Origin of the sequence: Massilia eburnea (genome assembly GCF_050709955.1) — a bacterium.
Lineage (GTDB): Bacteria > Pseudomonadota > Gammaproteobacteria > Burkholderiales > Burkholderiaceae_D > Rugamonas > Rugamonas eburnea_A.
Map to the genome: position 1 here is coordinate 57672 of NZ_JBNZFX010000030.1, position 113702 is coordinate 171373.

Genomic DNA, 113702 nt, shown 5'->3' on the forward strand with positions numbered 1-113702 from the left:
TGCACCGCTACCAGTCCGCCACCTACCAGCTGCACGTGCTGGCCAAGGCGTTTGAGCCGGAGGGCGGGCGTAGCGTCAGCGCGGAAGTGCAGGCGCTGGTGTCCGACGCGCCCTACCTGGTCGGCTACAGGGCCGACGGCGACCTCAATTACATCAGCCGCGGCGCGGCGCGCGGCGTGCACCTGATCGCGATCGATCCGAAAGCGCGCAAGACCGCCGTCTCCGGCCTGACGCTGGAGCGCTATGAGAACCGCGTGCTGTCGGTGCTGGTCAAGCAGGCCAACGGCCTGTTCAAGTACGAGTCGCGTGGCAAGGACGTGCTGCTGAAGAGCGAGCCGTTTGCGATTGCCGCCGGCGGCGCGCAGCTGGCGCCGGCCACCGATACGCCGGGCAATTTCACCTATGTGCTGAAAAATGCCCAGGGTGCGGCGCTGGCCCAGTTCCGCTACAGCGTGGCCGGCAGCGGCAACGTCACGCGCAGCCTGGACCGCAACGCCGAGCTGCAGCTGACGCTGAACAAGAAGGATTACCAGCCTGGCGAGGAAATCGAGATCAGCGTGCGCGCGCCGTATACCGGTTCCGGCCTGATCACCATCGAGCGCGACAAGGTGTATGCCTACAAGTGGTTCAAGGCCGACAAGAACGCCTCGGTGCAGAAGATCACGCTGCCCAAGGACTACGACGGCAACGGCTACGTGATGGTGCAGTTCACGCGCGACCCCTCGTCCGAAGAAATTTACATGAGCCCCCTGAGCTACGGCGTGGCGCCGTTTGCCACCAGCCTGGAGCGGCGCACCACCCGGTTCGCGCTGAAGGCGCCGGAGCTGGTCAAGCCGGGGCAGACGGTGCAATTCCATCTCGACTCGCCCAAGCCGGTGCGGGCCGTGGTGTTCGCGGTGGATGAAGGCATCCTGCAGGTGGCGCGTTACCAGACGCCCAATCCCTTGCAGTACTTCTTCCAGAAGCGTGCGCTGGAGGTGACGACGGCGCAGACGCTGGACCAGATCCTGCCGGAGTTCCGCAAGCTGATGCAGGGTGCTGCGCCGGGCGGCGATGGCGACGGCGAGGCGGGCAAGCACCTGAATCCGTTCAAGCGCAAGCGCGACAAGCCGGTGGCCTACTGGTCGGGCATCGTCGACGTGCAGGGCGGCCGCGACTTCAGCTACACGGTGCCGGAATACTTCAATGGCAGCCTGCGCGTGATGGCGGTGGCGGTGGACGACACTTCGGCCGCTGCGGCCAGCGCCAAGACCACGGTGCGCGGCGACATGGTGCTGCTGCCGAACGTGCCGGTGGCGCTGACGCCGGGCGACGAGGCGGAAGTGGGCATCGGCGTGGCCAACAACATCAAGGGCTCGGGCAAGGGCGCTCCCGTGGCGCTCACGCTGCAGGTGGCGCCGGCGCTCGAAGTGGTCGGCAAGAACCAGGTGACGCTGGCCATCAATGAAGGCGGTGAGGCCACTGCGCGCTTCCGCGTGCGCGCCCGCAGCGGCGCCCAGGCGCAACTGGGTTCTGCCAGCGTGGTGTTCAGCGCGCAGTACCAGGAGCGCAAGGCCAGGCTGTCGACCGACCTGTCGGTGCGGCCGGCGTCGGCGCTGGTCACGCTGGTGCAGAGCGGCCGCTTCAAGGGCGGCGGTGAAATCGCAACGCAGGGCCAGTTCTATCCGCAGCTGCAGCGCAGCGAGCTGTCGGTATCGGCCACGCCGTGGTCGCTGGCCTCGGGCATGCTGCGCTATCTGCAGGAATACCCGTACGGCTGCACCGAGCAGATTGTCAGCCAGATGATGCCGACGGTACTGCTGGCCAACCGGCCCGACCTCGCCAAGGAATTGCAGGCGGCCAAGGCCGGCGGCGCGGCGATCGATCCGAAAAAAGGCTTCGAGCGCACGCTGAGCGTGCTGCGCTCGCGCCAGACCGGCGACGGCGGCTTCGGCCTGTACGCGCCGGGCGAATCGGCGCATCCGTTTGCCACCGTGTATGCGGTGCAAATGCTGCTGGAGGCGCGCGAACACAAGCTGCAGGTGCCGGAAGACATGCTGGCGCGTTCCCTGGCCTGGCTGCAGAACTACGCCGCGCGCGGCAGCGACGACCGTTACAGCTGGCGCACGCGCGCCCAGGCGGCCTACCTGCTGACGCGCAGCGGCGCGGTGACGACGGCGGCGCTGGTGAACCTGCGCGGCGCTACGCCGAAGGATACGCGCGGCGGGCAGGCGGCCGAGGCCGACCTTGGCAATGCCTACCTGGCGGCCAGCTACCAGATCCTGAAGCAGGACCAGGTGGCGGGCCAGTTGCTCGACCCGCTGTGGAAAGACATGCTGGCGCGGCTGGCGAAGAAGGACCAGTTCAAGAGCTGGGGCTGGTATTACGACTCGCTGGTGCATGACGCCACGCTGGTGACGCTGGTGGCGCGCCACTTCCCGAGCCGGCTCAAGGAGCTGCCGCCGGAAGTGTTCGACCGGCTGGCAGCCTGGATGAGCGACGGCTTGTACAGCAGCCTGTCGTCGGCCGCCGTGGTGACTGCGGTCGATGCCTACAGCAGCGCCGCCGCCAGCGGCGCCGCCGGCGCCATCACGGCCAGGGCGATCGACCGCCAGGGCAAGGAAAAGGCGCTGGAGCTGGGTGCGCTGAAACTGATCGCCAAGGCGGCGGTGCCGGGCGATGCGGCGCGCCTCAAGCTTGGCAGCAGCGGCGGCCTGCCGCTCTACTACGCGCTGGCGGAAACCGGCTTTGAGCGCAATATTCCGGCCACGGCTGCTTCCAACGGCATCGAAATCATCCGCGAATTCGTCGATGGCGCCGGCAAGCCTTTGTCCGAAGTCACGCTGGGCGACGAAGTGACGGTGCGGGTGCGGGTGCGGGCCGTCGGCCGCAGCGAGGTGCAGCAGGTGGCGCTGGTGGACGTGCTGCCGGGCGGCCTGGAACCTGTGCTGAGCAGCCCGTCGGACGAAGACTCCGATGCGCCGCTGTGGCAGCGCCGGGTCGGCACCAAAGGCTGGAGCTGGAACGTCGATTATGTCGACATGCGCGAAGACCGCGTCATCATCTTCGGCAATGTGGGCAGCAGCCAGACCGAGATCACCTACAAGGTGCGCGCCACCAACGTCGGCGAGTTCGTGGTGCCAGGCGCGTTCGGCGAAGCGATGTACGAGCGCAAGGTGTTCGGCCGCTCGGCCGGTTCGAAACTCGTGATCCGGGACCGCAAGTAATGTGGCAAGGCCTGCGCAACCTGGCCGTGCGCTGGCGGCGCCGCGCAGCCTTGTGTGCCCTGGCCGCGCTGGGGATGGTTGCGCTGCGCGTCTGGCCGCATGAACCCTTGCTGGCCGGCCAGGCCTGGTCGCATGCGGTGCATGCCAGCGGCGGCGAGCTGCTGCGCCTGACGCTGGCGGCGGACCAGCAGTACCGCCTGCCGTTGCGGCTGGCGGACATGCCGGCCGCATTGCCGGAAGCGGTGTTGCTGTACGAAGACCGCTGGTTCTACTGGCATCCCGGCGTCAACCCGCTGGCGCTGGTGCGCAGCGCCTGGGCCAGTGCCACCGGCACGCGCCGCCAGGGCGGCTCCACCATCACCATGCAGCTGGCGCGCCGCCTGTACGGCATCGACAGCCGCAGCGTGGGCGGCAAGCTGCAGCAAGCCGCGGCCGCGCTGTGGATCGAGGCGCGCTACAGCAAGCGCGAGATCCTGGAAGGCTACCTCAACCTCGCGCCTTTCGGCGGCAACGTGGAAGGGGTGGGGGCCGCCAGCGTGGTCTATTTCCGCAAGAGCGCGGCCGCGCTGGTGCTGCCCGAGATGCTGGCGCTGGCGGTCATCCCGCAGAACCCGCGCCAGCGGCTGGTTGGGGATGCGGCCCCGCTGGCGCTGCGCGCCGCGCGCGCCCGCCTGTGGCAGCTGTGGCAGGAGCGCCACCCGGACCACCGCCGCTGGCAGGCCGACATGCAGCTGCCGCTGCACACGCAAGGCAGGGCGAGCCTGCCGTTCCTGGCGCCGCACCTGGTCGACCTGCTGCTGCGCGAACAGCAGCAGGCACAGGATGTCCAGGGCGAAATCGATGCCAGCCTCGACCTGAGCGCGCAGCGCGTGCTGGAGCGCGTCATCGGCGACTACCTGCGCGCGCGCGCCGACAGCGGCGTGGCCAACGCCAGCGCCATGCTGGTCGACACCTCGACCATGCAGGTGCGGGCGCTGGTGGGTTCGGCCGATTACGGCAACGCCGCGATTGCCGGGCAGGTCAATGGCACCCTGGGACGCCGCTCGCCCGGCTCCACCCTCAAGCCCTTCATCTACGGCCTGGCGCTGGACCAGGGCCTGCTGCACCCGAAAACCGTGCTGCGCGATACGCCATCGGCCTTTGGCGCCTTCACGCCGGAAAATTTCGATGGCCGCTTCGTCGGGCCGCTGCCGGCGGAAGACGCCTTGATCCGCAGCCGCAACGTGCCAGCCGTCGCGGTGGCGGCCAAGCTGTCGCGCCCCGACCTGTACGACTTCCTGCAGCAGGCCGGCGTGGCGCACATGGACACGCGCGAACATTACGGCCTGGCCCTGGTGCTGGGCGGCGGCGAAGTATCGATGGAAGAACTGGTGCAGATGTACGCCATGCTGGCCAACGGCGGCCAGTGGCGCGCCGTCACCTACCGCGGCGCGGCGGCGCCGGAACAGCAGCGCCGCCTGCTCAGCGAAGAAGCCGCCTACATCACGCTCGACATGCTGCGCCGCAATCCGCGCCCCGACACCGCAGCCCCCGGCCAGCCGGCGATCGCCTGGAAGACCGGCACCTCATGGGGCTTCCGCGATGCCTGGACGGCCGGCGTGTTCGGCCGCTATGCGCTGGTTGTCTGGCTGGGCAATTTCGACGGCGCCGGCAACCCGGCGCTGGTCGGCGTCGACATGGCCGCGCCGCTGTTCCTGCGCATCGTCGATGCCTTGCGCGCCGAACGGCTCGACCCCGGTCCCGTGCCACGCGCGCTGCCGGCGGACCTGCGCCTGGTCGATGTATGCGCCGCCAGCGGCGACCTGCCGGACCAGGCCTGCCCGCGTGTCGTGCCATCCTGGTTCATCGCCGGCAAGTCGCCGATCAAGCGCAGCACGCTGCACCGCCAGGTCTGGATCGACAAGGACAAGGGCACGCTGGCGTGCCGGCAGGGACCCAACACGGTGGCCAGGACGGTGGAAGCCTGGTCTTCCGACGTGCAGCAGCTGATGCGCCAGGCCGGGCTGCCGCTGCGCGACAGCAGTGCCTGCGGCCCGTCCGATACCGACAGCGCGCCGCGCATCCTGCAACCACTGCGCGGGGTGCGCCACCTGCTGCGCACCGCGCACCCGGAACCGCTCCTGCTGGTAGCGCAGGCAGCGGGCGAGGCGCGCGAGCTGTTCTGGTTTGTCGACGGCGCCCTGGTAGGCCGCGCCGCGCCCGGCGAAACGGTGGCCTGGAAGCCATCCGGCCCCGGCCACTACACGGTGCGCGTAGCCGACAGCAACGGCCAGGCCGACACGCGCGAGATCGAGATCGACCTGGTACCCTGAACTTAAATGATGAAAGTCGGGGTCAGCTCCGGCAATCGGACATTCGCGCTGCGCGAATGTCCGATTGCCGGAGCTGACCCCGACTTTTCTTTAGAGAGTCGCGAAGACTTTTTTGGCGGCGGCGATGGTGGCGTCGATCACGGCGTCGTCGTGCTGGGCGCTGACGAAGCCGGCTTCGAAGGCGGCCGGGGCGAAGTACACGCCTTGGTCCAGCATCTTGTGGAAGAACACATTGAATTTTTCACGGTCGCCGGCCATCATTTCGGCGTAGTTGTTGGGCGGGCTGGCGCTGAAGTACAGGCCGAACATGCCGCCTTCGGCGTCGGCGCAGAAGGTCACGCCGGCTTCCTTGGCGGCGGCGCTCAGGCCGTCGGCCAGGCGGCGTGCGCTGCGGGCCAGGCCGTCATAGAAACCTGGCTGCTGGATCAGCTTCAAGGTGGTCATGCCCGCTGCCACGGCGACCGGGTTGCCGGACAGGGTGCCGGCCTGGTACACCGCACCGACCGGCGACATCTTCGACATCAGTTCCTTGGAGCCGCCGAAGGCCGCCACCGGCAGGCCGCCGCCGATCACCTTGCCCAGCGCGGTCAGGTCGGGCTTGATGCCGTACAGTTCTTGCGCGCCGCCGAGGCCGACGCGGAAGCCGCACATCACTTCGTCGAAGATCAGGATGGCGCCGTGCTCGGTGCACAGCTCGCGCAGCGCGCCCAGGAATTCCGGGCTGCCCTTGATCAGGTTCATATTGCCGGCCACCGGTTCCACGATGACGCAGGCGATCTGGTCGCCGTATTCGGCGAACGCGGCGCGGATCGCTGCCACGTTGTTGTAGTCCAGCACCAGGGTGTGCTTGACGAAATCTTCCGGCACGCCGGCTGAAGTCGGGTTGCCGAAGGTGAGCAGGCCGCTGCCGGCTTTCACCAGCAGCGAGTCGGCGTGGCCGTGGTAGCAGCCTTCGAACTTGATGATCTTGTCGCGGCCGGTGGCGCCGCGCGCCAGGCGCAGCGCGCTCATGGTCGCTTCGGTGCCGGAGGACACCAGGCGTACCTGCTCGATCGAGGGCAGCAGGCGGCAGATTTCTTCCGCCATCTCGATTTCCGCTTCGGTCGGGGCGCCGAAGGACAGGCCGCGGGTGGCCGCATCCTGCACCGCCTTCACCACTTCCGGGTGGGCGTGGCCGACGATGGCCGGGCCCCAGGAGCCGATGTAGTCGATGTAGCGCTTGCCGTCCGCGTCCCAGAAGTAAGGGCCTTCGGCGCGGGTGATGAAGCGCGGCGTGCCGCCCACGGAGCGGAAGGCGCGCACCGGCGAATTGACGCCGCCCGGAGTGGTTTTCTGGGCGCGTTCGAACAGGATGTCGTTTTTCGAAATAGTCATGGCTTGAAGAATCGATTGGGGACAAAGCGCCCCATGCCATAGCGTTGGGCATGGAGCAGGGTCTGGTAGGTGTATTGCTCGGCGCGCTCCACCGCTTCCGGCACGGCCAGGCCGTGCGCCAGGTAGGCGGCGATGGCGGCCGACAGGGTGCCGCCGGCGCCGACGAAGGGGCCTGGCAGGTGCTGCCATTTATCGTGGCGCAGCACGCCTTCGGTGCTGTACAGGGTGTTGGCGCGCTGGCCGCTGCCGGCATTGGTGCCGGTCACCAGCACGTATTCGCAGCCAAGGTCGATCAGGTGTTCGGCATCGTCGGCCATGGTCTCGCCGTTACCCAGGTCGCGCCAGGTTTCGGCCATGCGCGCCAGTTCGACTTCGGACAGCATCAGCAAGGTGGCCTGCGGCACCAGCAGCTGGCGCATCACGGTCAGGAGTTCTTCCGGGTCGTCTTCGTCGCTCGGCGCCGGCAACTGGCTGCCGAAAGGATCGAGCACCAGCGGCGCGTCGGGGTAGTCGGAGACGATTTCGGCCAGGGTGGAGACATGTTCCAGGTGGTCCAGTGCGCCGATCTTGAAGGCTTGCACCGGCACATCCTCCAGCACCATGCGGGCCTGGTCGGCCACCCAGTCGGGGTCGACATGCTGCTGGTCTTCAATACGGGCGCTGTCGCCGACCAGCAGGGCGGTGGTGGCGGCCAGGCCGCGGCAACCCAGGGCATTGAAGACAGCCAGGTCAGCGTGCACGCCAACTGCGCCAACCGGATCGGCCACGCCAAAAGTCAGGATCAGGGGAGATGTTTGGTTTTGCACGGCGGGTAGATTAAGATACCTAATTCAGCATTTTACTTTATTAGAAGGTGAATCAACGTGAGCAGCAATGAACCAAGCCAGGAATTCCAGAGTTGGATGTGCCTGATCTGCGGCTGGATTTATGACGAAGCCGCAGGCTTGCCGGAAGAAGGCATTGCGCCGGGTACCCGCTGGGCCGATGTGCCAATGAACTGGACTTGCCCGGAATGCGGCGCGCGCAAGGACGATTTCGAGATGGTAGCGATCTAAATGTTATAAGTTTGAAAACGAAGTTTCTTGACAATTAATGAATGTTTCCAAGTTTTCAAATAAATAAGTGTTTCTTTTCAGCAGCATACCCTGCCACAGGCCTGTACCCTGTGCTATCGTAGCGAGACTATTGAGCGAATACTTTAGAAATGACGAATAAACCGCAAGGAACCGGACTGAAAATCATGGTGATCGACGATAGCAGCACCATTCGTCGGTCTGCTGAAATTTTCCTGACCCAGGCGGGATACCAGGTAATCCTGGCCGAGGATGGTTTCGACGCGCTGGCCAAGATCAATGACCAGCAGCCGGCGCTGATCTTCTGCGACATCCTGATGCCGCGGCTGGATGGCTACCAAACCTGCGCCCTGATCAAAAAGAGCGCCAAGTTTCATTCCACGCCAGTGCTGATGCTCTCGTCCAAGGATGGCCTGTTCGACCGTGCGCGCGGTGCCATGGTCGGTTCGGCAGCCTACCTGACTAAACCCTTCACCAAAGACAGCCTGTTGGCTGCGGTGCGAGAGCACACCGCTGCTGCCAGTGCATAAAACACCGAATTACAGAGAGTAAAAGCATGGCCATTCAACGAATCCTGATCGTAGACGACTCGCCTACCGAGCGTTATTACCTGACCGACATCCTGGTGCGCAGCGGTTTCACCGTTTCCACTGCCGAAAACGGCGAAGAAGCCATGCTCAAGATCAAGGCGGACAAACCGCAACTGATCCTGATGGACGTGGTGATGCCTGGCCAGAACGGCTTCCAGGTCACCCGCGCCATCGCCAAGGATCCTGAGCTGCAGGACGTGCCGATCATCATCTGCTCGTCCAAGAACCAGGAAACCGACCGTATCTGGGGCATCCGCCAAGGCGCCAAGGATTACCTGGTCAAGCCGGTCGATGCGGCCGAGCTGCTGGCCAAGATTGCCGCACTCGGTTAAGCGATGACGACCGAACAGCAGGCGCCGACCGGCGCTGAACGCCGCAGCCGCCTGCGGCAGTACCAAGTGACGCTGCTGGAGCGCATGCAGGCCGCCAAGGCCGGCACGGGCAATGCTGGCCGCGAGCTGGGCGTGCTGCTGGGCGGCCGCCGCTGCCTGCTGGACCTGACCCAGGTTGGCGAAATCGTGCCGTTCCAGGCCATGACGGCGGTACCGCTGTCGCAGGACTGGTATCGCGGCCTGTCCAATATTCGCGGCAACCTGGTCGGCGTGATCGACCTGGCGCGCTATATGGGCGAGGCGGGCACGCAGCCGGGGCCGGACAGCCGCCTGGTGACCCTTGCCACCCACCTTGGTTTCAACGTTGCCATCCTGGCCGGGCGCGTGCTTGGCCTGCGCAACCTGGGCGAAATGGTGGAAGAAGCAGTGGCGGACAACGGGCAGGCCGCCTGGGGTGGCCAGCAATTCAAAGACCGCGATGGGCAACAGTGGACCAGGCTGGACCTGGGTGGACTGGTGCACGATGCGCGGTTCCTGCAAATCGGCCTGTAATCTCGCGCTGCCATCGGGCAGGCGCAACACTATCGAAAGCAATCGGGGGACGTAGTAATGGCATTTAAATTCTTGTCGCGCTCCGCACCGGAGGCCAGCGCCGAGCTGGGTTCCAATTCGGAGTTTGCCAGCTTTAACAATTCTCAGTACGAGGGCACGCCGCCAGAAGCGGCTGTTGCCACTGCTGAACAACCGGCCATGGCCGACGGCGTCACCCCGGAAGCGGCGGAAGGCACCCGTGGCCTGCTGCAGCGCCTGCGTACCAGCTCGGTGGGTGAAGCCGCGGCCAACGTCAAGTTGCCGCTGATCGGCCACCTGCCAAGCGCACGCCAGTTGAGCCTGCTGTCGACCACGCTGGGTGTGTCCCTGCTGCTGTCGGTGGTGTTCGTGGCGTGGAATGCGTACAACAGCGGCGTGACGTCGACCCGTACCCAGATCGCGTCCGACGTGCTGATGCACTCGCAGCGTATCGGCAAGGCGGCGCCTAACGCGATTAAAGGTAACCAGCAAGCGATCAAGCAGCTGGAGGACAGCCGCAGCGAGCTGAATCGCGCACTGCTGGCGCTGGCCGACGGTGGCCGCTATGCCGGCCACTCGGTGCTGTCGGCCCCGGGCGCGGTGCTGCCGCCCCTGAACGAGGCCCGTAAGAAGTGGACGGCTTCCGACAAGGCAGCTGCCACCATCGCCAAATACAAGTGGGACTTGGCGGGTCTGGACGAGACCCTGCAGAAACTGAACGCCATGTCGCCTGACCTGCTGTCGCTGACCGAGGAAGTCGCGTCGGCACGCCTGAAGCAGGGCGGCAGCGCCAAGGAACTGGCGGCGCTGGGCAAGCTGGGCATGCTGACCCAGCGCATGAGCCGTAGCGCTTCGGCCTTCCTGACCGAAGGCGGCATTTCCTCGTCCGAGACCGCCTTCCAGCTGGGCCGCGACGCCACCGTGTTCCGCCAGACCGTGGACGGCTTCCTGGCCGGCAGCGACCAGCTTGGCCTGCCAGCCGTGAAGGATGGCGAAACCCGCGAAAACCTGCAGGCGCTGAAAAAAGGTTTCGAAGACTACGACAAGCTGGTCAAGTTCATTCTGGACCGTCTGGAGAAATTCTCCGCTGCGAAGAGCGCGGAACGACTGCTGTTCAACGAGAACGAAGACGTGCGTGCCAGCTTTGCGACCCTGCAGACCAAGCTGCGCGAGCAGCAGGACTCGCTGGGCCTGTCGTTCTGGCTGATGGTGGTTGGCCTGGTGGTGACCCTGGTCTCCGCTGCGGCGATCGGCCGCGTGCTGCTGCTTGACTCCCAGAACCGTGGCCGCGCTTCCGAGCGTCGCCGCCAGGAAGCGGAAGCCATGCGCCAGAAAGCGCAGCAGCAGGAAGAAGAAACCAAGGCTATTAACGAGCAGAACCAGGCCGCAATTTTGCGCCTGATGAACGAACTGCAGGAAGTGGCGGACGGTGACTTGACCGTGCAGGCAACCGTGTCTGAAGACATTACCGGCGCGATCGCCGACTCGGTTAACTACACCGTGGAAGAGCTGCGCGGCCTGGTAGGCCGTGTGACGATTACCGCAGAACAGGTTACCTCCGCATCGAGCCACGCACAGGGGATTTCGAATGACCTGCTGGCGGCATCGGCAGCGCAGTCGAAAGAGATTCAGGACGCATCCAACACCGTTGTGAAGATGGCCAACGAGATTACCGACGTGTCGCGCAGTGCGTCGGAATCGGCGGACGTTGCGCGCCAGTCGGTTGACGCGGCGCGCCAGGGTGCGGACGCGGTGCAGAACGCGATCAAGGGTATGGACGAGATCCGCGAGCAGATTCAGGAGACCTCGAAGCGCATCAAGCGACTGGGTGAATCGTCGCAGGAGATTGGCGAGATTACCGAGCTGATTTCCGACATTACCGAACAGACCAACGTGCTGGCGCTGAACGCGGCAATCCAGGCGGCATCGGCAGGTGAAGCAGGCCGAGGCTTCTCGGTGGTTGCGGAAGAGGTGCAGCGACTGGCGGAACGTTCCGCTGAAGCGGCCAAGCAGATCGGTGCGCTGGTGAAGACCATTCAGACCGACACCCACGACGCGGTAGCCGCTATGGAAAAATCCACGCAGGGTGTGGTCGAGGGTGCCAAACTGTCCGACGCGGCGGGTACTGCACTGCAGGACATCTCGCAGGTTTCGAACCGCCTGGCAGAACTGATTCAGGGCATTTCCTACGCTACCGGCATGCAGGCGACGTCCGCCAATGGCGTGGCGCACAATATGCAGCACATCCTGCAGGTAACGCAGCAAACCCAGGACGGTACCCAGCAAACCGCAAGTTCGGTCCGCAAACTGACCTCGCTGGCGCAGGAGTTGAAGAACTCCGTGTCGCGATTCCGTGTTGGTGCCTGATTAGTACCCAAGTTGCCGCTTAATTTTTAGAATCTATGAGCAAACCTGATCTTTCGTTCACCGCTTTGCCGCAATACGACACCGGCCCGCTGTCCTGGGTGATGGGTGAAATCCGCGAAGCGCTGGCCCGTTCCCGCACGGCGCTGTTCGAAGCCGGCGGGCGTGACGCGGAAGACCAGACCACGGCGCTGATGCACGCCAAGTCGCACCTGCACCAGGCGCACGGCGCCCTGCAGATGGTGGACGTGGACGGCGTGGCGCTGCTGACGCAATTGGCGGAAGTGGTGCTGGACCGCATGCGTGACGGCACCCTGAAATGCACGTCGGACCACGCCCAGTTGCTGGCCAATATGTACCAGGCACTGGTGGAATTCCTGGAGGAGCTGCTGTCCGGCGCCCCGTTCCAGCCGGTGCGCCTGTTCCCGTTCTTCCGCGATATCCAGGATTTGCTGGGCATCGACCGGGTCCACCCGGCCGACCTGTTCTTCCCTGACGTATCGTACGTGCCGGAACTGCCGGCGGCCTTGCCTGTCACCGGCGCGCCCACCGGCGCACCGGACTACAAGGCGCTGCGCCAGCGTTTCGAACGCGCGCTGCTGCCTTACCTGAAGGCGGCCGATGCCGGCAGCCAGGCCATCCACGCGGCGGCGCTGCAGGCAGCCATCACCGACGTCGCCGAGCAGCAGGGCGAGCATAAGGCGCGGGTGTTCTGGCGCGCCATGCAAGCCTTCGCCGAGCTGGTGGTGGGCGGCCAGCAGGAAAGCAACCGTTACGTCAAGCAGCTGTTCGGCTTGATCAACCTGCAACTGCGCCGCCTGTCGGCCGGTTCGCCTGAATTGCCGGACAATGTGCTGAAGGAGGCGTTGTTCTTCGTCGCCGCGGCCGATCCGGAGCACTTGCCGCCGCTGGCGCGCCAGCTGCGCGCCGGTTATGCGCTCGATGGCATGGTGCCGCACGATTTCGAAACGCGCCGTTACGGCCGGATCGACGATGCATCGCTGGCCGCTGCGCGCGAAGGCATTGCCCATGCGCGTTCGGTATGGCAGCGCATCGAACAGAACGAGAACAACGCGGAGCTCGATAACGATTTTGGCCAATCCCTGGCCAAGGCAGCCGTGGCCAGCGAAATGCTGGGCCTGGGTGCGCTGGCGGCGCTGCTGCGCCAGCTGGCGGAATCGGCCCGCAGCACCGTGGGCACCCGCCGCAGCGAGGCGCTGGGGCTGGAAATGGCGACGGCGCTGCTGTTCGCCGAGCATGGCATCGCCCAGATCCGCCACCTGCCGGACGATTTCAACGCCCACGCCGACACCATCGCGGCACGCCTGCAGGCCCTGGCCGCTGGCGGCGCGGCGCCGGAACCAGCGCAGTGGCAAGGCGGCCTGGCCCGCCAGTTGCACGAAGAAGACACCGTTGTCGCCCTGGCATTGGAAATGAAGACCGGCTTGCGCCAGGTCGAGAAGATGCTGGACGAGTATTACACCGACCCGGCGCGCCGCGCCGACCTGTCGGACCTGGACAAGGTGCTGCACCAGCTGCACGGCGCCTGCGCCATCCTGGACCAGGATGAAGCCATGAACGCCGCTGCGCATGTGCGCATCGAGATCGGCCGCCTGGCATCGGGCCAGTTCGACCAGGCGCATGAAGCCAGGGCGCTCGACGATATCGCCCAGAACGTGGGTGCGCTGGGCTTCTTTGTCGATATGCTGGCGCAGAATCCATCCGGCGCGCGCGAACGTTTCGTGTTCGACCCTGAGCACGGAACCTTCCGTGCCGTTCCGTTCAAGAAGATTTCCGGACCGGAGTCGATCCCGGTGCTGGAAGAAGCACTGCCAGAGCCGGAAGCGGCGCCTGAACCGGTATTGACCGCACCGGTGCCTGAAGCCGGCGCCGCCGGCGACGAGGCCGTCGAAGCCGAACTGCTGGAGATTTTCATCGGCGAAGCACAGGAAGTGCTGGCTTTCGTGCGCGAGACGCTGGCGCGCCCGCATAGCGAGATCGCCAACCTCGACACCCTGACCATGCTGCGCCGCTCGTTCCACACGCTGAAGGGCAGCAGCCGCATGGTGGGCCTGAACCGCTTCGGCGACGGCGGCCACGCGATCGAGAAAGTCATGAACCTGTGGCTGGCGGAAGAGCGCCGCGCCTCGGAAGACTTGTTCGCGCTGCTCAATTACGCGAGCGAAGAGATGTCGGCCTGGGTGGAAGAACTTGCCGCCAGCGGAAACTCGGCACGCCAGGAAAAACCGATCGTCGACGCTGCCACGCACCTGCAGGATACCGGCGTGTTCGCACGGCCGGCAGTTGGCACCCAGGCGGCAGCTGCGCCGAGCGCGCCGGCTGTCGCTGAACCGGTCGCCGCCACCAGCGAAGCCGTTGCCGAAGTTCCGGTGCTGGACGACACGCTTGACGAGGCGAGCCAGGCAGTTGAAGCCAGCGTCCCGGCAACCGGGGCCGATGCCTTCGAGGTTGCCGAGGCCGCTCCTGTAGCCGACGCGCTGGACGGGCTGCCGGATGACCTGTCCTTCGAGCTGGACGCGATTGAAGTCGTCGAAGCCGACGCCGGCCTGACGCTGGAAGACGAGGCCGTAGCGGCCCGCCCGACCAATGTCATCGATTTCCCGACTGCCACCGCGCCAGCGCCGCTGGAGCCGCCGCCGGAAGACAATATGAAGTTCGTGGGACGCCTGGCGATCCCGCTGCCGCTGTACAACATCTACATGGCGGAAACCGACGAACTGGTACGCCTGCTGTCGCAAGATTTCGGCGAATGGCGCCACGAGCGGCGTCCGGTCCATCCGGACGCGCTGCAGGCCGTGCACACCCTGACTGGTACTTCCGGCACGGTGGGTTTCAAACCGCTGCGCGAGCTGTCCTATGCGCTGGAAATCACGCTGCAGGAGCTGCAGCCGCCGGCGCCGCACCTGGACGGTGCCCAGCACGATCTGTTCGATTTCACGATCGAGCGCGTGCGCCAGATGCTGCAGATTTTTGCCACCGGCGAATTGCCGCCGGAACAGCCGGAACTGATTGAAGCGCTGCACAAGCTGCGCGATGCATTGGCGCACCCGCCGGAAGTGGGCGAGGCGCTTGATGAGCGCCTTGACAGCATCGTGGGCGAGCCAGGCGGCGAGCAGCTGGAAGAGCGTCTCGACAACCTGTTCAGCGACACTTACCACAGCCTGGTCACCGAACCGCCTGCCGCAGCCGAAAGCACGCAGCAGCCGACGCCGGCAGTGGCTGCGCAAGAAGGCAATATCGACAACTTGTTCGATGCCGCCTTCGACGACGCCTTCGATGCGCCGGAGCTGACGCAAGCCGCGCCTGAGGCAGTCGAGCAGGTTGCCGCCGACAGCTCCGCCCCGGTGATGGAAGAAATCACCGCTCCGGTGGTCGAGGAAATCACCGCTCCGGTGGTCGAGGAAATCACCGCTCCGGTGGCGGAAGAAATCATCGCCCCAGAGGTTGAAGAAATCATCACCCCAGAGGTCGAGGAAATCGCCGCCCCTGTGGTGGAAGAAATCATCGCCCCGGTGGTGGAAGAAATCGCCGCCCTGGCGGTCGAGGAAACCCCTGCGCCGGTGGTGGAAGAAATCCCTGCGCCGGTGGTTGCCGAAGCCGAAGCCGAACCAGAGCCGGCTGCCGAAGAGATTGAAGCAGCAGTGCTGCTGGCTGAAGCTGAAGCCGCCAGCGCCGAAGCCGCAATCGAAGTCGACGCCATCGATGCCACCGCACTGGCCGCCGGCGAAGCCATCGAAGAAGACGCGGTCGACCTGGACCACGCAGCTCCAAGCGAAGTGCAGGTCGTCGAGCTGCCGGAAACCCCGCACCTGCTCGGTGCCAGCCCGTCCGACATTCACGACGAGCTGGATCCGGACCTGCTGCCGGTGTTCCTGGAAGAAGGCACCGACCTGCTGCCGCAGATCGGCGAATCGCTGCGCGCATGGCACGCCAAGCCGACCGATTTCAGCCACGCCCACAGCCTGCAGCGCGTGCTGCACACCGTGAAGGGCAGCGCCCGCATGGCCGGTGCAATGCGCCTTGGCCAGCACGCGCACGAAATCGAGACGCACATTGAAAACATGGTGCACGCAGGCAGCGCGTCCCAGCACTCGTTCGACGAGCTGATGGCGCACTACGACCACGCGCTGCTGCTGTTCGAACAACTGCAAAATCCGGAAGCCTATGCTGCTGCCATGGCTGCTGCGCAAGCGGCAGCGGCAGCACCGGCCGCCGAAGCCGGTACGCCGGCGGCCCAAGGCGCAGCCCAGCCTTCGCTCAGCGCGCTGGCCGCGCGCCTGGCCGCAGCGCCTGCAACGCCGGGACGCGGCGACGAAGCGGAAGCCGCCAAGGCCTCGCCGCTGGTGCGTGTGCGTGCAGACATCCTCGACCGCCTGGTGAACCAGGCCGGTGAAGTGTCGATCACCCGTTCGCGCCTGGAAAACGAAGTGACCTCGCTGCGTACTTCGGTATCGGACTTCCAGGAAAACTTGAATCGCCTGCGCCGCCAGTTGCGCGAAGTCGAGATGCAAGCGGAATCGCAGATTTCCTCGCGTATGTCGATTGCCGGCGAACGCGAATTCGACCCGCTCGAGTTCGACCGCTTTACCCGCCTGCAGGAATTGACCCGCATGATGGCCGAATCGGTGAACGACGTGGCCTCCTTCCACGAAGGCCTGATCCGTTCCATCGACGGCGCCACCGGCGACTTGACGCAGCAAGCGCGTATGACGCGCGACCTGCAGCGTGACCTGATGCGCGTGCGCATGGTGCCGTTCAACAGCGTCTCCGAGCGTCTGTTCCGCGTGGCCCGCCAGGGTGCCAAAGAAACCGACAAGCGCGTCAACCTGGACATTCGTGGCGGCGGCGTGGAAATGGACCGTAGCGTTCTGGAACGCATGGCGGCGCCATTCGAGCACTTGCTGCGTAACGCCATCGTGCACGGCATCGAGTCGCGCGAGCGGCGCGTCGAACACGGCAAGGGCGAGACCGGCGAACTGCTGGTGCAGGTCAGCCAGCAGGGTAACGAAGTGGTGCTGGAGTTCAGCGACGACGGCGCCGGCCTGGACCTGGAACGCATCCGCGCCAAGGCGCGCAGCGTCGGCCTGCTGGCCGAAGACCAGGTGGTGAGCGACGCCGAAGCGTCCAACCTGATCTTCCAGCCGGGCTTCACCACTGCCGATACGCTGACCGAACTGGCCGGCCGCGGCGTGGGTATGGACATCGTGCTGTCCGAGGCGCAAGCCCTGGGCGGCCGCGTGGAAACCTTCACCGAAGCAGGCAAGGGTTCGCGCTTCACGATTCGCCTGCCGCTGACGCTGGCGGTGACCCAGGTGGTGCTGATCTCCGCCGGCGGCCGCACCCATGCGGTGCCAGCGCTGATGGTGGAACAGGTGCTGCAACTGAAGGAAGGCGCACTGGCCGACGCTACCGCCAAGGGCGCGGTGGTGCACCACGGCCAGCACGTGCCGCTGCGCTACCTGGCCACGCTGCTGGGCGACGGCGATGCGCGTCCGCTTCTGCAGCGTTCTTCGCCGGTCATGATGCTGCGTAACGGTACCGACCGCGTCGCGCTGCACGTCGACGAAATCGTCGGCAACCGCGAGGTGGTGATCAAGAACATCGGCCCGCAGCTGTCGCGCATGCCCGGCATCGCCGGTGCAACCGTGCTTGGTTCGGGCGAGATCGTGCTGATCCTGAATCCGGTGGCGTTGCAGCTGCACGTGGCGCAGCATCCGGAACTGGCTCCGCGCACTTCCGCGACTCCGGCGCCGGCACCGGCCGGCGGCGTTGCCGAACCGGTGGCGCAGACCCGCGCCCACGGCACGGTCATGGTGGTGGACGATTCGCTCACCGTGCGCAAGGTAACCCAGCGCCTGCTGGAGCGCGAAGGCTACCACGTCATGCTGGCCAAGGACGGCGTGGATGCGCTGGAACAGTTGCAGGACCGCTTGCCGGAACTGATGCTGGTCGACATCGAGATGCCACGCATGGACGGCTTCGACTTGACCCGCAACGTGCGCGGCGACGAACGCACCAAGGAGATCCCGATCATCATGATCACCTCGCGTTCGGCGGACAAGCACCGCAACTACGCGCTGCAACTGGGCGTGAATGCCTACTTCGGCAAGCCGTTCCAGGAAGATATCCTGCTCGGCGCCATCGCCGGCCTGCTGCCTCAACGCGCTTGAGGCATGCAGTAGCGAACCAGGGGGCAGGCCGCAGCGCCTGCCCTTTTTTTATCCGATCGCATGCGACTGCTTAAGCTATTTGCCGCGCTGCTTGCCGGCGTTTTCCTGCTGGGCTGCGGCCTGCTCGTGGCGGCGGGCTGCAGCGACCAGCCAGGCGCGGCCGATATGATCGTCGTGCCCGGCAATACGGTGGACCCGGACGGCAGGCCCAGCCCGCGGCTGCAGGCCAGGCTCGACGTCGCGCTGGCCTTGTATCGCGCGCAGCGCGCACCGTGGATTTTTGTCAGCGGAGGGCTGGGCAAGGAAGGTCATGACGAGGCCGTAGTGATGGCTGACTACCTGGCAAAGCATGGCGTGCCAACGGCGGCAATCGTCATCGATAGCCGGGGCCTGGATACCCGGGCCACTGCCATGAACGCGGCTGCCTGCATGCGCGCCAAGGGCCTGCAGACAGCCATCGTTGCGACGCAATACTTCCACGTGCCGCGCACCCGGCTTGCCCTGGAGCGCGCCGGCGTGCGCGTCGCCGGCCATAGCCATGCGCGCCATGTCGAATGGCGCGACCTTTACTCGATTCCGAGGGAGGTGCTAGGCTACGTCGCCTATTTCTTGACGACCTCGTAGCGTTCCAGCGTGCGCTTGCGTGCCTGGTCGTGCTCGACGATCGGGTTGCGCGGCAGGTGGATTTCCTTGGCCGACAGCGCTGCCAGTTGCGGCAGGTAGCGCTTGATGAACTTCCCTTCCGGATCGAACTTCTGCGACTGCGTGACCGGATTGAAAATCCGGAAGTAGGGCTGCGCGTCGCAACCTGACGACGAGGCCCACTGCCAGCCGCCATTGTTGGACGACAGTTCGAAATCGTTCAGGTGCAGCGCGAAGTAAGCTTCGCCGCGGCGCCAGTCGATGCCCAGGTCCTTGCACAGGAACGAGGCCGTCACCATGCGCAGCCGGTTGTGCATGTAGCCGGTGCGGTTCAGCTGCAGCATGGCGGCATCGACCAGTGCGTAGCCGGTGCGGCCTTCGCACCAGGCGGCAAACAGCTGGTCGGCCTCGGGACCGGTTTCCCATTCGATCTTGTCGTAGGCCGGCTTGAAGGCGCTGTCCACCACGTGCGGATGGTGGAACAGGATCTGCATGTAGAACTCGCGCCAGATCAGCTCCGACAGCCAGACCGCGCCGCCTTCGCCGACGGCGCCGCGCGCCGACATGGTCATCACGGTGCGCACCAGGTGGCGGATCGACACGGTGCCAAAGCGCAGGTGCATCGAGAGATAGGACGGCCCTTTGATGGCCGGATAGTCGCGCGCCACGCCGTAATCGGCGATCCGCTCAAGGAAAGCGTCGAACAGCTGCGGCCCGTTGCCGAGGCCCAGTTGATGCAGGTTGCTGCACTCGAAACCCAGGCTTTCCAGCGACGGCAGCGTGCTGCGGCCGGGCGCAAAGCGGCCCGCTTCCACCGTCCACGGCGCCAGCACCGACGGATCGGCTTCCAGCTTGCGCAGCCAGGCGTTCTTGTAGGGCGTAAACACGGAAAACGGCTGGCCGGCCTGCGTCAGCACCTCATCGCGCTCAAACACCACCTGGTCCTTGAAAGTGCGCAATGCGCGGCCGGCAGCGCGCAGGCTGCGGCCCACCGCGGCGTCGCGCGCAATCGCCGCCGGCTCATAGTCGTGATTGGCAAAAACAACATCGACGCCGAGTTCGGCGGCCAGCTCGGGAATTGCTTTTTCGGCAAAATCGTGCCGGACCAGCAAGTGCCCGCCAGCCGCTTCGAGCTCCGCCGCAAGCGCCGTCAGCGTATCGAAAATGAACTCGACCCTCCGGTCCGCCGGCGGCAGCGCGTCGAGGATGGCGCGGTCGAAAATAAAGGCAAAGTACACTGTCCCTGCAGAGGCCAGCGCGTGATGCATGGCGGCATGATCGAACAGGCGCAGGTCGCGGCGCAACCAGACAAGGGCGTTTTTCATGGCTGGATCAGCAATTCATAGTAAACTGTGGGTATATCCGGCAGTTGCAGCGCGGATATTACAGTAAAGAACTCTTAACAGTCCTGCATAGAGAGCAATCATGAAAAAAGTCAAATTGACCAGAAGCATGCCTGTGCCGGGATTGTTACCGGAAACTATTGAACTGAAGGAGCTAAAGGCACATATGACTGCCCCTGCGCTCAACCTGGCAAATCATTTCCTGATTGCCATGCCCTCCATGCATGACCCGATCTTTGGCGGCACCGTCGTGTATGTCTGCGAACACAATGAAAACGGCGTGCTGGGCGTGGTGATCAACAAACCTACCGACATGACCATGGAAGTGCTGTTCGACCGGATCGACCTCGAAGTGTCGTCCGCCGCCGAGCGCCACCTTGAGTCCGAGCCGATCATGTTCGGCGGCCCGGTGCAGGATGACCGAGGTTTCGTGCTGCACACGCCGGGCGCGCACTATTCGTCTTCGCTGACAGTGACCAATGACGTCGCCTTCACCACCTCGATCGACGTGCTGGAAGCCGTGGCCCGCGGCCAGGGTCCGGAGCGTATGATGGTGTCGATCGGCTATGCGGGCTGGAGCCCCGGCCAGCTGGAAGACGAACTGGCACGCAATGGCTGGCTGACCGTGGCCGCCGACCCGCGCATCGTGTTCGAAGTGCCGATCGAGGAGCGCTACCAGGCCGCCATCAAGCTGCTGGGCTTCGATCCCCTGATGCTTAACTCTGAAGCGGGTCATGCATAGTCCGGAAACTGTTTTAGGCTTCGACTTCGGCATCAAACGCGTTGGTGTCGCAATGGGAAACACGATGATCGGCCAGGCCAGCCCCCTGGCCGTCATTCAATCCACGGTCAACGATGCACGCTTCGCCGAAATCAAGGCCCTGATCGACAAATGGGGGCCAACCAGGCTGATTGTGGGCTTGCCTTTCCACCCGGATGGGGCGGAGCACGACATGACGGCGCGCTGCCGCAAGTTTGCCAATCAGCTCAACGGCCGTTTCAATCTCCCTGTGGTGCTGGTCGACGAACGCTATTCGTCGGCGATGATTGCCGCCAAGCGCGGCGAAATCATCGACGACCGTGCCGCTGCCATCATCCTCCAACAATACTTTGACGAATATGTCCCACACTGATCCCCAACAGCTTGACGCCGAAGCGCTGTACGCCAGCCTGCGCGAGCAGGTCAAGGCCGGCATTGCCGGCGCCAATGATCCGGCCATCGTCGGCATCCATTCCGGCGGCGCCTGGATCGCCGAGCGCCTGGCCAAAGACCTGAATCTGACTTCCCGCCTGGGCGTGCTGGACGTGTCGTTCTACCGCGACGATTACGCGAAGAAGGGCCTGCCGCACGACGTGAAGCCGACCCATATCGGCTTTGACGTCAACGGCGCCACCATCGTGCTGGTGGACGACGTGCTCTACACCGGCCGCACCACGCGCGCCGCCATCAACGAATTGTTCGACTACGGCCGTCCGGCGCGCATCATGCTCGCCTCGCTGGTGGACCGCGGCGAACGCCAATTGCCGGTGGCCGCCGATTTCGTGGCGGCCCAAACCTGCTGCGCGCCAGGCCAGGCGCTGCGCCTGCAGCAAGCCGGCGACGGAAAGTTTTCCCTGACTATTGAACAGAACCATGCTTAATCCGCAACTCAACAAACACGGCGAGCTTCAGCACCTGCTGTCGACCGAGGGCCTGCCGAAAGCCATCATCAACCAGATCCTCGATACCGCCTCCTCCTTCGTGTCGGTATCGGACCGCGAAGTGAAGAAGGTCCCGCTGATGCGCGGCAAAAGCGTTTTCAACCTGTTCTTCGAAAATTCCACCCGTACCCGCACCACCTTCGAGATCGCCGCCAAGCGCCTGTCGGCGGACGTGATCAACCTGAACATCGCCGCATCCTCCGCCAGCAAGGGCGAGTCGCTGCTGGACACCATCGACAACCTGTCGGCCATGCACGCCGACATGTTCGTGGTGCGCCACTCGCAGTCGGGCGCGCCGTACCTGATCGCCAAGCACCTGCACGATACCAGGCAGAACCACGTGCACGTGGTGAACGCGGGCGACGGCCGCCACGCGCACCCGACGCAGGGCCTGCTGGACATGTATACCATCCGTCACTACAAGAAGGACTTCAGCAACCTGCGCGTGGCAATCGTGGGCGACATCCTGCACAGCCGCGTGGCGCGCTCCGACATCCACGCCTTGACCACCCTGGGCGTGCCTGAAATCCGCGCTATCGGCCCGCATACCCTGCTGCCGGGCGGCCTGGAACAACTGGGCGTGCGCACCTTCACCAACATGGACCAAGGCCTGAAGGACGTGGACGTGATCATCATGCTGCGCCTGCAGAACGAGCGCATGAGCGGCGCGCTGCTGCCGTCCGCCGGCGAGTACTTCCGCGCCTACGGCCTGACGCCGGAACGCCTGGCGCTGGCCAAGCCGGACGCCATCGTGATGCACCCTGGCCCGATGAACCGCGGCGTGGAGATCGACTCCGCCGTGGCCGACGGCCCGCAAGCGGTGATCCTGTCGCAGGTCACTTTCGGTATCGCAGTCCGCATGGCGGTGATGAGCATCCTGGCAGGCACGCAAGCATAAAAATGAACGTACATATCCAGAACGGCCGACTGATCGATCCGGCCAACAAGATCGATTCCAAACAAGACCTGTACATCGTGGACGGCAAGGTTGCCGCCATCGGCAGCGCGCCGGCCGGCTTCAAGGCCGACCGCACCATCGACGCCGCCGGCAAGGTGGTGGCGCCGGGCCTGGTGGACCTGTCCGCGCGCCTGCGCGAGCCGGGCTTCGAATACAAGGCCACGCTGAAGTCGGAAATGCAGGCGGCAGTGCAGGGCGGCGTGACCTCGCTGGTATGCCCGCCGGACACCGATCCTGTGCTCGACGAGCCGGGCCTGGTGGAAATGCTGAAGCACCGCGCGCGCGGCCTGAACCAGGCCCATGTGCATCCGCTGGGCGCGCTGACGCACGGCCTGAAAGGCGAAGCGCTGACCGAGCTGGTGGAACTGACCGGCGCCGGCTGCATCGGCTTCTCGCAAGCCGAGACCCCGATCAGGGACACCACGGTGCTGCAGCGCTGCATGCAATATGCGGCCACCTTCGGTTTCACCATCTGGCTGCGCCCGCAGGACGCCTACATCGGCCGCGGCGGCGTGGCCCACAGCGGCCCGCTGGCTTCGCGCCTTGGGCTGTCCGGCGTGCCGGTGATGGCCGAGACCATCGCCCTGCACACCATCTTCGAACTGATGCGCGCCACCGGCGCCAAGGTCCACCTGTGCCGCATGTCGTCGGCTGCCGGCCTGGAACTGGTGCGCGCCGCGAAAGCGGAGGGCTTGCCGATCAGCTGCGACGTGGGCGTGCACCACGTGCACCTGACCGATACCGACATCAACTTCTTCGACTCCAACGCGCGCGTCGATCCGCCTTTCCGTACCCAGCGCGACCGCGAGGCGATCCGGGCCGGCCTGCTGGACGGCACCATCGATGCGATGTGCTCCGACCACACCCCGTGCGACGACGATGAAAAGCTGCTGCCGTTCGGCGAAGCGTCGCCGGGCGCCACCGGCCTGGAACTGCTGCTGTCGCTGGCCATCAAGTGGGCCGACGACTATGCCGCCGCCCAGGGCAAGGACGATGCGCTGTCGCGCGCGGTGGCATGCGTCACCAGCGAAGCCGCGCGCGTGGCCGGACTGGCGCAAGCGGGCCAGCTGGGCGTGGGCTGCGTGGCCGACGTGGTCGTGTTCGACCCGGCCGCACGCTGGACCGTCGCCGGCAGCGCACTGGCCAGCCAGGGCAAGCATACGCCGTTCATCGGCTACGAGCTGGCAGGACAGGTGCAGGCGACCATCGTTGCGGGCCAGGTAGCATATGAACGCAAGCCCGGCTAAACGCAACCTCGACTGGCGCCTGATGCTGCGCATCGGGCGCATGGCGCTGCATGTGCTGGCCGGCATGGCGACTTGCGCATTCATCTTCCCTTGCATCGGGACGGACAAGCGCAACGGCCATATCCGCCGCTGGTCGCGCCAGCTGCTGGCGATCTGCAACGTCAGCGTGCAGTTGACGCCGGGCAGCGCCGTACCGCTGGAGCAGGGCATGGTCGTCTGCAACCACGTCTCGTGGCTGGACATCTTCGTCATCAATGCGCTTCACCCTTGCCGCTTCGTGGCCAAGGCCGAAATCCGCGACTGGCCGCTGGCCGGCCGGCTGGCGGCGCAGGCGGGCACTGTGTTCATCGCACGCGGCAACAAGCGCGAACTGCGCAATATTTTCAAAGGCCTGGTGCATGCCCTGCAGGATGGCCAGCGCGTCGCCTTCTTCCCCGAGGGCACTACGGCGGCGCAAGGCACGCTGCTGCCTTTCCACGCCAACCTGTTCGAGGCGGCAGTGGACGGCAAGGTGCCGGTGCAGCCGTTTGCCTTGTCCTATGTCGACGCGGCAGGCGAGACGCACCCCTCGGTCGACTTCATTGGCGACATGACTTTCGCGCAAAGCGTGATCAATATCCTCGATGGCAAGCCGGTGCGGGCCCGCCTGGCCGTGCTGCAAGCGATGCCGGGCGAGGGCGCCCATCGGCGCGAACTGGCGGCGGCAAGCCACGCAGCGATTGGCGCCGCGCTGGGCATCGTGCCGGAGGCGGAATCTTTACAGGAGCAATCAGCATGACCAGGATCAGTGTGCTGGCAGCCTGCCTGCTGTTGGCGGCCTGCAGCGGCGACACCTTCAGCAATGCCAAGACCCTGCGTACGCAGGCGACCGAAAGCCTGACGCAAAAGAACTATGGCATCGCGGCCGACAAGGCATATGCCGCCACGCTGAAGGCGCCGAAGGAAGCGGAATCCTATTTCCTGCTGGCGCAGGCACAGGCGCAGCTGGGCCGCAAGAATGCCGCCATGGCGTCGCTGGAGACGGCGATCGTCAACGGTTTCACGGATGAAGAGGCGATCAAGGGCAGCGCCAACCTGGAGCCGCTGCGCAAGTCGGAAGCCTACAAGGAACTGATGGCGGCGGCGTTTGCGCCGGCCGCCGCAGCGCCGGCCGAAGGCGAGGCGCCCGCCGCGGCAGAGGGCGGCGGCGAAGCGGGCAAGGCGGATGGCCAGGCACCGTCCCAGGCGCAGGCCTCAGCCCCGGCCGAAGGCGCGTCCAAGCATTAAACCGTCCGGTATTCCGGGCAATCCACCTGCAGCAGGCTGTGGTCGTCGAGGCAGACCGCCGACAGCTTGCCGCCCCACACGCAGCCGCTGTCGAGCGCAATCAGGCGCGGCATGATGCGCAGGCCCAGCGCCGACCAGTGGCCGAACACCACGGTGGTATCGCTGGTGCGGCGGCCCGGCACCTCGAACCACGGCATCAGGCCGCTCGACGGGTCGGCGTGCGCCGATTCCTTCATCTTGAAGTCCATCACCCCTTCGGCGCTGCAGAAGCGCATGCGGGTCAGGGCGTTGACGATGCAGCGCAGGCGCGCGGCGCCGCTCAATTCATCGCTCCAGCGGTCGGGCTGGTTGCCGTACATCTCGCGCAGGAAGCCGACCCACTGGTCGCCGCGCAAGGCCGCCTCCACTTCGCCGGCCAGTTCCAGGGCCTGCTGCGCGGTCCATTGCGGCAGAACGCCGCCGTGCACCAGCAAGTGGCCAGGGCGCATGATGGCCATCGGGCGCAGCCGCAGCCAGTGCAGCAAGGCGTCGCGGTCGGCCGCAGCCAGGATATGTTCGATGGTGTCGGAGCTCGATTCGGGGCGGATGCCGTTGGCCACCGCCAGCAGGTGCAGGTCATGGTTGCCCAGCACCGCGTCGATGCGGCCGTCGCTGCCCTGGCTCAGCGCCTGGACATAGCGCAGCGTGGACAGCGAATCGGGGCCGCGGTTGATCAAGTCGCCGCAGAACAGGATGGCGGGCGGCTCATTGCCGGCGGCATGTTCGGTGTCCAGGATGTTTTCGACCAGGCTGACGGTCTCGCCATGGCAACCCTGCAGGTCGCCCACTACGTAGGTTTTCATCCCGCTAGGATAACGCATGATCGCGGCAGCCGGCGGCGCGCTGCTGCGGCAATCGCCGGGTAAAAGTATCAATCGGTAAGTAAATGCCCTGGACGCAACGCCAGCGGCTAGAATTTCCCGTCCCGCCCCGTGCATACGGTACAATCGCCGCTTAGCGCGCGAGCAATCTTTCTTGCTGCGCTGCGACAATGGCGGCTGGCTCACTATACTGATAAGAACTAATGTTTTCCTTCCTCGTGAGCTTTTTCACGTCCGCACTCCTGACCCTGTGGGTGATCAAGGAAGTGCGCTTACATGGTCCCGCGCTGGACACTGATTTCGGTGGCGTACAAAAAGTGCATGTCCATCATGTGGCCCGTATCGGCGGCCTGTCGATCTTCCTGGCAGTGGCGCTGAGCGCCTGCGTTTCGGTGTGGCGCGTGCCGGTCATGACCAGCTGGATGCTGTCGCTGATCATGTGCGCCATGTTTGCCTTCCTGGGCGGCATTGTCGAAGACTATACCGGCAAAGTCAGTGCGCGCCGGCGCCTGCTGCTGACCATGTTTGCCGCCTTGCTCGCCTATTTCCTGATGGACGCGCGCATCGACCGCATCGACTGGATGTTCTCCACCACGCCGCTGCCCTATCTGTGGTTTACGCTGCCGCTTACGGTGCTGGCGGTGGCCGGCATTGCCAACGCCGTCAATATCATCGATGGTTTCAATGGGCTGGCCAGCGTGGTGACGATCTGCATGTTGCTGTCGCTTGGTTATGTCGCGCTGCAGGTCAACGATATGTTCGTGCTGGTGGCGGCATTGATGGTGGCCGGCGCCACGGCCGGTTTCCTGATCTGGAATTATCCGGTCGGCCTGATATTCCTGGGCGATGGCGGTGCTTACTTTATTGGATTTATGTTGGGCGAATTGGCCCTGTTGCTGGTAATGCGCAATCCACAAGTTTCTACTTGGTACGCCGTATTGCTATTAATATATCCGACCTTTGAAACCCTGTTCAGCGTATATCGCCGTTTCTTCATTCGCGGCACCTCGCCCGCAATGCCGGACGGTATTCACCTGCATAGCCTGATTTTCCGGCGCGTGGTGCAATGGGCAGTGGGCCGCAAGGACGCGCGTGCGCTGGTGCGCCGCAATTCCATGACCTCGCCTTACCTGTGGATGTTTTCGCTGATGGCGGTGATTCCCGCCACGGTATTCTGGCGCTATACCTGGGTCTTGATGCTGTTCTGCCTGTTATTTATTGCCAGTTATGTCTGGCTTTATGCACGCATTGTCCGATTTAAAGCGCCGCGCTGGATGATTCGACATAAGAAAATCCGCTAAGCCGATTTCGTGTATATTCCCAAACATCGAAATTCAATAAAGGATAGATCATGGACCTGTCGAATTTGGCGTCCCCTGAATTGCGCAACCTGCAGGAACAGATTAAGCGCGAATTAAAGCAGCGCGAAGGCATGGATAAGCAAAAAGCACGCGAGCAGATTTTCGCCATTGCCCAGCAGGCAGGTGTGCCGCTCAAGGAATTGCTGGCCGGCTACCCTGGCACCCGCAACAAGGGCGGCAAGGTGGAAGCGCGCTATCGCAATCCCGCCAATACCTCCGAACAGTGGACCGGCCGCGGCCGCCAGCCGAAATGGGTCAAGGACTGGGTCGAGGGCGGCAAGGCGATTGACGACCTGCGCATCTGAGCCAGTTTCATTTTAAATATTCCTCGTTTTCAGTTCTCTATGGTTGCTCTCTCTAAATCCATCTTCAAGGCCTACGATATCCGCGGCGTCATCGGAAAAACACTGGACGAAGGCGTGGCGCGCTCGATCGGCCATGCTTTCGGCCTGGCCGCCGCCGCGAAGGGGGAGCGCAGCGTGGTGATCGGCCGTGACGGCCGCCTGTCCGGTCCTGGCCTGATCGCGGCCCTGGCGCAGGGCCTGCAGGCCGCCGGCGTCGACGTGATCGACCTCGGCGTGGTGGCCACGCCGATGGTGTATTTCGGCACCCAGGTGCTCGACTCCCGTTCCGGCATCATGGTCACCGGCAGCCATAACCCGCCGGACTATAACGGCTTCAAGATGGTGCTGAAGGGCGAGGCAATCCATGGCGATGCCATCACCGCCCTGTACCATGCCATCGAAGCGGGCATGCAGCCGGCCGCCGCTGCCGGCAAGTACGGCACCTATGATATCCGCGCGCAATACCTGCAGCGCATCATCGGCGACGTGAAGATTGCGCGCCCGATCAAGATTGCCGTCGATTGCGGCAACGGCGTGGCAGGCGCCTTTGCGGGCGACCTGTATCGCGGCATGGGCTGCGAAGTGGTGGAATTGTTCTGCGAAGTGGATGGCACTTTCCCCAACCACCACCCGGATCCGGCGCACCCGGAAAACCTGCAGGACCTGATCAGGGCGCTGCAGGACACCGACGCTGAAATCGGCCTGGCTTTCGATGGCGACGGCGACCGCCTGGGCATCGTCACCAAGGACGGCCAGATCATCTTCCCGGACCGGCAGATGATGCTGTTCGCTGAAGAAGTGCTGACCCGGCATCCGGGCGCGCAAATCCTGTACGATGTGAAATGCACACGCCACCTGGCGCCCTACATCGAGCAGGCCGGCGGCAAGCCGCTGATGTACAAGACCGGCCACTCGCTGGTGAAGGCCAAGCTGAAGGAAACCGGCGCCCCGCTGGGCGGCGAAATGAGCGGCCATATCTTCTTCAAGGACCGCTGGTACGGCTTCGACGATGGCCTGTATGCCGGCGCGCGCATGCTGGAGATCCTGACCCGCCATGCCGATCCTTCGGCCCTGCTGAATGCGCTGCCCAAGTCGGACAGCACGCCGGAACTGCACCTGCACCTGAATGAAGGCGAAAACTTCGCCCTGATGGAGAAGCTGGCCGCGGAAGCGAAATTCCCGGGCAATGAGCGCGTGATCGACATCGACGGCCTGCGCGTGGAATATGCCGACGGCTTCGGCCTGGCGCGTTCCTCCAACACCACCCCGGTGATCGTGATGCGCTTCGAAGCCGAATCGCCGGCTGCACTGGCGCGCATCCAGGGCCAGTTCCGCGATGTGATCCTGGCAGCCAAGCCGGATGCGAAACTGCCGTTCTAAATGAATATCCTCCTGGTACGCGTCTCTTCGCTGGGGGACGTGCTGCACAATATGCCAATCGTGGCCGACATCAAGCGCCACTTCCCCGACGCGAATATCGACTGGGTGGTGGAGGAAGGCTATGTCAGCCTGGTGCGGCTGAACCCGATGGTGCGCAATATCCTGCCGTGGGGCCTGCGCCGCTGGCGCAAGAGCCTGGGCAAGAAGGAAACCCGCGCCGAGATCGGCGCCTTCTTCCGCCAGCTGCGCCAAGTGCAATATGACTACGTGTTCGACACCCAGGGGCTGCTGAAAACCGGCATCATCATGGGCGCCGCGCGCGGCAAGAACAAGGTCGGCCTGGCCAACGGCAGCGAAGGCTCGGGCTACGAAGGTATTTCGCGCATTTTCCACAGCAAGAGCATTGCGCTCGACCCGCGTACCCACGCGGTGGCACGCGGACGCCTGGTGGTGGCAGCTGCGCTGGGATTCAACGCCGACTATCCGGCCGACTTCGGCCTGCCGGAGGTGCCGGCCAGCGAACCGCGCCCGGATTGGATGGGCGAAACGCCTTATGCGGTGTTCTTCCATGGTACCGCACGCGACGCCAAGAAATGGGCGCCGGCCAACTGGATTGAACTGGGCAAGGCGCTGGCGCCGATGCCGGTGCTGCTGCCATGGGGCTCGGACAAGGAAAAAGCGGAAGCCGAAGTGCTGGCCGCCAGCATCCCCAATGCCCGCGTGTTGCCGAAACTGGCGATGGCCGACGCCGTCATGCTGGCGCGCCGCGCCGCGCTGGCAGTGGGCGTGGACACCGGCCTGACCCATATCGCTGCGGCATTCTCGCGCCCTGTGGTCGAGATCTACGCCGATTCGCCGCGCTGGAAAACCGAAGGCAACTGGTCTCCGCGCATCATCAACCTCGGCGACAAAGGTGCGCCGCCCGGCGTGGCTGAAGTGCTGGCTGCGGCCAAGAGCCTGCTCTGAGCATGCGACGCTTCTACACATTGATGTGGTGGTTGGCCTTGCCGCTGGTGCTGGGCCGCCTGTGGTGGCGTGGCCGCAAGGAGCCGGGCTACCGCCAGCACTGGAGTGAACGCCTGGGCATGTATGGCGCGCGCGCTGCCAACGATGAACCGGCCACCATCTGGGTGCACGCAGTCTCGGTCGGCGAGACGCGTGCCGCCGAACCGCTGGTCGACGCACTGCTGCAGAAATACCCGCAGGCGCGCATCGTGCTGACCTGCATGACGCCGACCGGCCGCGCTACCGGCAAGAGCCTGTTCGGCAAGCATGGCGCACGCGTGGTGCAATCCTACCTGCCATACGATATGCCGCTGCTGGTGGCGCGCTTCATCCGCCATTTCGAGCCGCGCGTCTGCATCCTGATGGAGACGGAAGTGTGGCCCAACCTGATCCGGCAATGCCGGCGTGACAAGGTGCCTGTGGTGCTGGCCAATGCCCGCCTGAGCGAGCGTTCGCTGGGCAAGGCGCAGCGCTTCGGCAAAGTGATACGCGATGCGGCGCAGGGCATCACCCTGGTAGCGGCACAGACCGAAGCCGACGCACTGCGCATCCGCGAGCTGGGCGCCAGCAACGTGAACGTGACCGGCAGCATCAAGTTCGACGTCGTGATTCCGCCAGCAGCCCTGGCAAGCGGTGCGCAACTGCGCCGGCAGTTCGGCCTGCGCCCGGTCTTCCTGTGCGCCAGTACGCGCGAAGGGGAGGAAGGCATGATCCTGGAAGCATTCCAGGCCGCGCGCGCAGCGCTGCCGGCAGACCTGCTGCTGCTGATCGTACCGCGCCACCCACAGCGCTTTGACGAAGTGGCGGCAATGGTGACGGAACGCGGCCTGTCGCTGCAGCGCCGCTCGTCGCTGACGGCAGCAGGCGCCAGCGTTGACCCTGCCACCGAAGTGGTGCTGGGCGATTCGATGGGCGAGATGTTTGCCTACTATTCGGCCTGCGACCTGGCGTTCATCGGCGGCAGCCTGCAGCCGCTGGGAGGCCAGAACCTGATCGAGCCGGCTGCGCTGGGCAAGCCGATCATCGTCGGCGAGCATACCTTCAATTTCGCGCAAGCCACCGAAGACTGCCTGCAGCAAGGCGGCGCGGTGCGCGTGCCCAATAGCAATGGCCTGATGCAGCAGGCTGCGCGACTGCTGGCCGATAGCACTGCCCGCGGCGCGATGGGTGCGCATGCCCAGACCTTTGCCAATACCCACCGCGGCGCCACCGCACGCACGATTGCATTGCTTCCGGATTTGAAGTGACAAATGTCATGACGAAGTCATGGCATTTGGTTCTGGTGCGCCGGACCTGCAGACCGGATACTGCGTTCACCTGAACACAAGGAGACCGCAATGCTAAGACTATTAGTTGCCGCCAGCCTGGCCGGCGCCCTGCCTGCCATGGCAGCCGAAACCACCCTGATCAAGGATGTCCGCGTGTTCGACGGACAGCAAGTGCATGCCAAGCGCAGCGTGCTGCTGGAAGGCGGCAAGATCGCAAACGCCGACTTCAAGGGCAAAGCCCCCGCCGGCGCGAAAGTGGTCGAGGGCACCGGCCGCACGCTGATGCCAGGCCTGATCGACTCCCATACCCACAGCTTCCAGCACCTCGAACTGCCGCTGGTGTTCGGCGTGACCAGCGAACTCGATATGTTCACTGCCGTGCCGCTGCTGAAGGAAATGAACAGCCGCATGCAGCGCGGGGAAAACAAGGATCGTCCGGACATCATCTCGGCCGGCATACTGGCCACTGTGCCGGGCGGCCACGGTACCGAATACGGCATGCCGATTCCCACCTTGACCAAGCCGGAAGAAGCGCAGCCCTGGGTCGATGCCCGCATTGCCGAAGGCTCGCACTTCATCAAGATCGTGATGGAGCCGGGCTCGCCGGGACATCCGGTGCCGAGCCTGGAGCGAGCCACCGTGAAGGGGTTGATCGTGGCCGCCCACAAGCGCGGCAAGCTGGCGGTGGTGCACATTTCCAATCCGGAGGATGCGCGCGCCGCGCTGGAAGAAGGCGCCGATGGCCTGGTGCACCTGTTCAACGGCGAGTCGATTGCGGACGCCGACCTCAAGTCCTTCGTCAAGCTGGCGCATGATCGCAAGGCCTTCGTCATCCCGACCTTCAGCGTGCTGGAAAGCGTAGCGGGCCTGAAGGAGAAGGATGTGCTGGAAGACAAGCAGATGATGGCCCTGCTGACAAGCGACCAGATCGCGCCGCTCAATTCCCCGTACGGCAAAAAGGAGATGGCGCAGCGCCTGAACGCGACCAGGTCGGTGGTGGCCGCGCTGCGTACGGCAGGCGTGCCGGTGCTGGCCGGCACCGACGCCGGCAACGGCGGTACCCAGGCCGGCGCCAGCCTGCACCACGAACTGCTCTCCTTGACCGATGCCGGGTTGACGCCGCTGGAAGCGCTGCGCGCCGCCACGTCGGTGCCGGCCAAGGCTTTCCGCCTGGCCGACCGCGGCACGATTGCCAAAGGCGCCAAGGCCGACCTGCTGCTGGTTGACGGCGACCCGAGCCAGGACATCAAGGCTACCCGCAATGTCGTGGAAGTGTGGAAGGATGGCGCCACCGTGTCGGCACGCCGCAAGGCGCAGCAGGAATTGGTTGCCAAGGAGCTGAGCACGCCGAAAGGCGCGCCGCTGGTGCTGCCGGCGGACGGCATGATCAGCATGTTCAGCAAGGAAAAGCTGGCCAGCCCGTTCGGCACCGGCTGGGTACCGTCCAACGACGCCTTCCTGGGCGGCAAATCGACGGTAAACCTGGAGTACGCGGGCGAGAATGCGGTCAACGTGAAGGCGAGCGTGCAGCAGGGCTTCGCCTTCCCATGGGCCGGTATCGCTTTCGTGCCGGGCAGCCAGCCGTTCCAGGCGGCGAACCTGAGCGCCGCCAAGACTTTGCGCTTCCGAGTCAAGGGCGACGGCCAGGGCTACCAGGTGGGTATCATGCACGGTAGCGCGCGCATTCCGGTCTACCAGCAGTTTGCCGCCGGTGCCGAGTGGCAGGAAGTCGCGATGCCGATGGCAAGTTTCGCCGGGGTCGATACCAGCGCGATCACCCTGATCATGTTCAACGCCGGCCCCAAGATTGGCGACTATCAGTTCCAGATCGCCGACGTGCGGTTGACCAACCAGTAGAGGAACGAAGCATGGTCCAGGTAAGGCGTTGGCTGGAAGGTCCCTGGGTGCCGCCCTACCTTGGCAAGGCGCCTTACCTGTGGCTGCTGTCGCTGAACTTCTTCTTCTGGAAGTACTTCTACATCAAGCCCACGCTGCAGGAGCTGGGCATGCTGGCGCTGTCGATTGCTGCCTTCGTGCCCATGTATTTCGCCAGCTACTGGCTGCGCAACCAGCGCGCAGTGCCGCTGTTGCTGGCGACGGTCGCCCTGGGTTTCGCCTGGGCGCCATTCAATTTCGGCGCCTGCACCTTCTTCATCTTTGCCTGCTCGATGTGCGCTGCGCTGGAGCAGCCGCGCCACGCCTACTTCGGGATAGGGCTGATCCTCGGCGGCGCCGCGCTGGTGTCGCTGGCAGTGCAGTTGCCCCTGACTTTCCTGCTGCCGGCGCTGGCAGTGGGGGCGCCGGTGGGTATCGCCAGCGTGATGGATGCCCGCGTACGCCGTTCGGGCCAGCAGTTGCTGCGCAAGCAGGAAGAAGTCGAGCACCTGGCCCGCATCGCTGAACGCGAGCGCATCTCGCGCGACCTGCATGACCTGCTGGGCCACACCTTGTCGCTGATCGCGATCAAGGCCGAGCTGGCCGGGCGCCTGCTGGAGCGCGATGCGGCGGCGACGGCGAAGGAAATCAAGGATATCGAAACCACAGCGCGCCATGCCCTGGCCGAGGTGCGCAGCGCCGTCACAGGCTTCCGTCAAAGCGGCTTCGCGCAGGAACTGGCGCAGGCGCGCGCCGCGCTCGCCGCGGCCGGCGTGGAGCTCGATGCGGACGTGCAGTCCTTCCCGATGCCTGCGACGGTGGAGAATGTGCTTGCGCTGTCCCTGCGCGAGGCTGTCACGAACATCCTGCGCCATGCCAGGGCCACACGCTGCGAGGTCAGCGTAAGGCAGGGGGGCGGGCAGGTTGTCTGCCATATCAGCGACGACGGCAGTGCGCCGGTCGACCGCGATGCGCTGGCGAGCGGCAATGGCCTGCGCGGCATGCGTGAGCGCGTTATGGCAGCGGGCGGGCGCCTGGCACTGCAAGCCGGGCATGGCGGGCCCGGGGGCGGCCTGGCGCTGGAATTACATTTACCGATGGGAGCTGCCGCATGATCCGCGTACTGATTGCCGAAGACCAGTCGATGGTGCTGGGCGCCCTGGCTGCGCTATTGAAGCTGGAGCCGGACCTAGACGTGGTCGGCCAGGCGCGCAACGGGCAGGAGGCGTTGGCGCTGTGTGAAGAACTGCATCCCGACATCGTGTTGACCGATATCGAAATGCCGCTGATGACAGGCCTCGAGCTGGCAGGCGTATTGGCCGCGCGCGGCGCTGCGCCGCGCGTGGTGATCGTCACCACCTTCGCCCGCTCCGGCTACCTGCGGCGCGCCATGGCGGCCGGCGTGCGCGGCTACCTGTTGAAGGATGCGCCGTCCGAATCGTTGGCGGCCGCTATCCGTAACGTGCATGCCGGCGGCCGCGCCATCGCGCCTGAACTTGCGCTGGAGAGCTGGAGCGGCGGAGAAGATCCACTGAGCGAACGCGAACGGCAGGTGCTGCGCATGGCCGGCGAAGGCCGCAGCGGCGCGGAGATCGCAAGGCAATTGAGCCTGTCGGAAGGCACCGTGCGCAACTACCTGTCGGAAGCGATCAGCAAGCTCGATGCAGGCAATCGCGTCGAAGCCTTCCGCCTGGCCCGCGAGGCCGGCTGGCTTTAATTCGCTACGGTCCCGATGATCGGCCCCAGGTTGGCGCGGCTGTCGTTGCGGCCCAGCGCCAAGGAGTAAAGCGCGGAGACCGAGCCGTCCAGGTAAAGGGCGTCACGGCATTTCAGCGTGTCACGGAAATAACGCGCAAACTCATAAAAATTGACCGGATCTTCGCTGATGACGAAGAGCGCCTTGCCATCGATCGCGCATACGCCGTTGCGGATATGGCGCGAACTGGAGTCGGGAATGAATAATGGGTTGATGGCTCCACGCGATAGCAGCATGGGCCCCGACTGCGTTGCCAGGCGCGCCGTGGCGGACAAAGCCGGGTATTCGGACGACTCCACGACCTGGACTCCGGCTTCGTTGGCCAGCAACACGCCATTTGGGCGCATGAAGAAGTTGCCTTCGCCAGCAGACAGGTTCAACGGGGAGCGTTCGATGCCGTCGGCGACGAACAGGCCTACCGGTGAGTAATCCGCATGGTACATGCCGGCGTTCATGCCGAATGCGAGGCGCTGGCCGCGCTTGGCCACTGCAGCAGCGACTTTCTCCAGCCGCTTGTAAGGCCGGCCCTGTTCATCGTTCAGGAAAAGCTGCAGGCGCTCGCGCAGCGGGTCGACCGTTACGACGGTAAAGCGCGGCTCGCCGGCGCGAATCGCGCTGCATGATGCCAGCGATGCAAGCAGCAGCAGGGAGGCGGGCCAGCGCACTAGGTGAACAGGGGCGCGAGCTCCGCCGCGCGTTTGCGCAGTAATTGCTTGGCTTCCTCGTATTGCGGATAGATGCGGCCGACGTTGGCCCAGAAACGCGCGCTGTGGTTCATTTCCAGGATGTGAGCCAGTTCGTGTGCCACCACGTAGTCCACCAGCGGCAGCGAGAAGTGCATCAGCTTCCAGTTCAGGCGGATGGTGCGCTGCGCGGTGCAGGAGCCCCAGCGCGTATCGGCGGAGGACAGCGAGAATCCCGCATACTGCACGCCCAGGCGCGCCGCATACAGGTCCAGCCGCTGCTGGAACAGGCCTTCCGCCTGGGCCTTGTACCAGTTCTTGACGCGCTCCTTGAGCAATTGCTCGGTGGCGCCTTGCACCAGGCCCATGGACAGTTCCATCGCCTGCGGGTCGAACTCCGTGCGGTTGCGCGGCGCCTGGTACAGGCGCAGCGTAATTTCTTCCCCAAGGTAGGGTAGCCGTGCGCCGTCATCCCACACGATGGGCGGCTTCTCCAGGCGCGCCGCGCGGCGTTGGCGGCGTTCATCGAGTTTGGACAGGATCCAGTGCTGCTTGGCGCGGATGGCATTGTCGATGTCGGCCAGCGAGCAACGCTTGGGCGCCGTCACATACAGGCCGGTATCGTCGACCGTGAATCCGATCGAGCGGCGTGTGGAGCGCTTCAGCACGTATTCGAGAATGTATTCGCCGACAAGCAGTTGCCGCTTGTCCTGGTCGCCGGATAGCGGTGGGGAGCTGGGTTCTTGGCGGCGCAGTTGCACCGGGGGGCGCAGCAGGTTAACTGCCGCGGGAGCGGGAACGGGAAACGGAGAAGAAGGCGCGGCCGATGGCGGCGGCGCCTCCTGTTGCGCTTCAGCCTTTTCGGCTAGCCAGCGCTGTAGGCGTGGGGCGAAATGACGCGCATTTCTGATTCGATCCACTGTTCCACCTGCTCCATCAATTCGTCCGGAGTTTTACCTTCCGACGAAATCGGTTTGCCAACTGACACCGTGATGGTGCCCGGTTTCTTGATAAAGGAATTCTTTGGCCAGCACTCGCCCGAGTTCATGGCGATCGGCACGACCACCGCGCCGGTCTCCACTGCCAGGCGCGTGCCGCCGCTCTTGTACTTGCCTTGCTGGCCGACCGGAATACGGGTCCCTTCCGGGAACATGATAATCCATTGCCCGTCTTTAAGTCGACGCTTGCCGTGCGCTACAACAGATTTGAATGCATTCTTGCCCTGCTTGCGGTCGATCGGGATCATGCGCAGCAGTGCAATGCCCCAGCCGAAGAAAGGGATGTACAGGATTTCTTTTTTGAATACAAACACCAGTGGGCGTGGCAGGTTCGCCAGCAGGAAGATGGTTTCCCATGCCGACTGGTGCTTGGACAGGATGATGGCCGGGGCATCCGGGAAGTTCTCATAGCCCTTGAACCGGTAGTTGATGCCGCAGATCCATTTGGCACACCAGACGATGAAGACATTCCAGCGCGAGGTTATGAAATAGCGTTTGTTGTATGGCAGCGGCGCTGCCAGCATGCAGACTCCGGACCAGATGACGGTGGCAATGGCCATCAGAACCATGAACAGGGCGGAACGCAGGAACAGAACGAAATTACGCAACGACGGTCTCCAATTTCTAGCGATTAATCGGCTTTTAATATGTAGTCTACAGTGGCCGCCAGGTCGGGGAAGACCTGGGTGCCGGGTGGCAGGCCGCCGGTGGCTTGGGTCTTTTCGCCCTTGCCGGTCAGCACGAGGAACGGCACGCAGCCGCTGATAAAGCCCGCCTGCAGGTCGCGCAGCGAGTCGCCCACGGTCGGCACGCCTTTCAGGCCGATCTCGAAGCGTTTCGAGATTTCCGTAAACATGCCAGGTTTTGGCTTGCGGCAGTCGCAGTTGTCGGCCGCCGCGTGCGGGCAGAAGAAAATGGCGTCGATATCGGCGCCAACCTGCTGCGCCAGGCGGTGCATCTTCTGGTGGATTGCGTTCAGGGTGTTGATGTCGAAATACTGGCGGGCGATGCCCGACTGGTTCGACGCAATCACCACGCGATAACCCGCCTGGTTCAGGCGGGCGATCGCTTCCAGCGAGCCGGGGATGGGGATCCACTCGTCCGGTGACTTGATGAAGTCGGGGGAGTCGTGGTTGATCACGCCATCCCGGTCCAGGATGATCAGCTTGGTGGGCTGGGTCTGCGGCATGTCAGGCCGCCAGCTTGGAAATGTCGGCGACGCGGTTCATCATGCCGTGCAGGGAAGACAGCAGCGCCAGACGGTTGTTGCGCAGGGCGATGTCTTCGGCCATCACCATCACGTCGTTGAAGAAGGCGTCGACCTCCTCCTTCAGCTGCGCCAGGGTCTTCAGGGTGGCGCTGAAGTCGCCCTTGGCCCATGCCGCGTCGACTTCGGGTGCCACGCGGCCCATGGCTGCGTGCAGGGCTTTCTCTGCGGTGTCCTGCAGCAGTTCGGCCTTGACGGTGCTGGCCTGTGCCAGCGCTTCTTCGTTCTTCTTCAGGATGTTGGTGATGCGCTTGTTGGCGCCGGCCAGCGAGACCGATTCCGGCAGGGCGGCGAAGGCCTGCACCGCCTCCAGGCGCTGCACGATGTCGTCCAGGCGGTCGGGGTTCTGCGCCACCACGGCTTCGATCTCGTTGACGCTGAAGCCGCGCTCGCGCAGCATGCCGCGCAGGCGGTCCATCATGAAGGCGCTGACGTCAACGCTCGGATCCTTGAAGTTCGGCACTGCCGCGAATTGCGCGGCGGCGTCGCCCAAGAGGGCCGAGATGGACAGCGGCAGGCGTTTCTCCACCAGCATGCGCAGCACGCCCAGTGCGTGGCGGCGCAGCGCGAACGGATCCTTGTCGCCGGTTGGCTGCAGGCCGATGGCCCAGATGCCGACCAGGGTTTCCACTTTGTCGGCCAGCGCCACGGCCGTGCCGGTGGCGGTGGACGGCAGGTTGTCGCCGGCAAAGCGCGGCTGGTAGTGCTCGGATGCGGCCAGCGCGATTTCTTCGTGCTCGCCGTCGTGGCGAGCGTAGTAGGTGCCCATGATGCCTTGCAGCTCGGGGAATTCGCCCACCATATCGGTCAGCAGGTCGGCCTTGGACAGGCGCGCGGCGCGTTCAGCCAGCGCCTTGTCGCCGCCCAGGCGGCCGGCGATGGCCGCTGCCAGCGAGGTGACGCGCTCGGAGCGCTCGGCCTGGGTGCCCAGCTTGTTGTGGTACACCACGTTCTTCAGCATCGGCAGGCGCGACTCCAGCGACTTCTTCTTGTCCTGCTCGAAGAAGAATTTGGCGTCGGACAGGCGCGGGCGCACCACGCGCTCGTTGCCGCCGATAATGGCTGCCGGAGTGTCGGTGGCAATGTTCGACACGATCAGGAAGCGCGAGCGCAGCTTGCCGTTGGCGTCGGTCAGTGCGAAATACTTCTGGTTGGTCTGCATGGTGAGGATCAGGCATTCCTGCGGCACGGCCAGGAATTCTTCCTCGAAGTGGCATTCGTACACGACCGGCCATTCGACCAGGGACGACACTTCTTCCAGCAGCGCTTCCGGCATCAGCACCTGGTCGGCGCCCGCCTTTTGCAGCAGGGCGCTGCGGATCGCTTCTTTACGCGCCTCAAAGCCTGCCACCACCTTGCCGGCTTCCGCCAGGGTGGCTGCGTAGGATTCGGCGTCTGCGATGGTCACTTCGCGCTTGCCCGGTTCGGTCAGGAAGCGGTGGCCTTCGGTCTTGTTCGCTGCGGTCAGGCCCAGCAGGGTCAGTGGCAGCACGCTGGCGCCATGCAGGGCGATCAGCGCGTGGGCAGGGCGCACGAATTGCACGGTCTCGCCATCCGGACGCTGGTAGCTCATGACCTTTGGGATAGGCAGCTTGGCGATGGTCTCTTCCAACGCTGCTTGCGCACCCAATTGCAGGGCGGAGCCGGCCGCCAGCTTGGTGTAGAAGAAGCTCTCGGCCTTGCCGTCCTGGGCGCGTTCCATATCGGCCACGGCGATGTGCGCCAGGCCCATGGCGGCCAGCTTCTTGGTCAGCGGCGCGGTCGGGTTGCCGTCGGCATCCAGTGCGATGGCGACCGGCAGGATCTTTTCGCGCACTTGCTTGTCCGGCGAGGTGCTGCGCACCTTGGTGATCGACACGGCCAGGCGGCGCGGGGTGGCGTAAGTGGTGGCGACGCTGTCTTCTTCCAGGAAGTCGCGCGCTTTCAGGCCGTTGACGATGCCGGTGGCGAAAGCGGCGCCCAGCTTGGACAGGGCTTTCGGCGGCAGTTCTTCGGTCAGCAGTTCGATGAGCAGGGTCTGATTCATGTTCGGTATTCTTTTATTTGGCGACCATCGGGAAGCCGAGGCGTTCGCGGGACTCGTAGTAGGCCTGGGCGACCATGCGCGACAGGGTGCGCACGCGGCCGATGTAGGCGGCGCGCTCGGTCACGGAAATGGCGCCGCGGGCGTCAAGCATATTGAAGCTGTGCGAGGCTTTCATGATCTGCTCATACGCTGGCAGGACCAGTTGCAGTTCGATCAGGCGCTTGGCTTCGGATTCGTGGTTGGCGAATTGCGCGAACAGCAGGTCGGTGTTGGCGTGCTCGAAGTTGTAGGTGGACTGTTCCACTTCGTTCTGGTGGAACACGTCGCCGTATTTCAGCTGCTTCTTGACCGGTACGCCGTCGCGGCCAACTTCTTCCCACTCGGTCCAGACCAGGTCGTAGACGTTTTCCACGCCTTGCAGGTACATCGCCAGGCGTTCCAGGCCGTAGGTGATCTCGCCCAGCACGGGCTTGCAATCGAGGCCGCCCACTTGCTGGAAGTAGGTGAACTGGGTCACTTCCATGCCGTTCAGCCAGACTTCCCAGCCCAGGCCCCAGGCGCCCAGGGTCGGGCTTTCCCAGTCGTCTTCCACGAAACGCACGTCGTTCTGCTTCAGGTCCAGGCCCAGTGCGGCCAGGGAACCCAGGTACAGGTCCAGGATGTTTTCCGGCGCCGGCTTCAGGACCACCTGGTACTGGTAATAGTGCTGCAGGCGGTTCGGGTTTTCGCCGTAGCGGCCGTCTTTCGGGCGGCGCGACGGCTGCACATAGGCTGCACGCCATGGCTCAGGGCCGATGGCGCGCAGGAAAGTGCCGGTGTGGAAGGTGCCCGCGCCGACTTCCATGTCGTATGGCTGGAGCAGTGCGCAGCCCTGCTTGTCCCAATAGGTTTGCAGGGTCAGGATAATTTGTTGAAATGTCAGCATCGTGGTCGTTGGTGGCGCCCTGGGCGCGAGCGTTATCGGTTCGCTAAAACGGCTCATTTTAGCGGTTTTTGCGGTGAACCTGTAGAGTTTTGCCCGGCCCGCAGGGCGTTTGATCGATATCAAAGCCCGCCAATGCCGCCTGAACCTGCTGCCTGCTGGACAGTCCAAGCGGCATGGATATTCCAAACGCCGACTACGATTCTGTCTGGAAGCAGGCGATTGAGCTCTACTGGCCTGATTTCACTGAACTTTTCCTGCTCGAAGAGTGGGGCGGGCGGCCCTCGCCAGAGAGCCTGGATCAGGAACTTGCCAAATGCTCCCGCGACAGCAAGCTGGGCCAGTTCCGGGTCGACAAATTGCTCCGCGCGCCGGGCGTGGATGGCCAGCCGTACCTGTGGCATATCGAGATCCAGGTCGCTCGCCAGCGCGGTTTCGCAGAACGCATGTTTGTTTGCCAATACCGTTTATACGAACATTTCCAATTGCCGGTACGCAGCATCGCCATACTCGGCGACCGTAGTCCAACCTGGCGACCCAATCGATTCGATCTCTCCGCTGGCCATACCCACATGACGTTCAGGTTTGAGACCATCAAGCTGCGCGACTTTTCGCACTGCCTGGAACAGTTACTGGTCAGCGACAACGTTTTTGCCTGGCTGGGGGGTGGCACACCTGTTTACCTTGCGCACGCGCCGGGAACCTTCAACACGCGCGATTGTCAAAGACAAACTGCTGACGGGACTGCGTGCCTGCGGTTGGGCGCGAAAGAAATTCCTGGACGTATTTGACCTGGTAGACAGGATGATGACATTGCCGGAGCCCCTGCAAGCCGAGTTGGCAGCGCAGCAGCAAATTCTCGATGGGAGGCGTGAAATGGCTTGGAAATATCTGTGGCAAGAGCGCGCTGAGCAGCTCGGCGAAGCGCGAGGAGAAGCACGAGGAGAAGCGCGAGGAGAAGCGCGAGGAGAGGCGCGCGGGGAAGCTCGCGGTGAAGTTCGTGGAAGACTGGAAACGCTGAAAAAAATGGTCTGTGATTTGCTTGAAGTGCGCTTCGGGCCGCTCGACGATGGCACGCGGCAGAAGGTACAAGCAGCTTCCCAGGATGAGTTGCAGCGCTGGTGCCTGGCGGTAGTGAGCGCCAGGACCATTGACGAAGTCTTTTAGCCGCGCGGCTTGCGCGACCAGAGCCAGGCGGCGGCGATGGAGACGCCGGCCAGGATGAGGAAGAGTTTGTTCTGCAGCCTGATGTAAGGCGTGTCGCCCGCCATGCCTTGCACCGTTGCGCTCAACACGCCCGGCTGGCGGTACGGCAACGCGTGGGTCACCTCACCGCGTGGGGAGATCACGACGGTGGCACCGCTGTTGGTGGCGCTCAGCATCGGGCGGCCGGTCTCCAGCGCGCGCATTTGCGACATCTGCAAATGCTGCGGGATGGCGATCGATTCGCCGTACCAGGCCAATTCGGACACATTCAGCATCACGCTGGCGCCGGTCAGCGAAATCTGTTCCGCAATCTCTTCGCCAAACACGTTCTCGTAGCAGATATTCGGCAGCACCTTCTGGTCCTTCACGGGGAACGGCGCCTGGATGAGCGCACCGCGCGTCTGGTCGCCCAGCGGGATCTGCATCAGGTTGGTGAACCAGCGGAAGCCGGTGGGAATGAATTCGCCGAACGGCACCAGGTGGTGCTTATCGTAGCGGTAAGTACTGGCGGACAGCGATGGCGGCAGGCCAAGCACGCTGTTCGAATATTCCACGCCATTGGTCATGGGAATGCCCAGCACGATATGGCTGCCGCTGCGGCGTGCGAACTGGCCGTAGGAATCCAGGTAGCCCGGCGGCAGTTGCGAGGCGAACAAAGGTACGCCGGTCTCGGGAATGGCGATCAGGTCGGCCGGCGCTGCAGTGACCTGTTGCTGGTACATGCGCAGGATAGCGCCGAGATGCTTGATATCAAACTTGTTCTGGAGCGCGACATTGCCTTGAACCAAGCGTACCGACAGCGGTTTACCGGTTGGCGTGGTCCATTCCATCCGTCCCAGCGCAAAGCCGCCGATCCAGATGGCCGCGACCAGGGCAAGCGCCTTATAGCGGAAGGGATGCATCAGCAGCGGCAGGGCGCCCGCGCTGATGGCTGCCAGCCAGCTGATGCCATACACGCCCAGCACCGGTGCGTAGCCAGCCAGCGGCGAAGTAGTGTGCGCATAGCCTGCGGTGACCCAAGGGAAACCGGTGAACAGCCAGCCGCGCAGGAGTTCGAACAAAGCCCAGAAGGCCGGCAGCACCAGCAGCGCGGCAGCAGGCAGCGGCAGCGGCCAACGCTGGCGCAGCCAGGCGGTAGCGGCCATGGCGCCGGATGCATACAGGGCCATCGCCGCCGCCAGCAGGGCGATCGAAATCGCGGCGAGCGGCGCAGGCATGCCGCCAAAGTCGTGGATTGCGATGTACAGCCAGTGGAAACCGGCCAGGCACCAGCCAAAGCCGAAAGCCCAGCCCACCAGGGCGGAAGCGCGCACGCCATCGGCACGCAAAGCCTGGTACACCAGCACTGCCAGCGCCACGATCTGCAGCGGCCACCAGCCGAACGGCGCAAACGAAAACACGCCAGCCGCGCCGGCGATGGCGGCGATCAGCATGCGGCTACGGGTAGCACGGGGCGGGGCAGGCGGTTCGCCTGCCCTGGTCTTACGCCAGCGCATCAGTCCTGCTCGTCCACCGCGGCCGGCAGTTTCTCAACCGTCAGCACATGGACCTGGCGCGCGTCGGCGCGCAGCACTTCGAAGCGCAGGTTGGCGATGTCGAAGGTATCGCCCTTGTGCGGCATGCGGCCCAGGTGCTTGGCCACCAGGCCGCCGATGGTGTCGACATCCTCGTCCGCCAGGTCGGTATCGAGTTCTTCGTTGAACTGTTCCAGTTCGGTCAGCGCCTTGATGCGCCAGCGCGGCCCGATCTTGCCTTCCTTGATGGAGAGGATATTGTCTTCTTCTTCGTCGAAATCGTATTCATCCTCGATATCGCCGACGATCTGCTCCAGCACGTCCTCGATGGTGATCAGGCCGGCCACGCCGGAGTACTCATCGACCACGATGGCCATATGGTTGTGGTTGGCGCGGAAGTCGCGCAGCAGGACGTTCAGGCGTTTCGATTCCGGGATGAAGATTGCCGGGCGCAGCATGTCGCGCACGTCGAACGATTCTTCCGCGTAGTAGCGCAGCAGGTCCTTGGCCAACAGGATGCCGACCACCTTGTCGCGCTCGCCTTCGATGGCAGGGAAGCGCGAGTGGGCTGTTTCCAGCACCAGCGGAAGCCATTCCTCGATCGGTTTGGTGATATCGATGACATCCATCTGCGAGCGCGGGATCATGATGTCGCGCGCCGACAAGTCGGACACCTGGAACACGCCTTCGATCATCGACAGTGCGTCGGCATCGATCAGGTTGCGTTCATGGGCGTCGTGCAGGACTTCAAGCAGCTCCGAGCGGCTCTCGGGCTCAGGGGAAATCAGGGCGGTGAGTCGCTCGAACAGCGACCGGTGTGGTTTAGCGTCATTCCTGACGCTACTAGAGTGCTCTTGCATAATTGGCATTAAAGCCGTCGTTCCGAAGTGCTATAGCATACACTAAACAGCCGCGACCAGGCCGAAATTATCAGATTGGAAACTCATGCAGATCAGTGCAGTCACCTATGGATCGGACCAGTGCGGCCTGGTCTGCGGTTACCTGTTCGGGCGCGGCCCGCAACCGGTGCCGATCGAAGCCTCCGAGGCCGAACAGTGGTTGCGCGGCGGCGCCAATCCAGATGGTGAATTCCTCTGGCTGCATTTTAATCTTGCCAATACCGCCAGCGAAAAATGGATGCGCGAACATGCCGTGCTGGCCAATGAATACTACGACAGCCTGCACGAAGAGGGCGCGCGCTCGACCCGCATCGAGCAGGCCGACGATACCCTGGTGGCGGTGGTGAATGACGTGTTGCGCGACTTCAGCTTCGAACCGTCGGATATTTCCAGCGTTTGCCTGAGCGTCGACCGGCGCCTGGTGGTAAGCGCGCGGCGCAAGCCCCTGCAGGCGGTCGAGCGGCTGCGCCAGGCGGTGCGCGGCGGGGAAAACCTGGTGTCGAGCGTGGTGCTGCTGACCCACCTGTTGCGCGACCAGGCCGATGTGCTGACCCGCATCGTGCGCGATGCCACCGGCAAGGTGGACCGGATCGAAGACAACCTGCTGTCGGGCAAACTGAAATTCAAGCGTGCCGACCTGGGCGCCTTGCGGCGGGTGCTGGTGCGGCTGCAACGCCTGCTGGCGCCGGAACCGGCCGCCTTGTTCCGCCTGTTGCAACGGCCACCGTCATGGGCCAGCGACGCCGATCGCCAGGAGTTGCGCGAGTCAACCGAGGAATTTGCGGTGGTGCTGAACGATATGGCGGCGCTGCAGGAGCGCATCAAGTTGCTGCAGGAAGAGATCGCGGCCCTGGCCAGCGAGGCCAATAACCGCAGCCTCTATGTGTTGACCATCGTGACCGTGCTGGCCCTGCCGATCAATATCATTGCCGGCCTGCTGGGCATGAATGTCGGCGGCGTGCCGCTGGCCGGCGACCAGTCCGGCTTCTGGATCATTGCCGGCATCGTTTTGCTGTTTACCGTGGTGGCGGGCGCCTGGTTGTTCCGCCAGCGCAACGATTAGCGCATGCCGCGCTCCTTCAGCCACTGCGTGAAGGTATCCACCCGCGGCGAGGCGCGCTGGCGGCCCACGGCAAACGAGTAAGTGCCGCTTTCGATGCAGGCCGGATGGATGCGCTGCAGTGCGACGCCTTTGACCATTGCCGCGACGAAGGCCTCCGGCACCACCAGCACACCAAGACCCTGCATGGCCGCCTGGATTGCCAGGATGGTGTTGTCGAACTCAATGGTCGGCGCAAGCGTCCGCGCCGCCATGCCATGCGCCTGGCTCCAGCCGGGCCACAGGTCGGGCCGGGAACGCATGCCGATGCGCGGCACCCTGGCCAGCCAGTGCATGCCATCCGCCTGAAGCGTGCCCAGCGACGATGCGAAGGCGGGACTTGACACCAGTACGCAGCGCTCGTGCATGAATGTCTGCGAAGGCAGGCCGCGCAATTCTGCCGCATCGCGCCGCAGGAAGACGTCGACCGGTGCCGAAGGATTGATGTCTCCGTCGACGGTCCGCACATCGACCTGGATATGCGGATAGCGCTGGCGAAAATCGGGCAGCTGGGGAATCAGCCAGTGCATGGCCAGCGTGACGCTGGTATCGACCAGGATGGAATGCTGGCTTGCCGGGCCGCCGGATGGTTCCAGCACGTCGATGATGCCGGCCAGTTGCTCCGCAACCTTGTCGTGCAATTGCCGGCCGACGACTGTCAGCGTGGCCGAATTGCCGGTTGAACGCTCGAACAGCACTTGCTTGAGGCGTTCTTCCAGCGCCTGGACCTGGCGGCTGACCGCGCCCGGCGTCTGGTGCAGCACCTGGGCCGCCTGGCGGAAGCCGCCCTCCCGGACGACGACGCAGAAGACATACAGGGCGTGCAGCGGGGGGCGAACAGTCATCAATAACCCGGGGTCGTAGTGTTGAAAAATACTCAACACATCATACCAAATTCTCGTTTGATTGCCAGGCAGGCAAGCAGCACACTTGCCGAATATGACAACTTGATGACTTAACAATGCTTTCCCCTTGCCTGGTTCCCGTGCTGTCCTTTGCCCTGCTGGTCGCGTGGGGCAGCCTGTACTACGCCTTCGGCGTACTGGGCCACGCCATGCAGCAGGACCTGCACTGCAGCGCCGGCACCCTGACCGGCGCCTTCTCGGTGGCGCTGCTGGTATGGGGGCTGGCCACCTATCCGGTGGGGGTGGCGATGGACCGCTTGGGCGCGCGCAGCGTGATGATGCTGGGCGCCGTGCTGGGCGCGGTGGGCCTGATGGGACTGAGCGCCGCCAGTTCGGTCGGGATGGTCTACGCCATGTGGTCGCTGCTGGGCCTGGCTATGGCGATGAGCCTGTACGAAGCGGCGTTTGCACTGGTGGTGCAAAGCTTTGCCAGCGGGCATAGACGCCGCATCGGCTGGCTGACCGTCGTGGGCGGTCTGGCCAGCACCGTATTCTGGCCGCTGAGCTATTACCTTGGCCAGCGCATCGGCTGGCGCGCTACGCTGTTGCTATACGCGGCCCTGCATCTGCTGGTGTGCGTACTGCTGCTGCTCAGCCAGCAGCCGTCCGCTCAGCCGCAAGCGGCAACGCCGGACCCGCTGCACCGTGCGGCACCGCCCGCGCCCGTGCGCGATGCGATGCTGGGCTACCTCTCGGTCTGCTTTGCCATGTGCGGCTTTATCACGGCCGCCATGGCGGTACAGGCGATTCCGATGCTGGAGTCGCGCGGCTTTGCGCCGGCGACGGCACTGGGCCTGGCGGCCTGCATCGGCCCGATGCAGGTTGTCAGCCGGACAGCCGACCTGGTGTTTGGCCACCACGCCAGCGTGCGGCGGATCGGGATGTTTACCCTGGGGCTGATGTCGCTGTCGCTGGCGGCGTTGTGGCTGGCCCAGTGGTTGCCCATCCTGTCGCTGTTGTTCGTGGTCGCCTACGGCCTGGCACTGGGACTGCTCACGGTGGTACGCGCGGCAGTGCCGCTGGAACTGGCCGGCACTGAGCGCTATGCCGCCAATAGCGGAATGCTCGGTGCGCCGTCGCTGCTGGCGCGGGCTGCCGGACCGGTGGGCGCTGCCTTGCTGGCAAAGGCGCCGGGCAATCCGGGCACGGTGCTGCTGGTGCTTCTGCTGGGCTCGCTCTGCGGCATGTTGCTGTTCTGGCGCGCGTGGCGTTTCGGCCAGGAGGCCTGGTGAATCCGACCCTGGCGCGCTTTGGCTATCCGCATACCGCAATCAAGGAATACGAGCATTGGGTCGTGCTGCTCAGGCCGCTGCAAACGACGCCGCTGAGCTGCATCATCGCGGCGCGCGCGCCAGTGGACAGCCTGGGCGGGCTGAGTCCGCAGGCCGGGGCCGAATTGCCGCAGCTGATACGCAGCTTCGAAGCCACCGTCAGACGGCTGGCCCCGGCCGTGAAGTTCAATTATCTGGCGCTGATGATGGTGGATCCCAACCCGCATTTGCACGCGATCCCGCGCTATGCGGCGCCGGTCGACCTGCTGGGTCGCAGCTATTGCGACATCGCATTTCCGCGACCGCCGGATGTCCTGAGCGGCGCCGGGCTCGACGCCGCAACCCTTAAGGCATGGCAGGAGCTCCTGTCTACCCACTGGGAGTAGTCCTCCCGTTTGTCCGGACCAGCCCCGCCCGTAGCACGCGGCAGGGGACGGATTTCCCTTTCAATTTGAAGCCTGACTTAACAAGGAAAAGAAGAAACCATGATGACTTCCGATAAACGCCGTTCGGAACTCAAGCGCCTGCTGAACAGCAAATCTTGCCTGCGTGCCCTCGAAGCGCACAGTCCGATATCAGCCTTGCTGGCCCAGCACGCCTGCTTCGAGCCGGCGCCCGGCAACACCGTCGGTTATGACGCCGTCTGGTCGAGTTCCCTGACCGATTCCACCCAGAAGGGCCTGCCCGACATCGAGATCCTCAGTGCCAGCAACCGCCTGTTGAATGTGCATGAAATCTTCGACGTGTGCGCGCTGCCCATGATTTTCGACGGCGATACCGGCGGCAAGCCGGAACACTTTGCGCTGCACGTCAAGGCGCTGGAACTGGCTGGCGTATCGGCTGTCGTGATCGAGGACAAGCGCGGCCTGAAGAAAAATTCGCTGCTGGGCAACGACGTGCTGCAACAGCAGGATGCGATCGAAGAATTCTGCGACAAGATCCGGGCCGGGCGCGCCAGCCGCATCACCGACGACTTCATGATCATCGCGCGCTGCGAAAGCCTGATCCTCGAGCGCGGCATGGACGACGCGCTGCAGCGCTGCCTGGCCTACGTGGACGCCGGCGCGGACGGCATCATGATCCACAGCCGCAAAAAAGACGGCCAGGAGATCATCGAATTCGCGCGCCTGTTCCGCCAGCGCCATCCGGACGTGCCGCTGATCTGCGTGCCGACCAGTTATGCGCACCTGAAATTCGAAGAGCTCGAGCGGGCCGGCTTCAATGTCGTGATCTATGCCAACCACATGCTGCGCAGCGCCTACCTGGCCATGAAGGGCGTGGCCGAAGACATCCTGCGCAATGGACGCACGCTGGAAATCGAACCGCGCTGCCTGGGGATCGACGAAATCCTGCGACTGATTCCCGGTACGGCCTGAGCCGCGGCCGCTTGCCCATCCAACCAGGAACCTCACCATGACACTCGCGCAACGCACCAAAAAAATCGCTGCACCGGGCACCTCCCGCATGCGCACCATTGCCAATGAGCTCAAAGCCCAGGGCCTGCATATCGTCAATTTCGCCGCCGGTGAACTGGACGGCGATACTTCCGACGCGGTCAAGCAGGGCGCCCGCCAAGCGATCGACGCCGGCAAGAATATTTACACGCCGACCATGGGCGCGCCGGAGCTGCGCAAGCAGCTCGGGGCACTGGTCTCGCAGCATACCGGCGTCGCCTATGCGCACGATGAAGTAGGCTTGACGGCCGGCGCCAAGCAGGCGCTGTACAACGCGGCCATGGTGCTGCTGGACCCGGACGATGAAGTGATCATCCCCAACCCGTACTGGGTCACCTTCCCGACCCAGGTCGAACTGGCGCAGGGGCGGCCGGTGTTCATCGAGACGCGCGACGCTGGCTACCAGCTGATGGCCAGCCAGGTCGAACAGGCGATCACGCCGAAGACCAAGGCGCTGATCATCAATACGCCCAACAATCCAAGCGGCGCCGTGTACCAGGCCGCGCAGCTGGCGAAGATCGCCGCCCTGGCGCTGCAGCACGACTTCTGGATCATCTTCGACGAGTGCTACGCCGCGCTGGTCCGGGGCGGCCACCAGCATGCCCACATCCTGGCCATCGAGCCGCGCCTGAAGGAGCGCATCGTGCTGGTCAATTCCTTCTCCAAGAGCCATGCGCTGACCGGCTGGCGCCTGGGCTACGTGGCCGCGCCCGCCCCCGTGATGAAGGCGATGGAAAACCTGCAGGGCCATACCACTTCCAACCCGAGCAGCGTGGCGCAGTACGCGATCAGCTATGCGCTGGCGCGCGAAGATGGCCAGTTCATCGCCCGCGTCAACCGCACGCTGGACGAGCGGCTGCGGCGGGCGCTGGCCATCGTGGCCGAGATGCCCTCGGTGCAGGTAGCGCAGCCGCAAGGCGCGTTTTACCTGTTCCTCGACATTTCGGCCCACCTTGGCAAGCAACTGGACGGCACCGTCATCGCCGACGTCGACCAGTTCTGCGAAGCGGCGCTGCGCGAGGCGCGCATTGCCATGGTGTCCGGCGCTGCCTTCGGCGACCCAAGCTCGGTGCGCATCTCGTATGCGATCAGCACCGACGACGTGGTCGAAGGATTGCAGCGCTTGCGCCAATTGCTGCAGCGCCTGCAATGAGCCGGCTGCCTCCCCCCCACACATCGAATACGGATAGCAAGATGATCAAGCAAGCCACCGGCCTTGGTGCCGATACCCACGCCATTATTCTGGCTGCCGGACTGGGCAGCAGACTCAAGGAAAACACCAAGGCCCTGCCCAAATGCCTGGTACCGGTTTCCGGCCGCCCGATCCTGGAACGCATGCTGGAACAGCTGAGCGCGCTGGATGTATGCCGGGTCACCATCGTGGTCGGCTACCTGGACCATGCGATCCGGCAGTTCGTCGCCGGCTGGTCCATGCTGCAGCTGCGGCCACTGCAAGTGGATTTCGTGTTCAACGAACGCTATGCGCAAACCGGTTCCGTGTTTTCGCTGGAAATGGCGCTGCATGCCGCCGACACGGAGCGCGACCGCCAGCATCTGCTGCTGATCGAAGGCGATGTGGTGATCGACCGCGGCCTGCTGTGGCGGCTGCTGGAACAGGGCTGCCGCGGCGGCCAGGCGGCGACGCTGCTGGCGCCGTATGAACCCGCGTTGAGCGGCACTTTCGCCTGCGTCGGCCAGGGCATTGTCACGGCCTGGCTGCACGAAAGCGTGCGCGCCCCCGGCTTCGGGCTGGCCGGCAGCTACAAGACGGTCAACCTGACCTTCGTGCGGCGCGGGCTGCCGCGTGCCCGCCTGCTGCAGCAGGTCAGTGGCGTGATCGGGCGCGCGGGCGTCACGGCGCCGCTGGAATACGCGATGCAGAACCTGGTGGGGGAAGGCATGCAGATCGATGCGGTCAGCACCGACGGTTTGCCGTGGTTCGAGGTGGACACGCCGGAAGACCTGGACATCGCAAACCTGCTGTTCCCGCCGCTGGCGGCGGTGGCCTAACCGGACCGGGACTGACTGATGTTGGATTTATTGAATGCCGCGCTGATCGAGCCCATACGCTGGGCTTTGCTGTCGGTGCTGGAGTTGGCGTATGCGATGAGCGGCAGTTACGGCGTCGCGCTGTTGATCCTGAGCGTTTCGTTCAACCTGCTGCTGGTTCCCGCCTATCACTGGGCGGAATGGCTGCAGGGCCGGGAGCGCGCGGTACAGCAGCGCATGCGGCCCAAGATCGCGGAATTTACCGCCGTGTTCCAGGGCCTGGAACGGCACATGATGCTGCGCCAGCTGTACCGGCTGCACCGCTACCATCCGGTGTACGCGCTGCGTGCGCTGGCGCCGCTGGCAATCCAGGTGCCGTTCTTCATTGCCGCTTTCGGCCTGCTGTCGCACTATGTGCCGTTGCAGGGCGCCAGCTGGCTGTTCCTGCCGGACCTGGCGCGGCCGGACCGCCTGCTGGGCGGGGCCAACCTGCTGCCGCTGCTGATGACGGCGCTCAACCTGTATGCCTTGCAGATCTATGCACGCCAGTTGTCGCGCTCCGACTGGCTGCAGGGTGTGGCGGTGGCGCTGGTGTTCCTGGCGCTGCTGTACGACTCGCCCAGCGGCCTGGTGCTGTACTGGACCTTCAACAACCTGCTGTCGGTGTTCAAGAGCGCCTGGTACGCGCGCCGGATGCCGGCTGCGCCGCCGGCGCCGTCGCACCCGCGCGCACTGCTGGCGCAGTTGCGCGCCAGCTGGCGCCGCGGCCGCACGCAGCGCCTGCTCGACAGCTTGGGCGGCACGCTGGCGTCCAGCTACAGCCTGGCCTGCGCCAGCCTGTTCGTCCTGCTGGCCGTGGCCTTGCCGATCGGCTTTACCAGCCTGGAAGACAATGTCGACGGCCTGGCCGGCTACAGCGCCTTCTTCATCATGGGCAGCCTGGCGGCGGCGCTGCTGTTCGGGCTTGCCTGTGTGCTGTGGTACCGCCTGGCCGGCCCGGCGCTGCGCGCCTGGAGCACGTATGCGATGTTCTGCAGCATGCTGCTGGCGCTGGCGTTTGCCTTCGTCCAGCAGCCTGACGCCGGCATGATGGACAACTTTACCTTCTTCACGCCGCAAGCGCTGGCGCCGACCCTCGGCAAGGCCGCGCTGGACATCTTCCTGCTGGCGGCGATCGCAACCCTGGCGTTATGGGTGGCGCTGCGCCGGCCGGCTGTGATGCGCCACAGCATGGCGGTCATGCTGCTGGCCGGCGTGGCGAGCAGCGCCCTCAGCCTGATGTCGCTGGACATGCGCATCCGCAAGAACATGGCCGCCGCCTTGCCCGAGGGCGCCAAGCTGTTCCAGTATTCCAGGACGCAGCCGAACGTGCTGCTGGTGTTTCTCGATGGCGCCATGAGCGGCTACCTGCCGGCCATCCTGGAGGACGAGCCGCAACTGGCGCAGCAGTTGCGCGGCTTCAAGTGGTATCCGAATACCATCTCCTCCGGCAACCGCACCATCAACGGCCTGCCGTCGGTGTTCGGCGGCGAGGATTACACGGTGGGCGGCATCAATGCCCGCGCCGCTGGCACGCTGCAGGAAAAGGTCAGCGATGCGTACCGGCTTTACGTCGACAACTTCCACGCCAAGGGCTACGCGGTGCAGTATGCCGACCCGTTCTGGTTTGGACTGGTGCGTTCCGGCGACTGCGAATTGTTCAATGCCCAGTATGCCGGCGCCGGCAAGGGCCGCTGCATCCATTCCATCGGGCGCGGCGTCGAGGCGCGCAAGCGGGCCGTCACGGCGCAGCGCAAGCCGGAGTTCTTCTTCGGCCTGGCGCAGCAGTACCTGGCGCTGACCGCGTTCCGCGTGGCGCCGCACTCGCTGAAGAATGCGGTGTATGACAACGGCAAGTGGCTGTCGCTGTCCTTCGCCTGGAAAAAGCGCATGGACAAGTACCTCAATAATTACTTCAGCCTGGCCGCGCTGCCGTCCTTGTCGAGCGTTGATGCCGAGCGGCCGACCTTCAACTTCATCACCAACGAAACGCCGCGCGCCACCTTCCTGCTGGACCAGGACTGCCTGCCGAGCGGTGTGCAGGGCAGTGCCGCGCGCCGCGCCGCGCCGCGCTTTGCCGACCAGGAAACGCAGAAGATCTTTGAAACCCACCGCTGCGTGTTGCGCGGCGTTGGCCAGTTCATGGACTGGATGCGGGCGCAGGGCATTCTTGACAATAGCTACGTGGTGTTTGCCTCGGACCATGGCTGGGTTTCCGACAACCCGCTGATGGACGGCATCGAGGGCCAGCAAACGTTCTCGATGTACCAAGCGTTCCTGATGGTGAAGGATTTCAACAGCAAGGGTGAACTGGAGCGCGATGAACGCTATATCGCCAACTTCAAGGTGGCCGGCCTGATCTGCGACACGATCGGCGGCTGCCTGGACAAGGCGAGCGGCAAGCTGATCCGCTACAGCCCGCTGGCGGGACCGGTCACGCTGTACGAGACGCCGTGGCAACCGGCCGGGCAAACCGTGAACCAATATGTGATCGATGCCGTGCACCAGAACAATGGCCCGGTACATCTGCAGGCCAGCTGGAACATGGTGCCGGAGCAGCGGCTGGCGTCGGCGCCGCCGCCCCAGGCGGCCAGGCTGGCGCTGACTGTCAAGGAAAAACAATGAACAATACTTACTGGATTTTTGTCGTCATGGTGATTTTTACGGTGTCCAGCCCGGGCCCCGGTGTGCTGATGACGCTCGACAATGCCATCGCCGGCGGCTGGCGCGCCGCCATGCATGGCGTGTTCGGGCTGGCGATCGGTGCCGCGGTGATGGCGGGACTGTCGTCGGCCGGCATCGGGCTGCTGATCCGTTCCTCGCCGACCCTGTTCATGCTGTTGAAATACAGCGGTGTCAGCTACCTGTTCTACCTGGCATACAAGACCTGGCATCGCGCGCCCACGCCGCTCGGCGCCAGCGCGGCGGCGCCGGCGGATAGCCAGCGCAGCCGCCTGGTGCGCGGCGCCTTGCTTCAGACCAGCAATCCGAAATCGCTGCTGTTCTTCCTGTCCGTGCTGCCGCAGGTGGCCGGCGCCGCCGGCTCGGCGCAGCAGCAGATGCCGCTGGTCCTGGCCATCGCCACCTACTGCCTGGTGCTGATCGTGATCCACGCCCTGTACGCGGGGCTGGCGGCGCGCGCCAGGAACTGGCTCAGCCAGGCGCGCACCGCGCGCGCCTTGTCGCGCCTCAGTGCGCTGGTGTTTTTTGCGTTCGGCGTCACCATGCTGACGCTGAAGCTCTGATCGGGACCTGCCATGTTCAATTTCACCAATCAAACCGCGTCGGCCTTGCTGTACCTGGACCCGGGCACCGGCAGCCTGCTGTTCTCAGTCATCGTCGGCATCGTCAGCACCGCATATTTCGTGGTCAAGGACTTGCTGTACCGCGCCAGGACGCGCGCCGGCCTGCTGTTGTCGCCGGCCTCGCGCGCCGCGTTGCGGGCGGCGCGCGAGGCCGAGCATGCCGTGGTGTTTTACAGCGAAGGCAAGCAGTACCAGGGGACTTTCCTGCCGCTGCTGCAGCAGATGGCGCGGCGCGGCCTGCCATGCCTGTACCTGAGCAGCGACGCGGCCGATCCGCTGCTGGCGCTGGGCCTGCAGGGCGAGCATGGCCTGCTGCAGACGGAATGCATTGGCAGCGGCCCGATGGCATGGGCCCGGCTGCGCACCTTGCGCGCCCGCCTGGTCTGCATGACGACGCCGGGACTGGATGTCTTGCAGATCCGCCGTTCGCGGCAGGTGCAGCACTACATGCATATCGTGCATTCGCCGACCGACAAGTCGTTCAACCGTCCCTACTCGTTCGACTTCTTCGATTCGGTGCTGCTGAACGGGCCGCACCAGGAGCGCGTGATGCGCGAACTGGAGTCGCTGCGCGGCCGCAAACGCAAGGACTTGTTCCACATCGGCTGCATCTATTATGACGGCCTGGCGGCCCGTTACGCGGTGGCGCAGGCGCGTGCCAGTGCGGCGGCGGCCTGCGCCCGGTACCGGCCGTTGCGCGTGCTGCTGGCACCGACGTGGGGCAAGAATGGCCTGCTGGCCCGTTTTGGCAGCCGCCTGATCCGCGAACTGGCGCAGGGCGGAACCCAGGTGACCGTGCGGCCACACCCGCAAAGCGCGCGCTCCGAGCCGGAGCTGCTGCAACAGCTGCGGCAGGACAGCGCATCCCTGCATAACTGCCGCTGGGACCTGAGCGACGATGCGGTGGACGCGATGGCCGTCTCGGACATCCTGGTGTCCGATATCTCCGGCATTGTGTTTGACTTTGCGTTCCTGACCGGGCGTCCGGTGCTGACGCTGGATTTCGAGGTCGACAAGCGCGGCTTCGAAGCGATGGACCTGCCGTTCGAACCATGGGAGATCGGCAGCCTGGAATTGCTGGGGCGGCGCATCGGCATGGATGACCTGCCCTCGTTGCAGGACATCATCGCACAGGAAATCGGCAGCCAGGGGCGGGCCGAGCAGATACGGCGCCTGCGCAGCGAGTATGTATGCAACTTCGGGCATGCGAGCGGACCCGCGGTTGAACTGATCGCCAAGCTGGCGGACCTGCAGCCGCAGCCGGACACCCTGATCGGGGACCTTCCGGCGGCAGGAGCGCCGGCTTAGGCGTCTTCACTATATGGTCACAGCAACAGGCATGGCGCGCCGGCTCATGCCGGGAGCCGTTTTACTGCTGGCGCTTCCATGGTCCCTGGCATGGCTGGCGGCGCGCCTGGTGCTGCCTCTGGAACGCTGGTCGGCGCGCCCGGCAGCGCCGCTTGCGGCGCAGGCGCTGCCGCAACTGGTGCTGGTGGGGCCGCTGCTGGAGACGCTGCAGCTGATGCTTGCCGCAGCGCTGGTGGGGCGCCTGCTGTCGCCATGCCGCCCAGTTGGCGGCCAGGGCGTGCTGCATTGCACCGGCATCGTGGCTGTCGCGTTCATCGCCAGCCACGTGGCACTGCGGGGCATGGGCGCGCTCGCCTCGCTTCCGATGGCGTTGATGCTGTCGGCCGGCGCCGTGTGCGCGGTGCGCCAGGGCAGGGCGGTCTTGCAGGCAAAGTGTGGGGTGATCCTGTTCGCAGCCCATGCCTGGTACAACGCAGCGCTGCTGGCACTCGGGGACGCCTGAATCCCGGCCGGCGCGGGTCGGACGATCAGTACGGGGCGGCGTAACCGAGGCCGGTGACGATGTCGGTTTCGATGCCTTCCATCTCGGCGGCTTCCTCGTCGTCCTCGTGGTCGTAGCCCTGGGCGTGCAGCACGCCGTGCACGATCAGGTGGGCGGTATGTTCTTCCACGGTTTTCTTCTGCTCGGCCGCCTCGCGCTGCAGCACGTCGGTGCACAGGATGATGTCGGCGCGGGTCGGTTCATCTTCGGCCACCTCCTCGCCTTCGTTGTAGGCGAAGGTCAGCACATTGGTGGCGTAGTCCTTGCCGCGGTAGTCGCGGTTCAGTTCCTGGCCTTCTTCCGCATCGACGAAGCGGATGGTCAGTTCGGCCGGCGCGAACAAGGCCGCCTTGACCCATTTGCGGATCATCGGGCGGGTGATTTCTTGCTGCAGGCGCGGGTCGGCGTATTGGACGGACAGGGCCAGCTTATTTTTTTCGGGCATTGCGCACAGCTTTCACGGCAGGTTTCACGGTTTGCAGCAGGGGCGCCAGTTCGGCGCTGGCTTCCTGCGCGTTTTCATAGGCGTCGACAATGCGCGCCACCAGAGGATGGCGCACCACGTCGGCGCTGGAGAACTGGCTGAAGGCGATGCCGCGCACATTGCGCAGCACGTGCATGGCGTCGACCAGGCCGGACTTCTGGTGCTTGGCCAGGTCGATCTGGGTCACGTCGCCCGTCACCACGGCCTTGCTGCCAAAACCGATACGGGTCAGGAACATTTTCATCTGTTCGACGGTGGTGTTCTGCGCCTCGTCCAGGATGACAAAGGCGTGGTTCAGCGTGCGGCCGCGCATATAGGCCAGCGGCGCGATTTCGATCACCTGTTTCTCGAACATCTTCTGGGTGCGGTCGAAACCGAGCAGGTCGTACAGCGCGTCGTACAGCGGGCGCAGGTACGGGTCGACTTTCTGCGCCAGGTCGCCCGGCAGGAAGCCCAGGCGCTCGCCCGCCTCCACCGCAGGGCGGGTCAGGATGATGCGCTTGACGGCGTCGCGCTCCAGCGCATCGACGGCGCAGGCCACGGCCAGGTAAGTCTTGCCGGTGCCGGCCGGACCGACGCCGAAGCTGATGTCGTGGTCGAGGATGTTGCGCAAGTAGCGGATCTGGTGCGGCGTGCGGCCGCGCAGGTCGTTGCGGCGCGTCTTCAGCACCGGGCTGGTGATGTCTGGCTCGTAGAAAGGCGGTTCTTCGCCTGTCGGCGCGAAATCGTCCGGTGCCTCGCTGGCGCGCTGTTCCACCAGCGCGAGCTGCACCTCCTCTACCGGCACCACCTTGTCGGCCACTTCATAGAAGCGCTGCAGGATGGCGACAGCGCGTTCGGCGTTGCTGCCGCTGACGATGAATTTCTCGCCGCGGCGGAAGATGGTCACGTCCAGTGCCGCCGAAATCTGGCGCAGGTTTTCATCGAGCGGGCCGCACAAATGAGCCAGACGCGTGTTGTCCAGTGGTTCTGGAACGAAGTAGTGCGGTTGCACCGGGGTTTTTGTTTTCAAAGTATCGCTTCTCCGCGCAGGGAGTAATCAAGGCTTTCGGTGATGCGCACGTTGACCATCTGGCCAACCAGGGCTTGCGCGTTGGCGCCGCCGTCGAAGTGGACGGTGCGGGTATTGCTGGCGCGGCCTTGCATTTCATTGCCGCCGCGCTTGGAGGAACCTTCCACCAGCACCTGCATGGTCATGCCAACCATGGCAGCGCTGTGGCGCTTGGTGTTTTCATCGAACAGGGCTTGCAGGCGCTGCAGGCGGGCCGACTTGACTTCGGCCGGAGTGTCGTCGGCCAGGCTGGCGGCCGGGGTGCCGGGGCGCTTGCTGAAGATGAAGCTGAAGCTGTTGTCGAAGTCGACGTCCTGCACCAGCTTGACCATCGCTTCGAAATCCTGATCGGTCTCGCCGGGGAAGCCAACGATGAAGTCGGACGAAATCACCACGTTCGGACGCACCGCGCGCACCTTGCGGATGATGGATTTGTATTCCAGCGCTGTGTAGCCGCGCTTCATGGCGCCCAGGATCTTGTCCGAGCCATGCTGCGCCGGCAGGTAGAGCTGGTCAGCCAGTTGCGGGATCTTCGCGTAGCAGTCGACCAGGCGCTGCGTGAATTCCTTTGGATGGCTGGTGACGAAGCGGATGCGTTCAATGCCCGGGATTTCGGCCACGTATTCGATCAGCATGGCGAAATCGGCGAGGCTGCCGTCGGCAGTTTCGCCGCGGAAGGCATTCACGTTCTGGCCGAGCAGCATGACTTCCTTCACGCCCTGCGCCGCCAGGCCGGCCACTTCGGTCAGCACGTCTTCAAAGCGGCGCGACACTTCCTCGCCGCGGGTGTAGGGCACCACGCAATAGGAGCAGTACTTGGAGCAGCCTTCCATGATCGAAACATAGGCGAACGCTCCTTCCACGCGTGCCGGCGGCAGGTGGTCGAACTTCTCGATCTCGGGGAAGCTGATGTCGATCTGCGGCTTGCCGGACTGGCGGCGCAGTTCGATCATCCTGGGCAGGCGGTGCAGGGTTTGCGGGCCAAACACCAGGTCCACCAGCGGCGCGCGCTTGACGATGGCTTCGCCCTCCTGCGAGGCGACGCAGCCGCCCACGCCGATCACCAGTTCAGGCTTGGCTTGCTTGAGTTTCTTGAAGGTGCCCAGGTCCGAAAACACCTTTTCCTGCGCCTTTTCGCGCACCGAGCAGGTGTTCAGGAGGATCACGTCGGCGTCTTCCGGGGATTCGGTGCGTACCAGTCCTTCGGACGCGCCGAGCAGGTCGGCCATCTTGTCCGAGTCGTACTCGTTCATCTGGCAGCCGAAGGTTTTAATGAATACTTTTTTCTGCATACCCACAAGTTTACCGTAAATCGCCACTTGGTCCTTGAAATCAGGCCTGGCGGGGCCTAGAGTTAAAAAAGCAATTTTCTGCGGAGCTAAGTCATGGCTATCAATGGAATAGGACCGACCACCCAGAATTTTCAGGTCAACAATGCCGCTGCCGAGCGCCGCCTGGCGGAACAGCGCCAGTTGCAGCAGGAAGAGCAGCGCATCCGTGAACAGCAGGCCGCGCGGAGCGAGCAAATCAGTACTCGCCGCGAGGAAACCCGTGCCCTCGAGCAATCGCAGTCAGTTGCGCTGCAAGACTTCCTGACCCGGCAGGACTTGTTGGCCCAGAATGCCCAGGCCAACCGCCCCACCCCTGGCACCCCGGCTCCAGGCAGCATTATTTCCGTTACAGCTTGAAATATCCGCGTAAAACAATTTCCGTGTGGTTCTTTCGTGCGACACAGGAATAGTGACTGTGTTGAAATGGCATTGTTGTCAAGATTTTCGGCAAATCATTGCCAAGTCTTGATGTTGAACAAGGTTCGCTTCGCAGAGCAGCATGAGAATTTAGCAAGACTGCAAGGCCCTTTCCTCAACACTCACTGTCAAGAGAGGATTACCATGGCACACCACGCTCTCGCTTCGCAGGAAAGCTACAACCCGAATCACCTGCTCGACATCCTGCTCGGCAAAATGCAATTGAAGAACGACGCGGCGCTCTCGCGCATGCTGGAAGTCGCACCACCCGTAATCAGTAAAATCCGTCACCACCGTTTGCCGGTCGGCGCTTCACTGCTGATCCGCATGCATGAAGTGACAGGCATGAGCATCCGCGAATTGCGTGACTTGATGGGCGACCGCCGCACCAAGTACCGCCTGTCGGATGCGCAAGGCCGGCCGAAACCGGAAGACAAGCCAGTCGGCGCGTCGACCCAGGGCGGCATGCCGCAGGCCAGCGCGCACTAAGCGCGGCGGCGTTTCAAGCCATCAGCACCAAGGCAATTTCTTCATATTGCAGTTCCGTTTCGCGGAACAGGTGCAGGAAAGTGTCTTCGCTCAGGTTGAGCGCTTTCCAGGCAATCGGGGAAACGGGCGGCACCAGGTCGTCCGGTTTCCGCACCAGGTCCAGCGCGTGCACCAACGCGTCGGCCACGTGCACGATGGCAGCCAGGAAGCCGGCTCCCGGCGTTCCTGGTTCATGATGTCCGGCAATCGCCAGCCGCATCGTATCCGAAAAATTCCAGTGTTCCGCCAACGCCAGTCCGGCTTCGACATGGTCGATGCCGAGCACGGCGCGTTCCGCTTCCAGCGTAAAGCAGTCAGTCTCCTTCTGGTAGGCGATCACTTCCGCATACAAGTCGGGGAAGGTCGATACCAGCACCAGGCGGCCGATATCGTGCAGCAGGCCTGCCGTGAAAGCGTAATCCTGGTTGAAGCGCACGTGGCGCGCCAGCACCTTGGCGCAAGCCGCGGTGGCGATCGAGTGGCGCCAGAACATATGGTGCTCGAAGCCGGGGCAGGTCTTGCCGGCGAAGCAGCCGGTAACGGCCGCGGCCGTAATCAGGTTGCGCGTGCTCTGGAAACCGAGGAAGGTGATCGCTTGCTGGATCGTGGTCACCTTGACCTGCAGCCCAAACAGCGAAGAGTTGGCAAGGCGCAGCGTCTTGGCGGTCAGGGCCTGGTCATGCGACACCTTCTTGGCCAGCACCGCGATATCGATTTCTTCCTGGTCCACGCTGTTGAGCAACTCCATCACCACGGCAGGCAGCGACGGCAGGTCGTCCAGGTTTTTCACCACATCGTCGTAACTGAGCTGTTCGCTCATGCTCCCTCCTTGCCGACGCGGAATTCGGTGACCAGGGTGCGCAGCACATTGGCTGCCCAATCCTCAGCATTGGCCGGGTCGTGGCGGCGGAACAATACGCCGATGCGCGCCAGCTGGGCTTCGCGCTCGGCGGCGCTCTGCGCCGGGTCGGGCGGGCTGTCGTCCACCACGGCCAGCGACTCGATGCCGTGGTCCAGCAAGCGCTCCAGCATGCGCTCGGTCAGCACGGCGCCTGCCGGCAGCAGGACCTGGCCATGGGTGTCCAGCAGTTCGTCTGAAAGCACCATGCCAGGCTCGACTTTAGCGAGGGGCAGGTGGCGGTATGTGCCCGTCATTTTGTTCTCCATTGTATGCAAAGCAAATCTTACCTCAGTGATGGAAAGCCATCATCCTTAAAATCTTGCCAAGCAACACTCCATCCCTTACATTGGTGGGAATTCGGGGAGGGAGTGAATGTTTGGTATCCAAGGCCGGCTGACCGCACTGTTCGTGGTGATCGTCACCGTTGTGCTGGGCATTTCCGGTACTTACGCGCAGTACAGCCTGGGCCATGAACTGGAAGTGGCCAACCAGCGCCTGCGCGAAGGGGTGCTGACCCGTTTGCAGACCAGCCTGCCATCTGCCCTGTGGGACCTCGACAAGGCCAAGGTCGACAATATCGTGGCAGCCGAGATGCTGCCGCCGGAACTGGTCGCGATCCGCGTCTATGACACCTCGGTCGGCCTGTTCTCCGGCAAGCGCCGCAAGGACGACGGCAGCATCGCCCCGATCGAATCGGAAACCACCGTGCCGGGAGCGCCGGTGGTGGCCGACCTGGCATACCGCGATGCCGGCGCCGCCGGCAGTGCCTTGAAGCCGGTGATCGTGGGCCGCGTGGTGGTCAATTTCAGCCGCGCCCAGATCGATGCCACGCTGGCCGCCGAAGTGCGGCGCAAGGTGGTGGAAGTACTGACACTGGACCTGATCCTGGTGGTGGCGCTGGCGCTCTCGCTGCGCATCGTGTTCGATCCGTTGAAGAAGCTGCGCGACGGCTTGTTCGAGCTGGCGACGCGCGGTTCCGATGAAGTGGAGGAGCTGCCGGAAAAACGCAGCGATGAATTGGGCGATGTGATCCGCGGTTTCAACGCCATCCAGCGCAAGGTGAAATCGATCATCAAGCGCACCCGCGAAGCGGAGGACCTGGCACGCCGCTCGGCGCAGGAAACGGCGCAGGCGCTGGACGACCTGCGGCGCACCCAGGAATCGCTGCTGCAGGCCGAACGCCTGGCGTCGCTGGGCTCGCTGGTGGCCGGGGTGGCGCATGAAATCAATACGCCGGTCGGCATCGCGCTGACCAGCGCCTCGGTGCTGATGGATGCCACCACCGCCGTCGACCAGTCGATGAAGGCCGGCCAGGTGAGGAAATCGGAAATCCAGAAGTACATCGACACGGCCGGCGAAAGCGCGCGCCTGATCATGAACAATGCCTACCGCGCGGCGCACCTGATCCACAGCTTCAAGCAGATCGCGGTCGACCAGGTCAGCGAAGCGCGCCGCCGCTTCGAGCTGAAAGAATATATCGGCGAAGTGGTGTCCAGCCTGCAGCCCAAGCTGAAGAAGACCCGCATCGTGGTCGCAATCAACTGCCCCGACGACATCGTGCTGGACAGCTACCCCGGCGCGCTGGCCCAGGTCATCACCAACCTTACGCTGAACTGCGTCGAACACGCCTTCGAGCCCGAGGGTGCAGGCAATATCGATATCAACGTGATCCCCGAAGGCGAGATCATTGAAATGCAGGTGGTCGACAACGGCAAGGGTATTGCCCCCGATATGCTGGACAAGGTGTTCGACCCCTTCGTCACCACCCGGCGCGGGCAGGGCGGCACCGGCCTTGGCCTGAACATTGTCTTCAACCTGATCGTCAAGCAGTTCGGCGGCACCATTTCGGTCTCGAGCACGCAGGGCAAAGGCGCCAGCTTCGTGTTGCGCATTCCGCGCGTGACGCCGGGCGAAGAGAACGAGGACAAGCATCCCGATGCCCCACTGCATGCTCCGTCCGTGAGCTGAGCGCCGCCGATGCGGCATCTGCCGCATACTGAAGCCATGCAGGGAGGAATGTTATGGATAAGCAGCGCCTGATAGCCTTGCTGCGCGGTATTAATGTCGGACGCGCAAAACGCATTGCGATGGCCGACTTGCGCAAGGTACTCAGCGATATGGGTTATAGCGACGTGCGCACGCTGCTCAACAGCGGCAACGTCGTGTTCGATTGCAGCAGCACGGATGCCGCCGACAGCGCACTGCGCATCGAGGAAGCGCTGGTGTTGAAACTCGGCGTGCCGGCCAAAGTTACCGTGATCGAGGCAGCCCAGCTGGCCGAGATCGTCAAGGAAAACAGCCTGCAGAATGTGTCGAACGATCATTCGCGCCTGGTGGTGGCTGTGCTCAACAAACCTGATGAAGACCGCGGGAAGCTGGAACCGCTGGCGCGCCAAAGCTGGCAGCCGGAAGCGTTTGCGCTGGGCCGGCATGCCGCCTACATCTGGTGCCCGGACGGGGTGCTGAGCAGCCGCGCTGCCGCCGCGATGGGCAAGGCGCTGGGCGACGCGGTTACCTCGCGCAACTGGAACACCATCAGCAAATTGCACGCGATGGCAAATAATTAGTTGTCGGCTGGCGCACTGAGCGTCTAAAATCGCTTATCGATGATTTTGTCAGACGCACAATGAAGATTAGCGATTCAATAAGAGGTGCCGTGATCCTCGGTGCCGTGGTCCTGGCCCTGGTAATCGGCGGCTTTGCTGTGGCCGACAATGGCTGGCAGAAGGTCAGTTGCATTGGCCGCGCCATTGTCGGTGGTGTCGCATTCAGCAATATCCACAGCGTTTGCGGCTTATGACTGGCGCGCCCGGCGCTCGGTCACCGATTCATATCCCACTCCCCAGCTATCGGTCTCCACTTCGTCGATGATGACGAAGGTGGTGGCCGGGTCCTTGTCCAGCACCTCCTGCAGCATGCGGGTGGTGCGGACGATCAGTTCCTTCTTCTGTTCCTTGGTCGGGCCGCCTTGTTCGCGGGTGACTTTGATGTTCACGTAGGGCATGTCGTACTCCTTTGACTACCAGTTGCCGGCTGCGGCGCCGTCGTCGACGGTCAGCACATGGCCGGAGATGAAGGTCGAATCGGTCAGGTAGAGCACCGCGTCGGCGATGTCTTCGGCCGTGCCCATCTTGTGGGTCGGCACCAAGCCTTTCAGGAATTCCTGGGTGCCGGCATCCTGGCTATGCAGCGGGGTGCTGATGATGCCCGGCGCCACCGCATTCACCTTGATGTTCTTGCTTGCCACCTCCAGCGCCAGGGCACGGGTCGCCATGTTCAGGCCGCCCTTGATCAGCACCGGCAGCAGGGCCGTCGCCTTGGCGGGCGTCACGCCCAGGCTGGCGGTGATGTTGACGATATGGCCGCCGCCGTTGGCCTCCATATGGCGCACTGCTTCCTGCGCCGGGAACAGGAAGCCCTTCAGGTTGGTCGCCACCAGGGCGTCGGTTTCCGCTTCGGTGTAGTCGACGGTCGGCTTGGCAATGAAGATGCCGGCGTTATTCACCAGGATGTCGACCTTGCCGAACCGTGCGGCGGCCTGCTCGAACAGATCCTTGGCGGTGGCAGGGGAGGCGATATCGCCGGCCACCGCCAGGAAGTTGGCCGGGTTGCCCAGTTGCGCAGCCGCGGTTTGCAGGCGGTCCATGGTGCGGGCGTTGCCGACCACGTTGTAGCCGCGCGCCAGGTAGGCCTTGGCGATGGCAAAACCGAGGCCGCTGGAAGCGCCGGTGATGATTGCTGTCTTAGTCATTTGAAACTCCTTGAGTTGGGTTACGGTGAGTCCACTATACTTATGACGTTGGGGTAGATAAATATGACTTTCGGCAATTGACTTGATACACGGGGTAATGAATGCAGCGCCATTTCGAGGATATGCAATTGGGTAGCATCGAGCTGTTCGTGCTGGCGGGGGAACAGGGCAGTTTCACCGCCGCAGCGGCGGTGGCTGGCGTGACGCCGGCGGCGGTCAGCCGTTCGATCTCGCGGCTGGAGGAGCGCCTCGGGGTGCGCCTGTTCGTGCGCACCACGCGTCAGATCCGCATGACCGATGGCGGCAGGGTGTACTTCGAGCAGTGCAGGCAAGCGCTGTCGCAGCTGGTGGAAGCCGAACGCGAAGTGACAGGCCAGCAGGCCGCGCCATCCGGCAAGCTGCGTATCAGCGTGCCGACGCCATATGCGCATTACCGTTTGCTGGAACGCATAGCGGGATTCCGCCTGCAGTTTCCGGAGGTGCAGGTGGAAGTTCACATCAGCAACCGCAATATCGATTTCGCGGAGGAGGGTTATGACCTGGCGGTGCGCGGGCGCGCGCCGCAGGATTCGACCCTGATCGCGCGCAAACTGGAGGATGCCGCGCTGGTGCTGGTCGCAGCGCCTGCTTACCTGAAGCGGCGCGGCAAGCCGAAATCACTGGAGGAGCTGGCCCAGCATGACTGCATCCAGTTTGCGCTGCCCAGCACAGGGCGGCTGATCCCCTGGCAGTTCATGCGCGACGGCGCGGAGCTTGAACTGGCGGGCAGCGATGCGATCGTGTGTGCGGAAGACTTTCTCGGTATGGGCACGCTGGCCCTGCATGGCGGCGGTATCGCGCAGACCTATCGCTTTGCGGTGGAGCGCGAATTGGCTAGCGGGGCGCTGGTCGAACTGCTGCCGCAGCACGGCGGCTGCGCGCGTCCCTTCTACCTGATCTACCCGCATGCGCGCCATTTGTCGCTGCGGGTGCGCAGCTTTGTCGACTTCCTGCTGCGCTAGCCTTCCTGCTGGCGCTGGCGGAAGGCCGCGACCTTGTTGCGGTTGCCGCAGAGCGCCATGCTGCACCAGCGGCGGCGGTGCGACTTGGTACGGTCCAGGAACCACAGCGTGCAGGCGTGGTCCTCGCATTTGCGCACCAGTTTGAAGTCGACGGTGGCCAGCAAGTGTGCCGCCGCCTCCGCCAACGGCGCCATTAGCTGTTGCGGCGTGCGGGCAGCGTAACGGGCCTGCATCGACAATCCGCCCCCACTTTCTTCCACCAGCACCATATGGCGCTCGGCGTGGGCCAGCGCCGCGTTCAGCGCGCCGACGTCAACGCGCTTGCCGGCTTTGCGCGCTGCCACGGCGGCGCGGATTGTCTCGCGCAAGGCGCGTGCCGCCGCCAGCAGCTCGCCCGGCATGCCGGGGGCACCTTGCTGCGCCGCGATCTGCCCGGCCGCCGCCAGCCATGCCATGACGCCGGCATCGTCATGCCAGGTTTCCTCACCCTGCACGACGGTATTCATCAAATCCAGCGCGGGATGGTCGCCATAAAACTCGATCATTTTCCTATCCTCCTGATTTTCATTGTAACCATCAAAATAATGCTTGACAAGTTACGCAGTCGGAGTAATCTGGTAACCATTAAAACTAACTTTAAGAGGTTAATTATGAACCGTACCATCCAGGCCGACGGCGTCAACATCTTCTACCGCGAAGCAGGCGCCCCGGATGCGCCGGTTATCCTCCTGATGCACGGTTTCCCCACCAGTTCCCACATGTTCCGCAACCTGATCCCGTTGCTGGCGACCAAATACCGCGTCATCGCCCCCGACCTGCCAGGCTTCGGCTTCACCGAGGTGCCAGCGGAACGCAACTACGAATACACCTTCGACAACCTGGCCCGCACCATGGAAGCCTTCCTGCAGGCCATCAGGCTGGATCAGTTCGCGCTGTACGTGTTCGACTACGGCGCTCCGGTGGGGCTGCGGCTGGCAGCCGCCAAACCGGAACGCATTACCGCCCTGATTTCCCAGAACGGCAATGCCTACCTGGAAGGCTTGAGCGATGGCTGGAGTCCAATGCGCAAACACTGGGCTGACCCGAACGAAGAAAACACCAACGTGATGCGCGGCTTCCTGACGCCGGAGGCGACCAAATGGCAATACACCCACGGTGTCGCCGATCCGGCCAGCGTGGCGCCCGAGTCCTACACCCTCGATGCGGCCCTGATGGCGCGCCCTGGCAATATCGACATCCAGCTCGAACTGTTCTACGACTATCGCAAAAACCTCGAGCTGTACCCGGTGTTCCAGGAGTTCTTCCGCCAGGCTCAGGTGCCGACGCTGGCGATCTGGGGCAAAAACGACCCGTTCTTCACTCCACCGGGCGCCGAAGCCTATCGCCGCGATAACCCGAAGGCCATCGTGCAATTGCTCGACACCGGCCATTTCGCGCTGGAGACCCACGCCGAGGTGATCGGCAAAGCCATCCATGCCCTGTTAGACTAGACGCTTTCGAGGAAAGCCTGACCACGCATCGATGAAGCCATACACCATCGCACTGCTGCTGGCCGGCCTGGCTTTGGCCGGCTGCAGCAGCAAACAAACCGTTACCTACACGGCACCCACCACCGCCTCCAACCCGCAAGTGCTCTTGCTCGGCGAGGTGCACGACAACAAGGAAGGCCACAAGCTGCGCTTCGACGACTTGCGCCAGCGGGTGGAGGCGGGTTGGCGTCCCGTCATCGCGATGGAGCAGTTCGACCGCGAATCGCAAGGCTTGCTGGACGAAGCGCAGAAGGGCTGCCTCGACGCTTCCTGCCTGATCAACGTCATGAGCAAGAAAGGGTGGGACTGGCAGCTTTACCACCCGATCATCCAGCTCGCGCTGAGCAACCACCTGCCGCTGGTGGCCGTCAACCTGTCGCGCAGCGATGCGTCGAAAGTGGTGCGTGACGGCGTCGCCTCCAGTTTCGATGCCGCCACCGTTGCCGCCTACAAGCTGAAAGACCCCCTGCCTTCGGACCTGCGCCGCGGCCAGGAAAAGGCGATCCAGGAAGGCCATTGCAATATGGCGCCGGACATGCTGTTGCCCGGCATGGTCAACGCCCAGGTGGCGCGCGATATCTGGATGGCCAAGCTGATCCGCCAGCAGCAGCCGCGCGACGTGGTCCTCATCGCCGGCAACGGCCATGTGCGCAAGGACATCGGCGTGCCGCGTTGGCTGAATGCGATTGAACCCAAGCTGAATCTCCGCACTGTCGGCTTTATCGAGCCTGATGGACTGCAGGGCAGCTATGACGAAATCCGCAAGGTTGCTGCGCAAAAGCGCACAGACCCGTGCGCCAAATTCAAGTAAACTTTCGGCCCTGCCGACCCCAATAAATCAAGGAGCAAAGCATGCAGATCGCAGGTGAAATGTTGATCGGAAAAGCCGCCGTCAAAGGCAGCGCAGGCCAGATGAAGGCTACCGACCCGGCCCGCAATATCGAAATCGAGCCAGCATTTGGCATGGCTACGCCGGCCGACCTGCAGCGCGCCTGTGAGCTGGCGGTGCAAGCATTCGACTCCTACCGCGAAACCACGCTGGAAAAGCGTGCCCAATTCCTGGAGCAGGTCGCGCAGAACATCCTCGACATCGGCCCGCAACTGATCGAGCGCGCCATGCAGGAATCCGGCCTGCCGCAGGCCCGCCTGGAAGGTGAACGTGGCCGCACCGTCAACCAGCTGCGCCTGTTTGCCAAGGTTGTGCGCGATGGCCTGTTCCTGGGCGCGACGCTGGACTCCGCCTTGCCGGAACGTGTGCCGCCACGCTCGGACCTGCGCATGCGCAAGATCGGCGTCGGCCCGGTCGCCGTATTCGGCGCTTCCAACTTCCCGCTGGCGTTCTCGGTGGCCGGCGGCGATACCGCATCGGCACTGGCCGCCGGTTGCCCGGTGGTCGTCAAGGCGCATCCTGCGCATTTAGGCACTTCCGAACTGGTGGGCAAGGCGATCCAGAAAGCCGTGGCCGACTGCGGCCTGCATGAAGGCGTGTTCTCGCTGGTGATCGGCGACGTGCAGGTCGGCGGCGACCTGGTGGCGCACCCGGCCATCAAGGCAGTCGGTTTCACCGGCTCGCGCGGCGGCGGCCTGGCACTGGTGCGTATCGCCCAGGCCCGCAAGGAGCCGATCCCGGTGTACGCCGAAATGGCATCGATCAATCCAGTGTTCCTGCTGCCGGGCGCGCTGAAAGCCGGCGCTGCGCGCATCGCACAAGGCTTTGCCGATTCGCTGACCATGGGCTCCGGCCAGTTCTGCACCAACCCGGGCCTGCTGATCGGCCTGGAAGGCCCCGAACTGGACGAATTTTCCGCTGCGGCAGCGGCTGCGGTGCAAGCCAAGCCATCGACCACCATGCTGACCCCAGGCATCCACAAGTCATACCAAGCCGGCGTTGGCAAACTGTCCTCGCTGGACAAGGTGGAACTGCTGGCACAAGGCGGCGCGGGCAGCACCGCCTGCGCGGCGCAACCGCACCTGTACAGCACCGACGTCGACACTTTCCTGTCCACGCCGGCGCTGGAAGACGAGAACTTCGGCCCTAGTTCAGTGCTGGTGCGCTGCCGCGACGCCGCTGACCTGCGCCGCATCGCGGAACATGTGGAAGGCCAGTTGACCTCCACCGTACACGCCACCGCCGACGACCGCGAGATCGCCGCAGGCCTGCTGCCAACGCTGGAGCGCAAGGCAGGCCGCATCTTGTTCAACGGCTTCCCGACCGGCGTCGAAGTAGCGCACGCCATGGTGCATGGCGGCCCGTTCCCGTCGACTTCCGATCCACGCAGCACCTCGGTCGGCGCGACCGCCATCGACCGCTTCCTGCGCCCGGTGTGCTACCAGGATGCGCCGGAATGGGCGCTGCCGTCGACCCTGGCCAGCAGCAATCCGCAAAACGTGCCGCGCGTGGTTGATGGCAAGATCCAGCCGGGCGCATAAGCCCGCTGGATCATGTTAAGGTGGGCCGCATGATGGAAACTGTGTACAAGACTGAGCAGCCCACCCGGGCTGACATTGATGCGCTCACCGGACCTGCGGTGCTGGAATTCGGCACCAACTGGTGCGGCTATTGCCGCGGCGCCCAGTCCGCAATCGCCGAGGCATACCGCGAGTACGCCAACATCCCTCATTTCAAGGTGGAAGACGGTCCGGGCCGAGTGCTGGGTCGTGCCTTCCGCGTCAAACTATGGCCGACCGTGATCTTCCTGAAAGATGGCAAGGAAGTGGCGCGCGTCGTCCGGCCTGAAGACGCTGACGAGCTGCGAGAAGGCTTTGGCCGGATCGCTGGCGCCTGAAACGCTGCCATCTACGGACTGCGGCGCAGTCCAGGAAGCTCCCACCCGACCGTGGTACTTGTTCAAGTGTTGTACTTGACACGGCACCTGGAATTACATAATTATTAACGAGTTGGCCATGTAATTCCCGAGCGTCATATGGGCAGCTTGTCCGGTGCCCCAATTTTGCAATTTGATCCTAGCGCCATCTCATCCTTTCCCCTGTCGGGAGGATGTCCTGCGGCGGTAATTGACTTTCAGATTCTATGGGGCGCTGAGTGTATCCAAAAATTCTCAAATCAATAGCCTTGCGATCACCTGTTTTTGGCCCGATAGTGATCGAGCGTGATCGACTAAGGCAAGAAGTTGCGCAATTTTCTGTGGAGCGAGGCAGGTCAGTTCCCGAACTGTCCGGGGTAATGAATCCCGGATATTGTCACTGTTGCAGACAGCAAACTGTATTTGAAATCAAGGGATCTTGGTTGCGGGATCAGTATTTGTGCTCCAACTGTTTCTCTATTCCTCGGCAACGCCATATCCAGCATGTGCTCGATACCTATTTCCAGGGGTGGGAAGAAAAGAACGTGCACGAGTCCTCGCCATCGAACGAACTGATTTCACGGTACTGCGCGTCTTATTCGTCCTCGCAATACTTCGAGGGGGTCGCCGAAGGGACGTTTTTTAACGGGGTGCGGTGTGAAAACCTGGAATCGCTTACGTTCCCGGATCATACGTTCGATATCTTCATTACCCAGGATGTCTTTGAGCACATATTCGATCCAGCTCGCGCGGCCAGCGAGATAACCCGAGTCCTTAAACCTGGTGGAGTGCATGTATTTACTGCCCCCAAGCACAAGGGTCTCCGCAAGAGCTATCCGCGAGCACGGTTGCAAGGCAATCAAATCGAATATCTGCTGGAGGAAAGCTACCACGGCAACCCGGTTGGCGACGGGAAGGCGCTGGTGACGTGGGACTATGGAGATGACTTTGAAGAGCTAATGAACTCCTGGTCGGGCTCCACGACGACTACTTACATCATCAGGGACAGAAGCCTGGGAATAGATGGTGAATATCTTGAAGTTTTCGTTACCAGGAAAAAGGGCGACATGGAGTGACGGCAACGAAACGCCGGCGTCGAGCTTCCTGACGACGCGGGCGAGCTGCGCGACGCCTGCGGCCAGGTCGCCGGCATCTGAACCGGCAGCGGCGCGGCAATTCCCCTGAGTTTATTGGCTGCTTGACATTGACCCCAAAATCGACTTAACTATTAACGAATTAGTTAATTGTTAAATCATGGAGCTCGATAAGGTGTTCGAGGCGCCCGCGTCGAAACCGCGCCGCCAACTCCTTGCTTACCTGTACGGGTCGCAGGCAATGGCCGTGGCAAAAAAGGGAGGCCAGCATGAGAAAAATTCGTAACGTCATCAGGAATCATCGCGTCGCAAGCGCGGACTTGGCGGAGGTTTGCGCCGGCCAGGTTCGTTATTCGCCAGCGAAGTCGCTCTGGCTGGCAGCGATGTGGGGCGGTGCGGTATATGGCGCGCTTGCGTATCCACAGTGGCCGGCTATGGCGCTGTTCGCCGCCGCCACGGCTTTTGTGCTGCTGTTCGGGCATTCGCTGGGAAGCCATCGCAAACTGATTCATAACAGCTTTGCGTGCCCCAAATGGCTGGAGTACCTGCTGGTCTGGATCGGCGTGCAAGTGGGCCTGGCCGGACCGATTGGCTTGCTGCGCCAGCACGAGTTGCGCGATTACGCCCAGCGCCGGTCCGATTGCCACCCGTATTTGCGGCATGGCGCGGGATTCTGGCGCGACGCCTGGTGGCAGTTACATTGCGACCTGTTGCTGGACAACCCGCCAGCGATCCACATTGAGCAGCGTATTGCCGGAGACGCGTTCTACCGGTTTCTGGAACGGACATGGATGCTGCAGCAATTGCCGCTGGCAGTGCTGTTCTATTTATGGGGGGGATGGGCCTTTGTGTACTGGGGCGTATGCGCCCGCATCGTCGCCGGGGTGACTGGCCATTGGCTGATCGGCTATTTCGCCCATAACCACGGTGACATGTCATATGAGGTGGACGGCGCCGCAGTTCAGGGCCGTAACATCCGCTGGACTTCCCTGCTGACCATGGGCGAGAGCTGGCATAACAATCACCACGCCTTCCCGCATTCGGCGAGGCTAGGGCTGGCGGACGGGGAATGGGATCCTGGCTGGTGGGTCTTGCGGACACTGGAGCACTTTGGACTGGTTAGGGATTTGCGGTTGCCGGACCGGATTGAAAACAAGAATGGCCTGGACCGTTGCCGGTTCAGGCCATTCCTGGTCAGCCTTTGGTGGTGATACTTTCCTAGTTCAATACCCAGCGATATTCCATTTGCTGCCAACCCTTGATCGGCTTGCCGTCCTCGGACTTGGGCCGGAACCAGCATTTGGCAATGCCCGCACCGGCGGCGGTATCCAATACGGGATAACCGCTGGAGCGAACAATCTCATATGCGGAAATTTCCCCGTTGACTTCGACCATGAATCGCAGGGTTACTGAGCCTTGCTGGTTGTTGATCAAGGCTTCACGAGGCCAAGCCGGAGGTTCGCATGGCGGGCGGTTGGTAATAGGGGAGGCAAATGCGCCAGCCTTCCAATGATGGCTGAGCCGAAACCACGTTTTAACCGCCAGTCCATCTTTCTTTGCGGGGACAAATCGGCACTTGCGAACTGCTTCGGCGCTTGCCTTGTCGAGATCGCGGAATCCGCTGGTCTCGTGCAGCGTGACATCGGCGGCGGAACCATCTGCATCGACCAGGACCAGCAAAGACACTACTCCTTCCTCGCGATTCAATACTGATGATTTTCGCCATTCGCTCGGGCAGTATTCCGCAACTGCGATCGGTGCTTCGGAGACCTCGATCCCATTGATTTGCTCGCTGGCTTGCGAGTGCATAGGCAAAATGCAGGCCACGGAAAACGTGGCGAGCGAAACGATCTTCTTCATGATCTGGAGGGCGAAACAAAAAAGCCTGAACCGTTTCCGGATCAGGCTCTCTTGATTAATCTTGGTGGTGATAGGTGGACTTGAACCACCGACCCTAGCATTATGAATGCTATGCTCTAACCAACTGAGCTATATCACCGGAGCCCCGCATTATGCGGGGTTTTCCCTGCGCTGTCAACCACTGGCGATTTCGCAGGCGGCTAAACGCCCGCTGCGGTTTGGCATGTTCGCATGCGCTAATTCTTGCACTCGCAAGATGATTCCCTAACGAAACGTGACAAATGCCCTGCTTTGCCCGGCTATTGATGGGTTTTTGCGCCCATCGAAAAGAGGACATCGCCCTCATGCGTCTACGCAATAACAACTGATAAATTGATATTGATTGGAGATGGGAAAGTTTGGTGCCTCACAGTCACTGATTGTGGATTCAAAGTACCAATGTTTTCTAATAATTAACTATTCACCGGCGCGCCGGCGTAACCTGGGAGAAGAACATGGGCACCATTACCGGATCCAACGGGAGCGACACGATCACCGGCACCAGCGGGAGTGACATCATCAATAGCGGCAATGGTGATGACGTGGTCAACGGTGGCGGCGGCAGCGACCAGGTCAATGGAGGAGCAGGAAACGACACCTTGATCTATAACGTTTCTGAGAATCTCGGGGGCTCCAAGGATGTGTACACCGGCGGCGCAGGAGTTGATACGGTTCGGATTCTGCTGACATTCGATCAATGGACAGATTCAACCGTACGCTTGGAGTTGGAAAAGTACGTGAAGTTTCTCTCGACCGTCAAAGCGAACCCGCAGGGCGAAGTGTCGAATGGTTCTGCCAGCGACTTCGTGTTCACTTTCGGGACTTCCACACTGACGGTGCAGATGATGGAGAAGCTGGCCGTGTGGGTGCAGCCACAGACCGGTGGTGACTACGTCCAGGTCGATTACCTCACGTCGCTGATTACCGGCAATGCTGCAGGTATGGCCGTAGAGGCCGGGGGCGTAGGCAATTCAAACGCTGGAACCCCGATTGTTAGCGGCGTGCTTTATTCAGACGACTTGAACGGTGCCGACAATCTTTTTCAAGCCGTGAACCCCGGCGCAGCAGCCAACTACGGTTCCTACAGCGTCACATCGAATGGCGTGTGGAAGTACACACTGAACAACGCAGATAGCCGTGTACAGGAACTTAGGGAAAACGAGACTCTGAGCGACACCATCACTGTGCGAACGGCCGATGGGGCAGTCAAAGTTGTGAACATCACGATCATGGGCAGTAATGACGCACCAGTAGTCAGCGCAGCGTTGTCTTCGACAGCGGCCGAGGGCAGCGGGCCGTACACCATGAATCTGCTCGCCGGTGCGAGCGATGCCGATCACGGGGAAACTGGAACACTGAGCGTGGATGGTGTCGGTTACAGCGTCGATGGCGGGGTTGTTTCCAGTACCGCGCCAGCAGGCGTCAGTCTGACTGGAAACACGTTGAGTGTGGACCCGTCGAACGGTTTCTTCAATCAATTGGCTGTGGGTGAACATTCCACTATCGTGGTCAGCTATATGGTGAAGGACGCGAAAGGTGCGACTGTAGCCCAAAGTGCAACGATCACCATTGATGGTACTAACGATGTGCCTGTAGTCAGCGCCGCGCTTTCGTCCGTGAAGGCGGAGGGCAGTGGGCCCTATGCGATGAACCTGCTGGCCGGTGCGAGCGATGCCGATCACGGCGAGACCGCGACGCTGAGTGTGGATAGCGTTAGCTACAGCGTCGATGGTGTGGCGGTCGTCGGCATACCTCAAGGGGTAAGCTTGGCCGGGCATACGCTGAGTGTCGATTCTTCGCACAACGCTTTCAATAGCCTTTCTGTGGGCGAACATACCACCGTTGTGGTCAGCTACAACATCAGGGATGCCCAAGGTGCGACTGTCGCCCAGAGCGCCACGATTACGATCACCGGCACTAACGACGCACCGGTGGTCAGCGCCGCGCTGACGTCGGTGAAAGCCGAGGGCAGTGTTTCATATACGATGAACCTGCTGGCCGGTGCGAGCGATGTCGATCACGGCGAGACCGCGAACTTGAGCGTAGATGGCGTTAGCTACAGCGTCGACGGGGTAGCGGTCGTTGGTGTACCTCCAGGCGTAAGCCTGGCCGATAACATGCTGAGCGTGAATCCGGCACACAGCGCCTTTGATCACTTGGCGGTGGGTGAACATGCCACCATCGTCGTGAATTACAACGTGAAGGACGCGCAAGGTGCGACGGTAGCCCAAAGCGCTACGCTTACGATCAATGGCACTAACGATGTGCCAGTGGTCAGCGCTGCATTGTCCTCGACTGCAGCAGAGGGAACAGGCTCTTATACGATGAATCTGCTGGGTGGCGCCAGCGATGCCGATGATGGCGAGACTGCAACCCTGAGCGTCGCCAATGTCGGCTACAGCGTTGATGGCGGAGGTACTTTCGGTACCGTGCCGGCTGGAGTGAGCCTAGTTGGAAGCACGTTGAGTGTGGATCCTTCGAACACTGCCTTTAACCATTTGGCTGTGGGGGCGCATGCTACCATCGTGGTCAGCTACAACATCAAGGATGCGCAAGGCGCGACCGTGGCCCAGAGCGCGACGATCACGATCAACGGTACCAATGACGCGCCAGTTGTGAGTGGCGTGTTGTCCTCAGAGAAGGATGAGGGCGACGGTTCGTATGACATGAACCTGCTGGCTGGCGCCAGTGATGTGGATAACGGCGAGACTGCGACCCTGAATGTGGTCGATGTCACCTACAGCCTCGATGGCGGCGTGGCGTCCAGTAGCGCACCGGCAGGTGTGAGCCTGGCCGGTAACATGCTGAGCGTGAACCCAGCACACGGCGCCTTCGATCACCTGGCGGTGGGCGAACACGTCACCATCATGGTGAGCTATAACGTCAAGGATGCGCAAGGTGCAATCGTCGCCCAGAGCGCGACGATCACGATCAATGGCACCAATGACGTGCCAGTTGTGAGTGGCGTGTTGTCCTCGGAGAAGGATGAGGGCGACGGTTCGCATGACATGGACCTGCTGGCTGGCGCCAGCGATGTGGATAACGGCGAGACTACGACCTTGAGTGTGGCCGATGTTACCTATAGTGTCGATGGCGGCCCTGGTTCCAGCAGCGCACCAGCAGGCTTAAGCCTGGCCGGTAACACACTGAGCGTGAATCCAGCACATGGTGTCTTCGATCATCTGGCAGTTGGGGAGCATGCCACCATCGTGGTGAGCTATAACGTCAAGGACGCGCAGGATGCGACAGTGGCCCAGAGCGCTACGATTACGATCAATGGCACCAATGATGCGCCAGTTGTGAGTGGTGTGCTGTCCTCGGAGAGGGACGAGGGCGACAGTTCGTATGACATGAATCTGCTGGCTGGTGCCAGCGATGTGGATAACGGCGAGACTGCGACCCTGAGTGTGGCTGATGTCAGCTACAGCCTCGATGGTGGTCCTGGATCCGGTAGCGCACCAGCAGGCGTAAGCCTGGCCGGTAACACACTGAGCGTGAATCCAGCACACAGCGCCTTCGATCACCTGGCGGTGGGGGAATATTCCACCATCGTGGTGAGCTACAACGTCAAGGATGCGCAGGGCGCGACCGTGGCCCAGAGTGCCACGATCACGATCAACGGCACCAATGACGCGCCAGTCGTTAGTGGCGTGTTGTCCTCGGAGAAGGATGAGGGCGACAGTTCGTATGAAATGGACCTGCTGGCTGGCGCCAGCGATGTGGATAAAGGCGAAACTACGACCTTGAGTGTGGCCGATGTTACCTATAGTGTCGATGGCGGCCCTGGTTCCAGCAGTGCATCAGCAGGGGTAAGCCTGGTCGGTAACATGCTGAGCGTGAACCCGGCGCACAGCGCCTTCGATCATCTGGCGGTGGGTGAAAAAGCCATCGTGGTGGTGAGCTACAACGTCAAGGATGCGCAGGGCGCGACCGTGGCTCAGAGCGCGACGATCACGATTAACGGCACCAATGATGTGCCAGTCGTGAGTGGCGTGTTGTCCTCGGAGAAGGATGAGGGGGACGGTTCGTATGACATGAATCTGCTGGCAGGTGCCAGCGACGTGGATAACGGTGAAACCGCGACCCTGAGTGTGGCCGATGTCACCTACAGCGTCGATGGTGTAGCCGCCGCCGGTAATCCTCCAAGTGTAAGCCTAGCCGGTAACACGTTGAGCGTGAATCCGGCACACAGTGCCTTCGATCACTTGGCGGTGGGCGAACATGCCACTATCGTGGTGAGCTACAACGTCAAGGATGCACAAGGTGCGACCGTGGCCCAGAGCGCCACGATCACGATCAATGGCACCAATGACGTGCCAGTTGTGAGTGGAGTTCTGACCTCAGAGAAAGATGAGGGCGACAGTTCGTATGACATGAACCTGTTGGCTGGCGCCAGCGATGTGGATAACGGCGAGACTGCGACCTTGAGTGTGGCCGATGTTACCTATAGTGTCGATGGCGGTCCTGGTTCCAGCAGCGCACCAGCAGGCGTAAGCCTGGCCGGTAACATGCTGAGCGTGAACCCGGCACATGGCGCCTTCGATCATCTGGCAGTGGGCGAACATGCCACCATCGTAGTCAGCTACAACGTCAAGGATGCGCAGGGTGCGACCGTGGCCCAGAGCGCGACGATCACGATCACTGGCACCAATGACGTGCCAGTTGTGAGTGGAGTTCTGACATCAGAGAAAGATGAGGGCGACGGTGCGTATGACATGAACCTGCTGGCTGGCGCCAGTGATGTGGATGACGGCGAGACTGTGACTCTGAGTGTGGCCGATGTTACCTACAGCCTCGATGGCGGTGCTGCGTCCAGTAGCGCTCCAGAAGGTGTCAACCTGGCTGGTAACATGCTGAGCGTGAACTCGGCACATGGCGCCTTCGATCACCTGGCGGTGGGGGAACAATCCACCATCGTGGTTAGCTACAACGTCAAGGATGCGCAAGGTGCGACCGTGGCCCAGAGCGCGACGATCACGATCAATGGCACCAATGACGCGCCAGTTGTGAGTGGAGTTTTGACCTCAGTGAAGGACGAGGGCGACGGTTCGTATGACATGAACCTGTTGGCTGGCGCCAGCGATGTGGATAACGGCGAAACTACGACCTTGAGTGTGGCCGATGTTGCCTCTAGTGTCGATGGCGGCCCTGGTTCCAGCAGTGCACCAGCAGGCGTAAGCCTGGCCGGTAACACACTGAGCGTGAACCCGGTACATGGTGCCTTCGATCATCTGGCAGTGGGCGAGCATGCCACCATCGTGGTGAGCTATAACGTCAAGGATGCGCAGGGCGCGACCGTGGCCCAGAGTGCGACGATCACCATCAACGGTACTAATGACACGCCAGTTGTGAGTGGTGTGCTGTCCTCGGAGGAGGACGAGGGCGACGGTTCGTATTACATGGACCTGCTGGCTGGCGCCAGCGATGTGGATAACGGCGAAACTGCGACCTTGAGCGTGGCCGATGTCATCTACAGCGTCGATGGTGGCCCTGACTCCGGTAGCGCGCCAGCAGGCGTAAGCCTGGCTGGTAACATGCTGAGCGTGAATCCAGTACATGGCGCCTTCGATCACCTGGCGGTGGGTGAACAAGCCACTATCGTGGTGAGCTACAACGTCAAGGATGCACAGGGTGCGACCGTCGCCCAGAGTGCCACGATCACGATCAATGGTACCAACGACATGCCTGTTGTGAGTGGTGTGTTGTCCTCGGAGAAGGAAGAGGGCGACAGTTCGTATGGCTTGAACCTTCTGGCGGGTGCCAGTGATGTGGATAACGGCGAAACCACGACCTTGAGCGTGGCCGATGTTACCTATAGTGTCGATGGCGGCCCTGGTTCCAGCAGCGCACCAGCAGGCGTCAGCCTGGCAGGTAACATGCTGAGCGTGAACCCGGCACACGGCGCCTTCGATCATCTGGCAGTGGGCGAACATGCCACCATCGTAGTCAGCTACAACGTCAAGGATGCGCAAGGTGCAACCGTGGTACAGAGTGCGACGATCACGATCAATGGCACCAACGATGTGCCAGTGGTCAGCGCCGCATTGTCTTCGACTGCAGCAGAGGGAGCTGGCTCCTATACGATGAACCTGCTGGGTGGCGCCAGCGATGCCGATGACGGCGAGACCGCAACCCTGAGTGTCGCCAACGTCGGATACAGCGTCGATGGTGGGGCTGTTTCCGGTACCGCGCCGGCTGGAGTGAGCCTGGTTGGAAGCACGTTAAGCGTGGATCCTTCGAACACTGCCTTCAATCATCTTGCCGTAGGGGCGCATGCTACCGTCGTGGTCAGCTACAACGTCAAGGATGCGCAAGGGGCAACCGTGGCCCAGAGCGCGACGATCACGATCAGCGGCACCAACGATGTGCCAGTGGTCAGCGCCGCATTGTCTTCGACTGCAGCAGAGGGAGCTGGCTCATATACGATGAACCTGCTGGGTGGTGCCAGCGATGCCGATGATGGCGAGACCGCAACGCTAAGTGTCGCCAACGTTGGCTACAGCGTCGATGGCGGGGCTGTTTCCGCTACCGCGCCGGCTGGAGTGAGTCTGGTTGGAAGCACGTTAAGCGTGGATCCTTCGAACACTGCGTTCAATCATCTTGCCGCAGGGGCGCATGCCACCGTCGTGGTCAGCTACAACGTCAAGGATGCGCAAGGGGCAACCGTGGCCCAGAGCGCGACGATCACAATCAACGGCACCAATGACGTGCCAGTGGTCAGCGCTGCATTGACTTCGACGGCAGCCGAGGGAGCTGGCTCTTATGCGATGAATCTGCTGAGCGGTGCCAGCGATGCCGATGATGGCGAGACCGCAACCCTGAGTGTCGCCAACGTCGGCTACAGCGTCGATGGCGGGGCTGTTTCCAGTACCACGCCAGCTGGAGTCAGCCTGGCTGGAAGCACGCTGACTGTGAACCCGGCGAACGGGGCCTTTGATCACCTTGCTGTGGGCGAGAACAGCACCATTGTTGTCAGCTACAACGTCAAGGATGCGCAAGGTGCGACCGTGGCCCAGAGCGCGACGATCACGATCACTGGTACCAACGACGCACCGGTCTTGAACGCTGCTGCATCGCCAGTACTCACCGATGTCATTGAAGATGCCGGAGCACCCGCCGGTGCAGTAGGGACGCTTGTGTCCAGCCTGGTTAACTTGAATCCACCGGTTGGCGGCCTCGATAACGTGACCGATGCGGATAACGGCGCACTCACCGGTATTGCGTTGATCGGCACGAATTCCACCAGCGGGTCATGGTGGTATTCCACCAATGGCGGCACTAACTGGACGGCTGTCGGCACGGTGTCGAATTCGGCTGCATTGCTCTTGTCGGCAGACGCGAACACGCGGCTCTACTTCCAGGGAAATACAGACTTCAACGGCACCGTCAGCGATGGCGTGACTTTCCGCGCCTGGGATCGCACCAGCGGTGCGGCCGGCACAAAGGTCAGCACCACATCCAATGGTGGCAGCTCGGCTTTCTCAACTGCCACCGACACGGCCGCTATCACCGTCGTCGACGATAACTACGCCCCGGTTGCAACAGCCGACCGTGTCATTGTGTCGAGCGGTACTACCGTCACGATTTCGACGAGCGCGTTGCTTGGCAACGATACCGATATCGACGGCGCCGCGTTGACCATTACCAGCGTGGGAACCGCATCAGGAATCACCAACCTCGCGTTGACTGGCACCGGAATCACTTTCAAGAGCGGGAATACGGCTGGCAATTCTGTCGGCAGCTTCCAATACACTGTGTCGGACGGTCGTGGCGGTACTGCGACAGGAACGGTGGCGATCGATGTAAAGGCAGTGAGCAGCAATAGCAGCAATGGTGATACGGTTGATCTCAGCGGGGCCGGCACTTACCAGGCCTCTTACATCGATGCTGACAATGGGCCGGACACGGTGACTGGTGGCGGGGCAGGCGACAACTTCTACGGCGGGTCCGGCAATGCCGTAGACGTGTTGAAGGGATCCGCAGGTAACGACCTTCTTGTCGGTGAGGGGGGCAACGATGACTTGTCCGGTGGCGCCGGCAACGACATTCTGCGCGGCGGCAGTGGCGATGACGTGATGGATGGCGGCGACGGCAGCGAGGATATGCTCGACCTGTCCGACGGCAATGCACTGGCCAATTTCACACTGATACAGAGTTCCAGCGCCAACAGCACCGGCAATGCCGGTGGCCTCGGCATCGATTCCTATAAAAACATGGAAGGCGTAATCGGTAGTTCTTCGAACGATTCCATCAACGGCAGCGCCGGCAACGATATCATCCGCGGTGGTGGGGGCAATGACACGCTCGATGGAAAAGGCGGAAATGACCTGCTCGACTTCTCCGATGGAACTGCGGGAATCACCTTTACGATGGGACTCAATGGTGCCGGTTCGTTCAGCGCAGCAGGCCTTGGCACCGACACGTACACGGGATTTGAAGGAGTAATTGGCACGGCGTTCGCTGATACCTTGACCGGCTCGGCAGCCGCCGATGAACTGCGCGGTGGTGCCGGCAACGATACGATCAGCGGCCTGGCTGGCGACGATCGCATTGTCGGCGGCGCGGGTTCCGATACTCTTACCGGTGGTGCCGACAATGACACTTTCGTCTTCGACACTGCGCCCAACGCGGTCGATTCGATCATGGACTTCAATGCATCGGGATCGTTAGCAAACGGCGACATGATTGAATTGTCGCTTGCGGTATTTGCGGGCATCACGACCCCGGCGGGCAGCGTCCTGTCGTCGTCTGAGTTTGCGACTTCCGCCGGCGGTGGGGTAACGGATGTGTTGGCCGCAGGCGTCAGGGTGATCTACGACACTGTGACCGGCAACCTGTATTACGACTCGGATGGGCAAGGTTCGGGCGGCCGCACGCTGGTGGCGAAGGTGGTACTGGACAATCCGGCCGACACCTTCGATTACAACGACATCAAGCTTGGTTCATGATCTGCTAACCGGATAGGTGATTGTCATGAAACCTCTCTTCCAACTCCTCAAGCGTCCGCTCCTGGTTGTCGCGGGGTTCTCTTTCCTCGTCAACTTGTTGCTGCTGGCCCCAGCGTTCTTCATGCTGCAGGTTTTCGATCGTGTGCTGGCCAGCCAGAGCAAGGAAACTTTGCTGGTGCTGTTGATAGGCATGCTGGTGGCCCTCAGCCTGATGCTGATGCTCGACTACTTGCGCAGCCGGCTGCAGGGCGTGGCTGGCAGCATGATCGCCGAGCATCTGTCTCCCGCGGTCGCCAAGGTCATGCTGGCCACCTCGGCACGTCGCGCGGAACAGGTGCCGTCCGAAGGGCTGCGAGACGTGGCCGCGCTGCGCAGCCTGTTTTCGGCACAAGGCTTGCTGGCGTTGTTCGATACGCCCTGGGCAGTGGTCTACATTGCCGTGATCTGGCTGGCGCACCCGATGCTGGGTGCGGCGGCGGCGGCGGCTTCGGTACTGATGCTGGTGCTGGCCGTGCTCAACGACCGGATTACGCGGCGCGACATCGAGGCGCTGCAAAAAGAGGCCGCCAAGGCAACCCGCTACCTTGAATCGTCGATACATAATGCGGAAGTGGTGCAATCGCTGGGCATGGCGGATGCGCTGCTCGGGCGCTGGCGGGAGCTGAACGCCAGGGTCTCCGCACTGCAGGGGCCAACCGCACGCAAGTCGGTCGCGATGGCCGCCTTCACGCGTATGACACGTCAACTGGTGCAGGTCCTGATGCAGGCGCTGGGCGCCTACCTTGTCATCAGCGGCGAGGGCACGCCCGGCATCCTGGTGGCTACCACGGTTTTGCTGGGACGTGCATTGTCGCCGGTGGAGCAGGTTGTGGGCAGTTGGCGCGTGTTGGCCGAGGCGCGCCTTGGCTTCGGGCGGCTGACTGAATTGCTGGCTGCCGCCGAGCGGCAGCCGGAGCGAATGAAGCTGCCGGCGCCTACCGGCCGCCTGCATGCACACGGTCTGGTGTTTCGCCCGCCGCAAAGCGAGAGAATGGTGTTGGCCGGCGTGTCGCTCTCCCTGGAGGCGGGCGAATCGCTGGCCATTATTGGCGCCAGTGGTGCCGGAAAGTCGACACTGGCTCGCCTGCTCACAGGCCTGTGGGCGCCGAACAATGGCACAGTACGGCTGGACGACGTGGACCTCGCGCAATGGCCGCGTGAAGAACTTGGCCCCTGGCTCGGCTACCTTCCGCAGGATGTGGAACTGTTCGCTGGAACAGTGGCCGACAATATCGCACGCCTGGGCGTCGTCGATTCTGAAAAGGTGGTGCAGGCTGCGCAACGCGCCGGGGTTCACGCGCTCATTCTCTCGCTGCCGCAGGGCTACGACACGCAGGTCGACGGCATGGGGGCCATGCTGTCGCCCGGCCAACGCCAACGCATCGCCTTGGCGCGGGCCCTGTACGGGGAGCCAAAGCTGCTGGTGCTGGACGAACCGAATTCCAACCTCGATGGCGCCGGCGAACTGGCGCTTGCCGACGCTTTGAAGGCACTGAATGGACAGGTCACGGTGATCGTAATCACGCACCGCAGCACCTTGGTCCAGCATATGGACAAGATGCTGGTGCTTGACGCCGGCCGGGTGCAGCACTTCGGCACCGTGGCTGAAGTCATGCAGGCGATGCATCCGGGCCAGGGCAGGGCTGGCGCTCAAGTCGTGGCCATGCCGCGCGTCGCAGAGGGGAGGGCATCATGAATAGCGCATTGCATCAGGCAGCGGCGTTGGATCCCTTGCAGCAGCACGTCCGGGAAGCGCGCAGCCTGTCCTCCTGGGGCCTGGCGGTGGTGCTTGGCGGGCTGTTGCCGGTGGCGGCCTGGATGGCATTCGCCCCCTTGTCTTCGGCTGTAGTGGCGCAAGCGTATGTAAAAGTTGACCTGAACCGGCGGCCGGTACAGCATTCCGAGGGTGGCATGGTGCGCCAGGTGCTGGTGCGCGATGGCCAGAGCGTGAAGCAGGGCGAACCCTTGCTGGTGCTTGGCGACGTGTCGGTCGATGCCGACAAGAACCGGCTGGATTACCGCGTCAAGACCGAGCGTGCCAGCCTGGCGCGGCTCGATGCCGAACAAGGCATGCAGCAATCGCTCAACTTCCCGCCGGAGGTAGTCGAAGCCGCGAAAGCAGATCCGCGCCTGGCCGAGCAGCTTGCCAAGGAGCGCGCACTGTTCGCCGCACGGCGCGACGCCTTGCTTGGGCAGGTGCAGCTGCTGCATTCGCAGCGGGACAAGGTGGCGGAAGAAGTCGTCGCACTGCGCGCACAGATTGCGCAGGCAAGCGAATCAATGAAATTCCAGAAAGTCGACCTGGACACCAACAACAAGTTGCGCAAGGATGGTTTTGTTTCCGCCACCCGCATTTCCCAGATCGAAGGCGCGATTGCCGACTACGGCGTCAAGCTTGAGGAGCGGCGTTCGGAGCTGGCGCGCGCCCAGCAACGCATGCTCGACATCGACCTGCGCGTGAGTGCGCTGCAAGGAGAATACAGGCAGCAGGCGAGCGACCAGCTCAAGGTGGCGACGGCGCGTCTTTCAGAGATTGAGCAGGAACAGCGCAAGTCGGTGGATGCTTCGGTGCGCCAGGTCATTACCGCGCCTGCCAGCGGGGAAGTCATTGGCCTGAAGTATCCGGTGCCCGGAGCGGTGATCCCGCCGCGCGAAACGATTGCCGATATCGTGCCTGACGACACTCGGCTGGTGACGGAAGCGCGGATCCGGCCGGACGACATCAACCGCATCGCACAGGGCCAGCCCGCCGACATCCGCTTCACCGCTTTCAAGTACCGCACCACGCAACTGGTGCGCGGCAAAGTGATTTACATCTCCGCCGATCGCCTGGTCGACCGCGCTAGCGAGGCTCCTTATTATTCGGTACTGGTGGAGGCCGACCCGGCATCCCTGGCCAAGGCGGGCGATCTCAAACTGCTGGCCGGGATGCCGGCGGAAGTCTTTATCGAAGGGGAGAAGCGCACGCCGCTGCAATACCTGCTCGAGCCGGTCACGCAGGTGCTGCGCCACGCGGGGCGTGAACGTTGAAAAACGAAAAACCCGCAGTGCATCGCGTGCAGTGCGGGTTTTCGCTGAATCCTTTGGTGGTGATAGGTGGACTTGAACCACCGACCCTAGCATTATGAATGCTATGCTCTAACCAACTGAGCTATATCACCGCAAGGCCAGCATTATCGGTGCCAGCCGATGATCTGTCAAGGACTGATTACGCTGTAGTTATTTTTGCAAGCACTTGCTGTTGCAATTGCTGGCTGGCGTCCGGGGCGCAGCAGTCGACCACGATGCGCTCCGGCATGGAGCGCAGCCAGGTTAGCTGGCGCTTACATAGCTGGCGGGTGGCGATGATGCCGGTTTCGCGCATGGCCGCATAGTCGATGGTACCGTCCAGGTATTCCCAGGCTTGGCGATAACCCACGCAGCGGATCGACGGCAGCCCAAGATGCAGGTCGCCGCGCGCGCGCAGGGCTTTCACTTCATCGAGGAAGCCGCCATCGAGCATGATGTCGAAACGGCGCGCAATCCGTTCGTGCAGCCAGGCGCGGTCCGATGGTTCAAGCGCGAACGAGACCAGGTCGAAGGGCAGTTCTTCCTTCTCGCGGCGGGACAGCAGCTCGGACATCGGCTTGCCGCACAGGGCGTGGATTTCCAGCGCGCGCTGGACGCGTTGGGAGTCGTTCGGCTTAAGGCGGGCGGCGGTTTCGGGATCGACTTGCGCCAGGCGCGCGTGCATGGCGGGCCAGCCGATGCGCGCCGCTTCCTGGTCCAGTTGCGCGCGCAAGGCGGCGTCGGCGCCGGGCAGGTCGTCCAGGCCGTCGGCCAGGCCTTTGTAATACAGCATGGTGCCGCCAACCAGCAGGGGGACTTTGCCGCGTGCACAGATCTCAGCGACCAGGCGCAGCGTATCAGTGCGGAACTGGGCCACCGAATAGGAGTCCAGCGGGTCGATGATGTCGATCAGGTGATGCGGCACGGCGGCCAGTTCTTCTTTTGAAGGCTTGGCGGTACCGATGTCCATGCCGCGATAGACCAATGCGGAATCGACCGAGATGATCTCGCATGGCACCTGCTGTGCGATGGCCAGCGCGGCGGCAGTCTTGCCTGACGCGGTCGGCCCCATGATGGCGACCGCCAGCGGACGCTTGTTTGACTGCTCGTTCATTATTTGTTACTGCCCGCGCAGGAAAAGTTTATCCAGCGCGTTGATATCGATCTGTACCCACGTCGGGCGGCCATGGTTGCACTGGTCGGCGCGCTCGGTGGCTTCCATATGACGCAGCAGGGCGTTCATCTCCGGCACAGCCAGGATGCGGTTGGCGCGCACGGCGGTATGGCAGGCCAGGGTGCCGAGCAGTTCGTTGCGGCGCTCGATCAGCACGCGCGAGCCGCCGTATTCACGAACGTCGCGGATCACGTCGCGCGCCAGGGTCTGGGCGTCGGCGTTCTTCAGCAAGGCTGGGACGGCGCGCACTGCCAGCGTGGTGGGCGACATCACTGCGATGTCGAAGCCCAGCGTTTTCAGGGTGTCGCCATGTTCCTGCGCGGTGCCCACTTCCACTGCGTCGGCGTAGAACGTGACGGGGATCAGCAGGTTCTGCACCGACATTTCGGTGCCGTCGATCTGGGCGTCCAGCGCGTTCTTCAGCTGTTCGTACAGGATGCGCTCATGCGCGGCGTGCATGTCGACCAGCACCAGGCCTTTGCTGTTCTGGGCCAGGATGTAGATGCCATGCAGTTGCGCCAATGCGAAGCCGAGCGGGAACTCTTCGCCGGCCATCTGCGCCGAAGAAGCGGTCATCGGAGTGGCCTGAGGCAGCGTGTAGTCGGCGGAAGCGCGGAAGCCATTGCCGCCGTCCGCAGCCGTCGCACCCGGAGCAAAATTGTCGCGCGGGTCGTTCGACCACAAGGCGCCGTAGCGCTGCGTGCTCTGGGCGACGCCGCTGTTGCCCGCAGCGCCGAATGGCGAGGGCGAGAAGGTTGGGCGATACTCCGGATTCAGGATCGAGCCGAAGCTGGTCTGCTCCTGCGGGCGCCAGATGGGGCCCGATGCCTGCAGGTTGTCGGCGGCCGGCAGCGGCGAAGGAACGCTGCCGTGCGAGGTGGCCGAGGTTGCTGCCAGTGCGCGCTGCACGGCGTGGAATACGAACTGGTGCACCGCACGGCCATCGCGGAAGCGCACTTCGATTTTTGACGGATGCACGTTGACGTCCACCAATGCCGGGTCGAGGTCGAGTGCCAGCACATAGGATGGATAGCGGTCGCCATGCAGCACATCTTCATACGCGGCGCGCACGGCGTGCACCAGCAGCTTGTCGCGCACGAAGCGGCCGTTGACGTAGAAGTATTGGCTGTCGGCGCGGCCCTTGGAGGCGGTCGGCAAGCCGGCGAAACCATGGATGCGCAGCACACCGGAGCCTTCGTCCAGCGCCAGGCGCGCCTCTTCGAAATTGCTGCCCAGGATCTGGGCGCTGCGCTTGGCCATGTCGCTGACCATCCAGTGCTCGACGGTCTTGCCGTTGTGGCTCAGCGAGAACGATACGTCAGGACGCGCCAATGCGATGCGGCGCACCACTTCCGCGCAATGGCCGTATTCGGTCTGCTCGGACTTCAGGAATTTGCGGCGCGCGGGAGTATTGAAATACAGGTCGCGCACGTCGATCGTGGTACCGGGCGCGCCGGAGGAGGGCACTACAGTGCCTTGGTGCGAGCCTTCCAGTTCCCAGGCATGGGCGCCGTCGGCGGTGCGCGAGGTCAGGGTGACGGCCGCCACGGAGGCGATCGAAGCCAGGGCCTCGCCGCGGAAACCGAGGGTGCCAACGTTTTCCAGGTCGTCCAGCGAAGCGATTTTCGAGGTCGCATGGCGCGCCAGGGCCAATGGCATCTGGTCGGGCGGAATGCCGCGGCCGTTGTCAGTAATGCAAATGCGTTTGACGCCGCCTTCCTCCAGCCGCACGGTGACCTGGGTCGAACCGGCGTCCAGGGCGTTTTCCAGCAGTTCTTTGACAACAGCCGATGGACGTTCCACCACCTCGCCGGCGGCGATCTGGGAAATCAGTTGATCTGGAAGGGCCCGGATCGGGCGTGGTGGGCTTGGCGCGTTCATTGCCACATTATAATGTCCACCTTGGGGTCAGGAACAAAAGTGGACATTTTCCTTATTTCACTTCGCGTACCGGGATGGGGACGTTACACAGGTCCACATGACCGGCGGCATACTTGGTCCACGGCCCGCCGCGGTTGCGCTGCGCTTCGATCACGGACTTGAAGCTGGCCGACTCGGTGCGCATCACTTCAAACTTCGAGCGTTCCGCCTCCGGCACATCGGCTGCCAGCTTGACCGACTTGATCGGCACCCACTGTTCCTCTTTCTCGAACATGCCCATCGGCGCCGGGCCGCGCGGCAGCACGGACAGCAGCGGCATGCCGCTGACAATGCGCCCCACCACCGTGATATTGCGGTCCAGGTGGCGCGGCGAGTTGCCGATCACGGTATACAAAGTGCCGCCGTTGCCGCTATCTGACTCATTGCCGCGTGCTACGCCAACCATGCCATAGCAATGCGCCAGCCAGGTCTGGCCGGTTTTTGGGTCGCGAGCGGAAGGGAAGCCGTTGGAGTGCCCCACCTGCGGCGCATAGCCGTCCTTGTCCGGCAGGCGGGTGAACTGGTTGTCGTTCTTCATCGGTACGGTGAATTCCTGTTCCAGCTTGGCCTTGGCCGTTCCGATCGCCTTTGGCTTGTCGTCGCGTGGATCGCCCCACTGCACCACGAAGTTGTCCTGCGTGCGATAGATCCACAGGCCGTCCCAGTAGCCTTCTTTGGCCATGGTGCGGATATTGGCAGCGTGGTTCGGCGCAAAAGCGGGGGCCAGCTCGATGATCACGCGGCCGGTTGGCAGGTCCATGTACAGGGTGTTGGCCGGATCCAGCTGGCGCCAATCGGCTTGCGGCGCTGCCTTGACGATGTCGCCGACAGACGGCTTGGGCGGCAATTCTTTGATGGGCGCGGCGATGGCGGCCAGGGGTAGGGCCAACGCGAGGGCGGCGGGCATGTAAGACTTCACTAACGTCTCCTTTGTGGGGTTCTAAGCAGGATCTAAGATGCCGGGGAATTTTAGCCTGTAAGATGGACAGTTTGGTATTATTCCCGCCGCAACCTTTTGGGACATTAATAAATGGATTTCGTTCAATTGCTGGACATGCTGGTCCACGTAGACCGTGCAATGGGTACCCTGATCGCACAATATGGCGTGTATGTCTATGCACTGCTGTTTGCCATCGTCTTCTGCGAGACCGGCCTGGTGGTACTGTTCTTCTTCCCTGGCGACACGCTGCTGTTCATTGCCGGCGCCTTCTGCGCCACCGGCGAAATGCACCTCGGCCTGCTGATGTTCCTGTTGGCGACTGCCGCAATTTTGGGCAATACGACCAACTATTGGATCGGCGAGGCGATCGGCCAGCGCGTGTTTACCCATGATTACCGGTGGATCAACAAGGATGCACTGAAACGCACCCACGAATTCTTCGAAAAGCACGGTGGCAAGACCATCATCCTGGCGCGTTTCGTGCCGGTGGTTCGGACTTTTGCACCGTTCGTGGCCGGGGTGTCGGACATGACCCATGGCCGCTTCCAGCTGTTTAACATCGTCGGCGCCGTGGCCTGGGTGGTGTCGCTCTGCGTGGCTGGTTATATCTTCGGCAATACCCCCTGGGTGCGCGACCACCTGAGCGCCATCGTGCTGGTCGGCGTCAGCGCGGCCGTGGTGCCGATGGCACTGGGCGGCGCCTGGAAACTGGGCCGCCGCATGCTGGGGCGTTAAGCCGCTCTCAAGTTTTCCCGCAGCGCAACCGTTAACCGGAGTAACAGTCTCTCCTCCGGATTTAACATGCGTAACTTGATCGCCCTGTCAGCCTGTTGTCTTGTCATCGGGACAGCAGGCGCCGCCGATCCCGCCTCCATACCGTCGAAAGGCGTGCCGAGTATTCGCCCGAACCTGGCCGCTGCCGCTGCGGCCGACAAGGCGCATATCGAGAAGGAGGCCAATTCGGCCGCTGGCCCGAAGTACGTTCCTCCCGTGCGTAAGAATTCGGCCGCATCTGCCGCTGCCCAGCGCGAGGAAGAAGCGCGCGCTGAAGCCGAGCTGTCGGAAAAGATCGCCCAGCGCCTGGCCGAAATGCGCGCCAACCAGGCCGCCCGCATTGCTTCTGCCGAGAAGGCACGCAAGCAGAAAGCCGTCAAGGCCGCGGCCGCGGAAGTTGCCGCCAAGGCCCCGCCGCCGCGCATGTACGGTACCCATTGGACTTACGAAGGCGAATCCGGTCCGGCCAACTGGTCCAGGATCAATTCGGACTGGGCGAAATGCTCGACCGGCAGCCGCCAGTCACCGATCGATATCCGCGACGGCATGAAGGTGGACCTGGAACAGATTTCCTTCGATTACCGTCCTTCCGGCTTCAATGTGACCGATAACGGCCATACCGTGCAGGTGATGGTCGGCCCGGGCAATTACCTGAGCGTTGCCGGCCGCACCTACGAGCTGCAGCAGTTCCACTTCCATCGCCCGGCCGAAGAGCGTGTCAACGGCAAGGGTTTCGAAATGGTGGTGCACCTGGTGCACAAGGATCCGGAAGGCAGGCTGGCGGTGCTGGCGCTGCTGCTGGAACGCGGCAAGCCGCAACCGACCATCCAGACCGTCTGGAACAACCTGCCGCTGGAAAAAGGCGACACCGCCACGCCGAGCATCGTGCTGGACCCGAACGACATGCTGCCGCAGCGCCGCGACTACTACACGTTCATGGGTTCGCTGACCACGCCGCCCTGCACCGAAGGGGTGCTGTGGCTGGTGATGAAGGAGCCGGTGCAGGCCTCGCCGGCGCAACTGGCCTTGTTCAGTCGCCTGTATCCATTTAATGCGCGTCCGATCCAGGCCAGTTCCGGCCGTATGATCAAGGAATCAAACTGATGGTGTGTAGGCCGCTCCATTCGGCACCGGCCTGCAGCACCTGCTGGTCCACCCGGGCCGGTTCAATGCAGACGAAGCGGCGGTAGTCGCTGTCGTCCATGTCGGCGGTGGCCGCTGCGCCTTGCGCTCCCGGATTCCAGACCACCCATTCAGAAAAGCCCTGCTGTTCCAGTTGCAGCTTGCCGGCGCCGGTATCCAGGCGCAGCTGCGGCGTGGCCGGGCGGATATCGTCCAGCGCGCCGCTGAACGGCATGCCGTCCACATTTGCCTGGTCGAATTCCGTTACCGCGAAATATGTGTGCAATGCGCCGGCCCAGCTGAAGCCCTGCTGGCCGGTGTTGCGTACGGTGTAGCGGATGGCCAGGGCATCGGCCTTCAATTCGAAGCGCAGGCGCAACTCGAACGCGTGCGGCCAGGATTGGAAATGGTTGCGTGGCAGGTCGTCTTGCGCCAGTGCCAGCTCGGCCCAGTCATTGGCCTGCTCGACGATGCGCCAGGTGGAAGTGCGGGCGAAGCCGTGGCGCAGGCCGTCCCCGCGCGTGGCGAACTGCGGGAAGATCACCGGCACGCCGCCGCGCACGGCAGCGCTGCCGTCGAGCGCTGATCGCTGGCTCAGGAACAGGCGTTCCTTGCCGTCCGCAGTCTTCCACGACATCAAATGTGCGCCGAACAGAGAAATGGTGGCTTCGGCGCCTTCGGGTGTGGAGATGCGAACTTCGTTCATGCGCTTTCCTTATGTGAGCCGGTTCTTCGAGAGCGGCGGGTTCTTGGCAAAATAACGGCGGATGCCTTTGACGATGGCATCCGCGATCTGGTCCTGGTATTCGTCGTCCAGCAGGCGCGCCTCTTCTTCCGGATTGGAGATGAAGGCGGTTTCGATCAGGATCGACGGGATGTCGGGGGCTTTCAGCACGGCGAAGCCGGCCTGCTCGACCGAACCCTTGTGCAGCTTGTTGATGCCGCCGATTTCGCCCAGCACTGCCTTGCCGACCTTCATGCTGTCGTTGATCTGGGCGGTGGTGGAGAGGTCGAACAGCACGCTTGCCAGCTGCGGGTCGTGGCCCTTGGCATTGGCGCCGCCAATCAGGTCGGCCTGGTTTTCCTTGTCGGCCAGCCAGCGCGCGGCGGACGAAGTCGCGCCTTTTTCCGACAGGACGAAAACGGAGGAGCCGCGGGCGCTGGTTTTCACGAAAGCGTCGGCGTGGATCGAGACGAACAGGTCGGCATCGACCTTGCGGGCCTTCTCCACACGCTTGCCGAGCGGGACGAAGTAGTCGCCATCGCGGGTGAGCATGACGCGCATGTTGGGATGGTCTTCGATCTTGTCTTTCAGGCGCTTGGCGATTGCCAGCACGATGTCTTTTTCGCGGCTGCCGCGAGCGCCCATTGCCCCGGGGTCCTCGCCGCCGTGACCAGGGTCGAGGGCGATGGTGAGCATGCGCACCATTTTTTCCTGCCCGGACTTCTGGCCCGGCTTGTGGTGCGCGGGCGCCGGGTCCGGCTCGCCGGCGCCTGGCTTGCCGGATTGGGTGGCGATTGCCGGCGATTGGCCGGGGGCATTGGCGCCGGTGCTCGGAGCGGACGCGGCTGCGCCGGCCTGGCCGGGTGGCGTGGCGGCCGCCGTGGACTGGCTCGCAGCGCCTTGGGCGTTGCTGCTTGCGCCGCCCTGGCTGGCCAGGGCTGGCTGCCCCGTCGCGGGGGCGGCGCCGTCGGCAGGCTTGTCATCCTGCGACCATTCGCCCTTTTCGATCAGCGCCGCGATCGGGTCGGCCGCCTTGACCGGATAAAGGTCGAAAATCAGGCGATGCTTGTAAGTGCCGACCGGCTCCAGCGTGAATACCTGCGGCGTGACCTTCTCTTTCAGGTCGAACACCAGCCGCACCACATTCGGGCGGTTCTGGCCGACCCGCACCTCCTTGATATACGGATCGTTCGACTCGATCTTGGCGACCAGGCTTTTCAGCGTGGAGTTCAGCACCAGGCCTTCAATGTCGACCACCAGCCGGTCCGGGTCCGGCACCAGGAAGTGCTTGACCTTGAGGTCAGTGTCGTTTTCCAGCGTGACGCGCGTGTAATCCTCCGCCGGCCACACGCGCACGGCCAGGATCTGCGCAGCTTGCGCAGTCATGGGGGCGAGCACGGACAGCAGCAGTGTGCCGCCGGCTTTGAGCACCGTGCGGCGACTTACAGGTTTGGAGCGAATTGGAGGCGTTGCAGGCATGACGTACCAAGAGCGGAAGACGGCTGCAATTCTACATCACGTCCGGACCCCGCTACAGAGAGGAAAACATGAAGATCCGGCGGCGGCAGCACGCCATCCGCCTTCTCCGGCCATTCCACGATGCAAACGTTCTCGCGATTGAACTCTTCGCGGAAGCCGGCGTCGAGGAATTCCTCCGGACTGCCCATGCGGTACAGGTCGAAATGCACCACGTTGGCAAGCTTGCCGTCGACCTTCACGCGGTAGGGCTCGGACAAGGTATATGTCGGGCTTTTCACCGGTCCCACATGGCCGGCTGCATGCAGCAGCGCGCGGGTCAGCGCAGTCTTGCCGGCGCCCAGGTCGCCGTGCAGGTAGATCGCCATGCCGGGCAGCAGGGCGCGCGACAGCGCAGCGCCTAGCGCCGCGGTACCGGCTTCGTCGTGCAGATGAGATTTAAAGTGCAGCATCGAATAAAATGATGGTTTGGATTTCCCCGCATTGTAAGGCCGTGTCACTCTCCCAAGCCAATTTAGACGAATTAGCCAGCCGCATCAAGGCGTGGGGGCTGGCGCTCGGCTTCGCGGAGGTGCGAATCGCCGATATCGACCTGTCGGCCGCCGAGGCGGGGCTGCAAGCCTGGCTGGATGCCGGCATGCACGGCGATATGGACTATATGGCAAGCCATGGCATGAAACGCGCGCGTCCGGCGGAGCTGGTGCCGGGCACGGTGCGGGTGATCACGGCGCGCATGAATTACCTGCCCGGCACGGTGGACGAGGGCTGGCGCGAACGCGAGACGGCACGCCTGTCCGATCCGACCCAGGCTGTGATCTCGGTGTATGCCCGTGGGCGCGATTACCACAAGGTGCTGCGCGCGCGGTTGCAGCAGCTGGCCGACAAGGTCAGCGCGGCCGTCGGCGAGTTCGGTTATCGCGTGTTCACCGATTCGGCGCCGGTGATGGAGCTGCCGCTGGCGGAAAAGTCGGGGCTGGGCTGGCGCGGCAAGCATACCTTGCTGATCAACCGCAGCGCGGGCTCCATGTTCTTCATGGGTGAAATCCTGGTCGACTTGCCGCTGCCGGTCGATGAACCGACCGGCGCGCACTGCGGCCAATGCACGGCCTGCATCGACATCTGCCCGACCCAGGCCATCCTAGGGCCGGGCAAGCTGGATGCGAGGCGCTGCATTTCCTACCTGACTATCGAGCTCAAAAGCGCCATCCCGGAAGAACTGCGTCCTTTGCTGGGCAACCGCGTCTACGGCTGCGACGATTGCCAGACAGTCTGCCCCTGGAACAAGTTCGCCCAGCGCGCCACGCTGCCGGACTTCGACGAGCGCCATGCCCTGGGCAGCGCCGGCATGATCGAGCTGTTTGCCTGGACCGAAGAAGAATTCAACCGCCGCATGGAGGGCAGCCCGATCCGCCGCATCGGCCATGAACGCTGGCTGCGCAACCTGGCGGTTGGCCTGGGCAACGCGGCGCGCATGGGCGCCAAGGGCGATCCGGCCATCCTGGCCGCGTTGCAGGCGCGCCGCGAGCACCCGTCGGAGCTGGTGCGGGAACACGTGGAATGGGCCATTCGTCAACACCAGTAGGGCATAATTGGCCTGTCCTGGTCAAAACTCCCGAGTGACTAATTGTCTCCATTTGCGGAAGCAGTACAGAGTTATCGCGAATTGTCGCCTTTGAATGTGTGGCGGCATGGCAGTCCGGCAGAAAAGCGCGCCATTTTCGGCGGCTGGCTGCTGTTGCTGCTGCTTTGCGTGGCGCTGGGCGTGGCGACGGTCAAATGGAACTGGTCCGGAATGCCCGTCAACATGGGCGGCGTGACCGCCTATGTCACCGTGTATCCGCCGCTGCCGATCTGCCTGCTGTTGACGCTTACACTGGGCTGGTGGTGGGGCGCGATTCCCGCCTATTGTTCGACCCTGGTGCTGGCGCTGTATGCCGGCATGCCCCTGCATTGGGCGCTGCTGTTTGCCGGCGCCAACCCGCTCGGATTCAGCATCATGGCGATCGGTTACCGTGCCATGGTCATGCGGCGCGATTTGCGCCAACTGACATCGCTGCTGTTCTATATCCAGTTGTGCTTTGTGGCCAGCATTTTCGGCTCGTCTGCAGCCCTGATCTGGAGCTATACCAGCCACCTTGCGCCCGGGGCGCAACTGCCGGTCTGGCAGGGCTGGTGGCTGGGCTCCTTCCTGCAAAGCGTGCTGATTGGCGGGCCGGCGATGGCGATCCTGTGGCCACGCGTCGATCGCTGGCAACTGCAGCGCCAGAAACTGATGCGCAGGCGGCGCGGCGGCTCGCGCCGTTCGGTGCTGCGCATGCTGGCCACGGTGGCGGCCGGCGTGCTGCTGTACGGCTTTGTCACGATCCGACTGGCGGAGGCGGATGTGTTCCACGCGCCGCAGGTATTCCGCCAGACGGTGTGGATCTTTTACTGGGTGTTCGCAGCGATCATCATCTTCATCGCTTTCTTCGGCTACCAGTTGTTTTCGCATTGGCAGGATTCGACCGATGGCCTGTTGAGCGAAATGCAGCGCATGAACATCGACCTGGAGCGCCTGGCGACGACGGATGCGCTGACCGGCCTGCTGAACCGGCGCGCTGCCGACCGCCACCTCGATGCGGAGTGGCACCGCGCGCGCCGCTCCGGCCATACCTCGTCCCTGGTGCTGCTCGATATCGACCATTTCAAGCTGGTCAACGACAAATATGGGCACCCTGGCGGCGATGCGGCCCTGCGCATGCTGGCATCGTGCATCCGCTCGGTGATGCGGGAAGTCGACGTCGGGGCCCGCTATGGCGGCGAGGAATTCCTGATCGTGCTGCCGGAAACCGGGCGGGAAGGGGCGTTCGTATTTGCCGAGCGCCTGCGCGAACGTGTGGCGCTCTGCGAAATCAACCACGACAACCGGCTGTTCCGCTGCCATGTCAGCCTTGGCATCGCCGTCAGCGACAAGCACGAGGCGAGCTATGAGCACTGGGTGCGGCGCGCCGACGAGGCGCTGTACCGCGCCAAGCAGGGCGGCCGCAACCAGGCTGTCATGGGCCTTTGAGGCGCCTGCGCAGCATCAAGGCGGCCGCAGCGCCCCAGGCAATCAACGTCACCAGCGAGCCTTCCACGCCGTAGGCGCCGCCGCTGAGCCATTCCGGGCCGGCCATCTGCACCTGCAGCCAGCCGCGCGCTGCATGGCCGGAGACCGGAATGCCCAGCACGCCGTCATACAGGTAATTCCACGCGAAGTGCATGCCGACCGGCAGCCACAGGCTGCGCGTCAGCATCCACGCCGCGCACAAGGCGAGTCCGGCAATGCCGGTGTTGAGCACCGCCAGCGCGGTAATGTGTTCATTGGGCAGGTGCGCCAGTGCGAACAGCAGCACGTTGACCAGCAGGGAAGTGCGGGTGCCCCAGCGCGCTTCGACAATGCGGAACAGGATGGCGCGGAACAGGAGTTCTTCCATCACCGCCACCATGGCCTGCTCGGACAGCGGCTTCAAAACAGCGCTCCAGCCGCTGCTGCCGGTGACCACCAGCGCCCCTGCCGCAGCCAGGACCGCGGCGACCACGATGCCGAGCGCAGCGCCAATGCCGAGGCCTCGCAGCAGGCCGGGCCCCGCGCCTTGCAGTGCGGATTCGCCAGCGTCGCGCTGCTCGAAGCGGCGCACATAAAAACGGTAGCCAGCCAGGCACAGTGCCGCCGCCAGCAGGTGGTGCCAGGCGATGCGCATCTCTTTCGGCACCAGGGCCTGGACCAGCATCATGGTGGCAACCAGGGGCACGGCGACGCAAGCGATGCCGGCAATGATGCGAACCAGGGGATTACGGGCCAGTCGGGCACGCAAGGGCAAGGCGTGCGGCAGGGAGGATGGGATGGCTTGCTGCATCGTTCTATTCCTTTGCTTTGCGAATGCGTTCATCGAAAGAGCGCTGCTCCAGCGCCGTGATGGCGCGGGCCAGCGTGTCTGACAGGGGGTAAGGCAAATCGGCATCAAGCGATTCGGCTGCGGCAGCAGTGGCGCGCCAGCAGGCCTGCAGCTTGGGCAGCAAACGCTGGCCCTGCTCGCTGAGACGCAGCAGTTTCTGGCGTGCGTCGGTGGGACTGGACTGGGCCACCAGCCAGCCTTCTTTCAGCATCAGGGCCACGGTCTGCGTGGCGGCGGGCTGGGTGATGCCGGCGCTGCCGGCGATCTGGCTGACGCTGCATGGCTGCCCGCCGGCCAGCGCGCGCATCACGGGCGTATATCGCGGCCGGTAATCGAGGCCGGCCTCAACGTAGGACTGCTGCACGGCGCCGTCCAGCAGCTCGATCAAATGGCGCAATTGGGTTCCGAGTCCTTGTTTCATGGACCCATCCTAGCACAATGTATAAGTGCTTATGTATTATTTTTTTAACCAGTCTTGCGTCACTTCAGCAGCCCGGCCAGTTCGACCGCGGTCTTGACCTGCATCTTGTCGAAGATGTGGGCGCGGTGCACTTCGACGGTGCGCATCGAGATCCCCAGTTCGTCGGCCACCACCTTGTTCATCTTGCCGGCCAGGATCAGGTCCAGCACTTCGCGTTCGCGGCTCGAGAGCGTGGCGAGGCGCGCCTGCACGGCTGCCTTGGCGCTGGCCTGGCGCGAGGCGGCCAAGCCCTCCTGCACCCGGTCCATCAGTTGGTTGTCGTTGAAGGGCTTTTCGAAGAAATCGAAGGCGCCGCGCTTGAGCGTATCGACCGCCATCGGCACGTCGCCGTGGCCGGTCAGGAAGATGACGGGCAGGCGCGCCGTCAGTCCACGCGCCGCCAACTGGTCGAAGGCGGCCACCCCGCTGATCTCAGGCATGCGCACGTCGAGCAGAACGCAGTCGCCCTCCGGATCGAAAGCACCGGCTTGCGCAAAGGCCAGGAAGGCGGCCGCGCTTTCGTACGTGGTGGCGGCGATGCCGCGCGAGGAGGCGAGCCAGGACAGGGCATCGCGCACCACGGCTTCATCGTCAACGATATGTAGCATTCTGGGTCTCCCGAATCTGCTCTATTGGGCGCCGCCTGCGACCGGCAGCGTAAAAGTGAATATGGTACCGCCTTGCGGGTTGCCGCGGTGGGTCAACGTGCCGCCGTGGAACTCGATCGCGGTGCGGCAGATGTTGAGGCCCATCCCCATGCCTTCCGCCTTGGTCGAGAAGAAGGGCGAGAACAGGCGTTCGGCCACGTCCTGCGGAATGCCGTGTCCATTGTCGATCACCTGCACCACCACCATGCCGGCCAGCGGATCGTTTTCTGCGACCACGCGCAGCACGCGTTTCAGCGGTTGCACGTCGGCCATGGCTTCGATGCCGTTGCGGGTCAGGTTCAGCAGCACCTGTTCGATCAGCATGCGGTCGGCGCGCACCAGCGGCAGCGAGTCGGGGATATCGATTTGCAGGGATACATGGTGCTGGCGCGCCTGGAGCTCAATCAGCACCAGGATGGAATCGAGCATCGATTGCAGCGCCACGTCCTGGCGCTCCGATTCGCGGTTCTTCACGAATTCGTGCACGCTGCGAATGATCTGGCCGGCGCGCTGGGCCTGGGTGCCGGCTTGTTCCAGTGCCGGCTTCAGCAGGGCAGTGTCGCCGCCACGCGCCAGGATATTCAGGGCACCGGTGGTGTAGCTGGAGATGGCAGCTAGCGGCTGGTTCAGTTCATGCGCCAGCATGGAAGCGATCTCGCCCATCGTCGCCAGGCGCGCGCTGGCCTGCAGTTTTTCCTGGTGCTGGCGGTTCAGGTCCTCCATGCGCTTGCGGTCCGAAATGTCGAGGATGGAGCCCATGAAGCCGGTGTGGCGGCCTTCCTTGTCCACCAGCGGCGCTTCGAACACCAGCACCGGGATGCGGGTGCCGTCCGGGCGCTGGAACAGGGTTTCGAATTCCGGCGTGACGGAGCCGGCCAGCACGCTGGCCAGGCGATGCTGGTATTCCTCCATCACGTCCGGCGCCCAATAAGGCATGGGCGGCAGGCGGCCGATCAATTCTTCAGCCGGGTAGCCTACCATCTGGCAGAAGGCTGGATTGACGTAGGTGATGCGGCCCTCCAGGTCGCGCGCGCGCAAGCCGGTCACCAGCGAGTTTTCCATCGCCGTGCGAAAGCTCATTTGCTGCCGCAATTCGCCTTCCGCCGCCAGTCGACGCGAGATGTGGCCCCACAGTGCGAACAGGCTCCATAACAGCGCCAGCGAGAGGGCAATCACGGAGCCGACCAGCAGGTTGGGCAGCAGCTTGGGTTCGCTCTTCACGCTGTCCGTCATCAGGATGATGGTGGCGCCGGGCAGGTCGAGGGCGCGCTTGTGGGTGTAGACACCGTGGCCCTGGCCGGCCGAGCTGCGGCGCGCCAGCACCTTGTCGTCGCGGTCGAGCAGGGAGATCTGGTTATCCTGCGCGAACCACCACGGCACCATTTCATCCAGCAGGCTACTGAGCTGGAAGGTCGCCACCAGGCTGCCCACCCACTGCTCGCCGCGGTAAATCGGGAAATGCAGATCCATTTTCAGTTCGCCGGGCGTGCTGTCGCCGGCGACCGGCTCCGGCTCGGCATAGACCGGCGCGTGCGTGCGGCGCGCATGGTCCTGTGCCGCCAGCGAAGCCGTGCCAAGCACGGCGCTGCCGGCCGGGCGCACCGGCGCGCGTTCGCTGGCGATGACGACGCGGCCTTCGGGATCGACCTGGATCACGCTTTTGAGTTCAGCGCCGTTTTTCAGCATGCGGCCCATGCGCTGCTGCACGTCGGCCGGCGTCGGGTGGCCGGTGGCGATCTCATTGGCCAGGCCGCGCAGGCTTTCTTCGTGGCGGCCGAGCTGGAAGCGGATCGACTGTTCAACCCACAGCGTATCGGCGATCAACTGCTCTTGCCGCTCATTGCTTTCGAGCTGGCGCGCCTGCCAGGGCAGCCAGAACACGATGGCGACGAACAGCAGCACCAGTACCACCGGCAGCAGCCAGCGTATGGAAAAGGGCAGGGATAGGCGTTTTAACATGCTCCGAGGGTATCGAATCCAGTTGCTGCTTGTATTGTGGGTTTCCACAGTTGTGTGCCACCATTCCGGTGAACACAATATAAAGTGAGAATAATAATGCACCAGAATTGCCGGGAGACCTTATGCATTTGAAGTCCCTCCTGGCCGCCTTCGGCGCGGCCGCACTTGTCACGTCCCAGGCGTTCGCGCAGGCGCCAATTGTCATCAAGTTCAGCCACGTCGTTGCGCCGGATACGCCGAAGGGGCAGGCGGCGGAGCGCTTCAAGCAGATCGCGGAAAAGGCGACCGGCGGCCGCGTTCGGGTCCAGGTCTACCCGAACAGCCAACTGTACAAGGACAAGGAAGAACTGGAAGCCTTGCAACTGGGGGCGGTGCAGATGCTGGCGCCCTCGCTGGCCAAATTCGGCCCGCTGGGCGTGAAGGAATTCGAAGTCTTCGACCTGCCGTACATCTTCCCCAACAAGACCGCGCTGTACAACGTGACCGAAGGCCCGATCGGCAAGTCGCTGCTGAAGAAGCTCGAGACCAAGGGCATTACCGGCCTGGCGTATTGGGACAATGGCTTCAAGGTCATGTCGGCCAACCGCCAGTTGCGTGTGCCGGCCGACTTCAAGGGCCTGAAGATGCGGATCCAGTCTTCCAAGGTGCTGGATATCCAGATGCGCGCGCTGGGCGCGGTGCCGCAGTCGCTGGCCTTCTCCGAAGCGTATATGGCGCTGCAGACCGGCGTGGTGGACGGCACCGAGAATCCGCCGTCGAATATGTACACGCAAAAGATGCATGAGGTGCAGAAGAACCTGACCATCTCCAACCACGGCTACCTGGGCTATGCGGTCATCGTCAACAAGAAGTTCTGGGACGGCCTGCCGGGCGATATCCGCGGCAAGCTCGAAGGTGCGATGAAGGAAGCGACCACGTACGAAAAAGCCATCGCCCAGCGTGATAACGATATGGCGCTGGAAGCGATCCGCAAGTCCGGCAAGACCCAGATCTATAACCTGAGCGCCCAGGAACAGGCCCTGTGGCGCAATGCCCTGCTGCCGGTGCAAAAGCAGATGGAAGACCGGATAGGCAAGGACCTGATCCAGTCGATCAACCGCGAAACAGCAAAATGAAGTCCTGTCAAGTTGCCCAAAATAAATAACGATATGCGGAAAAAGATCGGTTACTATGGCGACGCCCCCGAACGGTGCGACTTGCACCATGATGGTTACGGGCACAGGATTTTGTGGGGAGTGAAGAAGAAGAACTAGCGGCCCGGCCGCGGATCATAGAGGAGACACGCTGCCTGACAGTATGCTGTTGGCCGCCGCCACAAGCGGGGTTAGATGGCCGGGGTGGTGAAAAAAAAGATTCAAGACGCACCTGAGGGTGCGTTTTTTTTTGCCCTATCCTGGCGCGCTGGTGTAGCATGATTGCCACAGTTTTATTGGAGTAAGCGTGACCGAAAAACAACATGCTGGCAGGGACTTCAGCGCCATCATCCATCTCCCGTTTGGCGCCATGGGCGTCGGGACGGCCGGCGCGGTCGTGACGGAAATGTTCTACCTGCCTGGCGATACGCCGGAACAGGCGCCGAGCAACGCCCTGGCCGAAAAAGCCGTGCAGCAGTTGCTGGCTTATTGCGGCGATGCCGACTATGTGTTCGACCTGCCGCTGGCGATGCGCGGCAGCGAGTTCCAGCGCCGCGTGTGGCAAGCGCTGCGCGAAATCCCGCGCGGCCAGGTACGTACCTACGGCGAACTGGCCAAGCACCTGGATTCCGTGGCGCGCGCCGTGGGACAGGCTTGCCGCAGCAATCCCTTCCCGCCGCTGGTGCCTTGCCACCGCGTGATGGGCGCCAACAGCCTGGGCGGCTTTGCCGGCAGCGACGACCAGAACGGCTTCACCCTTGGCGTCAAGCGCTGGCTGCTGGCCCACGAAGGACATCAAGAGTATCAATGGCAGCAGGCAACCTTGCTCTGATCGACGAGTTCTGCGACAGCCTGTGGCTGGAGGACGGGCTGTCCAAGAACTCCCTCGACGCCTACCGGCGCGACCTGACTGCTTTTGCCAAGTGGCTGGAAACAGCGCGGCCCGAGGTCGGCAGCCTGCATGCAGCCGGCACGGCCGACCTGCAAGCCTATTTTGCGGCGCGCCATGAAGACACCAAGGCCAGTTCGGCCAACCGTCGCCTGTCGGCCCTGAAGCGCTTCTACCAGCTCGCGCTGCGCCAACGCCATATCGCGGAAGACCCCTGCCTGCGCATGGCCTCGGCCAAGCAGCCGCTGCGCTTCGTCCATACCCTGAGCGAAGGGCAGGTGGAAGCGCTGCTGGCCGCGCCCGACCTGCGCACGCCGCTGGGCATCCGCGACCGCACCATGCTGGAGCTGATGTATGCCAGCGGCCTGCGGGTGTCGGAGCTGGTCGCCCTGAAGACGTTCGAACTGAGCATGAACGATGGCGTGCTGCGCGTCACCGGCAAAGGCGCCAAGACCCGCCTGGTGCCGTTCGGCGAGCAAGCCCGCCTGTGGATCGAGCGCTACCTGCGCGAAGCGCGCGGCGTCATCCTCGACGGCCAACAGGACGATGCGCTGTTCATCACCGGCCGCGGCGGGCCGATGACGCGGCAAATGTTCTGGGTGGTGGTCAAAAAGCACGCCCTGAAGGCCGGCATCACGGCGCCGCTGTCGCCGCATACGCTGCGGCATGCGTTCGCCACCCACTTACTGAACCATGGCGCCGACTTGCGCGTGGTACAGTTGCTTTTAGGCCACTCCGATATTTCTACAACACAGATCTATACCCACGTGGCCCGAGAGCGTTTGAAGCAGATTCATGCGCTACATCATCCGCGCGGATAATTTCGTTTGCGCATCGCCGCCAATCGGCTTACCTTGAGCCCAGGAGGATCACACACCATGGCGAAAACAAATTTCCAGTACGAAAAACGGCAACGCGAGTTGGAAAAGAAACGCAAGGCAGAAGAGAAAGCGCAGAAAAAGCTTGCAACCAAGCATCGGCCAGCCGATGAGCAGTCAGCCGATGAGGCTGGCTATGAAACCACCGAGACCGATATCACAACACCGGAATAATGAGACGAAACGCCCTCGCCACACTGTTAATCAGCGCCGCATACCTCGCTCCCCCACCAGCATTTGCCGTCGAGGGCAACTTATCCCCGCCAAAGTGTACCGCGCAGTCCGACAGCGCGGACCCGGCGCTGGCCTACATCATCGCAAGCTCCGCCGCCGTTCGCACCGCGCCATCGGCATCGGCCGAGTTGGTGGGTTATGCGCCGATTGCCCGACCGCTCAACCTGTTTTGCCAGCAGGACGGTTGGATCAAGGTGTCGCTCGACGGGGCGCAGAGCATGAACGGCTGGCTGCGCGCCGACCTGGCAGGGGCGGAGCTGCCGACACGGGACGCCGCGCTCGCCGCACTGCGCGGCGCGCAGGCCGGGAATTTCACGGCCTTGCGCATCCAGTCCGAACGCGTCCTGGCGTTCGATCCCCTGGATGAGGCCAACTTCGAAACCGTGCTGCAAGTGGTGCGCGGCGCCGGAGATGTGGAATGGACGCACAAGCTGGAGCGGCGCCTGGCTGTGCTGCGTGCGCCCACCGTAGCGCTTGCGCCGAACGAAGAGAAGCTGCTGTTTGCCATCGAAGGCACCAGCATGCATCCAGTCGCCACGCTGGTTGACGGCAAATGGCAAGGGTATTCCGCCTCCGCCGGCGACGACCAGCAGCGCAAGGACGACCGCAAGTTTGCCGATCGTTACTTCGCGATGGGGCGTGCCTACAACTTTTACACGCATGGCGGGGTGGATGGGATGGTGCTCGCCGCAGGCGGGCACGAAGCGGGCTGTTCTTCGATGGCGGCCAGTTTCAAGCGCGCCGCCGGCAAGCCGGCAGTTGTCAGCGGCCTGGCTGCGAACTTTCCATTGACGGAGCAGCCAGCCGGCCAGGATTTGCCGGTCGCCGATTCGCAGAAGCGCGCCGTGCTCGATGTGGCAGGCGCGGTGTTGAAGGCCCAAGGCGTATCGGCGGCCGGCATGGCGCGCCTGTTGCGTGCACCGGCTGGCGCAGAGCAGGGTCTGGTCATCTCTGCGGTCCCATCGCCCGGCCAGCCTTTGCCTTTGCTGGTCGCATCGTCGTCGTATTCCGATCCCGACTCTGGCCAAGGCTATTCCTTCCTGCTAGTGATGGAAGCGGACCGCAACGGCAAATATGCGGTGAGCCATCGCTACTTCAAGAAGATGAAAACGGACGAGGATGCTGGTGCCTACCGGCTTCTGGCCTATGTCGACATAGACGGCGATGGCCGGCAGGAGCTGGTGCTGGTTTATAACGGCTATGAATCGTGGTGGTACGAGATGCTGCGGCGCGAAGGCACAGGCTGGAAGAAGCTGTTCCGGGGTGGCGAGGGCGGCTGCTAAGCGAGCTGGCTGGCCGCCGTATCGTCCCCGCCAGCGCGGGGACGGGTAAGGCGACCTTTGTTACGCGGCTTCTGCCACGTCGGATTTTTCGGCCACTGGCGCGTCGTCATGGTGGCCGCGGCGCAGCCAGCGCTTGGCGCGCTTGCCGAAGGAGTCGAGGTAGGTGTACGCCACCGGCACCACCACCAGGGTCAGCAAGGTGGAGGTGATCACGCCGCCAATTACCGCACGTCCCATCGGCGCCTGCGTTTCCCCGCCTTCACCGAGGCCGATCGCCATCGGCAGCATGCCGAAGATCATGGCCAGGGTCGTCATCAGGATCGGCCGCAGGCGTACCTGGCCGGCGGCCATGATGGCGTCGAACTGGCTCATGCCGTCGCGCTGGCCGTGGTTGGTGAAGTCCACCAGCAGGATCGCGTTCTTGGTCACCAGGCCCATCAGCATGATCACGCCGATCACGGAGAACACGTTCAGGGTGGAGCCGGTTGCCAGCAGCGCCACCAGCACGCCGATCAGCGACATCGGCAGCGATACCATGATCGCAATCGGCTGCAGGAAGCTGCCGAATTGCGAAGCCAGCACGATGTAGATGAACACCACCGCTATGCCCAGCGCGGTGACCGCGCCGTTCATGGTTTCGGCCATCTGCTGCGCATTGCCGGCCACGTCGAAGCGCACGCCGTCCGGCAGCGTCATCGAATCCATAGCCTTCTTCACGTCGGCATCGACGTCGCCGGCCGGGCGGCCTTCGGTGCCTGCATAAACCGCCACGCGGCGCTGCAGGGCCTGGCGCTTCAGCACTTGCGGGCTGAAGCCGGGCACGAAGTCCACCACCTGGCGCAGCGGCACCATCAGCGGGTTGCCGTCCGGGCCGGTCTTGCTTGAAGTGAGCGACAGGTCGGCCAGGTCGGCGATGCGCTGGCGGTCCGATTTCGGCAGCTGCACATTGACTTCGTAGTTCTGGCCATCGGCCGCCAGCCAGTAGCTGGCCGTATCGCCCGCCACGAAAGGACGCATGGCGCTGCCGATCTGCTGCACGGTCAGCCCCAGGTCGCTGGCCAGTTCGTTGTTGATCTTGATCAGGGTCGATGGGTTGGCGCCTTCCTGGCTGTATTCCAGGTCGGCTACGCCCTTGATCTTGCGCATCTTGGCCATCAGGGTCTGGGCGGTCTGTTCCAGCTTGGCTTCATCGGTGCCGAGGATGGCGATGAAGATCGGCTTCTGGCCTACCGACATGGTGATGCCGGGGATGCTTTCCAGCCGTTTGCGGATTGCGCCTTCGAGCTTTTGCTGCGACTGCCGGTGGGTCTTCTTGGCGTCGGTCAGTTTAACGCGCATGAAGGACATGTGGCGGCCGCCCTGGTCGCCCACGTTGGCCAGCACGGCATCGATCTCTGGGAATTCCTTGAGCGCCGCTTCCACCTGCTTCACCTTGGCGTCGTTGTATTCCAGGCTGGAGCCGACCGGCACCTTGAACTGCAGGAAGATCTGGCCCTGGTCGGTCTCGGGGAACATTTCGCCGCCGATCATCGGCACCAGCATCAGGCTGCCCGCAAACAGGGCGAAGGCGGAGGCCAGCGTCAGCTTGCGCCATTTCAGTGCGAAGCCAAGCACCTTGCCATACAGCTTGTGCACCTTTTCCACGCCATGCTCGACCTTTTCCATGATGCGGCCTAGCCACGGCAGGTATTTGAAGCGGTCCTGGACCGGGTCGTGCCACACCGACGACAGCATCGGGTCCAGCGTGAAGGAGACGAACAGCGACACCAGCACGGCCACCGTGACAGTCACGCCGAACTGCAGGAAGAAGCGGCCGATGATGCCTTCCATGAAAGCCACCGGCACGAACACCGCGACAATGGCGAAGGTGGTCGCCATCACGGCAATGCCGATTTCATTGGTGCCGTCTTCCGCCGCCTTGCGGTGGTGTTTGCCGAAACCGAGGTGGCGCACGATGTTTTCACGCACCACGATGGCGTCGTCGATCAGCAGGCCGATGCACAGCGACAGCGCCATCAGCGTCAGGAAGTTCAGCGTGAAGCCGAAGGCTTTCATGGCGATGAAGGAGGCCAGCACCGAGATCGGCAAGGTCAGGCCGGTAATGATGGTCGAGCGCCACGAATGCAGGAAGAAGAACACGATCACCATGGTCAGGACCGCGCCTTCGATGATGGTGCGCTTGACGTTGTCCAACTGGGCCTGCACGCGCTCGGACTGCGAATCCATCACCTTGATCTTGATGTCTTCCGGCAGGGTCTTGCGCAGGTTTTCCACCACTTTCAGGATGCCGTTGCCGACTTCGACCACGTTGGCATCCTGCACCTTGGTGATATCCAGCGACACGGCGCGCTGGCCGTTGACACGCGAGATCGACTGTTCTTCCGCTTCGCCGTCGATCACGTCGGCCACCTGGTCCAGGTAGACCGGGCCGTTGGCGCGGCGCGCCACGATGATCTTGTTGAACTCCGAGGCTTCTTTCAGCTTGCCTTCCACCCGCACCAGGGTTTCGGTAACGTCGGCAGTCAGGCGGCCGGCCGGCAGGTTGGCGTTGGTATTCTGGATGGCGCGCATCACTTCGTCCACGCCGACGCCCTGCGCACGCATGTCGGCAGGGCGCAGGCTGACCAGCATCTGGCGCTTGGTGGTGCCGAACACGCGCACCTGGCCCACACCAGGCACGCCCTGGAAGCGCTTGGCCAGGATCTGGTCGGTCATGGTGGACAGTTCGCGCAGGCTGCGCTTGTCCGAGATGAAGGACAGGCTGACAATGGGCTGGTCGTTCTCGCCTTCGGCGCGGGCGATGAAAGGCTCCTTCGCTTCACGCGGGAATTTCGGGCGCACCAGCGCGATCTTGTCGCGCATGTCCTGCATCGCCTTGTCCATATTGGTGGACAGTTCGAATTCGACATAGACGCCGGCCTTGCCTTCCCACGAGTTGGCGCGGATGGTCTTGACACCGGACACGGTGTTGACGATGTCTTCGATCGGGCGCGTGATGTCGTTTTCGACTGCTTCAGGCGAGGCGCCCGGATACACCACCTCAATCGCGGCGAACGGGAAACTGACGTTCGGCATGGATTCCACGCCGAGGCCTTTATAAGAGAAGATGCCAAGCACCATCAGCGCCACCATCACCATGGTGGCAAAGACCGGCTGGCGGATCGAGATTTTGGTGATCCACATGGTTGCGCCCCTTAGCCTTTGGCCGCAGCCAGCATGGCCGGCTTGGCGGCGGGAGCGGTAGCAGGCGCCGCCAGTTTCACCTTGGCGCCGGGCTTGACGCCTTCCAGCTTGGAGATGATGACGTTGGCGCCCTTGTCCAGGCCGCCGGTCACTTCTGCCAGGCCCGCGTCTTCGCTGCGCAGGCCAAGGCTGACCGGCTGCGACACGATGATACCGTTGGATACCAGGTAGACCACCTGCTTGCCTGCTTCTTCGCGCAGTGCGGCCAGCGGCACCATCGGCGCTTCCTTGGTGCGCTCGGTGGTGATATTCCCTTTGGCGAACATGCCGCCGCGCAGCACGCTGTCAGCATTCGGCACCGAGATATAGACCAGCATGGCGCGCGAGCCGGCTTCCGTGGTCGGGTTGATGCGCGCCACCTTGCCGCTGAATTCGCGCTTGGCGAAACCGTCGACGCGGAAATTGACCTCCTGGCCGATTTTCACGCGCGGGATATCGGTGGTGGGCACTTGCGCTTCCAGCGTCAGCTCCTGCAGGCCGACGATGGTGTAGACGGGCATGTCAGGCGCGACTTTATCGCCCGCCTGGACATGACGTTTGGAGATGATTCCGCTGATCGGGGCGTGGATCACGCTGTCGTTCAGCGCGATGCGGGCCAGCTCGACCATGGCGGAAGCAGATTTGACATTGGCGCGCGCCAGCTCGACGGCATTGGCCGTGGTATCGAAGCTGGTCTGCGAGATGAACTTCTGCGACAGCAGCGCGTTTGCGTTGTTTTCGTTCTTGCGGGCCATGCTGAGCTTGGCCTGGGCCTCTTCCAGCATGGCTTGCTGCTGGGCCAGGCGCGCTTTCAGGTCGGCCTGGTCGAGGCGGGCCAGCACCTGGCCCTGCTGCACCGACACGCCTTCGCGCAGCGCCGCTTCCTGCACCTGGCCCGATACTTTGGACTTGATGGTGGCTTGGTTAACCGGGATCAGCGAACCCGACAGTGGGAGGCCGACCGATAGCGGGCGCGCATTGATGGCAGCAACGTCGGCGCTGGCCAGCTCCAGCACGGGCGCCGGTTTGGCGGCCCCCGCCTTGGGCGCGTCGGCCGGCTTGGCTTGCGAGGTCATGACGGCCCAGCCGCCACCCGCCAGGCCCAGTACCACCAGGCCGATCAGGGGAAGGCGCCAGCGTTTCGGGGACTTCAGGTGCACGGGTTGTGGGCTCATTATTGTCTCTTCGTCAAAGTTGTCCGCTGGCGCGGGGTGCGATGGTGTCACTGTAGGTTTTAACAAGTCCAGCAGCCACGGGAATGCGATAGAGCGCAAAAACGGCGACCTGAAATGCAAAAAGCGAGGGGGGAGCCGCACCTTTGAGGGATCGCAAATGGGCCTGCCGCACAACGTGGCAAAAATGGGGCTATGAGCACACCTTCGCCTGCCGCGCCGGCTCCGACCCCAGCCCATGCCGCGCTCGACCTGATCGGGCGCATGGTGGCTGCGCTCGAGCTGACGCCGCTGGTGGCGGTATGCAGTTTCGACCGCGATGGCGTGGTGCAATTCTGTAACCAGGCGTGCGCGGACTTGCTGGGTGTCGCCGCCAGCGAAGTGGTCGGCAAGCGTATGGCTGAGCTACGATCGCATGGTTCGCGGCAGGCAGAACACGATGCGCTGCTGGAAGAAATATGGCGGAACGGCCACACCTGCCAGGCGGGCGACTGGCAGGTGCGAACTGGCGATGGCCGCGAGCTATGGTTGTACTCGACCCACATCCCGGTGTGGCATGAAGGGCAACTGGCGCAAGTCTTCTGCATGGAAGTCGACATCACGCAGCGGCACCGGGAATTCGATGCCTTGCAGGCGGCGGGGGCCAACTTCCACCATCTGTTCGAGCGCTCCAGCGACGCGATCCTGCTGCTGCGCGACGGCGTGGTGGAGCAGGCCAATCCGGCGGCCGTCTGCCTGTTCAAGTGCGACGGACCGGCGCGGCTGGTCGGGCGCAGCCTGCACGAGTTCTCGCCGATGCAGCAGCCGTCCGGCGTGCTGTCGGGTGAGGCGGAGGAAGGCATGGCGGCCGAGGCGCGCCGTGCCGGCAATGCGCACGGCGAGTGGCATTACGTCGATTGCGAAGGCGGCCTGTTCTGGGCCGAAGTGCTGCTGACGGCAGTTTCGCTGGACGGCAGCAACCTGTACTACGCGGTGGTGCGCGATATCTCCAAGCGCAAGCAGGCCGAGCACATGTTGCACCTGGCAGCGCAGGTATTCGAAAACAGCCGCGATGCCATCGTGCTGACCGACCGTGGCCGGCGCGTGATTGCCTTGAATCGTGCCTTCACCGTGATGACCGGCTTCGGGCCGCAAGACATGCTGGGCAAGCCGGTCAGCCTGTTACGCTCCGGTGTCCATGAAGAGTCGTTCTACCGGGAAGTGTGGACGCAGGTCGAGCAAAGCGACCATTGGGAAGGCGAGTCGTGGGGGCGGCGGCATGACGGCGGGCTGTTCCCTTGCTGGACCAGCATCAGCGCCATCCGCGACAGTGCAGGCCTGGTCAGCAACTATATGGGCATCGTCACCGATATCACCGAGCGCAAGAAATCCGAACAACACACGCGCCACCTGGCCGAGCATGATTTCCTGACCGATTTGCCGAACCGGGTGCTGCTGCTGGACCGCTTGCGTCTGGCACTGGCGGCGGCGCGCCGCAACCAGACGTTGCTGGCGGTGCTATTCCTCGACCTGGACCGGTTCAAGACGGTCAACGACACGCTGGGGCATGCCGTGGGTGACCGGCTGCTGAAGGAAGTCGCCGGCCGGCTGGTGCACTGCGTGCGCGAGGCCGATACGGTGAGCCGGCAGGGCGGCGATGAGTTCATTATCATGCTGTCGGACGTGGCGGGGCCGAAAGGGGCGGCACATGCTGCGGACTCCGTGCTGCATACGCTGGAGCAGGAGTTCGTGCTGGGCGAGCACATTGCGCACATCTCGGGCTCGATCGGGATTGCCATGTTCCCCGCCGATGGCGAGGAAATCGATGCCCTGTTGAAGAATGCCGATATCGCGATGTATCACGCCAAGCAGGAAGGACGCAACGGCTACCGGTTCTTCAGCGGTGCGATGCATGCGCGCATCGTCGAGCGCTCCGGGCTGGAGCAGGGCTTGCGCCGCGCGCTGGCCGAGCAGCAGTTCGAACTGGCGTTCGAGCCCGAGGTGGATATCGCCAGCGGCGTGGTGGTGGGGATGGAGGCGCTGCTGCGCTGGCGCCATCCCGAACTGGGATTGCTGCTGCCGGAGCGCTTTATCGATATCGCTACCGAGGCGGGCATGATGGTGGCGATCGGCAACTGGGTGCTGCAGGAAGCCTGCCGCCATGCGCGCGGCTGGCGCGATCAGGGGCGCCAGCTGGCGGTGTCGGTCAACCTGGCGCCGGCGCAGCTGGTGCACAAGGACTTGCTCGATTGCGTCGGAGCTGCCTTGCGTGCGGCCGGGCTGCCGGCGCAGGCGCTCGAATTGCAGCTCACCGAAGCCATGCTGATGCAAGGCGGCGCGCAGGCGGAAGCCGTGCTGGGCAAACTGCGCGGGCTGGGCGTGCGGCTCTCGATCGACGATTTCGGCACCGGCTACTCGCGCCTGGGGCAGTTGAAGAACAGTCCCATCGACAAGCTCAAGATCGCCCAGTCATTCTTCCAGGATGGTACCGATGCCACCGCCATCCGCATCATCATTGCCATGGCGCGCAGCCTCGACATGACCGTCATCGCCGAAGGCGTCGAAACCGAAGACCAGCTGCAGCTCCTGCGCGAACTCGGCTGCGACCAATATCAAGGCCACCTGGCTGGCGCCGCCGGTCACGGCTAAAGAAGGAGCTGGTCACAACTAGTGGCCACTTAGCGCAGCCGCAGCCGCACCAGCACCTGGCCGTGGTCGGAAACTTCGGGGCGCTCCTGGCGCAAGTGGTCGTTGAAGTAGCTGACGTCCAGCACCTCGCCGATGGCGCGCGGGGAGGCGGGATTGAATTCTTCCGACACCAGCACGTGGTCGATGGTGGAGTAGTGGCCTTCGTGGATGCTGGTGTAGGCCACGTGGCGCAAGTGGTCTTGCCGCAGCTGGATCTGGTTGGCGTCGTACATGCGGCCGCGCCGCTCATCGCCGGGCATCATGCCGCCGCCGTTGCCAAGCACGATGCTGGTGGTCACCGCGTCGGCCGTGTCGTTGAAATCTCCCAGCACGATGCAGGGCCGGCGCGATTCGCGCATCATCTTGCTTAGCAAGACCCGCAAGGCCACCGCTTCGGTGCCGCGCCACACCAGCGAACGCAGGCTGGCCATGGCCAGGTGCAGCGGGTCTTCCGAGGTGTCCCCGCTGCGGTAGTCGGGGCGGCGCGATTTCAGGTGCACCACGATGACGTCCACCACAGCTTCGCTGGGCAGGACAATCTGTGCATGCAGCGGCGCGCGAGCGAAGCGATCCGACTCCGCCAGGCCCGAATCGGCCGGCACCCCTTCGGGGAAATTGGCATAGACTTCCGGCGCTGTCGCCAACGGCAGGCGCGACACCAAGGCCACATTGGGCGTCAAACGGGAGGCGTGGGGATCGGGGTCGAAGCCGGCATGCACGGCGTCGCGGTATTTGCGGGTGCGCGAGAGTACGTCGCGCAAGGATTGCTGGGAGAAGATTTCCTGGAAACCGATCACATCGGCATCGAGCTGGTCCAGTTGCTGCGCGGTCCATTCCGCCTTGGCTTCGTATTCCTGCTGCGTCAATGGCTGCAAGTTGTCGTACAGTTTCGCCCCTGGCGGAGCAAGGTTGCAGACATTGAAAGTGGCAAAGCGAATTTCTTGCTGCATAATGAGAAACTCCTCTCTTGGCACTAGCGTATCACGGCATGGCAAAAAAAGAGCACATTTCCGAAACCCCGGCGACAGCTTTACTGCGCAGGCACAAAGTCGCATTTTCCGAACATCCATATGACTACCAAGAGCATGGCGGCACCTCCGTCTCTTCGCGCGAACTGGGCGTCGAAGAACACCACGTGGTGAAGACCCTGGTCATGCAGGACGAGGCGGCCAAGCCGCTGATCGTGCTGATGCACGGCGACTGCAAGGTATCGACCAAGAACCTGGCCCGCAATATCGGTTGCAAATCCGTTGAACCTTGCAAGCCCGAGGTGGCGCAGCGCCATTCAGGCTATATGGTGGGCGGCACCTCCCCGTTCGGCACCAAGAAGGCGATGCCGGTGTACGTGGAAGAAAGCATCCTCGGCCTGGAAACGATTTATATCAATGGCGGCCGTCGTGGCTTCTTGATTGGTATCAAGCCAACCGTGCTGACCGAAGTGCTGGCAGCCAAGCCGGTGCAATGCGCATTGGCTGATTGATAAGATTGGCTTGGCGCGGTACCGCCCGCGCTGGACGCTATGGTGTATAGTCGCTGCCGCATATAAAAACAACGAATCCTGGGGATTTATGATTACTCTGCTTCTGATGATTGGCGCTTACCTGATCGGCTCGATTTCCTTCGCCGTGGTGGTGAGCAAGTTCTACGGCCTGGATGATCCGCGCACCTATGGCTCCGGCAATCCCGGCGCCACCAACGTGCTGCGCAGCGGTAACAAAGGCGCTGCCATCTGGACCTTGATCGGCGATGCCTTCAAGGGTTGGCTGGCGGTGTTCCTGGTGGACCACTTCCAGCAGCAATTGGGCTTGGGTTACCAGGCGGACCAGGCGATTGCCCTGGTGG

98 protein-coding genes and 2 tRNA genes (2 of these 100 cut by a window edge) are annotated in these 113702 nt (G+C 63.3%); 62 read left to right on the top strand and 38 right to left on the bottom strand.

Annotated features, from left to right (window positions below; all coding sequences use genetic code 11):
* Positions 1 to 3206: the 3' portion of an alpha-2-macroglobulin family protein gene (locus ACQ4MM_RS15925; protein ID WP_431478257.1), read on the top strand. Its footprint begins 2665 nt before the window's first position; only the last 3206 of its 5871 coding nucleotides appear in the window; its start codon lies beyond the left edge, outside the window; it ends in the stop codon at positions 3204 to 3206.
* Complete coding sequence (gene pbpC, locus ACQ4MM_RS15930) at positions 3206 to 5518, top strand: penicillin-binding protein 1C (protein WP_431478258.1); 2313 nt, start codon at positions 3206 to 3208, stop codon at positions 5516 to 5518. The genes ACQ4MM_RS15925 and pbpC overlap by 1 nt, the downstream gene beginning before the upstream one ends.
* A gap of 90 nt (positions 5519 to 5608) precedes the next feature.
* Here the strand turns inward: pbpC and hemL are convergent, their stop codons facing one another.
* Positions 5609 to 6892, bottom strand: a complete 1284-nt coding sequence (gene hemL, locus ACQ4MM_RS15935) for a glutamate-1-semialdehyde 2,1-aminomutase (RefSeq protein WP_431478259.1) — start codon at positions 6890 to 6892, stop codon at positions 5609 to 5611.
* Entirely contained in the window at positions 6889 to 7698 is an 810-nt protein-coding gene (gene thiD / locus ACQ4MM_RS15940) for a bifunctional hydroxymethylpyrimidine kinase/phosphomethylpyrimidine kinase (RefSeq protein ID WP_431478260.1), read from the bottom strand. The genes hemL and thiD overlap by 4 nt, the downstream gene beginning before the upstream one ends.
* A 96-nt stretch (positions 7699 to 7794) precedes the next feature.
* Between thiD and ACQ4MM_RS15945 the strand changes: the two genes are divergently transcribed.
* From ACQ4MM_RS15945 to ACQ4MM_RS15975, 7 genes are all read left to right on the top strand, one after another.
* Positions 7795 to 7947 carry a rubredoxin gene (locus tag ACQ4MM_RS15945; protein ID WP_028104578.1) on the top strand — a complete coding sequence of 51 codons (153 nt, stop codon included), beginning with the start codon at positions 7795 to 7797 and terminating at the stop codon, positions 7945 to 7947.
* A 149-nt stretch (positions 7948 to 8096) separates the two neighbouring features.
* Positions 8097 to 8495, top strand: coding sequence for a response regulator (locus tag ACQ4MM_RS15950; RefSeq protein WP_055929366.1), 399 nt, complete (start codon positions 8097 to 8099; stop codon positions 8493 to 8495).
* A 26-nt stretch (positions 8496 to 8521) separates the two neighbouring features.
* On the top strand, positions 8522 to 8887 hold the full coding sequence (locus ACQ4MM_RS15955) for a response regulator transcription factor (protein WP_431478261.1): 366 nt from the start codon (positions 8522 to 8524) through the stop codon (positions 8885 to 8887).
* 3 nt (positions 8888 to 8890) lie between these two features.
* Positions 8891 to 9439 carry a chemotaxis protein CheW gene (locus ACQ4MM_RS15960; protein WP_431478262.1) on the top strand — a complete coding sequence of 183 codons (549 nt, stop codon included), beginning with the start codon at positions 8891 to 8893 and terminating at the stop codon, positions 9437 to 9439.
* Between the two features lie 57 nt (positions 9440 to 9496).
* Positions 9497 to 11824: a methyl-accepting chemotaxis protein gene (locus ACQ4MM_RS15965; RefSeq protein WP_431478263.1), complete on the top strand. Its 2328-nt coding sequence runs from the start codon at positions 9497 to 9499 to the stop codon at positions 11822 to 11824.
* A 35-nt stretch (positions 11825 to 11859) separates the two neighbouring features.
* On the top strand, positions 11860 to 18012 hold the full coding sequence (locus ACQ4MM_RS15970) for an Hpt domain-containing protein (RefSeq protein WP_431478264.1): 6153 nt from the start codon (positions 11860 to 11862) through the stop codon (positions 18010 to 18012).
* A gap of 60 nt (positions 18013 to 18072) precedes the next feature.
* Positions 18073 to 18636 carry a YdcF family protein gene (locus ACQ4MM_RS15975; protein ID WP_431478265.1) on the top strand — a complete coding sequence of 188 codons (564 nt, stop codon included), beginning with the start codon at positions 18073 to 18075 and terminating at the stop codon, positions 18634 to 18636.
* Here the strand turns inward: ACQ4MM_RS15975 and ACQ4MM_RS15980 are convergent.
* Positions 18615 to 19979 (bottom strand): cryptochrome/photolyase family protein, encoded by a 1365-nt coding sequence (locus ACQ4MM_RS15980; RefSeq protein ID WP_431478266.1) that lies wholly within the window; start codon positions 19977 to 19979, stop codon positions 18615 to 18617. The genes ACQ4MM_RS15975 and ACQ4MM_RS15980 overlap by 22 nt on opposite strands.
* A 184-nt stretch (positions 19980 to 20163) precedes the next feature.
* Between ACQ4MM_RS15980 and ACQ4MM_RS15985 the strand changes: the two genes are divergently transcribed.
* From ACQ4MM_RS15985 to ACQ4MM_RS16015, 7 genes are all read left to right on the top strand, one after another.
* Entirely contained in the window at positions 20164 to 20739 is a 576-nt protein-coding gene (locus tag ACQ4MM_RS15985) for a YqgE/AlgH family protein (RefSeq protein ID WP_229207118.1), read from the top strand.
* 64 nt (positions 20740 to 20803) lie between these two features.
* Positions 20804 to 21130, top strand: coding sequence for a Holliday junction resolvase RuvX (gene ruvX / locus ACQ4MM_RS15990; protein ID WP_431478267.1), 327 nt, complete (start codon positions 20804 to 20806; stop codon positions 21128 to 21130).
* Entirely contained in the window at positions 21117 to 21638 is a 522-nt protein-coding gene (pyrR, locus tag ACQ4MM_RS15995; protein ID WP_431478268.1) for a bifunctional pyr operon transcriptional regulator/uracil phosphoribosyltransferase PyrR, read from the top strand. Before ruvX ends, pyrR begins: the two co-directional genes overlap by 14 nt.
* Positions 21631 to 22596 carry an aspartate carbamoyltransferase catalytic subunit gene (locus tag ACQ4MM_RS16000; RefSeq protein ID WP_431478269.1) on the top strand — a complete coding sequence of 322 codons (966 nt, stop codon included), beginning with the start codon at positions 21631 to 21633 and terminating at the stop codon, positions 22594 to 22596. The genes pyrR and ACQ4MM_RS16000 overlap by 8 nt, the downstream gene beginning before the upstream one ends.
* A 2-nt stretch (positions 22597 to 22598) precedes the next feature.
* Complete coding sequence (locus ACQ4MM_RS16005) at positions 22599 to 23903, top strand: dihydroorotase (RefSeq protein WP_431478270.1); 1305 nt, start codon at positions 22599 to 22601, stop codon at positions 23901 to 23903.
* Entirely contained in the window at positions 23884 to 24681 is a 798-nt protein-coding gene (locus ACQ4MM_RS16010; protein WP_431478271.1) for a lysophospholipid acyltransferase family protein, read from the top strand. The genes ACQ4MM_RS16005 and ACQ4MM_RS16010 overlap by 20 nt, the downstream gene beginning before the upstream one ends.
* Positions 24678 to 25169 carry a hypothetical protein gene (locus tag ACQ4MM_RS16015; protein WP_431478272.1) on the top strand — a complete coding sequence of 164 codons (492 nt, stop codon included), beginning with the start codon at positions 24678 to 24680 and terminating at the stop codon, positions 25167 to 25169. The genes ACQ4MM_RS16010 and ACQ4MM_RS16015 overlap by 4 nt, the downstream gene beginning before the upstream one ends.
* On the opposite strand, the gene ACQ4MM_RS16020 is transcribed toward ACQ4MM_RS16015, so the two are convergent.
* Complete coding sequence (locus ACQ4MM_RS16020; RefSeq protein ID WP_431478273.1) at positions 25166 to 26011, bottom strand: symmetrical bis(5'-nucleosyl)-tetraphosphatase; 846 nt, start codon at positions 26009 to 26011, stop codon at positions 25166 to 25168. The two genes, ACQ4MM_RS16015 and ACQ4MM_RS16020, sit on opposite strands and share 4 nt — an antisense overlap.
* Positions 26012 to 26232: 221 nt before the next feature.
* On the opposite strand from ACQ4MM_RS16020, the gene ACQ4MM_RS16025 reads away from it, so the two are divergent.
* The 8 genes from ACQ4MM_RS16025 (at position 26233) to ACQ4MM_RS16060 (ending at position 34979) form a co-directional block, all read left to right on the top strand.
* On the top strand, positions 26233 to 27330 hold the full coding sequence (locus tag ACQ4MM_RS16025) for an MraY family glycosyltransferase (protein WP_431478274.1): 1098 nt from the start codon (positions 26233 to 26235) through the stop codon (positions 27328 to 27330).
* A 50-nt stretch (positions 27331 to 27380) separates the two neighbouring features.
* Positions 27381 to 27695 carry an H-NS family nucleoid-associated regulatory protein gene (locus ACQ4MM_RS16030; RefSeq protein WP_431478275.1) on the top strand — a complete coding sequence of 105 codons (315 nt, stop codon included), beginning with the start codon at positions 27381 to 27383 and terminating at the stop codon, positions 27693 to 27695.
* A gap of 39 nt (positions 27696 to 27734) precedes the next feature.
* Complete coding sequence (locus ACQ4MM_RS16035; protein ID WP_431478276.1) at positions 27735 to 29114, top strand: phosphomannomutase/phosphoglucomutase; 1380 nt, start codon at positions 27735 to 27737, stop codon at positions 29112 to 29114.
* Entirely contained in the window at positions 29115 to 30080 is a 966-nt protein-coding gene (gene waaC, locus ACQ4MM_RS16040; protein ID WP_431478277.1) for a lipopolysaccharide heptosyltransferase I, read from the top strand.
* A gap of 2 nt (positions 30081 to 30082) precedes the next feature.
* Positions 30083 to 31366 (top strand): lipid IV(A) 3-deoxy-D-manno-octulosonic acid transferase, encoded by a 1284-nt coding sequence (waaA, locus tag ACQ4MM_RS16045; RefSeq protein WP_431478278.1) that lies wholly within the window; start codon positions 30083 to 30085, stop codon positions 31364 to 31366.
* A gap of 90 nt (positions 31367 to 31456) precedes the next feature.
* On the top strand, positions 31457 to 33244 hold the full coding sequence (locus ACQ4MM_RS16050) for a CIA30 family protein (protein WP_431478279.1): 1788 nt from the start codon (positions 31457 to 31459) through the stop codon (positions 33242 to 33244).
* 11 nt (positions 33245 to 33255) lie between these two features.
* Positions 33256 to 34377, top strand: coding sequence for a sensor histidine kinase (locus tag ACQ4MM_RS16055; RefSeq protein WP_431478280.1), 1122 nt, complete (start codon positions 33256 to 33258; stop codon positions 34375 to 34377).
* Positions 34374 to 34979, top strand: coding sequence for a response regulator transcription factor (locus ACQ4MM_RS16060; protein WP_431478281.1), 606 nt, complete (start codon positions 34374 to 34376; stop codon positions 34977 to 34979). The genes ACQ4MM_RS16055 and ACQ4MM_RS16060 overlap by 4 nt, the downstream gene beginning before the upstream one ends.
* Here ACQ4MM_RS16060 and ACQ4MM_RS16065 read toward each other — a convergent pair.
* The 6 genes from ACQ4MM_RS16065 to glyQ are packed head-to-tail and all read right to left on the bottom strand — an operon-like array spanning position 34976 to position 40917.
* Positions 34976 to 35683, bottom strand: a complete 708-nt coding sequence (locus ACQ4MM_RS16065; RefSeq protein WP_431478282.1) for a phosphodiester glycosidase family protein — start codon at positions 35681 to 35683, stop codon at positions 34976 to 34978. The genes ACQ4MM_RS16060 and ACQ4MM_RS16065 overlap by 4 nt on opposite strands.
* Complete coding sequence (locus tag ACQ4MM_RS16070; protein WP_431478283.1) at positions 35683 to 36621, bottom strand: M48 family metallopeptidase; 939 nt, start codon at positions 36619 to 36621, stop codon at positions 35683 to 35685. Before ACQ4MM_RS16070 ends, ACQ4MM_RS16065 begins: the two co-directional genes overlap by 1 nt.
* Positions 36567 to 37307, bottom strand: a complete 741-nt coding sequence (locus ACQ4MM_RS16075; RefSeq protein ID WP_431478284.1) for a lysophospholipid acyltransferase family protein — start codon at positions 37305 to 37307, stop codon at positions 36567 to 36569. The genes ACQ4MM_RS16070 and ACQ4MM_RS16075 overlap by 55 nt, the downstream gene beginning before the upstream one ends.
* A 23-nt stretch (positions 37308 to 37330) precedes the next feature.
* Entirely contained in the window at positions 37331 to 37888 is a 558-nt protein-coding gene (gene gmhB, locus ACQ4MM_RS16080) for a D-glycero-beta-D-manno-heptose 1,7-bisphosphate 7-phosphatase (RefSeq protein ID WP_431478285.1), read from the bottom strand.
* 1 nt (position 37889) lies between these two features.
* Positions 37890 to 39992 carry a glycine--tRNA ligase subunit beta gene (gene glyS / locus ACQ4MM_RS16085; protein WP_431478286.1) on the bottom strand — a complete coding sequence of 701 codons (2103 nt, stop codon included), beginning with the start codon at positions 39990 to 39992 and terminating at the stop codon, positions 37890 to 37892.
* A gap of 13 nt (positions 39993 to 40005) precedes the next feature.
* Positions 40006 to 40917, bottom strand: coding sequence for a glycine--tRNA ligase subunit alpha (glyQ, locus tag ACQ4MM_RS16090; protein WP_431478287.1), 912 nt, complete (start codon positions 40915 to 40917; stop codon positions 40006 to 40008).
* Positions 40918 to 41090: 173 nt separating this feature from the next.
* On the opposite strand from glyQ, the gene ACQ4MM_RS16095 reads away from it, so the two are divergent.
* Both ACQ4MM_RS16095 and ACQ4MM_RS16100 read left to right on the top strand, forming a co-directional pair.
* A complete protein-coding gene (locus ACQ4MM_RS16095; RefSeq protein ID WP_431478288.1) occupies positions 41091 to 41705 on the top strand; it encodes a hypothetical protein in 615 nt (204 codons plus the stop codon).
* Positions 41706 to 41718: 13 nt separating this feature from the next.
* Positions 41719 to 42081, top strand: coding sequence for a hypothetical protein (locus ACQ4MM_RS16100; protein ID WP_431478289.1), 363 nt, complete (start codon positions 41719 to 41721; stop codon positions 42079 to 42081).
* Here ACQ4MM_RS16100 and lnt read toward each other — a convergent pair.
* Both lnt and ACQ4MM_RS16110 read right to left on the bottom strand, forming a co-directional pair.
* The gene (gene lnt / locus ACQ4MM_RS16105; RefSeq protein WP_431478290.1) at positions 42078 to 43616 is read right to left on the bottom strand and encodes an apolipoprotein N-acyltransferase; all 1539 of its coding nucleotides are present in this window, start codon (positions 43614 to 43616) and stop codon (positions 42078 to 42080) included. The genes ACQ4MM_RS16100 and lnt overlap by 4 nt on opposite strands.
* Complete coding sequence (locus tag ACQ4MM_RS16110) at positions 43616 to 44494, bottom strand: HlyC/CorC family transporter (RefSeq protein ID WP_431478462.1); 879 nt, start codon at positions 44492 to 44494, stop codon at positions 43616 to 43618. Before ACQ4MM_RS16110 ends, lnt begins: the two co-directional genes overlap by 1 nt.
* Positions 44495 to 44579: 85 nt before the next feature.
* On the opposite strand from ACQ4MM_RS16110, the gene ACQ4MM_RS16115 reads away from it, so the two are divergent.
* Positions 44580 to 45596, top strand: a complete 1017-nt coding sequence (locus ACQ4MM_RS16115; protein ID WP_431478291.1) for a transporter — start codon at positions 44580 to 44582, stop codon at positions 45594 to 45596.
* Here the strand turns inward: ACQ4MM_RS16115 and ACQ4MM_RS16120 are convergent.
* The gene (locus ACQ4MM_RS16120; protein ID WP_431478292.1) at positions 45593 to 46477 is read right to left on the bottom strand and encodes a LysR family transcriptional regulator; all 885 of its coding nucleotides are present in this window, start codon (positions 46475 to 46477) and stop codon (positions 45593 to 45595) included. The two genes, ACQ4MM_RS16115 and ACQ4MM_RS16120, sit on opposite strands and share 4 nt — an antisense overlap.
* Before the next feature lie 116 nt (positions 46478 to 46593).
* Between ACQ4MM_RS16120 and ACQ4MM_RS16125 the strand changes: the two genes are divergently transcribed.
* The 9 genes from ACQ4MM_RS16125 (at position 46594) to ACQ4MM_RS16165 (ending at position 56405) form a co-directional block, all read left to right on the top strand.
* Positions 46594 to 47769 carry an MFS transporter gene (locus ACQ4MM_RS16125; protein WP_431478293.1) on the top strand — a complete coding sequence of 392 codons (1176 nt, stop codon included), beginning with the start codon at positions 46594 to 46596 and terminating at the stop codon, positions 47767 to 47769.
* On the top strand, positions 47766 to 48194 hold the full coding sequence (locus ACQ4MM_RS16130; protein WP_431478294.1) for a hypothetical protein: 429 nt from the start codon (positions 47766 to 47768) through the stop codon (positions 48192 to 48194). Before ACQ4MM_RS16125 ends, ACQ4MM_RS16130 begins: the two co-directional genes overlap by 4 nt.
* A 99-nt stretch (positions 48195 to 48293) precedes the next feature.
* Entirely contained in the window at positions 48294 to 49184 is an 891-nt protein-coding gene (gene aepX / locus ACQ4MM_RS16135) for a phosphoenolpyruvate mutase (protein WP_431478295.1), read from the top strand.
* A gap of 37 nt (positions 49185 to 49221) precedes the next feature.
* Positions 49222 to 50415: a pyridoxal phosphate-dependent aminotransferase gene (locus ACQ4MM_RS16140; protein ID WP_431478296.1), complete on the top strand. Its 1194-nt coding sequence runs from the start codon at positions 49222 to 49224 to the stop codon at positions 50413 to 50415.
* Positions 50416 to 50456: 41 nt separating this feature from the next.
* On the top strand, positions 50457 to 51272 hold the full coding sequence (locus ACQ4MM_RS16145; RefSeq protein ID WP_431478297.1) for an NTP transferase domain-containing protein: 816 nt from the start codon (positions 50457 to 50459) through the stop codon (positions 51270 to 51272).
* A gap of 18 nt (positions 51273 to 51290) precedes the next feature.
* On the top strand, positions 51291 to 53915 hold the full coding sequence (locus ACQ4MM_RS16150) for a YidC/Oxa1 family membrane protein insertase (RefSeq protein WP_431478298.1): 2625 nt from the start codon (positions 51291 to 51293) through the stop codon (positions 53913 to 53915).
* A complete protein-coding gene (locus ACQ4MM_RS16155; protein WP_431478299.1) occupies positions 53912 to 54535 on the top strand; it encodes a LysE family translocator in 624 nt (207 codons plus the stop codon). Before ACQ4MM_RS16150 ends, ACQ4MM_RS16155 begins: the two co-directional genes overlap by 4 nt.
* A gap of 12 nt (positions 54536 to 54547) precedes the next feature.
* A complete protein-coding gene (locus tag ACQ4MM_RS16160; RefSeq protein ID WP_431478300.1) occupies positions 54548 to 55903 on the top strand; it encodes a CDP-glycerol glycerophosphotransferase family protein in 1356 nt (451 codons plus the stop codon).
* Positions 55904 to 55934: 31 nt separating this feature from the next.
* The gene (locus tag ACQ4MM_RS16165; RefSeq protein ID WP_431478301.1) at positions 55935 to 56405 is read left to right on the top strand and encodes a hypothetical protein; all 471 of its coding nucleotides are present in this window, start codon (positions 55935 to 55937) and stop codon (positions 56403 to 56405) included.
* Positions 56406 to 56430: 25 nt separating this feature from the next.
* Here ACQ4MM_RS16165 and ybeY read toward each other — a convergent pair whose 3' ends face one another.
* From ybeY to miaB, 3 genes are read right to left on the bottom strand one after another with little or no spacing between them, the layout of a single operon-like run.
* Positions 56431 to 56889, bottom strand: a complete 459-nt coding sequence (gene ybeY / locus ACQ4MM_RS16170; protein ID WP_431478302.1) for an rRNA maturation RNase YbeY — start codon at positions 56887 to 56889, stop codon at positions 56431 to 56433.
* On the bottom strand, positions 56873 to 57940 hold the full coding sequence (locus tag ACQ4MM_RS16175; protein ID WP_431478303.1) for a PhoH family protein: 1068 nt from the start codon (positions 57938 to 57940) through the stop codon (positions 56873 to 56875). The genes ybeY and ACQ4MM_RS16175 overlap by 17 nt, the downstream gene beginning before the upstream one ends.
* Complete coding sequence (gene miaB, locus ACQ4MM_RS16180; RefSeq protein ID WP_431478304.1) at positions 57937 to 59271, bottom strand: tRNA (N6-isopentenyl adenosine(37)-C2)-methylthiotransferase MiaB; 1335 nt, start codon at positions 59269 to 59271, stop codon at positions 57937 to 57939. The genes ACQ4MM_RS16175 and miaB overlap by 4 nt, the downstream gene beginning before the upstream one ends.
* A gap of 93 nt (positions 59272 to 59364) precedes the next feature.
* On the opposite strand from miaB, the gene ACQ4MM_RS16185 reads away from it, so the two are divergent.
* The gene (locus ACQ4MM_RS16185; protein ID WP_431478305.1) at positions 59365 to 59667 is read left to right on the top strand and encodes a hypothetical protein; all 303 of its coding nucleotides are present in this window, start codon (positions 59365 to 59367) and stop codon (positions 59665 to 59667) included.
* 204 nt (positions 59668 to 59871) lie between these two features.
* On the top strand, positions 59872 to 60216 hold the full coding sequence (locus ACQ4MM_RS16190) for a hypothetical protein (protein ID WP_055929479.1): 345 nt from the start codon (positions 59872 to 59874) through the stop codon (positions 60214 to 60216).
* A 13-nt stretch (positions 60217 to 60229) separates the two neighbouring features.
* Here the strand turns inward: ACQ4MM_RS16190 and ACQ4MM_RS16195 are convergent, their stop codons facing one another.
* Together ACQ4MM_RS16195 and ACQ4MM_RS16200 are read right to left on the bottom strand one after the other, a co-directional pair.
* Positions 60230 to 61075 (bottom strand): HDOD domain-containing protein, encoded by an 846-nt coding sequence (locus tag ACQ4MM_RS16195; RefSeq protein ID WP_431478306.1) that lies wholly within the window; start codon positions 61073 to 61075, stop codon positions 60230 to 60232.
* On the bottom strand, positions 61072 to 61410 hold the full coding sequence (locus ACQ4MM_RS16200; protein WP_431478307.1) for a hypothetical protein: 339 nt from the start codon (positions 61408 to 61410) through the stop codon (positions 61072 to 61074). The genes ACQ4MM_RS16195 and ACQ4MM_RS16200 overlap by 4 nt, the downstream gene beginning before the upstream one ends.
* 118 nt (positions 61411 to 61528) lie before the next feature.
* Here ACQ4MM_RS16200 and ACQ4MM_RS16205 point away from each other — a divergent pair, with 118 nt between their 5' ends.
* Positions 61529 to 63124, top strand: coding sequence for a sensor histidine kinase (locus ACQ4MM_RS16205; RefSeq protein WP_431478308.1), 1596 nt, complete (start codon positions 61529 to 61531; stop codon positions 63122 to 63124).
* Between the two features lie 53 nt (positions 63125 to 63177).
* Entirely contained in the window at positions 63178 to 63723 is a 546-nt protein-coding gene (locus ACQ4MM_RS16210) for a DUF1697 domain-containing protein (RefSeq protein ID WP_431478309.1), read from the top strand.
* A 74-nt stretch (positions 63724 to 63797) separates the two neighbouring features.
* On the opposite strand, the gene ACQ4MM_RS16215 is transcribed toward ACQ4MM_RS16210, so the two are convergent.
* Genes ACQ4MM_RS16215 through ACQ4MM_RS16225 form a run of 3 tightly spaced genes read right to left on the bottom strand, consistent with a single transcriptional unit; the run spans position 63798 to position 64907 of the window.
* Positions 63798 to 63938 (bottom strand): hypothetical protein, encoded by a 141-nt coding sequence (locus ACQ4MM_RS16215; RefSeq protein ID WP_431478310.1) that lies wholly within the window; start codon positions 63936 to 63938, stop codon positions 63798 to 63800.
* A 12-nt stretch (positions 63939 to 63950) separates the two neighbouring features.
* Positions 63951 to 64160 (bottom strand): tautomerase family protein, encoded by a 210-nt coding sequence (locus ACQ4MM_RS16220; protein ID WP_431478311.1) that lies wholly within the window; start codon positions 64158 to 64160, stop codon positions 63951 to 63953.
* A 15-nt stretch (positions 64161 to 64175) separates the two neighbouring features.
* On the bottom strand, positions 64176 to 64907 hold the full coding sequence (locus ACQ4MM_RS16225) for an SDR family NAD(P)-dependent oxidoreductase (protein ID WP_431478312.1): 732 nt from the start codon (positions 64905 to 64907) through the stop codon (positions 64176 to 64178).
* 101 nt (positions 64908 to 65008) lie between these two features.
* Between ACQ4MM_RS16225 and ACQ4MM_RS16230 the strand changes: the two genes are divergently transcribed.
* Entirely contained in the window at positions 65009 to 65908 is a 900-nt protein-coding gene (locus ACQ4MM_RS16230; RefSeq protein ID WP_431478313.1) for a LysR substrate-binding domain-containing protein, read from the top strand.
* Here ACQ4MM_RS16230 and ACQ4MM_RS16235 read toward each other — a convergent pair.
* Complete coding sequence (locus tag ACQ4MM_RS16235; protein WP_431478314.1) at positions 65905 to 66453, bottom strand: CGNR zinc finger domain-containing protein; 549 nt, start codon at positions 66451 to 66453, stop codon at positions 65905 to 65907. The two genes, ACQ4MM_RS16230 and ACQ4MM_RS16235, sit on opposite strands and share 4 nt — an antisense overlap.
* A gap of 105 nt (positions 66454 to 66558) precedes the next feature.
* Here ACQ4MM_RS16235 and ACQ4MM_RS16240 point away from each other — a divergent pair, with 105 nt between their 5' ends.
* The 6 genes from ACQ4MM_RS16240 (at position 66559) to ACQ4MM_RS16265 (ending at position 72546) form a co-directional block, all read left to right on the top strand.
* Positions 66559 to 67398, top strand: a complete 840-nt coding sequence (locus ACQ4MM_RS16240) for an alpha/beta fold hydrolase (RefSeq protein WP_431478315.1) — start codon at positions 66559 to 66561, stop codon at positions 67396 to 67398.
* 31 nt (positions 67399 to 67429) lie between these two features.
* Positions 67430 to 68248: a ChaN family lipoprotein gene (locus tag ACQ4MM_RS16245; protein WP_431478316.1), complete on the top strand. Its 819-nt coding sequence runs from the start codon at positions 67430 to 67432 to the stop codon at positions 68246 to 68248.
* A gap of 41 nt (positions 68249 to 68289) precedes the next feature.
* On the top strand, positions 68290 to 69867 hold the full coding sequence (locus ACQ4MM_RS16250; protein ID WP_431478317.1) for an aldehyde dehydrogenase (NADP(+)): 1578 nt from the start codon (positions 68290 to 68292) through the stop codon (positions 69865 to 69867).
* Positions 69868 to 69899: 32 nt separating this feature from the next.
* Entirely contained in the window at positions 69900 to 70223 is a 324-nt protein-coding gene (locus ACQ4MM_RS16255) for a thioredoxin family protein (protein WP_431478463.1), read from the top strand.
* A 257-nt stretch (positions 70224 to 70480) separates the two neighbouring features.
* Positions 70481 to 71317, top strand: coding sequence for a class I SAM-dependent methyltransferase (locus ACQ4MM_RS16260; RefSeq protein WP_431478318.1), 837 nt, complete (start codon positions 70481 to 70483; stop codon positions 71315 to 71317).
* 287 nt (positions 71318 to 71604) lie between these two features.
* Positions 71605 to 72546, top strand: a complete 942-nt coding sequence (locus ACQ4MM_RS16265) for an acyl-CoA desaturase (protein ID WP_431478319.1) — start codon at positions 71605 to 71607, stop codon at positions 72544 to 72546.
* A gap of 7 nt (positions 72547 to 72553) precedes the next feature.
* On the opposite strand, the gene ACQ4MM_RS16270 is transcribed toward ACQ4MM_RS16265, so the two are convergent.
* Positions 72554 to 73195: an energy transducer TonB gene (locus ACQ4MM_RS16270; protein ID WP_431478320.1), complete on the bottom strand. Its 642-nt coding sequence runs from the start codon at positions 73193 to 73195 to the stop codon at positions 72554 to 72556.
* A gap of 62 nt (positions 73196 to 73257) precedes the next feature.
* Positions 73258 to 73334, bottom strand: a tRNA-Met gene (locus ACQ4MM_RS16275).
* Positions 73335 to 73689: 355 nt separating this feature from the next.
* Here ACQ4MM_RS16275 and ACQ4MM_RS16280 point away from each other — a divergent pair.
* The 3 genes from ACQ4MM_RS16280 to ACQ4MM_RS16290 are packed head-to-tail and all read left to right on the top strand — an operon-like array spanning position 73690 to position 85251.
* Entirely contained in the window at positions 73690 to 82182 is an 8493-nt protein-coding gene (locus tag ACQ4MM_RS16280) for a beta strand repeat-containing protein (protein ID WP_431478321.1), read from the top strand.
* Between the two features lie 25 nt (positions 82183 to 82207).
* Positions 82208 to 83917, top strand: a complete 1710-nt coding sequence (locus tag ACQ4MM_RS16285) for a type I secretion system permease/ATPase (RefSeq protein ID WP_431478322.1) — start codon at positions 82208 to 82210, stop codon at positions 83915 to 83917.
* Positions 83914 to 85251 (top strand): HlyD family type I secretion periplasmic adaptor subunit, encoded by a 1338-nt coding sequence (locus ACQ4MM_RS16290; RefSeq protein WP_431478323.1) that lies wholly within the window; start codon positions 83914 to 83916, stop codon positions 85249 to 85251. Before ACQ4MM_RS16285 ends, ACQ4MM_RS16290 begins: the two co-directional genes overlap by 4 nt.
* A 54-nt stretch (positions 85252 to 85305) precedes the next feature.
* Here the strand turns inward: ACQ4MM_RS16290 and ACQ4MM_RS16295 are convergent.
* From ACQ4MM_RS16295 to ACQ4MM_RS16310, 4 genes are all read right to left on the bottom strand, one after another.
* Positions 85306 to 85382, bottom strand: a tRNA-Met gene (locus ACQ4MM_RS16295).
* Between the two features lie 47 nt (positions 85383 to 85429).
* Positions 85430 to 86383 carry a tRNA (adenosine(37)-N6)-dimethylallyltransferase MiaA gene (miaA, locus tag ACQ4MM_RS16300; RefSeq protein WP_431478324.1) on the bottom strand — a complete coding sequence of 318 codons (954 nt, stop codon included), beginning with the start codon at positions 86381 to 86383 and terminating at the stop codon, positions 85430 to 85432.
* A 6-nt stretch (positions 86384 to 86389) separates the two neighbouring features.
* Positions 86390 to 88324, bottom strand: coding sequence for a DNA mismatch repair endonuclease MutL (mutL, locus tag ACQ4MM_RS16305; RefSeq protein WP_431478325.1), 1935 nt, complete (start codon positions 88322 to 88324; stop codon positions 86390 to 86392).
* Positions 88325 to 88376: 52 nt separating this feature from the next.
* Positions 88377 to 89282, bottom strand: a complete 906-nt coding sequence (locus ACQ4MM_RS16310) for a peptidylprolyl isomerase (RefSeq protein WP_431478326.1) — start codon at positions 89280 to 89282, stop codon at positions 88377 to 88379.
* Positions 89283 to 89393: 111 nt separating this feature from the next.
* Between ACQ4MM_RS16310 and ACQ4MM_RS16315 the strand changes: the two genes are divergently transcribed.
* Together ACQ4MM_RS16315 and ACQ4MM_RS16320 are read left to right on the top strand one after the other, a co-directional pair.
* Positions 89394 to 90038, top strand: a complete 645-nt coding sequence (locus tag ACQ4MM_RS16315; protein ID WP_431478327.1) for a VTT domain-containing protein — start codon at positions 89394 to 89396, stop codon at positions 90036 to 90038.
* A gap of 66 nt (positions 90039 to 90104) precedes the next feature.
* Entirely contained in the window at positions 90105 to 91181 is a 1077-nt protein-coding gene (locus tag ACQ4MM_RS16320; protein ID WP_431478328.1) for a carbonic anhydrase, read from the top strand.
* Here ACQ4MM_RS16320 and ACQ4MM_RS16325 read toward each other — a convergent pair.
* From ACQ4MM_RS16325 to tsaE, 3 genes are read right to left on the bottom strand one after another with little or no spacing between them, the layout of a single operon-like run.
* Positions 91165 to 91905 carry a D-hexose-6-phosphate mutarotase gene (locus ACQ4MM_RS16325; RefSeq protein ID WP_431478329.1) on the bottom strand — a complete coding sequence of 247 codons (741 nt, stop codon included), beginning with the start codon at positions 91903 to 91905 and terminating at the stop codon, positions 91165 to 91167. The genes ACQ4MM_RS16320 and ACQ4MM_RS16325 overlap by 17 nt on opposite strands.
* A gap of 9 nt (positions 91906 to 91914) precedes the next feature.
* The gene (locus ACQ4MM_RS16330) at positions 91915 to 93402 is read right to left on the bottom strand and encodes an N-acetylmuramoyl-L-alanine amidase (RefSeq protein WP_431478330.1); all 1488 of its coding nucleotides are present in this window, start codon (positions 93400 to 93402) and stop codon (positions 91915 to 91917) included.
* A complete protein-coding gene (tsaE, locus tag ACQ4MM_RS16335) occupies positions 93366 to 93851 on the bottom strand; it encodes a tRNA (adenosine(37)-N6)-threonylcarbamoyltransferase complex ATPase subunit type 1 TsaE (protein WP_431478331.1) in 486 nt (161 codons plus the stop codon). The genes ACQ4MM_RS16330 and tsaE overlap by 37 nt, the downstream gene beginning before the upstream one ends.
* 41 nt (positions 93852 to 93892) lie before the next feature.
* On the opposite strand from tsaE, the gene queG reads away from it, so the two are divergent.
* Both queG and ACQ4MM_RS16345 read left to right on the top strand, forming a co-directional pair.
* Entirely contained in the window at positions 93893 to 94981 is a 1089-nt protein-coding gene (gene queG, locus ACQ4MM_RS16340; RefSeq protein WP_431478332.1) for a tRNA epoxyqueuosine(34) reductase QueG, read from the top strand.
* Between the two features lie 42 nt (positions 94982 to 95023).
* Positions 95024 to 96448, top strand: coding sequence for a diguanylate cyclase (locus ACQ4MM_RS16345; protein WP_431478333.1), 1425 nt, complete (start codon positions 95024 to 95026; stop codon positions 96446 to 96448).
* Here ACQ4MM_RS16345 and ACQ4MM_RS16350 read toward each other — a convergent pair.
* From ACQ4MM_RS16350 to ACQ4MM_RS16365, 4 genes are read right to left on the bottom strand one after another with little or no spacing between them, the layout of a single operon-like run.
* On the bottom strand, positions 96435 to 97277 hold the full coding sequence (locus tag ACQ4MM_RS16350) for a CPBP family intramembrane glutamic endopeptidase (RefSeq protein WP_431478334.1): 843 nt from the start codon (positions 97275 to 97277) through the stop codon (positions 96435 to 96437). The genes ACQ4MM_RS16345 and ACQ4MM_RS16350 overlap by 14 nt on opposite strands.
* 4 nt (positions 97278 to 97281) lie before the next feature.
* Positions 97282 to 97737: a MarR family winged helix-turn-helix transcriptional regulator gene (locus ACQ4MM_RS16355; RefSeq protein WP_431478335.1), complete on the bottom strand. Its 456-nt coding sequence runs from the start codon at positions 97735 to 97737 to the stop codon at positions 97282 to 97284.
* A 59-nt stretch (positions 97738 to 97796) separates the two neighbouring features.
* Positions 97797 to 98384 (bottom strand): response regulator transcription factor, encoded by a 588-nt coding sequence (locus tag ACQ4MM_RS16360; RefSeq protein ID WP_431478336.1) that lies wholly within the window; start codon positions 98382 to 98384, stop codon positions 97797 to 97799.
* Positions 98385 to 98405: 21 nt separating this feature from the next.
* A complete protein-coding gene (locus ACQ4MM_RS16365) occupies positions 98406 to 100382 on the bottom strand; it encodes a sensor histidine kinase (RefSeq protein ID WP_431478337.1) in 1977 nt (658 codons plus the stop codon).
* A 122-nt stretch (positions 100383 to 100504) separates the two neighbouring features.
* Here ACQ4MM_RS16365 and ACQ4MM_RS16370 point away from each other — a divergent pair, with 122 nt between their 5' ends.
* The 5 genes from ACQ4MM_RS16370 (at position 100505) to ACQ4MM_RS16390 (ending at position 104799) form a co-directional block, all read left to right on the top strand.
* Positions 100505 to 101497, top strand: coding sequence for a TRAP transporter substrate-binding protein (locus ACQ4MM_RS16370; RefSeq protein WP_431478338.1), 993 nt, complete (start codon positions 100505 to 100507; stop codon positions 101495 to 101497).
* A gap of 325 nt (positions 101498 to 101822) precedes the next feature.
* The gene (locus ACQ4MM_RS16375; protein ID WP_431478339.1) at positions 101823 to 102347 is read left to right on the top strand and encodes a methylated-DNA--[protein]-cysteine S-methyltransferase; all 525 of its coding nucleotides are present in this window, start codon (positions 101823 to 101825) and stop codon (positions 102345 to 102347) included.
* Entirely contained in the window at positions 102323 to 103225 is a 903-nt protein-coding gene (xerD, locus tag ACQ4MM_RS16380; RefSeq protein WP_431478340.1) for a site-specific tyrosine recombinase XerD, read from the top strand. Before ACQ4MM_RS16375 ends, xerD begins: the two co-directional genes overlap by 25 nt.
* A 6-nt stretch (positions 103226 to 103231) precedes the next feature.
* Positions 103232 to 103456: a hypothetical protein gene (locus ACQ4MM_RS16385; RefSeq protein ID WP_431478469.1), complete on the top strand. Its 225-nt coding sequence runs from the start codon at positions 103232 to 103234 to the stop codon at positions 103454 to 103456.
* Positions 103456 to 104799, top strand: coding sequence for an SH3 domain-containing protein (locus ACQ4MM_RS16390; protein WP_431478341.1), 1344 nt, complete (start codon positions 103456 to 103458; stop codon positions 104797 to 104799). The genes ACQ4MM_RS16385 and ACQ4MM_RS16390 overlap by 1 nt, the downstream gene beginning before the upstream one ends.
* 60 nt (positions 104800 to 104859) lie before the next feature.
* On the opposite strand, the gene ACQ4MM_RS16395 is transcribed toward ACQ4MM_RS16390, so the two are convergent.
* Positions 104860 to 107982, bottom strand: coding sequence for an efflux RND transporter permease subunit (locus ACQ4MM_RS16395; protein ID WP_431478342.1), 3123 nt, complete (start codon positions 107980 to 107982; stop codon positions 104860 to 104862).
* Between the two features lie 11 nt (positions 107983 to 107993).
* A complete protein-coding gene (locus ACQ4MM_RS16400; protein WP_431478343.1) occupies positions 107994 to 109196 on the bottom strand; it encodes an efflux RND transporter periplasmic adaptor subunit in 1203 nt (400 codons plus the stop codon).
* 192 nt (positions 109197 to 109388) lie between these two features.
* Between ACQ4MM_RS16400 and ACQ4MM_RS16405 the strand changes: the two genes are divergently transcribed.
* Positions 109389 to 111821 (top strand): sensor domain-containing protein, encoded by a 2433-nt coding sequence (locus tag ACQ4MM_RS16405; RefSeq protein WP_431478344.1) that lies wholly within the window; start codon positions 109389 to 109391, stop codon positions 111819 to 111821.
* A 29-nt stretch (positions 111822 to 111850) separates the two neighbouring features.
* Here ACQ4MM_RS16405 and ACQ4MM_RS16410 read toward each other — a convergent pair whose 3' ends face one another.
* Positions 111851 to 112810, bottom strand: a complete 960-nt coding sequence (locus tag ACQ4MM_RS16410) for an endonuclease/exonuclease/phosphatase family protein (RefSeq protein ID WP_431478345.1) — start codon at positions 112808 to 112810, stop codon at positions 111851 to 111853.
* Between the two features lie 38 nt (positions 112811 to 112848).
* On the opposite strand from ACQ4MM_RS16410, the gene ybaK reads away from it, so the two are divergent.
* Both ybaK and plsY read left to right on the top strand, forming a co-directional pair.
* Positions 112849 to 113340 (top strand): Cys-tRNA(Pro) deacylase, encoded by a 492-nt coding sequence (gene ybaK / locus ACQ4MM_RS16415; protein ID WP_431478346.1) that lies wholly within the window; start codon positions 112849 to 112851, stop codon positions 113338 to 113340.
* 88 nt (positions 113341 to 113428) lie between these two features.
* Positions 113429 to 113702 carry the start of a glycerol-3-phosphate 1-O-acyltransferase PlsY gene (gene plsY / locus ACQ4MM_RS16420; protein WP_431478347.1) on the top strand. It continues 350 nt past the right edge of the window, so only the first 274 of its 624 coding nucleotides appear in the window; it begins with the start codon at positions 113429 to 113431; its stop codon lies beyond the right edge, outside the window.

What these genes read in the sequence shown, in the direction of transcription:
- pbpC (WP_431478258.1), top strand. Translation starts at nt 3,206, where the DNA reads ATGTGGCAAGGCCTGCGCAACCTGGCCGTGCGCTGGCGGCGCCGCGCA.
- hemL (WP_431478259.1), bottom strand. Translation starts at nt 6,892, where the DNA reads ATGACTATTTCGAAAAACGACATCCTGTTCGAACGCGCCCAGAAAACC.
- ACQ4MM_RS15945 (WP_028104578.1), top strand. Translation starts at nt 7,795, where the DNA reads ATGTGCCTGATCTGCGGCTGGATTTATGACGAAGCCGCAGGCTTGCCG.
- ACQ4MM_RS15950 (WP_055929366.1), top strand. Translation starts at nt 8,097, where the DNA reads ATGACGAATAAACCGCAAGGAACCGGACTGAAAATCATGGTGATCGAC.
- ACQ4MM_RS15955 (WP_431478261.1), top strand. Translation starts at nt 8,522, where the DNA reads ATGGCCATTCAACGAATCCTGATCGTAGACGACTCGCCTACCGAGCGT.
- ACQ4MM_RS15960 (WP_431478262.1), top strand. Translation starts at nt 8,891, where the DNA reads ATGACGACCGAACAGCAGGCGCCGACCGGCGCTGAACGCCGCAGCCGC.
- ACQ4MM_RS15965 (WP_431478263.1), top strand. Translation starts at nt 9,497, where the DNA reads ATGGCATTTAAATTCTTGTCGCGCTCCGCACCGGAGGCCAGCGCCGAG.
- ACQ4MM_RS15970 (WP_431478264.1), top strand. Translation starts at nt 11,860, where the DNA reads ATGAGCAAACCTGATCTTTCGTTCACCGCTTTGCCGCAATACGACACC.
- ACQ4MM_RS15975 (WP_431478265.1), top strand. Translation starts at nt 18,073, where the DNA reads ATGCGACTGCTTAAGCTATTTGCCGCGCTGCTTGCCGGCGTTTTCCTG.
- ACQ4MM_RS15980 (WP_431478266.1), bottom strand. Translation starts at nt 19,979, where the DNA reads ATGAAAAACGCCCTTGTCTGGTTGCGCCGCGACCTGCGCCTGTTCGAT.
- ACQ4MM_RS15985 (WP_229207118.1), top strand. Translation starts at nt 20,164, where the DNA reads ATGACTGCCCCTGCGCTCAACCTGGCAAATCATTTCCTGATTGCCATG.
- ruvX (WP_431478267.1), top strand. Translation starts at nt 20,804, where the DNA reads ATGATCGGCCAGGCCAGCCCCCTGGCCGTCATTCAATCCACGGTCAAC.
- pyrR (WP_431478268.1), top strand. Translation starts at nt 21,117, where the DNA reads ATGTCCCACACTGATCCCCAACAGCTTGACGCCGAAGCGCTGTACGCC.
- ACQ4MM_RS16000 (WP_431478269.1), top strand. Translation starts at nt 21,631, where the DNA reads ATGCTTAATCCGCAACTCAACAAACACGGCGAGCTTCAGCACCTGCTG.
- ACQ4MM_RS16005 (WP_431478270.1), top strand. Translation starts at nt 22,599, where the DNA reads ATGAACGTACATATCCAGAACGGCCGACTGATCGATCCGGCCAACAAG.
- ACQ4MM_RS16010 (WP_431478271.1), top strand. Translation starts at nt 23,884, where the DNA reads ATGAACGCAAGCCCGGCTAAACGCAACCTCGACTGGCGCCTGATGCTG.
- ACQ4MM_RS16015 (WP_431478272.1), top strand. Translation starts at nt 24,678, where the DNA reads ATGACCAGGATCAGTGTGCTGGCAGCCTGCCTGCTGTTGGCGGCCTGC.
- ACQ4MM_RS16020 (WP_431478273.1), bottom strand. Translation starts at nt 26,011, where the DNA reads ATGAAAACCTACGTAGTGGGCGACCTGCAGGGTTGCCATGGCGAGACC.
- ACQ4MM_RS16025 (WP_431478274.1), top strand. Translation starts at nt 26,233, where the DNA reads ATGTTTTCCTTCCTCGTGAGCTTTTTCACGTCCGCACTCCTGACCCTG.
- ACQ4MM_RS16030 (WP_431478275.1), top strand. Translation starts at nt 27,381, where the DNA reads ATGGACCTGTCGAATTTGGCGTCCCCTGAATTGCGCAACCTGCAGGAA.
- ACQ4MM_RS16035 (WP_431478276.1), top strand. Translation starts at nt 27,735, where the DNA reads ATGGTTGCTCTCTCTAAATCCATCTTCAAGGCCTACGATATCCGCGGC.
- waaC (WP_431478277.1), top strand. Translation starts at nt 29,115, where the DNA reads ATGAATATCCTCCTGGTACGCGTCTCTTCGCTGGGGGACGTGCTGCAC.
- waaA (WP_431478278.1), top strand. Translation starts at nt 30,083, where the DNA reads ATGCGACGCTTCTACACATTGATGTGGTGGTTGGCCTTGCCGCTGGTG.
- ACQ4MM_RS16050 (WP_431478279.1), top strand. Translation starts at nt 31,457, where the DNA reads ATGCTAAGACTATTAGTTGCCGCCAGCCTGGCCGGCGCCCTGCCTGCC.
- ACQ4MM_RS16055 (WP_431478280.1), top strand. Translation starts at nt 33,256, where the DNA reads ATGGTCCAGGTAAGGCGTTGGCTGGAAGGTCCCTGGGTGCCGCCCTAC.
- ACQ4MM_RS16060 (WP_431478281.1), top strand. Translation starts at nt 34,374, where the DNA reads ATGATCCGCGTACTGATTGCCGAAGACCAGTCGATGGTGCTGGGCGCC.
- gmhB (WP_431478285.1), bottom strand. Translation starts at nt 37,888, where the DNA reads ATGCCGCAGACCCAGCCCACCAAGCTGATCATCCTGGACCGGGATGGC.
- glyS (WP_431478286.1), bottom strand. Translation starts at nt 39,992, where the DNA reads ATGAATCAGACCCTGCTCATCGAACTGCTGACCGAAGAACTGCCGCCG.
- glyQ (WP_431478287.1), bottom strand. Translation starts at nt 40,917, where the DNA reads ATGCTGACATTTCAACAAATTATCCTGACCCTGCAAACCTATTGGGAC.
- ACQ4MM_RS16095 (WP_431478288.1), top strand. Translation starts at nt 41,091, where the DNA reads ATGGATATTCCAAACGCCGACTACGATTCTGTCTGGAAGCAGGCGATT.
- ACQ4MM_RS16100 (WP_431478289.1), top strand. Translation starts at nt 41,719, where the DNA reads ATGATGACATTGCCGGAGCCCCTGCAAGCCGAGTTGGCAGCGCAGCAG.
- lnt (WP_431478290.1), bottom strand. Translation starts at nt 43,616, where the DNA reads ATGCGCTGGCGTAAGACCAGGGCAGGCGAACCGCCTGCCCCGCCCCGT.
- ACQ4MM_RS16110 (WP_431478462.1), bottom strand. Translation starts at nt 44,494, where the DNA reads ATGCAAGAGCACTCTAGTAGCGTCAGGAATGACGCTAAACCACACCGG.
- ACQ4MM_RS16115 (WP_431478291.1), top strand. Translation starts at nt 44,580, where the DNA reads ATGCAGATCAGTGCAGTCACCTATGGATCGGACCAGTGCGGCCTGGTC.
- ACQ4MM_RS16120 (WP_431478292.1), bottom strand. Translation starts at nt 46,477, where the DNA reads ATGACTGTTCGCCCCCCGCTGCACGCCCTGTATGTCTTCTGCGTCGTC.
- ACQ4MM_RS16125 (WP_431478293.1), top strand. Translation starts at nt 46,594, where the DNA reads ATGCTTTCCCCTTGCCTGGTTCCCGTGCTGTCCTTTGCCCTGCTGGTC.
- aepX (WP_431478295.1), top strand. Translation starts at nt 48,294, where the DNA reads ATGATGACTTCCGATAAACGCCGTTCGGAACTCAAGCGCCTGCTGAAC.
- ACQ4MM_RS16140 (WP_431478296.1), top strand. Translation starts at nt 49,222, where the DNA reads ATGACACTCGCGCAACGCACCAAAAAAATCGCTGCACCGGGCACCTCC.
- ACQ4MM_RS16145 (WP_431478297.1), top strand. Translation starts at nt 50,457, where the DNA reads ATGATCAAGCAAGCCACCGGCCTTGGTGCCGATACCCACGCCATTATT.
- ACQ4MM_RS16150 (WP_431478298.1), top strand. Translation starts at nt 51,291, where the DNA reads ATGTTGGATTTATTGAATGCCGCGCTGATCGAGCCCATACGCTGGGCT.
- ACQ4MM_RS16155 (WP_431478299.1), top strand. Translation starts at nt 53,912, where the DNA reads ATGAACAATACTTACTGGATTTTTGTCGTCATGGTGATTTTTACGGTG.
- ACQ4MM_RS16160 (WP_431478300.1), top strand. Translation starts at nt 54,548, where the DNA reads ATGTTCAATTTCACCAATCAAACCGCGTCGGCCTTGCTGTACCTGGAC.
- ACQ4MM_RS16165 (WP_431478301.1), top strand. Translation starts at nt 55,935, where the DNA reads ATGGCGCGCCGGCTCATGCCGGGAGCCGTTTTACTGCTGGCGCTTCCA.
- ybeY (WP_431478302.1), bottom strand. Translation starts at nt 56,889, where the DNA reads ATGCCCGAAAAAAATAAGCTGGCCCTGTCCGTCCAATACGCCGACCCG.
- miaB (WP_431478304.1), bottom strand. Translation starts at nt 59,271, where the DNA reads ATGCAGAAAAAAGTATTCATTAAAACCTTCGGCTGCCAGATGAACGAG.
- ACQ4MM_RS16185 (WP_431478305.1), top strand. Translation starts at nt 59,365, where the DNA reads ATGGCTATCAATGGAATAGGACCGACCACCCAGAATTTTCAGGTCAAC.
- ACQ4MM_RS16190 (WP_055929479.1), top strand. Translation starts at nt 59,872, where the DNA reads ATGGCACACCACGCTCTCGCTTCGCAGGAAAGCTACAACCCGAATCAC.
- ACQ4MM_RS16195 (WP_431478306.1), bottom strand. Translation starts at nt 61,075, where the DNA reads ATGAGCGAACAGCTCAGTTACGACGATGTGGTGAAAAACCTGGACGAC.
- ACQ4MM_RS16200 (WP_431478307.1), bottom strand. Translation starts at nt 61,410, where the DNA reads ATGACGGGCACATACCGCCACCTGCCCCTCGCTAAAGTCGAGCCTGGC.
- ACQ4MM_RS16205 (WP_431478308.1), top strand. Translation starts at nt 61,529, where the DNA reads ATGTTTGGTATCCAAGGCCGGCTGACCGCACTGTTCGTGGTGATCGTC.
- ACQ4MM_RS16210 (WP_431478309.1), top strand. Translation starts at nt 63,178, where the DNA reads ATGGATAAGCAGCGCCTGATAGCCTTGCTGCGCGGTATTAATGTCGGA.
- ACQ4MM_RS16220 (WP_431478311.1), bottom strand. Translation starts at nt 64,160, where the DNA reads ATGCCCTACGTGAACATCAAAGTCACCCGCGAACAAGGCGGCCCGACC.
- ACQ4MM_RS16225 (WP_431478312.1), bottom strand. Translation starts at nt 64,907, where the DNA reads ATGACTAAGACAGCAATCATCACCGGCGCTTCCAGCGGCCTCGGTTTT.
- ACQ4MM_RS16230 (WP_431478313.1), top strand. Translation starts at nt 65,009, where the DNA reads ATGCAGCGCCATTTCGAGGATATGCAATTGGGTAGCATCGAGCTGTTC.
- ACQ4MM_RS16235 (WP_431478314.1), bottom strand. Translation starts at nt 66,453, where the DNA reads ATGATCGAGTTTTATGGCGACCATCCCGCGCTGGATTTGATGAATACC.
- ACQ4MM_RS16240 (WP_431478315.1), top strand. Translation starts at nt 66,559, where the DNA reads ATGAACCGTACCATCCAGGCCGACGGCGTCAACATCTTCTACCGCGAA.
- ACQ4MM_RS16245 (WP_431478316.1), top strand. Translation starts at nt 67,430, where the DNA reads ATGAAGCCATACACCATCGCACTGCTGCTGGCCGGCCTGGCTTTGGCC.
- ACQ4MM_RS16250 (WP_431478317.1), top strand. Translation starts at nt 68,290, where the DNA reads ATGCAGATCGCAGGTGAAATGTTGATCGGAAAAGCCGCCGTCAAAGGC.
- ACQ4MM_RS16255 (WP_431478463.1), top strand. Translation starts at nt 69,900, where the DNA reads ATGGAAACTGTGTACAAGACTGAGCAGCCCACCCGGGCTGACATTGAT.
- ACQ4MM_RS16265 (WP_431478319.1), top strand. Translation starts at nt 71,605, where the DNA reads ATGAGAAAAATTCGTAACGTCATCAGGAATCATCGCGTCGCAAGCGCG.
- ACQ4MM_RS16270 (WP_431478320.1), bottom strand. Translation starts at nt 73,195, where the DNA reads ATGAAGAAGATCGTTTCGCTCGCCACGTTTTCCGTGGCCTGCATTTTG.
- ACQ4MM_RS16280 (WP_431478321.1), top strand. Translation starts at nt 73,690, where the DNA reads ATGGGCACCATTACCGGATCCAACGGGAGCGACACGATCACCGGCACC.
- ACQ4MM_RS16285 (WP_431478322.1), top strand. Translation starts at nt 82,208, where the DNA reads ATGAAACCTCTCTTCCAACTCCTCAAGCGTCCGCTCCTGGTTGTCGCG.
- ACQ4MM_RS16290 (WP_431478323.1), top strand. Translation starts at nt 83,914, where the DNA reads ATGAATAGCGCATTGCATCAGGCAGCGGCGTTGGATCCCTTGCAGCAG.
- miaA (WP_431478324.1), bottom strand. Translation starts at nt 86,383, where the DNA reads ATGAACGAGCAGTCAAACAAGCGTCCGCTGGCGGTCGCCATCATGGGG.
- mutL (WP_431478325.1), bottom strand. Translation starts at nt 88,324, where the DNA reads ATGAACGCGCCAAGCCCACCACGCCCGATCCGGGCCCTTCCAGATCAA.
- ACQ4MM_RS16315 (WP_431478327.1), top strand. Translation starts at nt 89,394, where the DNA reads ATGGATTTCGTTCAATTGCTGGACATGCTGGTCCACGTAGACCGTGCA.
- ACQ4MM_RS16320 (WP_431478328.1), top strand. Translation starts at nt 90,105, where the DNA reads ATGCGTAACTTGATCGCCCTGTCAGCCTGTTGTCTTGTCATCGGGACA.
- ACQ4MM_RS16325 (WP_431478329.1), bottom strand. Translation starts at nt 91,905, where the DNA reads ATGAACGAAGTTCGCATCTCCACACCCGAAGGCGCCGAAGCCACCATT.
- ACQ4MM_RS16330 (WP_431478330.1), bottom strand. Translation starts at nt 93,402, where the DNA reads ATGCCTGCAACGCCTCCAATTCGCTCCAAACCTGTAAGTCGCCGCACG.
- tsaE (WP_431478331.1), bottom strand. Translation starts at nt 93,851, where the DNA reads ATGCTGCACTTTAAATCTCATCTGCACGACGAAGCCGGTACCGCGGCG.
- ACQ4MM_RS16350 (WP_431478334.1), bottom strand. Translation starts at nt 97,277, where the DNA reads ATGCAGCAAGCCATCCCATCCTCCCTGCCGCACGCCTTGCCCTTGCGT.
- ACQ4MM_RS16355 (WP_431478335.1), bottom strand. Translation starts at nt 97,737, where the DNA reads ATGAAACAAGGACTCGGAACCCAATTGCGCCATTTGATCGAGCTGCTG.
- ACQ4MM_RS16360 (WP_431478336.1), bottom strand. Translation starts at nt 98,384, where the DNA reads ATGCTACATATCGTTGACGATGAAGCCGTGGTGCGCGATGCCCTGTCC.
- ACQ4MM_RS16365 (WP_431478337.1), bottom strand. Translation starts at nt 100,382, where the DNA reads ATGTTAAAACGCCTATCCCTGCCCTTTTCCATACGCTGGCTGCTGCCG.
- ACQ4MM_RS16370 (WP_431478338.1), top strand. Translation starts at nt 100,505, where the DNA reads ATGCATTTGAAGTCCCTCCTGGCCGCCTTCGGCGCGGCCGCACTTGTC.
- xerD (WP_431478340.1), top strand. Translation starts at nt 102,323, where the DNA reads ATGGCAGCAGGCAACCTTGCTCTGATCGACGAGTTCTGCGACAGCCTG.
- ACQ4MM_RS16390 (WP_431478341.1), top strand. Translation starts at nt 103,456, where the DNA reads ATGAGACGAAACGCCCTCGCCACACTGTTAATCAGCGCCGCATACCTC.
- ACQ4MM_RS16395 (WP_431478342.1), bottom strand. Translation starts at nt 107,982, where the DNA reads ATGTGGATCACCAAAATCTCGATCCGCCAGCCGGTCTTTGCCACCATG.
- ACQ4MM_RS16400 (WP_431478343.1), bottom strand. Translation starts at nt 109,196, where the DNA reads ATGAGCCCACAACCCGTGCACCTGAAGTCCCCGAAACGCTGGCGCCTT.
- ACQ4MM_RS16405 (WP_431478344.1), top strand. Translation starts at nt 109,389, where the DNA reads ATGAGCACACCTTCGCCTGCCGCGCCGGCTCCGACCCCAGCCCATGCC.
- ACQ4MM_RS16410 (WP_431478345.1), bottom strand. Translation starts at nt 112,810, where the DNA reads ATGCAGCAAGAAATTCGCTTTGCCACTTTCAATGTCTGCAACCTTGCT.
- ybaK (WP_431478346.1), top strand. Translation starts at nt 112,849, where the DNA reads ATGGCAAAAAAAGAGCACATTTCCGAAACCCCGGCGACAGCTTTACTG.